General features: G+C 63.1%; 94 protein-coding genes and 5 pseudogenes (2 of these 99 only partly in view). 54 read left to right on the plus strand and 45 right to left on the minus strand.

Going from position 1 to position 115,343, the window contains the following annotated elements:
• Window positions 1–226, minus strand: partial view of a transglycosylase SLT domain-containing protein gene (locus HU772_RS08250; protein WP_186659801.1) — the start only. The gene continues 1,703 nt to the left of window position 1, outside the view; only the first 226 of its 1,929 coding nucleotides appear in the window; the start codon lies at window positions 224–226; the stop codon falls past the left edge of the window.
• 207 nt (window positions 227–433) lie between these two features.
• Here HU772_RS08250 and HU772_RS08255 point away from each other — a divergent pair, with 207 nt between their 5' ends.
• The gene (locus HU772_RS08255) at window positions 434–2,362 is read left to right on the plus strand and encodes an ATP-binding cassette domain-containing protein (protein WP_186659803.1); all 1,929 of its coding nucleotides are present in this window, start codon (window positions 434–436) and stop codon (window positions 2,360–2,362) included.
• A gap of 117 nt (window positions 2,363–2,479) precedes the next feature.
• On the opposite strand, the gene HU772_RS08260 is transcribed toward HU772_RS08255, so the two are convergent.
• A complete protein-coding gene (locus HU772_RS08260) occupies window positions 2,480–2,920 on the minus strand; it encodes a universal stress protein (protein WP_186659805.1) in 441 nt (146 codons plus the stop codon).
• 110 nt (window positions 2,921–3,030) lie between these two features.
• Here HU772_RS08260 and HU772_RS08265 point away from each other — a divergent pair, with 110 nt between their 5' ends.
• From HU772_RS08265 to HU772_RS08295, 7 genes are all read left to right on the plus strand, one after another.
• Window positions 3,031–3,468 (plus strand): hypothetical protein, encoded by a 438-nt coding sequence (locus HU772_RS08265; RefSeq protein ID WP_186659807.1) that lies wholly within the window; start codon window positions 3,031–3,033, stop codon window positions 3,466–3,468.
• A 476-nt stretch (window positions 3,469–3,944) separates the two neighbouring features.
• Complete coding sequence (gene fadB / locus HU772_RS08270; RefSeq protein ID WP_186659809.1) at window positions 3,945–6,092, plus strand: fatty acid oxidation complex subunit alpha FadB; 2,148 nt, start codon at window positions 3,945–3,947, stop codon at window positions 6,090–6,092.
• A 31-nt stretch (window positions 6,093–6,123) separates the two neighbouring features.
• A complete protein-coding gene (fadA, locus tag HU772_RS08275; RefSeq protein ID WP_186659811.1) occupies window positions 6,124–7,299 on the plus strand; it encodes an acetyl-CoA C-acyltransferase FadA in 1,176 nt (391 codons plus the stop codon).
• A gap of 78 nt (window positions 7,300–7,377) precedes the next feature.
• Window positions 7,378–7,629 carry a DUF1653 domain-containing protein gene (locus HU772_RS08280; RefSeq protein ID WP_186659813.1) on the plus strand — a complete coding sequence of 84 codons (252 nt, stop codon included), beginning with the start codon at window positions 7,378–7,380 and terminating at the stop codon, window positions 7,627–7,629.
• Window positions 7,630–7,729: 100 nt separating this feature from the next.
• Window positions 7,730–10,339 carry a type I DNA topoisomerase gene (topA, locus tag HU772_RS08285; RefSeq protein WP_186659815.1) on the plus strand — a complete coding sequence of 870 codons (2,610 nt, stop codon included), beginning with the start codon at window positions 7,730–7,732 and terminating at the stop codon, window positions 10,337–10,339.
• A 186-nt stretch (window positions 10,340–10,525) separates the two neighbouring features.
• Window positions 10,526–11,041, plus strand: coding sequence for a DUF6586 family protein (locus HU772_RS08290; protein WP_186659817.1), 516 nt, complete (start codon window positions 10,526–10,528; stop codon window positions 11,039–11,041).
• A 51-nt stretch (window positions 11,042–11,092) separates the two neighbouring features.
• Complete coding sequence (locus HU772_RS08295) at window positions 11,093–11,326, plus strand: hypothetical protein (protein WP_023630868.1); 234 nt, start codon at window positions 11,093–11,095, stop codon at window positions 11,324–11,326.
• A gap of 51 nt (window positions 11,327–11,377) precedes the next feature.
• Here the strand turns inward: HU772_RS08295 and sulA are convergent, their stop codons facing one another.
• Complete coding sequence (gene sulA / locus HU772_RS08300) at window positions 11,378–11,854, minus strand: SOS-induced cell division inhibitor SulA (RefSeq protein ID WP_186659819.1); 477 nt, start codon at window positions 11,852–11,854, stop codon at window positions 11,378–11,380.
• Window positions 11,855–11,867: 13 nt separating this feature from the next.
• A complete protein-coding gene (gene lexA / locus HU772_RS08305; RefSeq protein WP_186659821.1) occupies window positions 11,868–12,476 on the minus strand; it encodes a transcriptional repressor LexA in 609 nt (202 codons plus the stop codon).
• A gap of 219 nt (window positions 12,477–12,695) precedes the next feature.
• Here lexA and HU772_RS08310 point away from each other — a divergent pair, with 219 nt between their 5' ends.
• Both HU772_RS08310 and nagZ read left to right on the plus strand, forming a co-directional pair.
• Window positions 12,696–13,400, plus strand: coding sequence for a TetR/AcrR family transcriptional regulator (locus HU772_RS08310; RefSeq protein ID WP_186659823.1), 705 nt, complete (start codon window positions 12,696–12,698; stop codon window positions 13,398–13,400).
• Window positions 13,401–13,571: 171 nt separating this feature from the next.
• Window positions 13,572–14,570 carry a beta-N-acetylhexosaminidase gene (nagZ, locus tag HU772_RS08315; protein WP_186659962.1) on the plus strand — a complete coding sequence of 333 codons (999 nt, stop codon included), beginning with the start codon at window positions 13,572–13,574 and terminating at the stop codon, window positions 14,568–14,570.
• A 102-nt stretch (window positions 14,571–14,672) separates the two neighbouring features.
• On the opposite strand, the gene HU772_RS08320 is transcribed toward nagZ, so the two are convergent.
• The 3 genes from HU772_RS08320 to mfd are packed head-to-tail and all read right to left on the minus strand — an operon-like array spanning window position 14,673 to window position 22,011.
• Window positions 14,673–17,987: a DEAD/DEAH box helicase gene (locus tag HU772_RS08320; protein WP_186659825.1), complete on the minus strand. Its 3,315-nt coding sequence runs from the start codon at window positions 17,985–17,987 to the stop codon at window positions 14,673–14,675.
• Window positions 17,988–17,991: 4 nt separating this feature from the next.
• Window positions 17,992–18,552, minus strand: a complete 561-nt coding sequence (locus tag HU772_RS08325) for a CsiV family protein (RefSeq protein WP_186659826.1) — start codon at window positions 18,550–18,552, stop codon at window positions 17,992–17,994.
• 9 nt (window positions 18,553–18,561) lie between these two features.
• The gene (mfd, locus tag HU772_RS08330) at window positions 18,562–22,011 is read right to left on the minus strand and encodes a transcription-repair coupling factor (protein WP_186659827.1); all 3,450 of its coding nucleotides are present in this window, start codon (window positions 22,009–22,011) and stop codon (window positions 18,562–18,564) included.
• A 168-nt stretch (window positions 22,012–22,179) separates the two neighbouring features.
• Here mfd and HU772_RS08335 point away from each other — a divergent pair, with 168 nt between their 5' ends.
• From HU772_RS08335 to sthA, 3 genes are all read left to right on the plus strand, one after another.
• Entirely contained in the window at window positions 22,180–23,643 is a 1,464-nt protein-coding gene (locus tag HU772_RS08335; RefSeq protein ID WP_186659828.1) for a glyceraldehyde-3-phosphate dehydrogenase, read from the plus strand.
• 196 nt (window positions 23,644–23,839) lie between these two features.
• A complete protein-coding gene (locus HU772_RS08340; protein WP_186659829.1) occupies window positions 23,840–24,838 on the plus strand; it encodes an FAD:protein FMN transferase in 999 nt (332 codons plus the stop codon).
• Between the two features lie 203 nt (window positions 24,839–25,041).
• On the plus strand, window positions 25,042–26,436 hold the full coding sequence (gene sthA, locus HU772_RS08345) for a Si-specific NAD(P)(+) transhydrogenase (RefSeq protein WP_186659830.1): 1,395 nt from the start codon (window positions 25,042–25,044) through the stop codon (window positions 26,434–26,436).
• A 48-nt stretch (window positions 26,437–26,484) separates the two neighbouring features.
• Here the strand turns inward: sthA and HU772_RS08350 are convergent, their stop codons facing one another.
• Window positions 26,485–27,201, minus strand: a complete 717-nt coding sequence (locus tag HU772_RS08350; RefSeq protein ID WP_186659831.1) for a glycerophosphodiester phosphodiesterase — start codon at window positions 27,199–27,201, stop codon at window positions 26,485–26,487.
• A 31-nt stretch (window positions 27,202–27,232) separates the two neighbouring features.
• Complete coding sequence (locus HU772_RS08355) at window positions 27,233–27,817, minus strand: PilZ domain-containing protein (RefSeq protein ID WP_186659832.1); 585 nt, start codon at window positions 27,815–27,817, stop codon at window positions 27,233–27,235.
• A gap of 93 nt (window positions 27,818–27,910) precedes the next feature.
• Here HU772_RS08355 and HU772_RS08360 point away from each other — a divergent pair, with 93 nt between their 5' ends.
• From HU772_RS08360 to HU772_RS08370, 3 genes are all read left to right on the plus strand, one after another.
• The gene (locus tag HU772_RS08360; RefSeq protein ID WP_186659835.1) at window positions 27,911–29,161 is read left to right on the plus strand and encodes a lipoprotein-releasing ABC transporter permease subunit; all 1,251 of its coding nucleotides are present in this window, start codon (window positions 27,911–27,913) and stop codon (window positions 29,159–29,161) included.
• A gap of 7 nt (window positions 29,162–29,168) precedes the next feature.
• Window positions 29,169–29,852 carry a lipoprotein-releasing ABC transporter ATP-binding protein LolD gene (gene lolD / locus HU772_RS08365; RefSeq protein ID WP_186659837.1) on the plus strand — a complete coding sequence of 228 codons (684 nt, stop codon included), beginning with the start codon at window positions 29,169–29,171 and terminating at the stop codon, window positions 29,850–29,852.
• Window positions 29,853–29,914: 62 nt separating this feature from the next.
• The gene (locus HU772_RS08370; RefSeq protein ID WP_186659839.1) at window positions 29,915–31,159 is read left to right on the plus strand and encodes a lipoprotein-releasing ABC transporter permease subunit; all 1,245 of its coding nucleotides are present in this window, start codon (window positions 29,915–29,917) and stop codon (window positions 31,157–31,159) included.
• A gap of 72 nt (window positions 31,160–31,231) precedes the next feature.
• Here the strand turns inward: HU772_RS08370 and HU772_RS08375 are convergent, their stop codons facing one another.
• Window positions 31,232–32,581 carry a heavy metal sensor histidine kinase gene (locus HU772_RS08375; protein WP_186659840.1) on the minus strand — a complete coding sequence of 450 codons (1,350 nt, stop codon included), beginning with the start codon at window positions 32,579–32,581 and terminating at the stop codon, window positions 31,232–31,234.
• A complete protein-coding gene (locus HU772_RS08380; protein ID WP_186659842.1) occupies window positions 32,581–33,261 on the minus strand; it encodes a heavy metal response regulator transcription factor in 681 nt (226 codons plus the stop codon). The genes HU772_RS08375 and HU772_RS08380 overlap by 1 nt, the downstream gene beginning before the upstream one ends.
• 159 nt (window positions 33,262–33,420) lie before the next feature.
• Between HU772_RS08380 and HU772_RS08385 the strand changes: the two genes are divergently transcribed.
• Both HU772_RS08385 and queF read left to right on the plus strand, forming a co-directional pair.
• On the plus strand, window positions 33,421–33,939 hold the full coding sequence (locus tag HU772_RS08385) for a cupredoxin domain-containing protein (protein ID WP_186659844.1): 519 nt from the start codon (window positions 33,421–33,423) through the stop codon (window positions 33,937–33,939).
• A 68-nt stretch (window positions 33,940–34,007) separates the two neighbouring features.
• Window positions 34,008–34,838 carry an NADPH-dependent 7-cyano-7-deazaguanine reductase QueF gene (gene queF / locus HU772_RS08390; protein WP_186659846.1) on the plus strand — a complete coding sequence of 277 codons (831 nt, stop codon included), beginning with the start codon at window positions 34,008–34,010 and terminating at the stop codon, window positions 34,836–34,838.
• A 70-nt stretch (window positions 34,839–34,908) separates the two neighbouring features.
• On the opposite strand, the gene HU772_RS08395 is transcribed toward queF, so the two are convergent.
• Window positions 34,909–35,172: a DUF4404 family protein gene (locus HU772_RS08395; RefSeq protein ID WP_063545619.1), complete on the minus strand. Its 264-nt coding sequence runs from the start codon at window positions 35,170–35,172 to the stop codon at window positions 34,909–34,911.
• A 123-nt stretch (window positions 35,173–35,295) separates the two neighbouring features.
• Window positions 35,296–35,847 (minus strand): HAD superfamily inactivated hydrolase PcrP, encoded by a 552-nt coding sequence (gene pcrP / locus HU772_RS08400; RefSeq protein WP_186659848.1) that lies wholly within the window; start codon window positions 35,845–35,847, stop codon window positions 35,296–35,298.
• A gap of 188 nt (window positions 35,848–36,035) precedes the next feature.
• Between pcrP and HU772_RS08405 the strand changes: the two genes are divergently transcribed.
• On the plus strand, window positions 36,036–36,746 hold the full coding sequence (locus tag HU772_RS08405) for an MlaA family lipoprotein (protein WP_186659850.1): 711 nt from the start codon (window positions 36,036–36,038) through the stop codon (window positions 36,744–36,746).
• Window positions 36,747–36,810: 64 nt separating this feature from the next.
• Here HU772_RS08405 and HU772_RS08410 read toward each other — a convergent pair whose 3' ends face one another.
• The gene (locus HU772_RS08410; protein WP_186659851.1) at window positions 36,811–37,110 is read right to left on the minus strand and encodes a PilZ domain-containing protein; all 300 of its coding nucleotides are present in this window, start codon (window positions 37,108–37,110) and stop codon (window positions 36,811–36,813) included.
• Between the two features lie 272 nt (window positions 37,111–37,382).
• On the opposite strand from HU772_RS08410, the gene rssB reads away from it, so the two are divergent.
• On the plus strand, window positions 37,383–38,567 hold the full coding sequence (gene rssB / locus HU772_RS08415; protein ID WP_186659964.1) for a two-component system response regulator RssB: 1,185 nt from the start codon (window positions 37,383–37,385) through the stop codon (window positions 38,565–38,567).
• Complete coding sequence (gene rssC / locus HU772_RS08420; RefSeq protein ID WP_134691725.1) at window positions 38,564–39,046, plus strand: anti-sigma factor antagonist RssC; 483 nt, start codon at window positions 38,564–38,566, stop codon at window positions 39,044–39,046. Before rssB ends, rssC begins: the two co-directional genes overlap by 4 nt.
• Window positions 39,047–39,149: 103 nt before the next feature.
• On the opposite strand, the gene HU772_RS08425 is transcribed toward rssC, so the two are convergent.
• The 3 genes from HU772_RS08425 to dusA form a co-directional block, all read right to left on the minus strand.
• A complete protein-coding gene (locus HU772_RS08425; protein WP_186659853.1) occupies window positions 39,150–41,006 on the minus strand; it encodes an alkaline phosphatase D family protein in 1,857 nt (618 codons plus the stop codon).
• Between the two features lie 307 nt (window positions 41,007–41,313).
• Window positions 41,314–42,234, minus strand: coding sequence for a transaldolase (gene tal, locus HU772_RS08430; protein WP_186659855.1), 921 nt, complete (start codon window positions 42,232–42,234; stop codon window positions 41,314–41,316).
• A gap of 179 nt (window positions 42,235–42,413) precedes the next feature.
• A complete protein-coding gene (gene dusA, locus HU772_RS08435) occupies window positions 42,414–43,421 on the minus strand; it encodes a tRNA dihydrouridine(20/20a) synthase DusA (protein WP_186659856.1) in 1,008 nt (335 codons plus the stop codon).
• A 237-nt stretch (window positions 43,422–43,658) separates the two neighbouring features.
• On the opposite strand from dusA, the pseudogene HU772_RS08440 reads away from it, so the two are divergent.
• A pseudogene (locus tag HU772_RS08440) lies at window positions 43,659–43,957 on the plus strand (transposase); the annotation flags it as partial.
• Between the two features lie 118 nt (window positions 43,958–44,075).
• Here the strand turns inward: HU772_RS08440 and HU772_RS08445 are convergent.
• Window positions 44,076–49,367 (minus strand): RHS repeat-associated core domain-containing protein, encoded by a 5,292-nt coding sequence (locus HU772_RS08445; protein ID WP_186659858.1) that lies wholly within the window; start codon window positions 49,365–49,367, stop codon window positions 44,076–44,078.
• Window positions 49,364–55,492, minus strand: a complete 6,129-nt coding sequence (locus HU772_RS08450; protein WP_186659859.1) for a hypothetical protein — start codon at window positions 55,490–55,492, stop codon at window positions 49,364–49,366. Before HU772_RS08450 ends, HU772_RS08445 begins: the two co-directional genes overlap by 4 nt.
• Window positions 55,493–55,767: 275 nt before the next feature.
• Here HU772_RS08450 and HU772_RS08455 point away from each other — a divergent pair.
• Both HU772_RS08455 and HU772_RS08460 read left to right on the plus strand, forming a co-directional pair.
• Window positions 55,768–56,483: pseudogene (locus tag HU772_RS08455) on the plus strand (IS5 family transposase).
• A 444-nt stretch (window positions 56,484–56,927) separates the two neighbouring features.
• Window positions 56,928–57,647, plus strand: coding sequence for a hypothetical protein (locus HU772_RS08460; protein WP_186659861.1), 720 nt, complete (start codon window positions 56,928–56,930; stop codon window positions 57,645–57,647).
• A gap of 129 nt (window positions 57,648–57,776) precedes the next feature.
• Here HU772_RS08460 and HU772_RS08465 read toward each other — a convergent pair whose 3' ends face one another.
• Complete coding sequence (locus HU772_RS08465; protein ID WP_186659863.1) at window positions 57,777–58,388, minus strand: LysE family translocator; 612 nt, start codon at window positions 58,386–58,388, stop codon at window positions 57,777–57,779.
• A gap of 115 nt (window positions 58,389–58,503) precedes the next feature.
• Complete coding sequence (locus HU772_RS08470; protein ID WP_186659865.1) at window positions 58,504–59,175, minus strand: DUF998 domain-containing protein; 672 nt, start codon at window positions 59,173–59,175, stop codon at window positions 58,504–58,506.
• A gap of 453 nt (window positions 59,176–59,628) precedes the next feature.
• On the opposite strand from HU772_RS08470, the gene HU772_RS08475 reads away from it, so the two are divergent.
• Window positions 59,629–60,207, plus strand: coding sequence for a hypothetical protein (locus HU772_RS08475; RefSeq protein ID WP_225923112.1), 579 nt, complete (start codon window positions 59,629–59,631; stop codon window positions 60,205–60,207).
• Window positions 60,208–60,238: 31 nt separating this feature from the next.
• Here the strand turns inward: HU772_RS08475 and HU772_RS08480 are convergent, their stop codons facing one another.
• Window positions 60,239–60,814, minus strand: a complete 576-nt coding sequence (locus HU772_RS08480) for a hypothetical protein (protein ID WP_186659868.1) — start codon at window positions 60,812–60,814, stop codon at window positions 60,239–60,241.
• A gap of 276 nt (window positions 60,815–61,090) precedes the next feature.
• Here HU772_RS08480 and HU772_RS08485 point away from each other — a divergent pair, with 276 nt between their 5' ends.
• The 13 genes from HU772_RS08485 to HU772_RS08545 all read left to right on the plus strand — a co-directional run bounded on the left by HU772_RS08485 (window position 61,091) and on the right by HU772_RS08545 (window position 74,869).
• A complete protein-coding gene (locus tag HU772_RS08485; protein WP_186659869.1) occupies window positions 61,091–61,381 on the plus strand; it encodes a hypothetical protein in 291 nt (96 codons plus the stop codon).
• A gap of 10 nt (window positions 61,382–61,391) precedes the next feature.
• Complete coding sequence (locus HU772_RS08490) at window positions 61,392–62,024, plus strand: hypothetical protein (RefSeq protein ID WP_186659870.1); 633 nt, start codon at window positions 61,392–61,394, stop codon at window positions 62,022–62,024.
• Between the two features lie 81 nt (window positions 62,025–62,105).
• Window positions 62,106–62,720: a YjfI family protein gene (locus HU772_RS08495; RefSeq protein ID WP_186659872.1), complete on the plus strand. Its 615-nt coding sequence runs from the start codon at window positions 62,106–62,108 to the stop codon at window positions 62,718–62,720.
• 17 nt (window positions 62,721–62,737) lie between these two features.
• Entirely contained in the window at window positions 62,738–63,439 is a 702-nt protein-coding gene (locus HU772_RS08500) for a PspA/IM30 family protein (RefSeq protein WP_186659874.1), read from the plus strand.
• Between the two features lie 248 nt (window positions 63,440–63,687).
• A complete protein-coding gene (locus HU772_RS08505) occupies window positions 63,688–64,347 on the plus strand; it encodes a DUF2491 family protein (RefSeq protein WP_186659876.1) in 660 nt (219 codons plus the stop codon).
• Window positions 64,348–64,359: 12 nt separating this feature from the next.
• On the plus strand, window positions 64,360–64,785 hold the full coding sequence (locus HU772_RS08510; protein ID WP_134690110.1) for a DUF350 domain-containing protein: 426 nt from the start codon (window positions 64,360–64,362) through the stop codon (window positions 64,783–64,785).
• 25 nt (window positions 64,786–64,810) lie between these two features.
• Window positions 64,811–65,563, plus strand: a complete 753-nt coding sequence (locus tag HU772_RS08515; protein ID WP_186659878.1) for a DUF1190 domain-containing protein — start codon at window positions 64,811–64,813, stop codon at window positions 65,561–65,563.
• A gap of 2 nt (window positions 65,564–65,565) precedes the next feature.
• Window positions 65,566–66,723 (plus strand): glutathionylspermidine synthase family protein, encoded by a 1,158-nt coding sequence (locus tag HU772_RS08520; protein WP_186659880.1) that lies wholly within the window; start codon window positions 65,566–65,568, stop codon window positions 66,721–66,723.
• A 764-nt stretch (window positions 66,724–67,487) separates the two neighbouring features.
• Window positions 67,488–67,973, plus strand: a complete 486-nt coding sequence (locus HU772_RS08525) for a formate dehydrogenase subunit gamma (RefSeq protein ID WP_186659882.1) — start codon at window positions 67,488–67,490, stop codon at window positions 67,971–67,973.
• Window positions 67,967–69,511, plus strand: a complete 1,545-nt coding sequence (locus HU772_RS08530; RefSeq protein WP_186659884.1) for a formate dehydrogenase beta subunit — start codon at window positions 67,967–67,969, stop codon at window positions 69,509–69,511. The genes HU772_RS08525 and HU772_RS08530 overlap by 7 nt, the downstream gene beginning before the upstream one ends.
• Entirely contained in the window at window positions 69,508–72,384 is a 2,877-nt protein-coding gene (fdhF, locus tag HU772_RS08535) for a formate dehydrogenase subunit alpha (RefSeq protein ID WP_186659886.1), read from the plus strand. Before HU772_RS08530 ends, fdhF begins: the two co-directional genes overlap by 4 nt.
• Entirely contained in the window at window positions 72,381–72,581 is a 201-nt protein-coding gene (locus HU772_RS08540) for a formate dehydrogenase subunit delta (RefSeq protein WP_186659888.1), read from the plus strand. Before fdhF ends, HU772_RS08540 begins: the two co-directional genes overlap by 4 nt.
• Before the next feature lie 473 nt (window positions 72,582–73,054).
• Window positions 73,055–74,869 (plus strand): ABC transporter ATP-binding protein/permease, encoded by a 1,815-nt coding sequence (locus HU772_RS08545; RefSeq protein WP_186659890.1) that lies wholly within the window; start codon window positions 73,055–73,057, stop codon window positions 74,867–74,869.
• Window positions 74,870–74,932: 63 nt separating this feature from the next.
• Here HU772_RS08545 and HU772_RS08550 read toward each other — a convergent pair whose 3' ends face one another.
• The 3 genes and pseudogenes from HU772_RS08550 to HU772_RS25230 all read right to left on the minus strand — a co-directional run.
• The gene (locus HU772_RS08550) at window positions 74,933–76,096 is read right to left on the minus strand and encodes an MFS transporter (RefSeq protein ID WP_186659892.1); all 1,164 of its coding nucleotides are present in this window, start codon (window positions 76,094–76,096) and stop codon (window positions 74,933–74,935) included.
• A 94-nt stretch (window positions 76,097–76,190) separates the two neighbouring features.
• Entirely contained in the window at window positions 76,191–76,970 is a 780-nt protein-coding gene (locus HU772_RS25225) for a methyl-accepting chemotaxis protein (protein WP_437182430.1), read from the minus strand.
• 123 nt (window positions 76,971–77,093) lie between these two features.
• Window positions 77,094–78,131, minus strand: a pseudogene (locus tag HU772_RS25230) (cache domain-containing protein); the annotation flags it as partial.
• A 50-nt stretch (window positions 78,132–78,181) separates the two neighbouring features.
• Here HU772_RS25230 and HU772_RS08560 point away from each other — a divergent pair.
• The 7 genes from HU772_RS08560 (at window position 78,182) to HU772_RS08585 (ending at window position 86,010) form a co-directional block, all read left to right on the plus strand.
• Window positions 78,182–80,698 carry a hemagglutinin repeat-containing protein gene (locus tag HU772_RS08560; RefSeq protein ID WP_186659897.1) on the plus strand — a complete coding sequence of 839 codons (2,517 nt, stop codon included), beginning with the start codon at window positions 78,182–78,184 and terminating at the stop codon, window positions 80,696–80,698.
• Entirely contained in the window at window positions 80,695–80,949 is a 255-nt protein-coding gene (locus HU772_RS25235) for a DUF7660 family protein (RefSeq protein ID WP_437182418.1), read from the plus strand. The genes HU772_RS08560 and HU772_RS25235 overlap by 4 nt, the downstream gene beginning before the upstream one ends.
• A 12-nt stretch (window positions 80,950–80,961) precedes the next feature.
• The gene (locus HU772_RS08565) at window positions 80,962–81,237 is read left to right on the plus strand and encodes a hypothetical protein (RefSeq protein WP_186659898.1); all 276 of its coding nucleotides are present in this window, start codon (window positions 80,962–80,964) and stop codon (window positions 81,235–81,237) included.
• A 44-nt stretch (window positions 81,238–81,281) separates the two neighbouring features.
• Window positions 81,282–81,641: an IS66 family insertion sequence element accessory protein TnpB gene (tnpB, locus tag HU772_RS08570; protein ID WP_225923113.1), complete on the plus strand. Its 360-nt coding sequence runs from the start codon at window positions 81,282–81,284 to the stop codon at window positions 81,639–81,641.
• A gap of 18 nt (window positions 81,642–81,659) precedes the next feature.
• Window positions 81,660–83,192 carry an IS66 family transposase gene (tnpC, locus tag HU772_RS08575; RefSeq protein WP_186659900.1) on the plus strand — a complete coding sequence of 511 codons (1,533 nt, stop codon included), beginning with the start codon at window positions 81,660–81,662 and terminating at the stop codon, window positions 83,190–83,192.
• 61 nt (window positions 83,193–83,253) lie between these two features.
• Window positions 83,254–83,652, plus strand: a complete 399-nt coding sequence (locus HU772_RS08580; protein WP_186659902.1) for a hypothetical protein — start codon at window positions 83,254–83,256, stop codon at window positions 83,650–83,652.
• 147 nt (window positions 83,653–83,799) lie between these two features.
• Window positions 83,800–86,010, plus strand: a complete 2,211-nt coding sequence (locus tag HU772_RS08585) for a TonB-dependent siderophore receptor (RefSeq protein WP_186659904.1) — start codon at window positions 83,800–83,802, stop codon at window positions 86,008–86,010.
• A gap of 306 nt (window positions 86,011–86,316) precedes the next feature.
• Here the strand turns inward: HU772_RS08585 and HU772_RS08590 are convergent, their stop codons facing one another.
• From HU772_RS08590 to HU772_RS08630, 9 genes are all read right to left on the minus strand, one after another.
• A complete protein-coding gene (locus HU772_RS08590; protein ID WP_186659906.1) occupies window positions 86,317–87,681 on the minus strand; it encodes a lysine N(6)-hydroxylase/L-ornithine N(5)-oxygenase family protein in 1,365 nt (454 codons plus the stop codon).
• A 75-nt stretch (window positions 87,682–87,756) separates the two neighbouring features.
• The gene (locus tag HU772_RS08595) at window positions 87,757–88,206 is read right to left on the minus strand and encodes a GNAT family N-acetyltransferase (RefSeq protein ID WP_186659907.1); all 450 of its coding nucleotides are present in this window, start codon (window positions 88,204–88,206) and stop codon (window positions 87,757–87,759) included.
• Window positions 88,207–88,221: 15 nt separating this feature from the next.
• Window positions 88,222–88,656 (minus strand): VOC family protein, encoded by a 435-nt coding sequence (locus HU772_RS08600; protein WP_134690131.1) that lies wholly within the window; start codon window positions 88,654–88,656, stop codon window positions 88,222–88,224.
• Window positions 88,657–88,658: 2 nt separating this feature from the next.
• Window positions 88,659–90,335 (minus strand): non-ribosomal peptide synthetase, encoded by a 1,677-nt coding sequence (locus HU772_RS08605; RefSeq protein WP_186659909.1) that lies wholly within the window; start codon window positions 90,333–90,335, stop codon window positions 88,659–88,661.
• 12 nt (window positions 90,336–90,347) lie between these two features.
• On the minus strand, window positions 90,348–91,274 hold the full coding sequence (locus HU772_RS08610; protein WP_225923114.1) for a 3-oxoacyl-[acyl-carrier-protein] synthase III C-terminal domain-containing protein: 927 nt from the start codon (window positions 91,272–91,274) through the stop codon (window positions 90,348–90,350).
• Between the two features lie 112 nt (window positions 91,275–91,386).
• Window positions 91,387–91,863 (minus strand): cupin domain-containing protein, encoded by a 477-nt coding sequence (locus HU772_RS24930; protein ID WP_225923115.1) that lies wholly within the window; start codon window positions 91,861–91,863, stop codon window positions 91,387–91,389.
• A 104-nt stretch (window positions 91,864–91,967) separates the two neighbouring features.
• Entirely contained in the window at window positions 91,968–92,540 is a 573-nt protein-coding gene (locus HU772_RS08620; RefSeq protein ID WP_186659911.1) for a biliverdin-producing heme oxygenase, read from the minus strand.
• Window positions 92,541–92,646: 106 nt separating this feature from the next.
• Complete coding sequence (locus tag HU772_RS08625; protein ID WP_186659913.1) at window positions 92,647–93,432, minus strand: sulfite exporter TauE/SafE family protein; 786 nt, start codon at window positions 93,430–93,432, stop codon at window positions 92,647–92,649.
• A gap of 633 nt (window positions 93,433–94,065) precedes the next feature.
• On the minus strand, window positions 94,066–94,668 hold the full coding sequence (locus HU772_RS08630; protein ID WP_186659915.1) for a helix-turn-helix domain-containing protein: 603 nt from the start codon (window positions 94,666–94,668) through the stop codon (window positions 94,066–94,068).
• Window positions 94,669–94,781: 113 nt separating this feature from the next.
• Here HU772_RS08630 and HU772_RS08635 point away from each other — a divergent pair, with 113 nt between their 5' ends.
• The 3 genes from HU772_RS08635 (at window position 94,782) to HU772_RS08645 (ending at window position 97,481) form a co-directional block, all read left to right on the plus strand.
• Entirely contained in the window at window positions 94,782–95,942 is a 1,161-nt protein-coding gene (locus tag HU772_RS08635) for an NAD(P)/FAD-dependent oxidoreductase (protein WP_186659917.1), read from the plus strand.
• Window positions 95,932–96,312: a RidA family protein gene (locus tag HU772_RS08640; protein ID WP_186659919.1), complete on the plus strand. Its 381-nt coding sequence runs from the start codon at window positions 95,932–95,934 to the stop codon at window positions 96,310–96,312. The genes HU772_RS08635 and HU772_RS08640 overlap by 11 nt, the downstream gene beginning before the upstream one ends.
• A gap of 104 nt (window positions 96,313–96,416) precedes the next feature.
• Complete coding sequence (locus HU772_RS08645) at window positions 96,417–97,481, plus strand: YkvI family membrane protein (protein WP_186659921.1); 1,065 nt, start codon at window positions 96,417–96,419, stop codon at window positions 97,479–97,481.
• A 62-nt stretch (window positions 97,482–97,543) separates the two neighbouring features.
• Here HU772_RS08645 and HU772_RS25240 read toward each other — a convergent pair whose 3' ends face one another.
• The 3 genes and pseudogenes from HU772_RS25240 to HU772_RS08655 form a co-directional block, all read right to left on the minus strand.
• Window positions 97,544–98,284, minus strand: a complete 741-nt coding sequence (locus HU772_RS25240) for a methyl-accepting chemotaxis protein (RefSeq protein ID WP_437182431.1) — start codon at window positions 98,282–98,284, stop codon at window positions 97,544–97,546.
• Between the two features lie 162 nt (window positions 98,285–98,446).
• Window positions 98,447–99,430, minus strand: a pseudogene (locus HU772_RS25245) (cache domain-containing protein); the annotation flags it as partial.
• 136 nt (window positions 99,431–99,566) lie between these two features.
• Window positions 99,567–100,460, minus strand: a complete 894-nt coding sequence (locus HU772_RS08655; RefSeq protein ID WP_186659925.1) for a LysR family transcriptional regulator — start codon at window positions 100,458–100,460, stop codon at window positions 99,567–99,569.
• A 102-nt stretch (window positions 100,461–100,562) separates the two neighbouring features.
• Between HU772_RS08655 and HU772_RS08660 the strand changes: the two genes are divergently transcribed.
• The gene (locus HU772_RS08660; RefSeq protein ID WP_186659927.1) at window positions 100,563–100,991 is read left to right on the plus strand and encodes a PACE efflux transporter; all 429 of its coding nucleotides are present in this window, start codon (window positions 100,563–100,565) and stop codon (window positions 100,989–100,991) included.
• A 16-nt stretch (window positions 100,992–101,007) separates the two neighbouring features.
• Here HU772_RS08660 and HU772_RS08665 read toward each other — a convergent pair whose 3' ends face one another.
• Window positions 101,008–102,030 (minus strand): hypothetical protein, encoded by a 1,023-nt coding sequence (locus HU772_RS08665; protein WP_186659928.1) that lies wholly within the window; start codon window positions 102,028–102,030, stop codon window positions 101,008–101,010.
• Between the two features lie 165 nt (window positions 102,031–102,195).
• Window positions 102,196–102,639: a GNAT family N-acetyltransferase gene (locus HU772_RS08670; protein ID WP_186659929.1), complete on the minus strand. Its 444-nt coding sequence runs from the start codon at window positions 102,637–102,639 to the stop codon at window positions 102,196–102,198.
• 90 nt (window positions 102,640–102,729) lie between these two features.
• Here HU772_RS08670 and HU772_RS08675 point away from each other — a divergent pair, with 90 nt between their 5' ends.
• Entirely contained in the window at window positions 102,730–103,302 is a 573-nt protein-coding gene (locus HU772_RS08675) for an isochorismatase family protein (protein WP_186659930.1), read from the plus strand.
• Here the strand turns inward: HU772_RS08675 and HU772_RS08680 are convergent.
• Window positions 103,274–103,909 (minus strand): HD domain-containing protein, encoded by a 636-nt coding sequence (locus tag HU772_RS08680; RefSeq protein ID WP_186659931.1) that lies wholly within the window; start codon window positions 103,907–103,909, stop codon window positions 103,274–103,276. The genes HU772_RS08675 and HU772_RS08680 overlap by 29 nt on opposite strands.
• A 146-nt stretch (window positions 103,910–104,055) precedes the next feature.
• On the opposite strand from HU772_RS08680, the gene HU772_RS08685 reads away from it, so the two are divergent.
• Complete coding sequence (locus HU772_RS08685; protein ID WP_186659932.1) at window positions 104,056–105,018, plus strand: GlxA family transcriptional regulator; 963 nt, start codon at window positions 104,056–104,058, stop codon at window positions 105,016–105,018.
• Here the strand turns inward: HU772_RS08685 and HU772_RS08690 are convergent.
• The 4 genes from HU772_RS08690 to HU772_RS08705 form a co-directional block, all read right to left on the minus strand.
• On the minus strand, window positions 105,000–105,686 hold the full coding sequence (locus HU772_RS08690; protein ID WP_186659933.1) for a GntR family transcriptional regulator: 687 nt from the start codon (window positions 105,684–105,686) through the stop codon (window positions 105,000–105,002). The genes HU772_RS08685 and HU772_RS08690 overlap by 19 nt on opposite strands.
• Before the next feature lie 19 nt (window positions 105,687–105,705).
• Window positions 105,706–106,407, minus strand: coding sequence for a FadR/GntR family transcriptional regulator (locus HU772_RS08695; RefSeq protein ID WP_186659934.1), 702 nt, complete (start codon window positions 106,405–106,407; stop codon window positions 105,706–105,708).
• A 70-nt stretch (window positions 106,408–106,477) separates the two neighbouring features.
• Window positions 106,478–107,788 (minus strand): C4-dicarboxylate transporter DctA, encoded by a 1,311-nt coding sequence (locus HU772_RS08700; RefSeq protein WP_186659936.1) that lies wholly within the window; start codon window positions 107,786–107,788, stop codon window positions 106,478–106,480.
• Between the two features lie 352 nt (window positions 107,789–108,140).
• The gene (locus tag HU772_RS08705; RefSeq protein WP_186659938.1) at window positions 108,141–108,455 is read right to left on the minus strand and encodes a helix-turn-helix domain-containing protein; all 315 of its coding nucleotides are present in this window, start codon (window positions 108,453–108,455) and stop codon (window positions 108,141–108,143) included.
• Window positions 108,456–108,731: 276 nt separating this feature from the next.
• Here HU772_RS08705 and HU772_RS25250 point away from each other — a divergent pair.
• From HU772_RS25250 to HU772_RS08715, 3 genes and pseudogenes are all read left to right on the plus strand, one after another.
• Window positions 108,732–109,013, plus strand: a pseudogene (locus tag HU772_RS25250) (PAS domain-containing protein); the annotation flags it as partial.
• Between the two features lie 174 nt (window positions 109,014–109,187).
• Window positions 109,188–110,297 carry a methyl-accepting chemotaxis protein gene (locus HU772_RS08710; RefSeq protein WP_437182432.1) on the plus strand — a complete coding sequence of 370 codons (1,110 nt, stop codon included), beginning with the start codon at window positions 109,188–109,190 and terminating at the stop codon, window positions 110,295–110,297.
• 12 nt (window positions 110,298–110,309) lie between these two features.
• A complete protein-coding gene (locus HU772_RS08715) occupies window positions 110,310–112,031 on the plus strand; it encodes a putative bifunctional diguanylate cyclase/phosphodiesterase (protein WP_186659942.1) in 1,722 nt (573 codons plus the stop codon).
• A 15-nt stretch (window positions 112,032–112,046) separates the two neighbouring features.
• Here HU772_RS08715 and HU772_RS08720 read toward each other — a convergent pair whose 3' ends face one another.
• A protein-coding gene (locus HU772_RS08720) for a dermonecrotic toxin domain-containing protein (protein WP_186659944.1) crosses the window boundary here: on the minus strand, window positions 112,047–115,343 show its 3' portion. The gene runs 1,482 nt beyond the window's last position; 3,297 of the gene's 4,779 nt are visible here — the last part of the coding sequence; the start codon falls outside the window, past its right edge — the gene reads right to left on this strand; the stop codon is at window positions 112,047–112,049.

Below are 115,343 nucleotides of genomic sequence, written 5' to 3' on the forward strand. Positions count from 1 at the left end.
TCTTCAGGCGCGCGGTCAACTCGTCGTAGGCCAGGTATGGCGTGAGCGGGTAGTCGCGCAGGGCCTGGGCGTAGCGCAGGTACGGGCCTTTGTCGCCCTTGGCCAGGGCGCGCTTGGCTTCATCGTAGTACTGGCGTTGTTGGCTGAGGTCGACAGCCTGTGCGGCACTCGCGGCAGTGGCGGTGAGCAGCAGGGCGGAAGCAAGTTGTAACAGGCGGCTGCGCATGATACGTCCGGGCAGTTGAACCAGTGAGAGTGACGGCGGAGCCAGCACTGTTGGGTATTACTGCCTAGCTTAGCCGTTTGCCGGGGAGCGGCGAAAGCACTGTGCTTGTATCGAGTTGTTATCCGACGCAGGGCAGCGGGGCACGCGTCGCTGATGCCGTGGCGGGGCAAGTCAGGTAGAATGCGCGCCCGGTTTTTGGAGATGATCATGACCCTGCTCAAATTAAGCGATGTGTCCCTCGCGTTCGGCGCCATGCCGCTGCTGGACAAGGTTTCCTGGCAGATCGCCCGAGGTGAGCGGGTGTGCATCATCGGCCGCAACGGCACGGGCAAGTCGAGCATGCTGCGCTTGGTCAAGGGTGAGCAGAAGCCCGATGACGGCGATATCTGGCGTGCGCCAGGCCTGAAGATCGGCGAGCTGCCGCAGGAGTTGCCGGTGGCCGACGAGCGCAGCGTGTTCGACGTGGTCGCCGCAGGCCTGGATGGCGTCGGCGAGCTGCTGGCGCAGTACCATCACCTGAGCCAGAACATTCACGGCGACGAGGATCTGGACAAGCTCATGCATGTCCAGCACGAGCTGGAGGCCCGCGACGGCTGGCGTCTGCAGCAGGTGGTGGAAAGCACCCTGAGCCGCCTGCAACTGCCAGCCGACAAGACCCTCGCCGAGCTTTCCGGTGGCTGGCGCCGCCGTGTGCTGCTGGCCCAGGCGCTGGTGTCCGAGCCCGACCTGCTGCTGCTCGACGAGCCGACCAACCACCTGGACATCGGTGCCATCGCCTGGCTCGAAGAGGCCCTGAGCGGTTTCAATGGCGCCGTGCTGTTCATCACCCACGACCGTTCCTTCCTGCAGAACCTGGCCACGCGCATCCTCGAACTGGACCGTGGCGGGCTGATCGACTGGAACGGCGACTACGCCAGCTTCCTGGTGCACAAGGAGGCCGAGCTTGCCGCCGAGGCCACTGCCAACGCGCTGTTCGACAAGCGCCTGGCCCAGGAAGAGGTATGGATTCGCCAGGGCATCAAGGCCCGGCGTACCCGCAACGAAGGTCGCGTGCGCGCGCTCAAGGCGCTGCGCGTCGAGCGTAGCGAGCGCCGTGACCGCCAGGGCAAGGCCAACATCCAGATCGAAGTGGCGGACAAGTCCGGCAAGCAGGTGATGCTGCTCGAGGACGTCAGCTTCGCCCATGCCGGCGGGCCGAAACTGGTCAAGGACTTCTCCATGGTGTTGCAGCGCCAGGACCGCATCGGCCTGCTCGGCGCCAACGGTACCGGCAAGACCACCTTGCTCAAGCTGATGCTCGGCGATCTGGAGCCGACCAGCGGCAAGGTCGAGCGTGGTACCAAGCTGGAAGTGGCGTATTTCGACCAGATGCGTCACCAGCTCGACCTGGAAAAGACGGTCATCGACAACCTGGCCGAAGGCCGCGACTTCATCGAGATCGATGGCCAGAACCGCCACGTGCTCAGCTACCTCGGCGACTTCCTGTTCAGCCCGCAGCGTGCGCGTACCCCGGTCAAGGCCTTGTCGGGCGGCGAGCGCGCGCGCCTGCTGCTGGCCAAGCTGTTCAGCAAACCGGCCAACCTGCTGGTGCTGGACGAACCGACCAACGACCTGGATGTGGAAACCCTCGAGCTGCTCGAAGAGGTGCTGTCCAACTACAAGGGTACAGTGCTGATGGTCAGCCACGACCGGGCCTTCCTCGATAACGTGGTCACCAGCACCCTGGTGTTCGAGGGTGAAGGGCGGGTGCGCGAGTATGTCGGTGGTTACGAGGACTGGATCCGTCAGGGCGGCTCGCCGAAGTTGCTGGGTGTGACCGAGAGCAAGGGCGGCAAGTCCGAGCTCAACAGCGCGGTGGTCGAGCCGGTGGCTGAGGTGGTTGCGCCCGCAGCGGCTGCCGCGGCGCCCGACGCGTCGAAGAAGAAGCTCAGCTACAAGTTGCAGCGTGAGCTGGAAGCCTTGCCGGGGCAGATTGATGCGTTGGAGCGGCAAATGGCCGAGGTGCAGGAAGAGGTCAATGCCTCGAGCTTCTACCAGCGCCCCATCGCTGAAACCTCGGCGGTGTTGGCCCGGCTTGAGAAGCTGCAGGGTGAACTGGATGTGCTGGTGGAGCGTTGGGCTGAGCTGGAAGGTTAATTGCCTGCCCTGGCCTGTTCGCGGGTAAACCCGCTCCCACAGGTGGGTCGCTGCTCTTGAGGCAGCGGTACCCCTGTGGGGGCGGGTTTACCCGCGAACAGGCCGGAGCAGGTAGATTTATTCTTTTTTCTGCAACCGCACCGCCAATACATCGCACGGCGCGCCGTGCAGCACGTCATTGGCGGTGGAGCCCAGCAACAGCGCCAGGCCGTGGCGGCCATGGCTGCCAACCACGATCAGGTCGCAGGCTTGCTTCTTGGCAAGCTCGTGGATTTCCTGGCGCGGCTGGCCATAGACCAGGTGCGAGTCGCCTTTGTGGATGTCCGGATACTTGTTGAACAGCCGCTCCATGCGCTCCTTGGCCTGGTCGAACTGTTGCTGCTGCAACTGCGACAGGTCCATCGGCACATCGCCGCCGAAGGCCATGGCCATGGGCTCGACGATATGCACCAGGGACACCTTGGCCCCGCTGGCCAGGGCAATGGTTTTGGCGCGCTTGATCACCGGGTCGCATTCTTCGGTCAGGTCGACGGCGACCAGAAGATGTTCATAGGACATGTGCAGTACTCCTGACAATCGCGATAGTAGAAGTATGGTCGCTTTCGTGCGGGGCGTTGGTGAAACCTGGATAACCCGCTCATTTGCAACGCTTTATAAGGTCTACAGATATGACGGTATGGCTGGTGGTGTCAATCCTTGCGGTGATGCTCAGCCCGCTGGCCTGGTTGCGCCAGTCGCGCAAGCAGGGCGAGCAGATGAGCCTGCGCCTGGAGGCGCGGCGCATGGGCCTGGCCATGCAACTGGCGCCGCAGCAGTGGCCGCACTGGCTGGAAAAGGAGCCGCCAAGCCCTTGCCCGCAGTACCATCGGGCGCGTCGCCGCGGCCGCGTGGACAGCTGGTGCTACTGGCAGGTTTCCCCGGGTGTGTGGTGCAACCAGTGGCGCGAGCCTTGCGAGGAGGCGCGCCTGGTCGAGGTCTTCGCGCAATTGCCGGCGACGGTTTACAAGGTCGAGGCCGACAGCCGCATGATCGTCCTGTACTGGAGCGAGCGGGGCGATAAATCTGTTTTGCAGGATATTGCCCGGTTCTTCGATACCCTCGCCTGACCTGCCCGTAAACGCACTGCGGCGCGCCGGAGCTCTTCAGCTCCAGCGCGCCGCAGTGCGTTCTGCCATGCAGAAAAAGGCCAGGCAGGCCGGAAACACTTGTAATCACAAGCAGTGTCGCCAGCGCGGCGCGGCGCGTTTAAAAAATGCAGCCACCGTCGCTCGTCGATGGTCTATCGCTGACATGAATGATCGGCAATCACTGTCATCATGTTTCCTGCCCAGCGGGTAGAAGATGACTGGAAAGTCGCGTTTTCAAGGTGCTCGGCAGCATTTGACAACGCCGATCTTTTCGGAGAATGTGTGCACACCCAAATCAAACGGGCGTATGAATTGAGCGTTTGTATGTCAGACGGCTCTTACAGAATCCCGATTAGCGCGCCGACGGGTGTGCCTGGGGAAGGGACCGGAGCCACCGGCCCATTCGCCAGCGATCGGCGTGTACAGTTCAGCTTCCATATCGTGGAGATCAGTTGATGATTTACGAAGGTAAAGCCATCACGGTTAAGGCTCTTGAAAGCGGCATCGTCGAACTGAAGTTCGACCTCAAGGGTGAGTCCGTCAACAAGTTCAACCGCCTCACTCTGAACGAGCTGCGCCAGGCAGTGGACGCGATCAAGGCCGATGCGTCGGTCAAGGGCGTGATCGTCAGCAGTGGCAAGGACGTGTTCATCGTCGGCGCCGACATCACCGAGTTCGTCGACAACTTCAAGCTGCCCGAGGCCGAACTGGTCGCCGGCAACCTGGAAGCCAACCGCATTTTCAGTGACTTCGAAGACCTGCAGGTGCCGACCGTCGTCGCCATCAACGGCATCGCCCTGGGTGGCGGCCTGGAGATGTGCCTGGCGGCTGACTACCGGGTCATGTCCAGTGCCGCGAAGATCGGCCTGCCGGAAGTCAAGCTGGGCATCTACCCAGGCTTTGGCGGCACCGTGCGCCTGCCGCGCCTGATCGGCTCGGACAACGCCATCGAGTGGATCGCCTCGGGCAAGGAAAACCGTGCCGAAGACGCCCTTAAAGTCGGCGCCGTCGATGCCGTGGTGGCCCCTGAGCTGCTGCAGGCCGGTGCCCTGGACCTGGTCAAGCGCGCCATCAGCGGTGAGCTGGACTACAAGGCCAAGCGCCAGCCCAAGCTCGAGAAGCTCAAGCTCAACGCCATCGAACAGATGATGGCCTTCGAAACCGCCAAGGGCTTCGTTGCTGGCCAGGCCGGCCCGAACTACCCGGCTCCGGTCGAAGCCATCAAAACCATCCAGAAAGCCGCCAACTTTGGCCGCGACAAGGCCCTGGAAGTCGAGGCCGCCGGTTTCGCCAAGCTGGCCAAGACCTCGGTCGCCGAAAGCCTGATCGGCCTGTTCCTCAACGACCAGGAGCTCAAGCGCAAGGCCAAGGCCCATGACGAGATCGCCCACGACGTGAAGCAGGCCGCCGTGCTCGGCGCCGGCATCATGGGTGGCGGCATCGCCTACCAGTCGGCGGTCAAGGGCACGCCGATCCTGATGAAGGACATCCGCGAGGAAGCCATCCAGCTGGGCCTGAACGAGGCTTCCAAGCTGCTTGGCAAGCGCGTCGAGAAGGGGCGTCTGACCCCGGCGAAGATGGCCGAGGCGCTCAACGCCATTCGTCCGACCCTGTCCTACGGTGATTTCGCCAACGTCGACATCGTCGTCGAGGCCGTGGTCGAGAACCCGAAAGTCAAGCAGGCAGTGCTGGCCGAGGTGGAAGGGCAGGTGAAGGACGACGCGATCCTCGCCTCCAATACCTCGACCATCTCTATCAACCTGCTGGCCAAGGCGCTCAAGCGTCCGGAAAACTTCGTCGGCATGCACTTCTTCAACCCGGTGCACATGATGCCGCTGGTGGAAGTCATCCGCGGCGAGAAGTCCAGCGAAGTCGCGGTCGCGACTACCGTTGCCTACGCCAAGAAGATGGGCAAGAACCCGATCGTGGTCAACGACTGCCCGGGCTTCCTGGTCAACCGCGTGCTGTTCCCGTACTTCGGCGGTTTCGCCAAGCTGGTCAGCGCCGGTGTCGACTTCGTGCGCATCGACAAGGTCATGGAGAAGTTCGGCTGGCCGATGGGCCCGGCCTACCTGATGGACGTCGTTGGCATCGACACCGGTCACCACGGCCGTGACGTGATGGCCGAAGGCTTCCCGGACCGCATGAAGGACGACCGTCGCTCCGCCGTCGACGCCCTGTACGAGGCCAATCGCCTGGGCCAGAAGAACGGCAAGGGCTTCTACGCCTACGAGACCGACAAGCGCGGCAAGCCGAAGAAGGTCGCCGACGCCAGCGTGCTCGACGTGCTCAAGCCGATCGTCTTCGAGCAGCGTGAAGTCAGCGATGAGGACATCATCAACTGGATGATGGTGCCGCTGTGCCTGGAGACCGTGCGCTGCCTCGAAGACGGCATCGTCGAAACCGCCGCCGAAGCCGACATGGGTCTGGTCTACGGCATCGGTTTCCCTCCCTTCCGCGGTGGCGCGCTGCGCTACATCGATTCGATCGGGGTCGCCGAGTTCGTCGCACTGGCCGACAAGTACGCCGACCTGGGGCCGCTGTACCACCCCACTGCGAAGCTGCGCGAAATGGCCAAGAACGGCCAGCGCTTCTTCAACTGAGCGCCCAACGAGCTAGAGCGAGAATATTGATATGAGCCTGAATCCAAGAGACGTGGTGATTGTCGACTTCGGTCGCACGCCGATGGGCCGCTCCAAGGGTGGCATGCACCGTAACACCCGCGCCGAAGACCTGTCCGCGCACCTGATCAGCAAGCTGCTGGAGCGCAACGACAAGGTCGACCCGAAAGAAGTCGAGGACGTGATCTGGGGCTGCGTCAACCAGACCCTGGAACAGGGCTGGAACGTCGCGCGCATGGCCTCGCTGATGACCCAGATCCCGCACACCTCGGCGGCGCAGACCGTCAGCCGCCTGTGCGGCTCGTCGATGAGCGCGTTGCACACCGCTGCCCAGGCGATCATGACCGGCAACGGCGATGTGTTCGTGGTCGGTGGCGTGGAGCACATGGGCCACGTCAGCATGATGCATGGCGTCGACCCTAACCCGCACCTGTCCTTGCACGCCGCCAAGGCTTCCGGGATGATGGGCCTCACCGCCGAGATGCTGGGCAAGATGCACGGCATCACCCGTGAGCAACAGGACCTGTTCGGCCTGCGTTCGCACCAGCTTGCCCACAAGGCAACCGTCGAAGGCAAGTTCAAGGACGAGATCATCCCTATCCAGGGCTACGACGAGAACGGCTTCCTGAAGGTCTTCGACTACGACGAGACCATTCGCCCGGAAACCACCCTCGAGGGCCTGGCGTCGCTCAAGCCGGCGTTCAACCCGAAAGGCGGTACCGTCACTGCCGGTACTTCGTCGCAGATCACCGACGGTGCTTCGTGCATGATCGTCATGTCCGGTCAGCGCGCCATGGACCTGGGCATCCAGCCATTGGCGGTGATCCGCTCGATGGCCGTGGCCGGTGTCGATCCGGCGATCATGGGCTACGGTCCGGTGCCCGCCACGCAGAAAGCGCTCAAGCGCGCGGGTCTGAGCATCGCCGATATCGACTTCTTCGAGCTCAACGAAGCCTTTGCCGCACAGGCCCTGCCAGTGCTCAAGGATCTGAAAGTGCTCGACAAGATGGATGAGAAGGTTAACCTGCACGGCGGCGCCATTGCCCTGGGTCACCCGTTCGGTTGCTCTGGTGCGCGGATTTCCGGCACCCTGCTCAACGTCATGAAGCAAAATGGCGGTACCCTGGGCGTCGCCACCATGTGTGTCGGCCTGGGTCAAGGCATCACCACTGTCTTCGAACGCGTCTGATCGCGTTGCATGACAGCAGCCGGGGCCCTGTGCCCCGGCTTTTGTTTTTTACAGGATTTGTTCAAGAGGGCGAGCGACATGCAGATACAACCTGGTGTGTACCGGCATTACAAAGGCCCTGAGTACCGCGTATTCAGCGCGGCGCGCCATTCCGAGAGCGAAGAGTGGATGGTCTTCTACCAGTGCCTGTATGGTGATTACAGCTTCTGGGTCAGGCCGCTTTCGATGTTCCAGGAGTCGGTCGAGGTTGACGGCGAGCAGGTGCCACGCTTTGCTTTGGTCAAGGCCGAAGAAGGCTTGCCTGAGCTGCATGGCAAGGCGCACGAGTGATAGACCGCGCTTGACCTCACTCTTTTGCCACTATATATAGCGGTGCCGCGTCCGGCACCTGACGCGTTTTTCATCTTCAGATTCAGGAATACTCCGATCCATGGGCAAATCGCTGGTCATTGTGGAATCCCCGGCCAAGGCCAAGACCATCAACAAGTACCTGGGCAGCCAGTACGTGGTGAAGTCGAGTATCGGCCATATCCGAGACCTTCCCACCAGCGGTTCCGCCAGTGCGAGCAAGGAACCGGCGGCCAAGCGCGGCAAGACTGCGGCCGAGGCCCCGGCGTTGTCGCCGAAGGAGAAGGCTCGCCGCACCTTGGTGGCACGCATGGGCGTCGACCCCGAGGCCGGCTGGAAGGCCAAGTACGAGATCCTTCCCGGCAAGGAGAAGGTGATCGAGGAATTGCGCCGCCTGGCCAAGGATGCCGACACCATCTATCTCGCAACCGACTTGGATCGCGAGGGGGAAGCCATTGCCTGGCACCTGCGCGAAGCCATCGGTGGTGACGACAGCCGCTACAAGCGCGTGGTGTTCAACGAAATCACCAAGAAAGCCATCCAGGAAGCGTTCTCCCAGCCGGGCGAACTCGATATCGATCGGGTCAATGCCCAGCAGGCGCGTCGTTTCCTCGATCGCGTGGTTGGCTACATGGTTTCGCCGCTGCTGTGGGCCAAGATCGCCCGTGGCCTGTCGGCTGGCCGTGTGCAGTCGGTGGCGGTGAAGCTGGTGGTCGAGCGTGAGCGCGAGATCCGCGCATTCAACCCGGAAGAGTACTGGGAAGTTCACGCCGACCTGGGGACCGCGAAGAACGCCAAGGTGCGTTTCGAAGTGGCGCGCGAGAAAGGCGAAGCCTTCAAACCGCTCAACGAAGCCCAGGCCATGGCCGCGTTGGAGAAACTCAAGTCCTCCAGCTACAGCGTCAGCAAGCGTGAAGACCGCCCGACCAGCAGCAAGCCTTCGGCACCGTTCATCACCTCCACCCTGCAGCAGGCCGCCAGCAACCGCCTGGGCTTTGGGGTGAAGAAGACCATGATGATGGCCCAGCGTCTGTACGAGGCCGGCTACATCACCTATATGCGTACCGACTCGACCAACCTGTCGACGGATGCCGTCGAGATGGCGCGTAGCTACATCGAGAAAGAATTCGGCAAGCAGTACCTGCCCGCCGCGCCGATCGTCTATGGCAGCAAGGAAGGGGCGCAAGAGGCGCACGAGGCGATTCGTCCCTCCGATGTCAGCACGCATCCGACCAAGCTCAGCGGCATGGAGCGTGATGCCGAGCGCCTGTACGAGCTGATCTGGCGTCAGTTCCTGGCCTGCCAGATGCCGCCGGCGCAGTACCTGTCCACCAGCGTTACCGTGGTGGCCGGCGACTACGAGCTGCGCGCCAAGGGCCGTATCCTCAAGTTCGACGGTTATACCCGTGTGCTGCCCCAGCAGAGCAAGCCGGGCGAGGATGACGTGCTGCCGGAAATGGCCCAGGGCGAGACACTCAAGCTGATCCAGCTTGACCCAAGCCAGCACTTCACCAAGCCGCCGGCGCGCTTCACTGAAGCCAGCCTGGTCAAGGAAATGGAAAAGCGCGGGATCGGTCGCCCGTCGACCTATGCGGCGATCATCTCGACCATCCAGGACCGCGGTTACGTGACGCTGCACAACCGCCGGTTCTACTCCGAGAAAATGGGTGACATCGTCACCGAGCGTTTGTCGGAGAGTTTTGCCAACCTGATGGACTACGGCTTCACCGCCGGCATGGAAGAGAACCTCGACGATGTAGCCCAGGGCGAGCGTGACTGGAAGAACGTCCTCGACGAGTTCTATGGCGACTTCAGCAAGAAGCTGCAGACCGCCGAGTCCAGCGAGCATGGCATGCGCGCCAACCAGCCGACCCTGACCAACATCGCGTGCAAGGAGTGCGGTCGGCCGATGATGATTCGCACCGCGTCCACCGGCGTGTTCCTCGGTTGCTCGGGCTACAGCCTGCCACCGAAGGAGCGTTGCAAGGCCACCGTCAACCTGGTGCCTGGCGACGAGATTGCCGCCGACGACGAGGGTGAATCGGAGTCGCTGGTGCTGCGTGGCAAGCACCGTTGCCCGATCTGCGCCACGGCGATGGATGCTTATCTGCTGGACGAGAAACGCAAGCTGCACATCTGCGGTAACAACCCGGACTGCGTTGGCTACGAGATCGAGGAAGGTAGCTACCGCATCAAGGGTTATGAAGGGCCGAGCCTGGAGTGTGACAAGTGTGGTAGCGAGATGCAGCTCAAGACTGGCCGATTCGGCAAGTTCTTTGGTTGCACCAACCCGACCTGCAAGAACACCCGCAAGCTGCTCAAGAGCGGCGAGGCGGCGCCACCGAAGATGGACAAGGTGGACATGCCTGAGCTCAAGTGCGAAAAGGTCGATGACACCTATGTGCTGCGTGACGGTGCTTCGGGCCTGTTCCTGGCCGCCAGCCAGTTCCCGAAGAACCGCGAGACCCGTGCGCCGCTGGTGCTGGAGATCGTGCCGCACAAGCACGAGATCGATCCGAAGTATCACTTCCTCTGCGATGCGCCGCAGAAGGACCCGGATGGTCGCCCGGCGGTGATTCGCTATAGCCGCAAGACCAAGGAGCAGTATGTGCAGTCCGAGGTCGACGGCAAGCCGACCGGCTGGAAGGCGTTCTTCGATGGCAAGGCGTGGAAGGTCGAAGACAAGCGCTGATCTGAGTCGCAGCTCGTCGCGGGGCAAGTCGCATCGGCGCACCGCCGCTCCCACAGGTACCTTTTGATATCTGTGGGAGCGGCGGTGCGCCGAAGCGACTTGCCCCGCGATCGTTTGTGCTTGCGGTAAAGTCGGCCAATCCCGGAAACTGGGGTATCGCCTTGCAGCCTTCAGGAGTCAGTCGAAATGGCCCAGGAACTCTACACCCGCACCAACCAGAAGCTGTTCTTCGCCGGCCTCGCCTTGGAGTCCATGGCGCGCGCCGAACAGAGCCAGGCCATGAACGCCCAGGGCCTGGTCCAGGCCGAGCGCGAGTCGGCGCTGTTCCACCTGTATGGCGCGCTACTGGGCCTTTGCCATGAGGTCGGTGGTTTCTATCGCTTGCCAGTGGTGCCCTCGGTAGAGCAGGCGCTTGCCGATGATGCGCTCAACAGTATCGCCATTCCTGAAGTGGCCGAGATGCTCGAACTGGTCCGCCAGCGGGAAACCTGGCTGGCGCAACTGCTCGTGGCTTATGCCGATTTGTTCCGACCGCCGGTCGCGAAGAAGGTGGTGAAAACCGATGTCACCCAGCCGCTGATCCAGGCGATCAATCTTGATGAGCCCGAGCCAGTCGCGCTTTCCCGAGAAGAGCTGGAAGGGTGGCGACAGAGTCTCAAGGGCCTGGTGAGACGATTCCGCGACGCGCTCAGTGAGTGCTGATAGCGTCCATGACTGATACAATGATGGCCTTTCGTGAAAAGCAGGCCCTATATGTCAACGTCCTTTCTAGAAATTGTCGAGTTGCCTGATGGCCGGATTGAGCTGCGCCGTGCCGAGGATGAAGGTTCCCTGGTAACCCTGGATTTCTCAGAGGATGCCAAGGCATTCCTGCAAGGACAGCATGTGGAAGTGGCCAAGGCCATGCTTAGCGTTGGCGTGCAGATGGCGGGGCGCCTGGTGGAAGGTGACTTCGAGCGTGAAGAAGGCCCGCGCGTCCTTCACTGAGCCACATTAGTGGCTGCGGGTTGCAAGTGTTTGACAGGCAAAGCCTGAACATCAGCCGAGGCGGATGTTCAGGCTTTGTGCGTTTCCGAGGGCGGCAGCGCGCAGCAGTTGCTGGCGCGCGCTGCCGTTGACGGCGCCGAGCCAGCTGACCACGGTATGGCTGTGTCCCAGGCGCAGGGCTTCGCAGGCCAGTTGCAGTGGGGTCTGCTTGCCACCGGGTTGCAGGATCAGGATGCGCTCGCGATTCAGGCCCGCATCGCGCAGCCATGCCTGGGTGAGGCTGCCTGGCGGAGCGATCAAGGTCAGCCAACGGCTGTCGTCTTCCTCGCTGAGCTCGCGTAGCACGGGCGCCAGCAGGCTCTGGCAATGCCCCGGTGCGCCGCGCAGGGCCAGTTCGCTGAACAGCTCCGGCTGGTTGCTCTTGCGTGGCGTGGCGCCGGACTTGAGGCCCGGCAGCACCGGTTGGGCGAGGAAGGCCTCGAACAGCGGCAGCTGGGCTGGTGTGTGCGTGTGGGTGAAAGGCTGCATGACGCCTCCTGGATCAGCGGCGCAGAACGCCGACGCTCAAGCCCTCGATCACCAGTTCCTGTTCCTTCAGGTCGACTTCGATGGGGGCGAATTCGGGGTTTTCGGCGATCAGCCAGACCTTGCTGCCTTCGCGCTTGAAGCGCTTGACGGTCACTTCGTCGCCGATGCGGGCTACCACCACCTGGCCGTTGCGGGCCTCACGGGTGGTGTGCACGGCGAGCAGGTCGCCGTCGAGGATACCGATGTCCTTCATGCTCATGCCGTGTACGCGCAACAGGTAGTCGGCGCGGGGATGGAAGAAGGCCGGGTTGATGTTGCAGGATTCCTCGATGTGCTGTTCGGCGAGGATCGGTGCGCCGGCGGCGACTCGGCCAATGATCGGCAGGCCGCTGTCTTCGTCCTTCGTTTCCAGGCCGGGGATGCGGATGCCGCGCGAAGCGCCAGGGGTCATCTCGATGGCGCCCTTGCGGGCCAAGGCCTTGAGGTGCTCCTCGGCGGCATTGGGCGACTTGAAGCCCAGCTCCTGGGCGATCTCGGCGCGGGTCGGCGGGAAGCCGTTGGCTTCGAGGCAGCGTTTGATGAAAGCCAGAATCTCGGCTTGGCGTGGCGTCAGTTTCAGCATGGGCGAGGGCTCTGTCTTTTTATACAGTGACTGGGATTATATACAGTGCCAGGCTCGCTGCAAGCCACCCGCTGCAAGAAATACTCTGCGCAGGGCGCATCTTGTCGCTTGCAGCTTGTAGCTTGGCGCTTTTAAATGGCGACCGACCGGTCACCCAGCCTTGACAGCGACAGGCTTGAAACGTATGTTTCAAACAACTGTTTGTCAGGCGGAGTAGTCATGGCCCAATCGGAAACCGTAGAGCGCATCCTCGATGCGGCGGAGCAGCTGTTCGCGGAGCGCGGGTTCGCGGAAACCTCATTGCGCCTGATCACCAGCAAGGCCGGGGTCAACCTGGCGGCGGTGAACTACCACTTCGGCTCGAAGAAGGCCCTGATCCAGGCAGTCTTCTCGCGTTTCCTCGGTCCGTTCTGCGCTAGCCTCGAGCGTGAGCTGGAGCGTCGCCAGGCACGCCCGGAGCAGAAAGCCAGCCTTGAAGAGCTGCTGGAGATGCTGGTCGAGCAAGCGCTCGCGGTGCAGCCGCGCAGCAACAACGACCTGTCGATCTTCATGCGCCTGCTCGGCCTGGCCTTCAGCCAGAGCCAGGGCCACCTGCGCCGTTACCTTGAAGACATGTATGGCAAGGTGTTCCGCCGCTACATGCTGCTGGTCAACGAGGCCGCCCCACGCATTCCGCCCCTGGAACTATTCTGGCGCGTGCATTTCATGCTTGGCGCCGCAGCGTTCAGCATGTCCGGTATCAAAGCCCTGCGCGCCATCGCCGAGACCGATTTCGGCATCAATACCTCGATCGAGCAGGTGATGCGCCTGATGGTGCCGTTCCTTGCCGCCGGCATGCGCGCCGACAGCGGCGTCACCGACGAGGCCATGGCTTCGGCGCAGTTGCGCCCGCGCAGCAAAACCAGCGCTCCCGCCAAGGTCTGAGCACTGGGCGGGGCAGGGCGCTTCGGCTAAGCTAGCGCCCATGCCTGACACGCCTCGCGCCGCGCGCTACGCCGGCGAGCCTCCCGCCACACTGAACCATTGGGCCCACTGCGGTCCTATGGCGGTGTGCGCCCCCGGATTTCCAATGAAGGAACCTCTATGACTGCCAGCCTGCAAGGCTCCCTGATGGTGGATATCGCCGGTAAATGGCTGACCGCCGAAGACCGTCATTTGCTGCGCCAGCCTGAAGTGGCTGGCCTGATCATCTTTGCCCGCAATATCGACAGCCCACGCCAGGTGCGCGAGTTGTGCGCGTCGATCCGCGCCATCCGCCCCGAGCTGATCCTGGCCGTCGACCAGGAGGGCGGGCGGGTCCAGCGCCTGCGCCAGGGCTTCGTGCGCCTGCCGGCGATGCGCGCGATTGCCGACAACGACAACGCTGAATACCTGGCCGAGCAGTGCGGCTGGCTGATGGCCACCGAGGTACTGGCGGTGGGCCTGGACCTGAGCTTCGCTCCGGTGCTGGACCTCGATCACCAGCGCAGCGCCGTGGTCGGCAGCCGTGCCTTCGAGGGTGATCCGCAGCGTGCCACGCAACTGGCCGGCGCCTTCATCCGTGGCATGAACGCCGCAGGCATGGCCGCCTGCGGCAAGCACTTCCCCGGGCATGGTTGGGCCGAGGCCGATTCGCATGTGGCGATTCCGCTCGACGAGCGCAGCCTGGAGCAGTTGCGCGCCGTTGACCTGGTGCCGTTCACCCGGCTGAGCGGGCAACTGGCCGCGGTAATGCCGGCGCATGTCATCTACCCGCAGGTGGACAACCAGCCGGCCGGCTTTTCCCGGCGCTGGTTGCAGGGCATTCTGCGCGGCGAGCTGGGCTTCGACGGGGTGATCTTCAGTGACGACCTGTCGATGGCCGGCGCGCATGTGGTGGGCGATGCCGCCAGCCGTATCGAGGCGGCGCTGAGCGCGGGTTGCGACATGGGGCTGGTGTGCAATGACCGCGCCGCGGCGGAGCTGGCGTTGAGCGCGGCGCAGCGTTTGAAGGTCAAGCCGTCGCCGCGGATCGCGCGGATGCGCGGGCAGGGCTTTGCGCGCACCGACTACCGTGAGCAGCCGCGTTGGCTGGAGGCGTTGGGGGCATTGAAGGAAGCCCAGCTGGTCGATTGACCGCGTTGGATTCTTCGCGGGTAAGGCGCCAGCCTCAAGGAATACGCTGTCCTTGTGGGAGCGGGTTTACCCGCGAAGAGGCCGGCACGGGAAAAGCCTGGCTTAACGCCCGCGCTTGCCGGGCAGCGGCGCGAATAGCGCCTCGATCTCCTCATCCCCCAGGCGCCATTGCCCGGCCTGGCCGCCATCGAGCAGTCCGGCAGCCAGCGCCGCCTTCTCTTGCTGCAACTGCTGGATCTTCTCTTCCACCGTGCCTCGGGTGATCAGCTTGAACACGAACACTGGTTTGTCCTGGCCGATGCGATAGGCGCGGTCGGTGGCCTGGTTCTCGCTGGCCGGGTTCCACCATGGGTCGTAGTGGATCACGGTATCGGCGGCGGTCAGGTTCAGCCCGGTGCCGCCGGCCTTGAGGCTGATCAGGAATACTTCGCTGTCGCCGTTCTGGAATTGTTGCACCGGGGCTCGGCGGTCACGGGTGTCGCCAGTCAGCAGGCTGTAGCGGATGCCGCGTTTCTCCAGTTCGAACTCGATCAGCGCGAGCATTGAGGTGAACTGCGAGAACAGCAGGATCCTGCGCCCCTCGCTCAACAGTTCTTCCAGCATCTCCAGCAGGCTGCCGAGCTTGCCCTTGTCGGCGAAGGTGCCCTTGGCCTCGGTGCCCTTGACCAGGCGCAAGTCGCAGCATACCTGGCGCAGCTTGAGCAGTGCATCGAGGATGACGATCTGGCTGCGTGCCGCGCCGTTGCGGGCGATCTCGTCGCGAACCTTCTTGTCCATCGCCACCCGCACTGCTTCGTAGGTGTCGCGCTGGGCATCGCTGAGCTCGACCCAGTGGATCATCTCGGTTTTTGCGGGCAGTTCGGTGGCCACCTGTTCCTTGGTGCGACGCAGCAGGAACGGGCGGATACGGCTGGCCAGGTGAGTCATGCGTTCAGCGTCGCCATGGCGCTCGATCGGCGTGCGGTAGTCCTGGGTGAAACGCTTGCTGTCGCCCAGCCAGCCGGGCATCAGGAAATGGAAGATCGACCACAGCTCACCCAGGTTGTTTTCCATCGGCGTGCCGGTCAGGCACAGGCGCTGGTCGGCTTGCAGTTCGCGCACGGCCTGGGCGGCCTTGCTGGTGCTGCTCTTGATGTTCTGTGCCTCGTCCAGCACCAGCAGGTGCCAGGGTTGCGCCTTCAGTGGCTCGAGGTCGCGGGGGACGAGGGCGTAGGTGGTCAGCACCAGGTCGTACTCGGCCAGGCTGGCGAAATGCTTGTTGCGGCCCGGGCCATGCAGGGCGAGGACGCGCAGGTCAGGGGCGAAGCGTCGGGCTTCGTCGAGCCAATTGGGGATCAGGCTGGTGGGCATCACCGCCAGTGCCGGCGAGGCCAGGCGTCCGGCTTCTTTCTCCAGCAGCAGGTGGGCCAGGGTCTGCAAGGTCTTGCCCAGGCCCATGTCGTCGCCGAGGATGCCGCCGGTGCCCATCTCGCGCAGGGCTTGCAGCCAGTTCAGGCCTTGCTGCTGGTAGGGGCGTAGCGTGGCGTCAAGCCCTTTGGGTGGCGTCACCTGCAGGTCGCGGGCGTCACGCAGGCGTCGGCCCAGGTCGCGTACGTGGCTGCCGCCTTCCCACAGCAGTGGCAGGCCGTCGATGTCGTTCAGGCGCGCGGCATCGGCGCGCTCCAGGCGCAGGCTCGGACCGCTGGCGTCCTCGTGCAGGTACAACTCGCCGAGCGTGCCCATCACCGCCTTGATGCGGCCGTAGGGCAGAGCGACGCGCAGCGCCGGGCTGTCATGGCGGGCGCGGTTGAGGTCGATCAGCAGGTGCTCGTCGTCGCTGCGCCGTGCCAATTCGCTGGGGCGTAGCAGTTCCGGGCTGCTGCGCAGCAACTGCAGGACGATCGGCAGCAGGCTGTGCCGCTGGCCCTCGACGACGATGCCCAGTTCCAGGTCGAACCACTCATGCCCCGGCGCTTCGTCGATGGTGGCGTACCAGTCGTCGACCTCGTGCAAGTTGAAGGCGAAATCGCGTTGCACATCGATCACCCAGCCGGCCTCGCGCAGACGGGGCAGGCCCTCGCGGGCAAAGCGCAGCCAGGCCTCGTCGTCGGGCAATTGGTACATCTCGCCGGCACTGTCGGGCAGGGCTTTGCTCTGGCGGGTGGCGGGCTTGAAGCCGTACTCGCGCAGTACCTTGCGCAGCGCTTGTTCGGCCTGGGGCTGGCGGCGAATACGCTGGCTGGTGCTGCCCACCAGGCGGCTCAGCGGCTTGTCGTCGCTGCCGGTGGCGCGCAGGCCGTCGTAGTCGAACGCCAGCGCGGCGCGGTGCTGCATCTGCCGCTGCATGCGTCCGGTCTTGGGGGTGTAGGCGCTGAACTCGAGGCTGCCGAGGGTCAGCTGGGGCATCGGCTCGATGCCTTCGAGCTGTTCCTGCTGCACGGTAGTGGGGGTTGGCAGGTGATGATTCAGGGCATTGAGCTTGTGGCTGAGGGGCACGATCAGGTGTTCCGGTACATCGGGTGCGAGGGACAGCTGCAGGGCAGTGTGCGGGTCCAGGTCATGGCTGAGGGGCCCGACCTCTTGGGTATCGACATCGAAATAGAACAAGGGTATCAGCGGCAGTATGCAATCGAGCGGCTGCTCGCCGTTGTACCACTTGCCGCGGTAGTCACCGCTGCTCAGGCGGACCCAGCGGAATTGCGCCTGGCGCTGCGGGCCCTGGCGCAGCATCGGCAGCTGCTCGCTGAACAGCAGGCGCCCGGTATCCAGCACCCGTTGCAGCAGCTCGCCGCCCTCGTGGCCCTTGAGGGTATAGCCACGTTCCTGGCCGTAGGGGGCGTTCTGCGCGGCGAGTTGGCGCAGGATGCGCAGGTCTTCTTCCTTGACGAACTTCGGTGGTTCGTAGAGCAGCTCGTACAGCGACTGCACCCGACTGTAGCGAATACCCTGCTCTTCGCGGGTGCCCTTGCGCACGCGCAACCTACAGTTGCTGTGGTCGTCGTCGAGTATCAGCTGATAGCAGACCATGCGCCCGCGCTTGTCTTCTGCCTCGCCCTGTGCCGGTTCCGGCTGCTCGAGGCCCTGCAGCCACTGTTGCAGATGGTGAGGCAGTTGATCGCTGTCTGGCGGGGCGCCCTGGTAGCTGTTGGCCAAGGTGAAGAGGGCGGCGGCGCAGTGCTTGCAGTTGTGCCCGACCGGGCAGGAGCAACTGCCACGCACCTGGCACTGTCCGGAGGGACCGCTGGTGATGATGATCCGTTGGCTGTACACATTGCCGCCGCTGCCCAGGCAGCTGGCCACGATGCGCGAGTCGCCGTGGGACTGGATCTTCACCAGCCCCTGCTCGGCATAGCGCTCGCCCCGTTGCAGGGTGGCAGCGGAAAAATCGCGCCTCCAGCTCGGGTTCTCGGCCGCCAGCTTCTGCACATCGGCGCTCACGGTTTCACTGCTCCATCATCTCTGGATCCGGCAGCGGGATCTTGCGCATGCCGGCGGGCGAAACCTTGAGCAGCACGGCCAGGTGCCCGCCATCGAGGAAGGTCAGCTGGCCGGCTTTCATGTTGCTGTTGCTCTGCTTGAACTGTTCGCTGCGCAGCACGCTGCCATTGCCGTCGAGCTGGTTGACCCAGAGGTTGGCGTCGACGGCGATGAAGCGATCTTCCTTGATCCGCAGATTACCTTCGATGGGGAAGTGGCCGAACTGTTCGTCGCCGGCGCTCAGGGCGACGCTGTCGCCGTCCTGCTGCCAGGCCTTGTGCAGCAGTACGGTGTAGTCGGCGGTGGCCTGCAGGCGGGTGACTTCGTCGCCGAGGCCGGTTGGGCGCTCGGCGCCTTGTTCCAGGCGCGGCGCGCCAGCGCTCCAGTCTTCCGGGGCGAACGGGCTGGTAATCGCCGGTACGGCATTCTGCCTTACCAGGACCATTTCCACCTGGTAAGGCCCTGCGGCGAAAGCGGCCGGGGTAAGCAACGCCAGCAGCAAAGGCAGGCAACGGATGGCACGCATGGAGCTTCCTTAATTCGTTTGTGGGGCGAGGCGCTCGAACAGCGCCTCCAAGGTGTTGAAGCGTTCTTCGGGGCGTTCCATAGGTACCAGGAAGCGGAACTGGGTCGCGCCTTCGAACTTGTAGCGTTTGGGCTGGCCCTGGATCAGCTTGATCAGGGTCAGCGGGTCGACCGGGGTCTCGGCTTCGAACTCGAGCTTGCCGCCGTTGGGGCCAGCGTCGACTTTCTTGATGCCGAGCTTTTCCGCCTGCAGCTTGAGCAGGGTCAGGCGCATCAGGTTCTTGGTCGGCTCCGGCAGCAGGCCGAAGCGGTCGATCATCTCCACCTGCAGGTCCTTGAGGCCTTCTTCGTCGGCCGCCGAGGCAATGCGCTTGTACAGGATCAGGCGCGCATGCACGTCGGGCAGGTAGTCCTCGGGGATCAGCGCCGGCAGGCGCAGGTTGATCTCCGGACCGCCGCCCAGCGGCTGCTCGAGGTTCGGTTGGGCACCCTTGCGGATGGCCTTGACCGCGCGCTCGAGCATTTCCATGTACAGGGTGAAGCCGACGGCCTGGATCTGTCCGCTCTGGCCTTCGCCGAGCAGCTCGCCGGCGCCGCGGATCTCCAGGTCGTTGGTGGCCAGGACGAAGCCTGCGCCGAGGTCCTGGGTGTTGGCGATGGCCTCCAGGCGTTTTTCGGCATCGGCGCTGATCTGCTGGCGCGGCGGCGTCAGCAGGTAGGCGTAGGCCTGGTGGTGGCTGCGCCCGACCCGACCGCGCAGCTGGTGCAGCTGGGCCAGGCCGAACTTGTCGGCGCGCTCGATGACGATGGTGTTGGCGCTGGGCACGTCGATGCCGGTCTCGATGATGGTCGAGGCGATCAGCACGTTGAAGCGTTTGTGGTAGAAGTCGCTCATCACCTGTTCGAGTTCGCGTTCGCGCATCTGCCCGTGGCCGATGCCGATGCGTGCCTCAGGCACCAGTTCGGCAAGCTCCGCGGCGCATTTCTCGATGGTCTTCACATCGTTGTGCAGGTAGTACACCTGGCCGCCGCGCAGCAGCTCGCGCAGCAGCGCCTCCTTGACCGTGCTCTTGTTCTGCTCCATGACGAAGGTGCGCACCGACAGGCGCCGAGCCGGCGGGGTGGCGATGATCGACAGGTCGCGCATGCCCGAGACCGCCATGTTCAGCGTGCGCGGGATGGGCGTTGCGGTCAGGGTGAGGATGTCCACCTCGCTGCGCAGGGCCTTGAGCTGCTCCTTCTGACGTACGCCGAAACGGTGCTCCTCATCGATGATCGCCAGGCCCAGGTCCTTGAAGCGTACATCGTCCTGCAGCAGCTTGTGGGTGCCGATGAGAATGTCGATCTTGCCTTCGGCCAGTTCCGCTGCGGCGCTGGCGACTTCCTTGGCCGACTTGAAGCGGCTCATCACCTCGACCTTTACCGGCCAGTCGGCGAAGCGGTCCCGGAAGCTGTTGTAGTGCTGCTGGGCGAGCAGGGTGGTGGGCACCAGCACCGCGACCTGGCGGCCGCTGTGCACGGCAATGAAGGCGGCGCGCATGGCCACTTCGGTCTTGCCGAAGCCGACGTCGCCGCAGACCAGGCGGTCCATGGGCTGGCCGGCCAGCATGTCGGCGCGCACCGCTTCGATGGCGGCCTGCTGGTCGGGGGTTTCCTCGAACGGGAAGCCGGCGCTGAAGGTGGCGTAGTCGGCGGCCGGATCGGCGAAAGCGTAGCCTTTGCGCGCGGCGCGGCGTGCGTAGATGTCGAGCAGTTCGGCGGCGACGTCGCGCACCTGCTCGGCGGCCTTGCGCTTGGCCTTCTGCCAGGCCTCGGAGCCGAGCCGGTGCAGCGGCGCCAGGGCGTCGTCGCTGCCGGTGTAGCGGGCGATCAGGTGCAGGTTGGCCACCGGCACGTAGAGCTTGGCGCCCTCGGCGTATTCGAGGGTGAGGAATTCGGCGGCCTGGCCGTCGATTTCCAGGGTCGCCAGGCCCAGGTAGCGGCCCACGCCATGGTCGATGTGCACCACCGGCGCGCCTTCGCGCAGCTCGGTGAGGTTCTTGATCACCGCGTCGTTGGCCGCCTCGCCGCGTTTCTCGCGGCGTCGGCGTTGCATCACGCGTTGGCCGAACAACGGGCTTTCGGCGACCAGGGCGATGGCCGGGTCGTCCAGCAGCAGGCCGTCGTCCAGCGGGGCGATGGTGATCGCCAGGCGTGCCTTGCCGGTGATGAAGTCGGCCCAGCTGTCGACCGTCTCGGGGCGTACCTTCAGGCGCTCGAGCAGTTCCAGCAGCACTTCGCGTCGGCCGGCGGATTCGGCGGTGAACAGCACCCGGCCACTGAACTGGTCGAGGAAATTCGCCAGTTCCGCCAGGGGCTGGTTGGCCTTGGCCTCAATCGCCAGGTTGGGTAGGGCGCGGGCCGGAAAGCGTTCGCGCCCGGCGCCGGCATCGAGGTCCTCGCTGCTGACCACCACCCGTGGCCATTGCTTGAGGCGGGCGAAGCAGTCCTCCACCGGCAGGAACAGCTCCGCCGGGGGCAGCAGCGGCCGGCTGAGGTCGCCGCGGCGCTCTTCGTAGCGCCCACGCACGTCGTTCCAGAAGTGCTCGGCGGCCTGTTCCACGCCGGGTAGCGAGAACACCTGGGTGTCCGCTGGCAGGTAGTCGAACAGGGTCGCGGTTTCTTCGAAGAACAGCGGCAGGTAGTACTCGATGCCGGCAGGAATGATGCCGCTGGTGAGGTCCTGGAAGATCGCGCTGCGGCGGAAGTCGACGTCGAAGCGTTCACGGAAGCGTGCCTTGAAACGGGTCACTTCTTCCTTTTGCATGGGGAATTCGCGCGCCGGCAGCAGGCGGATCGAGTCGACCTTGTCGATGGAGCGCTGGCTCTCGGGGTCGAAGGTGCGCAGGGTCTCGATCTCGTCGTCGAACAGGTCGATGCGGTACGGCTGCTTGCTGCCCATGGGGAACAGGTCGATCAGCGCGCCACGCACGGCGAACTCGCCATGTTCGTACACTGTGTCGACGCAGCGGTAGCCGCTGGCCTCGAGGCGGCTGCGCATCTGCTCGACGTCGACCTTCTGGCCGACGTCCAGCACCAGGCTGCTGCCCAGCAGGAAGCGGGTCGGCGCCAGACGGTGCAGGGCGGTGGTGATCGGCACCACGAGGATGCCGTGGTCCAGCTCCGGCAGCCGATAGAGGCTGGCGATGCGCTGGGAGATGATGTCCTGGTGCGGCGAGAACAGGTCGTAGGGCAGGGTTTCCCAGTCGGGAAACGGCAGCACCGGCAGATCGGGCGCGAAGAAGCGCAGCTCCTGCTCCAGGCGGTCGGCGGCCTGGCTGTCGGCAGTCAGCAACAGGGTGAAGCGACCAGCGGTACTGGCCGCCTCGGCGACGGCCAGGCTCAAGGCCGCGCCGGGCAGGTTGCCCCAGGTTTGTTTGCCGGCCGTGGCCGACAGTTTAGGTAGGCGCAGAACTGACACGGGAGATAGGACTCCAAGCGTTGCGGCAAAGAGGTCGATTGTACCGGTGAGCGGGCGCGCTGTCAGGCTTGTAAAGGGCTTGGCGACGGGGCCTGGCGCCGGCGACAGGCGCTCATTGCCCGATACGCCGTGGGGCGTCATAATGTAGCCCCTTTTTTGTTCCCCTACATGTGGAAGGTTACCGTGACTCAGAAGCCCGACCAGTGTCTTGGTGAGTGGATCGATCGTGAAGCCCTGGCTGAAGCGATGATCCCGCTTATCGGTCAGCTCTACCGCAACAACAACGTGGTGAGCTCGATCTATGGCCGCAGCCTGATCAACCGTTCGGTTATCTCGATCCTCAAAGCCCACCGCTTTGCCCGTCACCGTCAAGCCGACGAGACCGAGCTGTCGGTCCACGAGACATTCCCGCTGCTCAAGGCCATGAGCGAGCTGAAACTGGGCGCGGCTTCCGTCGACCTGGGCAAGCTGGCCAACAAGTTCAAGGCCGAAGGCAATGGCCGCAGCGCCGAGCAGTTCGTTCGTGACGAACTGGCCGAGGTGGTGGGTCAGCAGAACGCTTCCGCACGCAAGGGCACCGACGTCGTCCTGTACGGTTTCGGCCGCATCGGCCGCCTGCTGGCGCGCATCCTCATCGAAAAGACCGGTGGTGGCGACGGCCTGCGCCTGCGCGCCATCGTCGTGCGCAAGGGCGCCGAGAACGACCTGACCAAGCGCGCCAGCCTGCTGCGTCGCGACTCGGTACACGGTCCGTTCGACGGCACCATCGTCATCGATGAAGAGAACAACACCATCACCGCCAACGGCAACCTGATCCAGGTGATCTACGCCAAGAGCCCGAGCGAAGTCGACTACACCCAGTACGGCATCCACGATGCGCTGATCGTCGACAACACCGGCGTATGGCGTGACGCCGACGGCCTGGGCCAGCACCTGGCCTGCCCGGGCGCCGCTCGCGTGATCCTCACCGCGCCTGGCAAGGGTGCGCTGAAGAACATCGTGCATGGCATCAACCACGGTGACATCACTGCCGATGACAAGATCATCTCGGCGGCGTCCTGCACCACCAACGCCATCGTGCCGGTGCTCAAGGCCATCAACGACCAGTACGGCATCGTCAACGGCCACGTCGAAACCGTTCACTCGTTCACCAACGACCAGAACCTGATCGACAACTTCCACAAGGGCAGCCGCCGTGGCCGCGCCGCGCCGCTGAACATGGTCATCACCGAGACCGGTGCCGCCACCGCCGCCGCCAAGGCATTGCCAGTGCTCAAGGGCAAGCTGACCGGTAACGCGATCCGCGTTCCGACACCGAACGTGTCGATGGCCATTCTCAACCTGAACCTCGAGAAAGGCACCAACCGCGAAGAGCTCAACGAGTACCTGCGCCAGACCGCCATGCACTCGGACCTGCACAAGCAGATCGACTACGTCAGCTCCCAGGAAGTGGTGTCCACCGACTTCGTCGGCTCGCGTCACGCCGGTGTGGTCGACGCCGAGGCGACCATCTGCAACGACAACCGCGTCGTTCTGTATGTCTGGTACGACAACGAGTTCGGTTACAGCTGCCAGGTGGTGCGCGTGATGGAAGACATGGCCGGTGTGAACCCGCCAGCGTTTCCACGCTGATCCGCTTGTAATGCGTTGAAAAAACGGGAACCTTCGGGTTCCCGTTTTTTTTAGCCTGGCATTTGTGCTGCCTGGGCCGGCCTCTTCGCGGGTAAACCCGCTCCCACAGGACACCGTCGCTTTCCAGGGCGGCGCGCTATCTGTGGGAGCGGGCTTGCCCGCGAAGAGGTCGGTGCGGCCAGCCGAGAACTCGAATTTGCGCACAGTTCTTCTGTTCACCTTGGCGCTCCTCGCTGCTTGCAATCAGGGCCCCGCCCTCGAGCGCTTCGGCGGCCCGACCATGGGCAGCAGCTACAGCATCCAGTACGTGCGCCAGCCTGGCGGCCCGGCGCCGGCTCAGGTGCAGGCCGAGGTCGAGGCCATCCTCCAGTCGATCGACGCCCGCTATTCCACCTACCGCGGTGACTCCACCGTCAGCCGTTTCAACCATTTGCCAGCCAACCAGTGCCTGGTCATCGACGGCGACATGCGTGCGCTGGTCAGCTTTGGCCAGCAGTTGGCCGCACAGAGCCAGGGCGCCTTTGACCTGACGGTGGAGCCGCTGCTCGACCTCTGGGGCTTCGGCCCCCAGGCTCGCGAGCTGCAGGTGCCCGACCCGCAGGCCTTGGCGCGTGCTCGCCAGCGTGTTGGCTACCAGCACCTGCGCCTGGAGGGCGACAACCTGTGCAAGGACGCGCCAGTCGAGCTGGATTTCAACAGCATCGCCGCCGGCCATGCCGTCGACCTGATCGCCGAGCGGCTGCGGGCCATGGGTATCGACAGCTTTCTCGCCGAAGCCACCGGCGAGCTCAAGGCGGTGGGGCGCAAACCGGATGGCAGCGCCTGGCGGGTGGCCCTGGAGCTACCGCGCGAGGATCGCCGGATCGCCCGTCAGGTCATCCCGGTGCAGGATTTGGCGGTGTCGACCTCGGGTGACTATCGCCATTATTTCGAGGACAATGGCCGGCGCTATTCGCACACCTTCGACGCCCGTCTCGGGCGCCCGGTCGAACATGACCTGGCGGCAGTGACGGTGCTCGATGATTCTGCGCTGCTGGCTGATGGCTACTCGACCCTGCTGCTGATTCTCGGGCCGGAGCGGGGCTGGGATTTCGCCGTGGCGCACGGGGTCGCCGCCGTGCTGGTGACCCGGACCGGGGCTGGCTTCGTCTCCCGTGGCACGCCAGCGTTCGAGCGGGCAGTGAAAGACGAGTGAAAGGCAAGCCACGGATGATCGCCGCCAGGGACCCGGTGGAACTACATGTAGTGCAGGCAACAGTGGCCTACGACGCGACCAAGGGTTAATGTGCGCGGCGTTCACGCTTGATTAGACTGCACCCGAATTTTCTCATGGCGCTTCGGCGGCATGATCGCGCCCCGCGGCCACCCGGCCGGCGGGCCAGTTCTGAAGGAGTACGCATGGCTGTCTACAACTACGACGTAGTGGTGCTGGGTTCCGGCCCGGCCGGTGAGGGCGCGGCAATGAACGCCGCCAAAGCAGGGCGCAAGGTGGCGATGGTCGACAGCCGTCGCCAGGTCGGAGGCAACTGCACCCACCTGGGCACCATCCCGTCCAAGGCGCTGCGTCACTCCGTGCGGCAGATCATGCAGTTCAACACCAACCCGATGTTCCGCGCCATCGGCGAGCCGCGCTGGTTCTCCTTCCCCGACGTGCTCAAGAGCGCCGAGAAGGTCATCAGCAAGCAGGTCGCCTCGCGTACCGGCTACTACGCGCGCAACCGCGTCGATGTGTTCGTCGGCACCGGCAGCTTCGCCGACGAGCAGACCATCGAAGTGGTCTGCCCCAATGGCGTGGTCGAGAAGCTCAACGCCAAGCACATCATCATCGCCACCGGTTCGCGTCCGTACCGCCCGGCCGATATCGACTTCAACCACCCACGCGTCTATGACAGCGACACCATCCTCAGCCTCAGCCACACCCCGCGCAAGCTGATCGTCTACGGTGCCGGGGTAATCGGTTGCGAATACGCCTCGATCTTCAGCGGCCTGGGCGTGCTGGTGGAACTGGTCGACAACCGCGGCCAGCTGCTGAGCTTCCTGGATTCGGAAATCTCCCAGGCGCTGAGCTATCACTTCAGCAACAACAACATCACCGTGCGCCACAACGAGGAGTACGACCGCGTCGAGGGCCTGGACAACGGGGTGATCCTGCACCTGAAGTCGGGCAAGAAGATCAAGGCCGACGCCTTGCTGTGGTGCAACGGGCGTACCGGCAACACCGACAAGCTGGGCCTGGAGAACATCGGCATCAAGGTCAACAGCCGCGGCCAGATCGAAGTCGACGAGACCTACCGCACCAGCGTGGCGAACATCTATGGCGCCGGTGACGTGATCGGCTGGCCGAGCCTGGCCAGCGCCGCCCACGACCAGGGTCGTTCGGCCGCTGGCAGCATCGTCGACAACGGCAGCTGGCGCTTCGTCAACGATGTACCGACCGGCATTTACACCATTCCGGAGATCAGCTCGATCGGCAAGAACGAGCAGGAGCTGACCCAGGCCAAGGTGCCGTACGAAGTGGGCAAGGCGTTCTTCAAGAGCATGGCCCGCGCGCAGATCGCCGGCGAGCCGCAAGGCATGCTGAAGATCCTGTTCCACCGCGAAACCCTCGAGGTCCTCGGCGTGCACTGCTTCGGCTACCAGGCCTCGGAGATTGTGCACATCGGCCAGGCGGTGATGAACCAGCCGGGCGAGCAGAACAACCTCAAGTACTTCGTCAACACCACCTTCAACTACCCGACCATGGCCGAAGCCTATCGGGTAGCTGCCTACGACGGCCTGAACCGGCTTTTTTGAGCGGCTCCGGCCGGTGGCCTGAGCCGGTCGGGGAGACCGATTTCAGCCCTACCCGAGGGTGGTCTTGGCCAAACCGGGAAAGTCTGTAATCAGGCTGTCCACGCCAAAGTCAGCGAGCCGGCGCATCAGTGCCGGTTCGTTGACCGTCCACACCGATACATGCAGACCCTGTTTCTGCGCCTTGAGCAGGCGCTCCGGGGTGCATAGGGTCCAGTTCAGCGCGAGCATCTCGCAGTCATAGTTCTGCGCCACTTTCAGCGGGTCGAGCCAGGCGTATTCGGCCACAAGCCCACGCTTGACGTCCGGCACCAGCTCTTGGGCCGCGCCCAGCACTTCTCGTGAGCTCGAGGTAATGGTGACCTTGTCCAGCAGGCCGTATTGCTGGGCCAGTTCGCGGATCGCCAGCACGGTGCTGGCGGCGCGGGTGCGCGAGGCGCTCTTGACCTCCAGTTGCCAGTGCTCGAACGGGCATTTCTCGAACAACTCTTCGAGCCGTGGAATAGGGCATGGCTGTACATGGCCTGGGCCGCCCTTGCGCGCGTCATAGGTGATCAGGTCGGCCGCCGAGTGCTCGACCACCTTGCCGCGTCGGCCGGTGGTGCGCTTGAGGGTCGGGTCGTGGATCACCATCAGCTCGTTGTCGGCCGACAGGTGCAGGTCGAGTTCGCAGCGGTTCACGCCGTGGGACAAGCACTGGCGGAAGCTCTGCAAGGTATTTTCGGGGGCTTCGCCCTTGGCGCCGCGGTGGCCGTAGATAAGGGTCACGTTCGTTCCTTCAAATTCAGGGAAAAAGGGCTCAGGACGCGGGGTCGTTCTGTTCCAGTGCCTGGCGCCGCTGCTGTTGCTGGCGCTGCAGGATGTAGCGGGCCAGCAACTGGCGCTGGGCGTCGGTCATGTCGGTGAATTCGGTGCCCACCTCGAAAGTACCGTCGGGGCGTGGGTCGCAGTGGGTGACCCGGCCGCGCAGCAGCAGGCCGTGGGCGCGGGGCATCAGTACCATCTTCACTTTCACCCGGGTGCCCGGGGCGATCTTCTGTGCCTGGGCGAACTCGATGCCACCCTCGGAGATGATCACCGCTTGTGGCTGGCCGATCTCGCCGATCAGTGTTTGCGCGACCACGGCGCTGAGCAGGTCGAGGCGTTTGCTTTGCGCGCGCAGGAAGGCGGCCAGGGTGCGATCCTTCTCGCTCAGTTGGCGCAGCAGGTGTTGTGATTCGAAGTCCGACAGATGCAGTTCGCTGAGCAGGTTGAACAGCTCGGAATCATCCTGCAACAGTTCTGTTTCAAGGGCTTCGGCCGCGCTGAGGGGGCTGATTTGAAGTGCGATCCGATCTTCGATGCGGTAGTATTCGCGGCGATCTTCTTCGTCTAATGTCGTCATGGCGAACCCAAGGTTACGGCGGTGGTCCGAGTGTAAAGCCGCCGTAGGCGCCTCGCCACAAGGACGTTCCCTTTCATCCGAACAAGCCCCGACATGTTCAGACCTCTATTCGTATTCATTGGTACGCGCTATACCCGTGCCAAGCGTCGCAATCACTTCGTCTCGTTCATTTCGCTCACCTCGATGATCGGCCTCGCCCTGGGCGTGGTGGTGATGATCGTGGTGCTGTCGGTGATGAACGGTTTCGACCACGAGATGCGTACCCGCGTGCTGGGGATGATTCCCCATGCCACACTCGAGACCGGCCAGCCGATCGACGACTGGCAGGGCCTCGCCTCTAAAGTAAAGCAGAATCCGCAGGTGCTGGCGGTCGCGCCTTTCACCCAGATGCAGGGCTTGCTGACCCACGACGGCAAGGTGCAGAAGGTACTGCTCAACGGCGTGGACCCGGCGCGCGAGCGCGAGGTGTCGATCATCGACAAATTCGTCCTCGACGGCAGCCTCGACAAACTCGCGCCAGGCGAGTGGGGCATTATGATCGGCGACAAGGCCGCGCAGAAGCTGGGGGTGGGCATCGGCGACAAGCTGACCTTCGTCGCCCCCGAGGTGAGCGTCACCCCGGCCGGCATGTTCCCGCGCATGAAGCGCTTCACCGTGGTCGGCACCTTCCATGTCGGCGCCGGCGAGATTGACGGCTACCTGGGTATCACCAACATCGCCGACCTGTCGCGCCTGCACCGCTGGAAGGCCGACCAGGTGCAGGGCATCCGCCTGAAGTTCGACGACCTGTTCCAGGCCCCGCGGGCCGCCTGGGACATCGCCCAGCAGTTGGGCGAGCAGCAATTCTACCCGCGTGACTGGACCCGCACCCACGGCAACCTGTACCAGGCCATCCGCATGGAAAAATCCATGATCGGCCTGCTGCTGTTGCTGATCGTGGCGGTGGCGGCGTTCAACATCATTTCCACCCTGGTGATGGTGGTCAACGACAAGCGCGGTGATATCGCCATCCTGCGTACCCTGGGCGCCACGCCGGCGCAGATCATGGCCATCTTCATGGTCCAGGGCACGGTGATCGGCGTGGTCGGCACCCTGATCGGCGCCGTGCTGGGCATCCTCGGCGCGCTCAACGTGAGCGCGGCGATCGCCGGCATCGAGACCCTGATCGGGCACAAGTTCCTCAATGCCGACGTGTATTTCATCGATTATCTGCCCTCGCAGCTGCAGGCCCAGGACGTGTACATGGTCTGTGGCGCGGCGCTGGTCCTGAGTTTCTTCGCCACCCTGTACCCGGCCTGGCGCGCCTCGCGCACCCAGCCGGCAGAGGCGCTACGTTATGAGTGAGTCGCGCATGAGTGATAAAGCCGTGTTGAGTTGCCGCAACCTGGGCAAGAGCTACGAGGAAGGCCCGGAGTCGGTGCAGGTGCTGGCGGGGTTGAACCTCGAGCTGCAGCCGGGCGAACGGGTGGCCATCGTCGGCAGTTCCGGCTCGGGCAAGAGTACCTTGCTCAACCTGCTGGGTGGCCTGGATACGCCCACCGAGGGTAGCGTCTGGCTGGCCGGCGAAGAGTTGTCGGCGCTGGGTGAGCGGGCCCGTGGCCTGCTGCGCAACCGCGCGCTGGGCTTCGTCTACCAGTTCCACCACCTGTTGCCGGAGTTCACCGCCCTGGAGAACGCCTGCATGCCGCTGCTGATCGGCAAGACGCCGATCCCCGAGGCCCGCGAGCGCGCCGAGGCGCTGCTCAAGCGCGTGGGGCTTGGCCACCGGCTGAATCACAAGCCGGCCGAGCTGTCCGGCGGCGAGCGCCAGCGTGTGGCGATCGCCCGCGCGCTGGTCAATCGCCCAGGCCTGGTGATGCTCGACGAGCCTACCGGCAACCTTGACCACCACACCGCCCAGGGTATCCAGGAGCTGATGCAGGAGCTGTCCAGCCACTCGCAGACGGCGTTCCTGGTGGTGACCCACGACCTCAACCTGGCGCGGCAGATGGACCGTGTGCTGCGCCTGGAAGACGGGCACCTGGTGGCGATCTGAGTCGCCTGCGCGGGGCGCCGTGACGGCGCCTCGGTTCACTTCTCTATTGGGTGTACCTGTACATGTTCAGACCCTTGCCCTTGTTCATCGGTGCTCGCTACACCCGTGCCAAGCGCCGCAATCACTTCATCTCGTTCATCTCCATGACCTCGATGATCGGCCTGTCGCTGGGCGTGCTGGCGATGATCACGGTGTTGTCGGTAATGAACGGCTTCCAGCGCGAAATGAGTTCGCGCGTGTTGGGCCTGGTGCCGCATGCCGCGATCCTCGGCGAGCAGCCGCTGGACGACTGGCGCAAGGTCGCCAGCGCCGCCGAGGGCAACCCGGCGGTGATCGCCGCCGCGCCGCTCACCGAGATGGAAGGCATGCTCTCGTACAAGGGGGCGATGCAGCCGATCCAGGTCGCCGGTATCGATCCGGCCGAGGAGGGCAAGGTCTCCATCGTTACCCAGCACATCGTCCAGGGCAGCCTGCAGGACCTCGTGCCGGGCGAGTACGGCGTGGTCATCGGCGAGCTCACGGCCCGGCGTTTTCGCTTGAACACCGGCGACAAGCTGACCCTGATCGTGCCGGAGATCAGCAAGGAGCCCGGCGGCATCACCCCGCGCATGCAGCGCCTGACCGTGGTCGGCATCTTCAAGGTCGGCGCCGAGCTCGATGGCTCCCAGGCCTATATCCATGTCGCCGATGCCGGCGAGATGCAGCGCTGGGCGCCGGGCCAGGTGCAGGGCGTGCGCCTGAAGCTGCACGATCTGTATGCCGCGCCACAGGTATCCAAGGCTATCGCCAGCAGCCTTGGCCAGGGCTACCGCGCCGATGACTGGTCGCACACCCAGGGCAGCCTGTTCAGTGCCATGAAGATGGAAAAGACCATGATCGGCCTGTTGCTGATGATGATCATCGCGGTAGCGGCGTTCAACATCATCGCCACCCTGGTAATGGTGGTGAACGACAAGGGCGCCGACATCGCCATCTTGCGCACCATCGGTGCGACGCCGGCGCAGATCATGGGCACCTTCATGGTCCAGGGCAGCCTGATCGGTATCGTCGGCACCTTGCTCGGCGGGGTGCTGGGGGTAATCCTGGCGCTGAACGTCAGTGCGGTGGTCGGCTGGCTCGAGCGGGTCAGCGGGCAGCACATCTTCACTTCCGATATCTACTTCATCAGCAGCCTGCCGTCCGAGCTGCAGTGGGGTGACGTGGCTCTGATTTGCACGGCTGGCCTGGTGATGAGCTTCTTGGCGACCATCTACCCGGCGTATCGCGCCTCGCAAATCGAGCCAGCGATGGCGTTGCGCTACGAGTAAGCCTCAAGCTGTTCGTTGAATCGAGGGTTTTGGGGCGCTTTGCGCCCCTTCGCGGCACAAGACAGCCCCGGTTCACGGCCTGTCAGGTAACTCGATCACAAACCGCGTCCAGCCATCCGCGCACTCTGCCCGGATGCTTCCCCCATGTGCCTGCACGATCGAGCGGGTGATCGCCAAACCCAACCTCGCATGCTCGCTGCTGCCTTCCTGGCGTGCCGGGTCTGCCCGATAAAAACGGTCGAACAACCGCTCCAGCAACGGTGGCGCGATCGCCCCCCCCTGATTGGCGACCACGATGCGCAGCCCGGGCTCCAGCGTTACCCGAATCTCGCCCCCGGCCGGGGTGAAGCGCAGTGCGTTGTCCAGCAGGTTCGACAAGGCCCGGCGCAGCATATGCCGGTCGCCCTCGGTGTGAGCCTCGCCTTCGCGCAGCAGTCGTACCTCGGCCTCCTCAGCCAACGGCGCGTAGTACTCCAGCAGCGCATCGACCTCTGAGGCCAGGTCCAGCGCCTGGCGATTGGGCATCAGCAAGCCATGGTCGGCCTTGGCCAGGTAGAGCATGTCGTTGACCAACTGGGCCATCCATTGCAGCTCCTCGAGGTTGCCGTGCAGCGCCTCGCGGTATTCCTCAAGGCTGCGTGGGCGGGTGAGGGTGACCTGGGTGTGGGTGAGCAGGTTGGACAACGGTGTGCGCAACTCATGGGCGATATCGGCGGAAAACGCCGACAGGCGTTGGAACGCATCGTCCAGGCGCTGCAGCATGGCGTTGACCGTGCCGGCTAGCTCGGCCAGTTCCTCGGGCATGGCGGCCACTGGCAGGCGGGTGGTCAGCGAGCGCGCATTGACGCTGGCCGCGACCGTGCCCATCTGGCGCAACGGTTGCAGGCCACGGCGCGCGGCCCAGGCACCGAGCAGCGCGGTCGCCAGCGCCGAGAGCCCGACGGTGAGCCAGATCAGCCGCTGCATGCCTTGCAGGAAGTGCTGGTGATGGGTGATGTCCAGGTACAAGGTCAGCTGCGGCGAGTCAGGCCGGTTAGCCTCGAGCGGGGTGCTCAGGCTGCGGTAGTCGACCCCTTGGCTGTGCAGCGTGGCCAGGCCGTTGTGCTCGGGGACCGCGGGCAGTGCGCCGCGGCTGGCGAACCAGGCTGTGCCGTCGGCGGCGTCTATGCGCAGGGATAGGTCGGATTGGTGGCTCAGCTCGCCGAGCAGCGCCGGCAGGCGGGTGGCCAGTTGCGCCTGGCTATCGACGCCGTCGAGCAGGCTGCGCATCAGCGACAGGCGGCCATTGAGCAATTGCTGGTCGAGTTCGACGAAGTGTTGCGCGCTGGCGCGGCTGAACAGCAGGCCGGCGCCCAGCGACACACTGGCGGTGCAGGCGGCGAACAACAGTGCCAGGCGGCTGCCGAGGGACAGGCGGCGCATCAGTCCTGGCGCTCTTCGAGCACGTAGCCCATACCGCGCACGGTATGGATCAACTTGGTCGGGTGGTCGTCGTCGATCTTCAGGCGCAGGCGGCGAATTGCCACTTCGATGACGTTGGTGTCGCTGTCGAAGTTCATGTCCCACACCTGCGAGGCGATCAGCGATTTGGGCAGCACTTCGCCCTGGCGGCGCAGCAACAATTCGAGCAGGGCGAATTCCTTGGCGGTCAGGTCGATGCGCGCGCCGGCTCGCTCGGCGCGACGGCGGATCAGGTCCAGGCGCAGGTCGGCCAGGTCCAGGCAGGTGTCCTGACTGGCGCTGGTGCCGCGGCGCAGCAGGGTGCGTACCCGGGCCAGCAGTTCGGAAAAGGCAAAGGGCTTGACCAGGTAGTCGTCGGCACCCAGCTCCAGGCCATGCACGCGGTCTTCGACCGCATCGCGGGCGGTGAGGAACAGCACCGGCGTGTCCAGCCCGGCCTGGCGCACGGCCTGGAGGATCTGCCAGCCGTTGCGCCCGGGCAGCATCACATCGAGGATCAGCAGGTCGTGGTCGCCGGTCAGCGCCAGGTGCTGGCCACTGTCGCCGTCATGCGCCAGCTCGGTGGCGAAACCGGCTTCGCTCAGGCCCTGGCTCAGGTACTGGCCGGTCTTGGCCTGGTCTTCGACGATCAGCAGTTTCATGGCGGTTCTTGTTCCTGGGCGGGGCGTGGTGGCGGAAATGATACGTGACGATCTGGCGGCCTGCCCAAGCTGACAAAGTTGTAATCTTCCCGTCAGCCAGCTGCCAGCCAGCCTTTTCGACAATGGCGCCACTTTCGCTGCAATGATCCGGAGTCATCCATGAAACACCTGTTGCTTACCGCCGCGCTCACCTTGGCCAGCCTGTCCGCCTTCGCCGGCGAGGCCAAGACCTTCGCCTTTGGCGAGCCGGCCCCGGCGGCCAAGGCCACCCGTACCGTCGAGGTGCTGCTCAAGGATATCGCCTTCGAACCCAAAAGCCTCAAGGTGAAGGCCGGTGAAACCGTGCGCTTCGTGCTGATCAACCAGGGCAAGCTGCCCCACGAGTTCAACCTTGGCGACAAGGCGATGCATGCCGAGCACCAGAAGGAAATGGTCGCCATGCAAGGCAAGATTTTTACTGCGGGCATGAACCACGAAGGCATGGATCATGGCCAGATGGACCGCAGCCAGATGATGGGCGGCGAGCATGGCCACGCCGGTGGCAACACTGTGCTGGTGCAACCCGGCCAGCGTGCCGAACTGACCTGGACATTCCACAAGTCGGCGCCCATCGAGTTCGCCTGCAACGTGCCGGGTCATTACCAGGCCGGCATGGTCGGGCCGCTGACCATCGAGTGACATCCGCTCCAAGGCGGGCTGCAAAACCGGTAGACTAGGTGCAATTCCGAACCTTCAGGTCAGTTTCCATGCATCCCGCCGCCGAACATTCCCCGCTGGGCAAGTCCAGCGAGTACATTGCCACCTACACTCCCTCGCTGCTGTTTCCCATCCCGCGCCTGGCCAAATGGGCCGAGCTGGGCGTGAGCGGTGACGCGCTGCCGTGGCAAGGCGTGGACTTCTGGAATTGCTTCGAGCTGTCCTGGCTGCTGCCGTCGGGCAAGCCAGTGGTGGCCATCGGTGAATTCGCCATCCCATGCGATTCGCCGAATATCATCGAGTCCAAGTCGTTCAAGCTGTACCTCAATTCGTTGAACCAGACGGTGTTCGCCTCTGCGGCCGAACTGCAGGCTTGCCTGGTCAAGGATCTGTCCGCCGCGGCGGGCAAGCCGGTGGCGGTCAAGATCAGCACCCTGGCCGAGGTCGAGGCCCAGGGCGTGACTGCCTTGCCGGGCCAGTGCATCGATGCGCTGGATGTGAGCATCAGCAACTATGAACAACCCCAGTCAGAGCTGCTGCGTTGCTCGGCGCAGCGCATGGTGGAAGAAACCGTGCACAGCCACCTGCTCAAGTCCAACTGCCCGGTCACCGGCCAGCCAGACTGGGGCAGCGTGGTGGTGGCCTACAAGGGGAGGGCGCTGGACCATGCCAGCCTGCTGACGTATCTGATCAGCTTCCGCCAGCATGCCGACTTCCACGAGCAGTGCGTGGAGCGAATCTACCTGGACTTGAAGAACCTGCTGCAGCCAGAGCACCTGACGGTGTATGCGCGCTATGTGCGCCGGGGTGGGCTGGATATCAATCCGTACCGCAGCACCGGGGTGATCAACCCGCAGAACCTGCGGTTGGTGCGCCAGTAAACTGATATTGGCTGGGCGTCGTGGTAGCGGGCTAGCCCGCTACCACGCGCCTGTCTCATGCACGGCCTGATCAGATCCCCATGCTGTGCAGCGAGTTGGCGATGCTGCGCAGGGTGGCGGTGAGGTCCGGGTGGTCGGCCTCGAAGCGCTCGATGGCCAGGTTCACGCCGTCGACCAGGTTGTTGTCCGGGGTGGCTTCTTCAAGCTTGAGCTGGGCCTCGATCTGCCGGGCTTCTTCATGCAGGCTGGCCAGCTCTTCTTCCGAAAGCGGCACATTGCGGTCCAGTTGCTCGCGCAGGCTATTCAGGCGCTCTTGCAGTTCGCGGGCAGGCATTGTTCGTACTCCATCAATGGCTTGGCAGACCATGGACCTCAGCGCAGCGCCAAAGGTTCTGGCCTGCCTCCAAGCGTAATCCACCTGCAGGCGCTTTGCATGACCCGCATCAACGGGGATGTGTCAGGGTTTCTCACCCTTGTGCCGGCGCTGGGCGATGTCCGCCAGGCAGGCGTCGAGGGCTTCGAGGTGGTCGATCACCGAATGCACGCCCAGCCCGAACAACGCCAGGGTGGCCTTGCCACGGGCTCGCTCCTGTTCCTGTCGGCTAAGTGCCTGCCACTGCGGTGAAGCTTGCTCGCCGGCCGCCAGACCCACGGTCCACAGGCCTGCGTTCAAGCCCGATTGCAGCAGCCGTGGCTCGCCGCTAACCAGCACGCAACCGTCCAGGCACTGGCTTTCCAGGTTCATCAGTGCCTGCCAGCAAGCATTGGGTGCCGGCCACTTGCAGCCATTGACCGGGTGCCCCGGCAACCAGTCGGGCAGTACGCCGGTCAAGCGCTTGCCCTGGGCGGGGGTGAGTTCGTCGAGCCAGATGCACGGCACCTGGCGGGTGCGCAGGCGCTCCAGTGAGTCGAGGGCGCCGGGGGTGGGCAAGGGCACGCCGTTCGCGGCCTGGACCAGGCAGCCGCGCAGGCCGAACAGCACGGCGGTGAAGGCGGGGGCTTCGGGCATGGCAACGTCCCTGAAATAGGCCCCACGCTAGCCGGTGATTGTTACCGATAGATGACCGAGACACTTGTTCACATAATCTTGACAGAGATATGTAAGACTACGCTTCAGCCAGCAAGCCATTATACTTGCGTCCAATTCAGCAACGCGCCAACGGCCGTTGCGCCGTGAAATCCGATGGAGAAACATCTATGCGTCGTAGGATCGGTGCCGGAGTGATCGAGCGAGTCACCCAGGCCTGTGTCTGCGCCAGCTTGCTGCTGGCGCCCGTGGCGGCCACCCAGGCGGCCACCGAGGAAGATCCCTGGGAATCGGTCAACCGGCCGATCTTCAAGTTCAACGACACCCTGGACACCTATGCCCTCAAGCCGCTGGCCAAGGGTTACCAGGCGGTCACCCCGCAGTTCCTCGAGGACGGCATTCACAACATCTTCCGCAACCTCGGCGATGTCACCAACCTGGCCAACGATGTGCTGCAGCTCAAGCCGCACGCGGCAGGGGTCGACACCGCGCGGCTGATCGTCAACACCACCTTCGGCCTGGGCGGTTTCTTCGATGTCGGCACCAAGATGGGCCTGCAGCGCAACGATGAGGACTTCGGCCAGACCCTCGGCTACTGGGGCGTGCCCAGCGGGCCCTACGTGGTGATTCCGTTCCTTGGCCCAAGCACCGTGCGTGACGGCCTGGCCAAGTACCCGGACACCTACACCGAACCCTACCGTTACATCGACCATGTACCGACGCGCAACTCGATCTTCGCGCTGGACGTGATCGACACCCGTGCCAGCCTGCTGTCGGCGGAGAAGCTGATCCAGGGCGACAAGTACATCTTCCTGCGTAACGCCTACCTGCAGAACCGTGAGTTCAAGGTCAAGGACGGGCAGGTCGAGGACGACTTCTGACCGCATCGGTCAGATCATGGGGCTGCAGGGCGGCCCCATTTGTTCTGGGTGAATGTGTTACGGCTTAATGCATGGCCAGGATGCGCAGTCCGAACTTTTGCGCACCACCCGGCTGGTCGGCGATCCATACCACTTCGGTGCTGGCATGCAGCCCCGCCAGGGCTGCGTGGTCGGAGTCGATGCGTACCTCCAGGCGGTCACCCACCTGGAAGCGCTGCGGCGCCTGCACCTGCATGCCACTGCTGGAAAGGTCAATGCACATGGCGCTGATCACCTGGCCGGCATGCAGCAGGCTGACCTCGGCATCGATACGCATGCGAATGAAATCGCGTTTTTCGCTGTAGTCCACGGGGGGCTGGGCCATGCTTGCATCCTTTCGTCAGGTTGCGTGGGTCGGCTTTCTTATAACGCCGGGTGATTTGCCCTGTAAAGTGCAGGGAAGTCTACCTGCCCATGCTTGAAACGCCAGGCGGATGGGAGTACCGTCAGCGCCTTACAGGGCACCTCACTATTTGCCGGACCAGTCTTCTTGTCCTACAACTCAAATAGAGAGTGGCTAGAGAGCATTCCAGTAGCCGTCTGTCGGTCGATTTCCACAGCCGCTACGCCAACCCCAATCTGGCGCCGTTCGCCCACATGCAGAAACCCAGTGCAACGCTGCTGATCATCGATGACGACGATGTGGTCCGTGCCAGCCTCGCCGCCTATCTGGAAGACAGCGGTTTCAGCGTCCTCCAGGCCGGCAACGGCCAGCAGGGGCTCCAGGTCTTCGAAGCACACCAGCCCGACCTCGTGATCTGCGACCTGCGCATGCCGCAGATGGGCGGCCTCGAGCTGATCCGCCGGATCAGCGAGCGTGCCCCGCAGTTGCCGGTGATCGTGGTGTCCGGTGCCGGTGTCATGAGCGATGCGGTCGAAGCCTTGCGCCTGGGCGCGGCGGACTACTTGATCAAACCCCTGGAAGACCTCGCCGTGCTCGAGCATTCGGTGCGCCGCGCGCTGGATCGTTCGCGGCTGGTGCTGGAGAATCAGCGCTACCGTGACAAGCTCGAAGCCGCCAACCGCGAACTGGAAGCCAGCCTGCACCTCTTGCAGGAGGACCAGACCGCCGGGCGCCAGGTGCAGATGAACATGCTGCCGGAGAACCCCTGGATCGCCGACACGTTCGCTTTCGAGCATCAGATCATCCCGTCGCTGTACCTTTCCGGGGATTTCGTCGACTACTTCCGCGTGGACGAGCGGCGCATCGCCTTCTACCTGGCTGACGTGTCCGGCCATGGCGCCTCGTCGGCGTTCGTCACGGTACTGCTCAAGTTCATGACTACGCGGCTGCTGTTCGAATTCAAGCGCAGCGGCAAGATGCGCGAATTCAAGCCTTCGCAGGTGCTCAGCCACATCAATCGCGGGTTGATCAACTGCAAGCTGGGCAAGCATGTGACCATGGTCGGTGGTGTCATCGACGAGGACACCGGGTTGCTCACCTACAGTGTCGGCGGCCATTTGCCGTTACCGGTGCTGTACACCCCGGGCCAGGCCCGCTATCTCGAAGGCCGCGGCCTGCCGGTCGGCCTGTTCGACGAGGCCAGCTATCAGGACCAGGTGCTGGAGCTGCCGCCGCAGTTCAGTCTGACCCTGATGTCCGACGGCATTCTGGACCTTTTGCCGGGGGAGACACTCAAAGATAAGGAAGCGACCTTGCCGGAAATCGTCAAGGACGCGGGGGGCAGCCTGGAGGGGCTGCGCCAACGATTCGAATTGGCTACGCTTGGGGAGATGCCGGATGATATCGCCCTATTGGTGTTGAGCAGGAACCTTGAATGAGTACCGGTAGAATCCAGTTCGCCGAACAAAGCGGGACCTTCGTTCTGAAGTTTGTCGGTGAAGTGCGCCTGACCCTGTGTTCGGCGCTGGATGCGACGATCGAGAAGATCTTCACCGCGCTGAACTTCTCGGCCATTGTCATCGACCTGACCGAAACCGAGAGTATCGACAGCACCACGTTGGGCCTGCTGGCCAAACTGTCGATCCTGTCGCGGCAGAAAGTGGGCCTGTTGCCGACCGTGGTAACCACCAACCCGGACATTTCCCGCCTGTTGCAGTCCATGGGCTTCGATCAGGTGTTCAACATCGTCGATCGCCCGGTGCCGTGCCCGGAGTGCCTGACCGACCTGCCGTCGCAGGATCAGGACGAGAGCGTGGTGCGTTCCAAGGTGCTGGAGGCGCACAAGATTCTCATGGGCTTGAACGACTCCAACCGGGAAGCGTTCCATGACCTGGTGCATGCGCTGGAACGTTCCTGATTCTCAGTCCTAGCCGACCCTTTTGCAGGTAATACCCGCCCTCACAGGTGTTGTGCTGTCCCTGTAGGAGCGGGTTTACCCGCGAAAGGGAGTACAGCCGGCATCAGTCCCTACGCACGAACTCGGTCGCCGCCGCGCCATTGGCATTCAGCTGACAGACCCGTTCCGGCCGTCCCTCGCCGTCGAAGAACACCTGCCCCAGCCCTGCGCTGTTCCACAGCCGTTCCCCGGCTTTGCTGTGGCTCGGTATGCGCGGCACCACCTCCATTTCCCGGCGTTTGGTAAACCAGTTGAGCGGCGAGCGCGGCGAATAGAGCCAGCGGTTGAGCCGGTCGAGCACATCCAGCAGGCGCCTGGGGAATTCGTTCTTGATACCGCTGCTGGTCACCTGCCACAGGTGTGGGCTGCGCTGGCCATGGCGGATCAGCACCTCGTAGACGAACGAGTAGTGCACATCGCCTGACAACACCACGTAATGCCCTGGCGTGCGCGAGTGGCGGAAGATATTGAGGATCACCTGCGCCGCGCCGCGGTGGGCCATCCAGTTCTCCGCGTCCACCAGCAGCGGATAGCCCAGGGCGCTGAACACCCGTTGCACGGTCTCGATCAGCTTGACGCCGAAGATCGGTGCTGGCGAGACGATGATCGCCGAGGGATGGTCCAGCAACGCCTGCTGCAGTTCGCACAAGGCCTCCCAGTCGAGCAGGCCGGACGGCTTGCCCAGGTTGCTCTCGCTGCGCCAGCGCCGGGTGCGGGTGTCCAGCACCAACAGCGGCGGATTGCTCGGCAGCGCGTACTGCCAGCCCTGGAAGCGCAGCAGTTCGCCGATCAGCTCATCGCGGCCTTCGCCCAGCCTTTGGCACTGCCCGACCAGCGCCGCGCAGGCATCCGGGTCGTTGCCCCAGCCTTGGCACAGCAGGTAGCCGAGCAGGGCATTGCCGATGATGCGTCGCGAGAACGGGTGGCCGTAGGCGGTTTGTTCCCATTGCGCCGACAGGTTCCAGTCGTCGGTGATGTCGTGGTCGTCGAAGATCATCAGGCAGGGCAGGTGGGCTATGACCCTTGCCACCTGGCCGAGCCCATCGGCAAAGGCTGTTATCAGCGGCAGCTCGGCGCGGTAGCGGGCCTGGCGCTGCTCGGTCAGGCCCGGAGGCATGTCCATGGTCAGCAACGCCCACGGCAGCGGCGACCATACCAGCAGGTACATGGCCATGACCTCGGCGAAGGTCACCAGGTGGTTGTCGGCGTTGCTGGACGAGAAGATCGGCTTGCGCTTGCCGCCGAAGAAGCGCTCGCGCAGGGTCTCGTTGGCCTCTTGTGCTGGTAATAGGTCGGCGCGGTGGTAGTAGCAGGCTGGGTGGCGATAAAGCGCCGCGCCGCTGTCGACCAGGGCGCCATCCAGCGCTTCGTCGAACAGTCCCAGTTGCGCGATCAGCTCATGGATGGCGCGTAGCATGGGGCCGGCGACATCGTCGGCATAGACCTGGTCGCCTGTCATCAGCAGCAGGGCGGGGCGCTCTGTCGGCAGCGGGGCGGCTGCCAGTAGCCGATCGGCGCACAGCAGACCGTCGGCGGCCGGGTGATGGGGCTTGCGGCAGGACCCGTGGAGCAACTGGTCCAGGCGTTCACGCAGCACGAAGCTGGGGCGCCTGGCACCTGGGTAGAGCAAGTGCGGGGCCCAGTCGGCGATGCCCTGGCCATTGCTCAGGCGCAGGTCGTATTCCAGCACGGCATCGTATGGCAGCGGCTGTTCGAAGTGGATATCCAGCAGATGGATGTAGGCATGCGCGCCCACCGGGATCACCGTGCAGTGCAGGCCGGGGGTGACACCTGAGTGCTCGAGCAGGAATTCGGGTTGCAGCGGCTGCGAGCCGACCAGCCAGAGTGCCAGGCGTTGCGGTTCGAGGCGGCGCAGTATCGGGCCGGCAAGGACGAGGGGAAGGGTGGAGCTGGAGGTCATCTAAGGCTCGGCTTTGTCTGGAGTGGCGCTAGGCTCTGTACGAAATGTATCTGCACTCGCCCATACTGCGTTGAAACAGGGCTCGGAATGCTCATGTACTCCAGTACACTCCGCTTCCTCCCCCTGTTTCGCCTTGTCTGGCCTTCGCGCAGACACATTTCGTACAGACCCTAGGCCCGCTCCCACAGGAGGAGCCTCGACGTGGTCACTGTGGTGGGCTTGCCCTATCAGCTATCCCAACGAAAACGGGCGGAAAATGCTGTGCATTTACCGCCCGTCGATCAAGCCGAAGATGTATCAGGCTTTGTCAGCCAGCCATCAGCGCTTCCAGCTTTTCCTGGTCGCGAGCGAACTGACGGATGCCTTCGGCCAGTTTCTCGGTGGCCATGGCGTCTTCGTTCATTGCCCAGCGGAACTGGCTCTCGCTCAGCACCTGCTTGGCCTCGCCGGTGCTGCCCGGCGTGAGGATGCGCGGCAGCGCGCCCTGGTCGTCGGACAGCTGCTGCAACAGCTCGGGGCTGATGGTCAGGCGGTCGCAACCGGCCAGTTGTTCGATCTGGCCGATATTGCGGAAACTCGCGCCCATGACCACGGTGTTGTAGCCGTTGGTCTTGTAGTAGTCGTAGATTCGGGTGACCGACTGTACGCCTGGGTCTTCGGCGCCGACGTAGTCCTTGCCGGTGCTCTTCTTGTACCAGTCATAGATGCGCCCCACGAACGGCGAGATCAGGAACACCCCGGCGTCGGCGCAGGCCTGGGCCTGGGCGAAGGAGAACAGCAGGGTCAGGTTGGTCTGGATGCCTTCCTTTTCCAGCTGCTCAGCGGCGCGAATGCCTTCCCAGGTGGAGGCCAGCTTGATCAGTACGCGGTCTTTCGGCACACCGGCAGCTTCGTACAGCGCGATCAGCTGGCGGGCCTTCTTCAGCAGCGCCGGCTCGTCGAATGACAGCCGCGCGTCCACCTCGGTGGAGATGCGTCCCGGAATGACCTTGAGAATGCCCGAGCCCACCGCCACGGCGAACTTGTCGCAGGCCAGGTCGATATTGCCCTTGGCGTCGGCCTTGACCTGCTTGAGCAGGTCGGCGTAACCCGGGATGGCCGCGGCCTTGAGCAGCAGCGAAGGGTTGGTGGTGGCGTCGACCGGCTTGAGGCGGGTGATGGCGTCGAGGTCGCCGGTGTCGGCGACCACGGTGGTGAACTGCTTGAGTTGTTCCAGCTTGGAGGTCATGGGCGTGCTCTGTCCTGTGCAATGGCTCGACATTACCCGAGCCCCGACGGCCACTCAAGGCCCGTCGCAGGCCTGTCGGAAAAGCTTCGCAGGCAATCGGCGCCCTGTGACGGTGGGCTTGCCTGCGATGGGCTGCTGAAAGGGTACACCTTCGAGTGCCAACCCCGCCCCAGGTTCCCTTAGCGCCCTTGCAACAGCTCGGCGGCCTGGTCGAGCACCTGCAGCGGCTCGTTGGCCTTGTGAATATCCGCCGACAGCAACTGGCGGAAGCGCCGCGCCCCCGGGAAACCCTGGCCCAGGCCGAGAATATGCCGGGTGATGTGGTGCATCGCGCCACCGCTTTGCATGTGCGCGACGATGTAAGGCCGGAGTTTTTCCATCGCCTCGGCGCGGCTGACCACCGGCGCCGTGCTGCCGAACAGCTGCTGGTCGACCTCGGCCAGCAGGTACGGGTTGTGGTAGGCCTCGCGCCCCAGCATCACGCCATCGAAGGTCTGCAAGTGGCTGCGGCATTCGTCGAGGGTCTTGATGCCGCCATTGAGCACCAGCTCCAGATCCGGGAAGTCGGCCTTCAACTGCGCCGCCACGTCATAGCGCAGCGGCGGGATCTCGCGGTTTTCCTTGGGCGACAGGCCCTCGAGGATGGCGATGCGCGCATGCACGGTGAAGCTGCGACAGCCCGCATCGCGCACCTGGCCGACGAAGTCGCAGAGTTCGGCGTAGCTGTCGCGGCCATTGATGCCGATACGGTGCTTGACGGTAACCGGGATGCCGACCGCATCCTGCATGGCCTTGACGCAATCGGCCACCAGCGCTGGGTGAGCCATGAGGCAGGCGCCGATCATGTTGTTCTGCACCCGGTCGCTGGGGCAGCCGACGTTGAGGTTGACCTCGTCGTAGCCGGCCGCTTCGGCCAGGCGCGCGCAGGCGGCCAGGTCGGCCGGCACGCTACCGCCCAGTTGCAGGGCCAGTGGATGTTCGGATTCGTCATGGCGCAGGAAGCGCTGGGCATCGTTGTGCAGCAGCGCGCCGGTGGTGACCATCTCGGTGTAGAGCAGGGCGTGCTGGGAGAGCAGGCGCAGGAAGAAGCGACAGTGGCGGTCGGTCCAATCCATCATCGGTGCAACGCTGAAGCGGCGGGATGGCTCAGGGCGTGTGGCTGTGGGTGTGGCGGCTTGGGAATGCATAAGTGTGGGGCACGAACTCAGCGAAGCCAGGCGATAGGGTGCGCTGGCTGGCGATGGGAGGAGAGAATGGCTGACAGTTTACCAAGCATGGCGCGATTCGTCCGCTCCAGCCGGCGCCAAGACCGAGTCAATTGGCGCCGACTGCTCATGTTGGTGCCTTTGCTCCTTCAATGCCTGACTGGCACGTGCTCTGTCGATGCCGGGGCTTTTCTCTTCATGAGTTTGGCAATTGGCCGCTCCAACTACGCGATACACAAGACCGACAAAGTGAAAGCATGATTGGCAGCGCATCCGCGCTACCAAGTGCATTTCACACCGACTTCGGCATCCTGGTTGAATCTGGTGGAGCGCTTTTTCTCGACGTTGAGCGAGAAGTGGATCAAGCGTCAGGCACATACACCAGCGTGATGGATCTGCAGGATCCGATTGAGCACTACTTGCCCACTTACAACGCCAACTCTCGACCGTTTCGCGGGTATCGAAAGGCCGAGGACATCTTGGCGAGCGTCGGCCGGGCAGCCAAGGCATTAAGCCGAAAAATAGGAGTGTTATTTGTGAAACACCACACTAGTAATTGGGTTGGCCTCATCTGTGCGGATGTAGAGGCCAACCCTGTTCGCCCATGGTCGACTGAGATTAATAAAGTCATCCCGCCTATGGGAAGACGGTAGGCATGTTGTAGTAGTATCCGACGTCAGGGTAGTTCCACTGCCCATTGGCAAATGTAGGTGATCGATAGTAGTCAGGCATTCTCAGTTTTGGGATGTGTAGTGTGTGTCTTTTAAAGCCCAGGCTAGTATTGAAGAAATTACTAAAGCTGCCGATTGCAGGGCGTAGTAAGCGCTCTTTTTTGAATTGAGTGAAAAGTTTATTGCTGTCTGGGATGGAAGCAAGTAGTCGATGGGTCGATGCCTTGACTGGGAGGCCTGTGATATCCTTGAGTTGCATGGCGTAGGAGACGCCATTGCGTTCAGGCGCTAAGTTGCAGGAAATAAGACGAATATTTCCATATTTTTGTTTGAAGAGCTCATTCCATTCTTTTTTTGTGATTAACTTAAGAGGGGTTTTTGTCAGTGCTCTTAACGCGCTTGGGGACTTTTTCATTCTTTCCTGGAAGTCTTCAATCATCATGGCGTGGAGTTTTTTTGCGCTCGTGCTAACGGGAAGGCGCCTTCCGGGGACATATCTTCCTGGTTGTGGCACTGCCTGAGAGCCAGGGAACGCGTATCCATGGGCGATAACATTTAATCGCCATTTAGGAGCGATATGCTCAGGCATGTTGGCGGGTATGAAACTCTTGGTGTTATTCAAAAGATTCAAGGCTTTCAGGTTTTTCTGGTAAGCATCATGAGTTCTGCTTAGTAGTAATATTTTTTCTTCGTAGTGCTTAAATTTTTTGCTGATGTTTGACTCTAGGGCTGCAATTGATTCAAGGTCGGTGTTGTGGGCGGTTTCGAGTGTCGCCTTGGTAGACCTGAGTTGATCTCTCAAATCAGTAGCATAATTTCTCCAATATTCGACATTCAGAGGACCTTTTGGACGTGCCCCCGCGCGGCTGCCAGCGGCGTTGATGATGTTCGTTACACCCGTGAATTGTGTATCTGAATATTTGGTTTCGAATGCGATTATGTGTGTGGAGAAGTCATGAGCAGTCTGGGCTGATAAGTTACTAAGCGATCCTTTGGGGATGATGTTCCCATCGAGGAGGTCGTCTAATTCTGTGGAGGCAGAGCGTACGGAGCGAAATTTTTTTTCAGTGATTGTGTAGAATTTATTTTTTGCGGCCCTTAATAGGTCGTGCTCATCTGTCAAGCTCTTTAGCGCTGCCTGAGTGCTTTTTAAGGCGGCGTCGTAAGCTGTTTGTGTTTTTGGTGTTACATGTGCTGCTTTGGCTAAGTTCAATTGTTTTGCCGCCCCTTCAAGGAAGGGTTGCATAAGCTCATTGTTTTTTTCGATGGCGTGCCTGAATCCTATTTGGTCCTCAAAAAGGTGGATGCCAGGGAAATCAATACTTTCTGACATTACTCGCCCGTTGGTTCTGATACCGCCTAGCTCAATGTCTTTCAAAGTATTCACAGGGTGGACGCTATTGGAGGATAGGCTGGAGCCGGGCAGATATCGACTCTTCCTGCTTGAGCGCGCCAGAGATACCGCTCCATGCAGCTTTACGTGATTGCGCAGACTGCGCAATGCAGTCAACGTATCGGAGCTTAGCTCCGCGAATAGGCGTCCCACTTTTCTTGCTCCGCCAAAGGCAATGTCGACGAAGCTGGCGGCCATCGCAGCCCAGCCTAGTTTCTCTGCCAGGTTCGGATTGCTCTGCAGCAGTGTTACTCGGGCAAGCTCCAGTCCTGCATACGCTAGCGTTGAGCCATACATCACCCATTTTGCTGCGCCGATCATCTGCGATCCAATGGCCGGGGCGCTAGCCAGTGCCATCCCGACCTGTCCGAGCGGCTCCAGGATTGCGGAAAGTTCCGGATTTTTTTGCCTCAGAGCCATGCCTGCCGCTGTGGTCACAGCACCAGCGGTGTAGACGATCATGAGCCCGGCGATCACAGGTCCGCTCAAGGTGCCTGCTGAAGCAATGATCGCCACGGCTCCTATAGTCGTCATGAAAGCGAACATCTGCCATTCACCCATACTGGCGCCCTTGGGCTGTGGCTTTTCCATACTCGGAGTCAAGCTGCTGACGAGGTCATCAAGTCGTGCCAGAGTTGCTGCCTGACCCTGCCGGTTGAGCATGATGTGGCCACTGGGGTCGTACCAGTTGACTGGATCGCCACTGGCGCAGTAGGCGCGGTCATTCAGGCCGCCAGCACCAAGTGGGCTCCAGTCGTCGGGCTGGTAGAACACCTTGTGCAAAGGATCATAGAGCCGATAGCCTTCGCCCAAATGATAGCAACCGGTGATCGGGTCGACCCGCTGGCCGTTGTAACCAAGCCCCACGTGTTGAGCGTTCAGGCTATCAAGGTAGGTTTCACCCCAGGGCGTGAAGCTGACGGACTGTCGCTTCCAGGCACCATCCTTGAATTGGTACTCGTCTCCGCCACCATTTTGTGGATCGCCGAGCACGAACAACCATTGATTGTCAGCCGCAACTGCCAGGCCCGCTTGGTCGTCAAACACCAGGCGTTTGAGTACCTTGTCCCTATCGTCCAGCCAGGTTTCGCCGTTCAGGCCATTGGCACCATAGCTGAGTATGCGCCGCCGATGGTTGGTAGCGTCATATTGGGCGATCAGCCGGTCATACTCGTCGTACTCGTAGTAGGTGAGAGGTATGGTCTGACCTTTGGCTGTGACCGATCGCAGCCGTCCGCTTTCCGTATAAGCTAATGTCTGCTCCCGCTCGTTGCTTAATAGGTTGCCGTTGCTGTCGTACAGTAGTGTGACCGGGCTGCCACTGGCTGCACCCGAGAAGATGACTGTGGTTCGTCGGGTCGGATTTTCTGCGTTTGCATAGCTATAGGTGCGCACCACTGTGTCGGTTTCGCTGCGTTTCGTCGAGCACTTGGTTAAGTTGCCCAGCAGGTCGTATTCATAGCACTCTTGCAGAATGGAATGGCCATCGGCGTCTTTAACTTCCTCTCCGGGCTCGGCTGTGACGGTCCATGACTGCAACTCGTCGCTGGTACCGGTCACGCTGGTGTTGTACACGAACGTTTCAGTGCGCACTTGGGCGCCATCACGATACAGCTTCTTGCTCAGCAACTGGTTAGCGGCCGACCAAGCCTGTTCGTATCGTACCTTGTCCTGGCCATTCAGTTGGAAGCGACGCTCGGTCTCCCGGCCACACGCGTCATAGGCATAATCCACCTGCAGACGCTGGCCATTGCGCATATGGTCTACGGTAATTCGAGCCACTTGGCCGAGTGCCGTATACCTGTATTGATACTCCAGCGGCCCTCGGCGCATACGACTGCGGTAGCCCTGGGGATTGGCCCAGCACTGTGTGACCAAACCATTGGTGTTCCAGGCGCCTGTTACTACACCGCGTAGAGACGTTAAGCCGTGCTCGGACTGCTTTTGGCCGCGTACCTCACGCCGGAAGTGCCAACTGCCCAGCAATAGTGGGGCCAAGCTTTCACTAGCGATTAGGCTCTGATAGTTACCTTGTTCAGGTCGCTTGGCCTGTAGCGCACGTGTCGTGGCGTTGAGCTCGAAGGTCACTAGCGGCTTGGCGCTACCCGCCGCGCCTGGCGTTTGTGCATACCAGGAAACGCTGCCGTCAGCGTCCTGCTTTTGGTAGAGGGCGGTCCCGTCGGGTTTCTGCCAGCCGTCTGGCCAGGTTTTGGACGTCTGGGTGACGTCGCTACCCCTGATCAGGGTCGAGTTGGTAGTGTCGACCTGCGTTCGGCTGGCGAGAACCCTCGCTTCTGCAGTTGCCGATTGCTTCACGCTAACACTGACTGGCTCCTCGCTCAGGCCTTGGTAAGCCCAGGTCACGATAGACTTGTCTGGCCGAGTGACGCTGACTTGGCGCCCCAGGCCATCGTAGGCAATGTCCCAGTTGCGGGCCTTCTTGAGATAACCGGGAATTTCCTCGGTCAGGCCTTCACAGCGGCCTTGCTTGTTGAAGCGCTGCGTGGTCTTGATAGTGGCGTCGGCCTCGGGTGTTTCGTCCCCGTCCCAGGTTTCGTGAGTGATGCTGACATCGCCTGCTTTCAAGTTGCAGTGAGTGCTTTGATGCGTCGCTAACGCGCCTTTCGAGAACAGGCCAAGAGCAGAGCGTGAGGTACGCGATACGTTCTCCTGCGCATCGGTACTTGGCTCATCGTCCCCGTGCGTCTGCCAGAACCAGTCCTTGGCCTGTTGCGGCAATGTTTTGGCATTATTGATACGCAATCCGCCGGGCAGATAATCGAAGGCCACCTGATCGGCGATCAGGCCATCGCTGTCCCATGAGGTTTGCTCCATTAGGCAGTAGTTTGCGGCGGTGTGGTCGTCGCCTGGGATGCGTTGTAACTCACGGCGCACGATGCGTTGGAGACCGTCGTAGTAGCACTGCTGATGGCGTCCCTGAGCGTCGCAGTCCCTGACTCGGGTACTTTTGCCGTCCGCTGAATACTGAATGTTTTGCGTGTTGCTGGGTGTCAGCTGCGAGAGGTCGCCACTGGCAAAGGCTTCTTCATCGAACGCATAAGTGTCGCTGCGCAGGCCTCGGCCAAGGCTGTCGTACTGATGGCAGGTGAATGTGATTGGCTTGCCATCGCTATCTTGCTGGGTCTCGCGCAACAGGCGACTGGTGCGCGCGGAAAGCACTTGGCGCTGCAGGATGGCGTTCGTTTTCAAGTAGGGGGACGTGCGCAGTAATTCATGCGTGCCAGCTTGTTTGCCTAGAGTAACCTGTTCCGAGACGCTTTGCGTGTCGCGTGCACTGTTGTCCTGATACCACCGCGTGGAGATACGCTTGGTGCTGCGAATTGCGTTGCGATTATATTTATAGTCGACCTGGATCAGAGAGACGCTCAGTTCCGCCGGTTTCTCCAGTGTCAGATCTTTCAAGGCCAAATCGTCGCAGTCTTCGAAAGCGGTGAGGCCTTCAAAGGTGAGGATAGTATTAGGTAACAGCATACCTTTTTCGTCTCGCTGTTCCAGGGCATAGCCGAATAAGGTCAGCACCGGAGCCTGACGAGTACCGTTGGGGAGTTGCAGGTATTGATATTGTGCGCACGGGGGCAGTAGGCCTTTATCCGTCGCTGGGCGCTCGAAACAATAGAGCTCGACGGCTTGGGCCAGTGTCGTTTTGGTGTTGGCCAGCGTTAGCCCCGCTACCAGCTTGCTGATATCCAGCGGATGATCTTCGGTTTCGTAGTACCAGAGCCGCGTATGCAGCCCATCATCGGTGATGAACTCAACAGGCTCCAGGCCGCCGGGGCGGTAGCGGGCGTGTGTGGTTTCTGATTGGAGTGTTGAGTGGATGGTTGCCTGGTCGGTGCGGGTCATGGTTGCTGCTCCTCGACGATAGGGGTGGCGTGGAGATCTTCGACGGTGATGCGCTGCTCGGTTTGCTGGGGCTGGCGCAGGGGCTCTGGCAAGGTGTTGTCGGTTTGATAGACATGGCGTGTGGTGCGCCGCTGTTCGCCCGGGACTTCCTCGATCAGGCGGTCGAGTTGCAAGCGGCCATCGGCACTGTGGGACCACTCCCAGCGGGTGAAGGGCACCTGTTGCAGGTCGCTGCCAACGGGCGCAGGTTCGTAACGGGTGGCTGCGGTGATGGTATTCTCACCTTCCCATATCCAGGCATGGTGCATATTGGGTTGCCCGCCACCAGGGGCGATGGTGTGCAACGTGACGCGCGGTAATGATTTGCTGTTTGCCCAGTCGTACTCTACAACCTCCCGCGAGCCGTCATTTTCAGCCACACTGCTCAAGACATTGTCCAACTTTGGGGTCCAGGTGTACTGGAAGTCGAGACGTTGTTCGGCGTTGTTGGTCTGGAGAGTGCTGGAGCGGGTCAAGCTCCGGAGCAGGCAGTCTTCGATGTCTAGGGTGATGTAGCAGCATTCATCGGTCTGCGGCCAGAGCGTGAATATGCTCTTTTGGTTACCCTGTAATATCGGCTCGGCGGAGTGATTAGCCTGCAGCAGGACGGTGTCGCCGTCCTTAATACTGATCAGGCGTACATGGCCCTTGACCCCTTGCCATGCCAGGTCCAAGGATCGGCTGTCGGCCTTGAGTTCCAGGGGAACCAAAATCAATGCTTCGCGTTTGTAATCCTCTAGTTGCAGCTCCAGCTGGGATTTCAGATCTCGCAAGTTTTCCCGGCTTGCTTTCACTTTTTTGAATTTTTCAAGATCACTCTTTAATAAACCGGCGCCCCACATGGTGCTGAATGCAGTCGCCAGCAGGGAGTATGCGTGTGTACTTCGCTTTTGCTCGCGTTGGTCTATTTTTTTGCCGGCTTTGTAGCCGAGATAATTAAAGAAGAGGGTCCCAAATATGCGCCCTAGGGGAGGGGCGTCCTTCGAGGGTGTTTCCAGTTCCTTTAGTGCTTCCCTGATATTGCTAATGGCAGTTTTATAAAGATCTATAACTGATGCTTTATAAGCAGTGCCACTCTCCAGGCTGTCATGGGATTGAGGAAGACCCAGAATTTCTTCATGACCATTCATGTGTTCGATTGTGAGTGAAGTCAATTCGTAAGCGTTATAGTCAACGTTACCAGCATCCTTGCCTAAGTTTTTGGTGATGACAATGGCATTCTTGATCGTGTAACCATGGCGTACTAATTTGGCGTCGGTGCTCTGTTGGAGGGTCTTGATATCCTCATGGCTGAGCTCTTCCACGATCCCGTTACTCAATGCCAGGCGACGCTTTCGGTTATCATAGGAGGAAAAGTTGAGTGCCCAGCCATCACCGAGACCGCCTTCATTGGCGCGTAAGGCTGAGTAACTGAGTCCCAGGTCGATAACAGGCGTGTTGCCGGAGAGGCTGGAGATTTTTGCAAAAGGATAGTGGGTTTGGTACAGACCTGTTTGCGCGGCGACGCCATTGAAGTGTGAAGGGGTTGAAGAAAATAGCTCTGAACCATGAGTGTTTCCCAGGTCGACACAGAGGGTGTCGGTAGAGGAAGTAACGAGGTTGGGATAAGTGTGGGTTGTGCAAGATTGGATTTTTTTCCAAAGCCAAAGCGGCGAGGTCGTGCCGACCATGATCCGTGCCGTGGTCACGGTTTTTTGTGGTTCGTAGGGCGCATGAAGTTCAAATGCAAGGCTTTCATTATCTGCGCGGCAGGAAATGAAAGTGAAACCCTGGTCGATAGTGCATTGATCAAGTAGCAGTGAAATGTACAGTGGGGGGCGGTTGGCTGGGTGAAGGGTTGCCTGTATGAAATTGGCGGAGGTAAGTGTTGCGCCTGATAGCAATGGTTCGATTTTTTTACTGTGGCCTGTTATATGGTCGTGGGTGTGATTTATTAGCCTCTCATAAGCTGGTGTATGCCAGATGAAATTGCCGAGCCTGGTGGTGTATAAGGAAAATATTTCGGGTGGCTCATATGCGTCTAGTTGACCTTCGGAGTACTCGTTGACCTCGTGAAGCCTTGCGAAATCCGAGAGGGACGGGGAGTTGTCTGAATCTATTGTGTAGGAATAGTATTGTTCTAGACTTTCGAGCTCCCAAAGCCATGGGAGTGACTCTATGCTATAGACGTCCCTGATGCCTTTGTCATCCATGTCGTCCATGTCGTCTCTGGAGCTTGATATGTCCATGTCGTCCATGTCGTCTCTGGAGTGTGATATGTCCATTTCTCTGGGAAGGGCAGTGTTCCAAAATGTAACAGAGTTCTCGAGTTCCGTAATTATGTTGGTTGCTTGGAGTTTCGTGGTTTCGGGGTGTAAGAGCGAGTCAAGTGTTTCAAAGTCTTTGAGGAGCTGCTCTAGACTTGCAGGTGAGCATGTGGGAAGTGGTTGAATGTTTATAGGTAGGTCAGGGGCGGTGCTAAAGGGGATTTTTACAAGATTTTTATTTATGGCTGGGGTGTTTTGATGGTATTTTTCTTGTGATGCAGTCTGATTGTCAAGTAGACTCAGCTCTTTTAAAAGGTCGAAAAGATGCCAGGGTGCATCGAATTTTCCAAGTAGACTGGTCCAGTCAGAAGGCAGGTTATTGTCAGGGCGGTTTAGTCTGAAGACCAAAGCCAATAGGTCGTAAATGGCGTGAAGAAGTTTATTCTGGGTTTCAGCTTCTTTGTTGTTCTTGTAGTATGCTTTTATTGCTTGGATGCACTCGGGGCTTAGCGTGGTTGCGCCGCATGATGATGAACGTGTTAGTGCTTGTGTTTGCTGTTCGCGCACTTGGTCTGTGGTGAGGGCCGCTGGGCACAAAATTGATGGGTGTTGAGGTGGCGTGTAGCTGTAAAAATTTTCGTGCGGGGGTAATATCTTCACGGCAAATCGAAGCTGAAGTGAGGCGGCTTGCTCAATGACCCAATTGTTTTTATATTTATAATTTGCTGAGGGGGTGGCGTTGAGTCTGAACCAGGAGATACCATTTTCTTTGAGATGCTTAATAATAGAGCGCTTGAGCTCGGCTGTTCTTGTTGCGTCAGGTGTTGAAGACTCGTAACTAGGCAGTGCAAGGACTGAACGGTGGCAGGGGTACCCTGTTCGAGCATCATGAATTTCGATAATCAGCTGCACAGGAGAATATTTAACGGCATCGTGCAGGACATGGTTGATTTTTGGATCTGAGTAGCTCCACCATTCAGGCGTGGCCAACGGTTCGCTCATCCAAATACGTAGTGGCGCATCTGCGCGCCAGCAACGCCATGTCTTTTCAACCTCCGTGCTATCGCCACTTGGCTGCTGCAGCTTCAGATACTGCGCTAACGGACTTGTGGCCAATTGGGTGGCTAACGCACTAGGCCATCTAGCCTTTGCGCATGCTTCAGCTCCTGGGCGGAACGTGAGAGGGGAGCCGGGCAGGGGGGCGCCAGTCAAGCCGTCATGCACCGCGATCAGCACCTCTTGATCTAAATCCAGGTCTGAAGTTGCGGTAAATGATCCATGGTCAACCCAGTAGGTCGTATCTGTGGCGGTTGTTGTTACGCTTGGCTTTAGCTGAAGTGACGTTGCTGCGTCAATGAACCAATTGTCCAAGGTAAGCGAAGTCGCTTGCGGCACACGGGTATTGAGCCTGAACCAGAAGATGCCATGTTTCTTGAAGTGTTCAGTAACGCAACGCTTGAGTTCTTCCCGTCTCCCGGCTTGATCCAGCGATGCTTCAAATGCCGGCAAGATAAGTTTCGAGTGGTGGCAAATGCAACCCGTGTGTGAGTCATGACTGTCGAAGGCAAGCTCAATAGGCGCGCTGTCAAGGCACGCTTCCAGGACTTCGTTAATAGCCTCATTAAATCTGTTCGACCATTCAGGCGTGGCCAATGGTTCGCTCATCCAGATACGCAAAGGCACACCTGCACGTAAACAGCGCCATGCGTTACCTGTCTCGGTGCTGCCATCGTTCGATTGTTGCAGTTTAAAATATTGCGCCAACGGACTAGCGGCTAATTGGCTGGCTAACGCGCTAGGCCATTCATTCTGTGCGCGTGTGACCGCACTTGGATGGAACGTGAAGGGTGAGCCGGGCAGGGGGGCGCCTGTGATGTCGTCATGCACCGCAATCCGCACGGTTTGATCTAGATCAAGTGCTGAAGTAGAGGTAAATGAACAGTGGTCTACCCACGTGACGAATTGTAAGTCGACGGACAGTTCGGATAACTGTGGTATCCATAGCTGGTTATCTTGCTCAGCAGCAACAATGCTGATGCCGTCACTTTCCAGTTTTCCGGCCCGGAGCATCGAACTCTGTAGGTTGAGGAATTCGCACAGCGATTGGCTCCAGGCGTTGCTGGCAATGTCCGGAGCAGGTTCGAACAGGTGGGATTCGTACAAATGCTGGCTGGTCCTGTGACGTACTTGAACGCAGACTCGTCCACCCTTCGGCGGATTTTCATTTGGTAGCCTGATGGCAGCGACCTGATTGGCCTTGAATGGCAAGTTGCTGAACATATTGCAGTGGGAGGTGAATGCCCATAAACGATCCACTTGGCTTTTTTCGACATTACTGCTGCCGGTGAATATTGCTGAGGTGGGGGGGCTAGTATTCTCGCTGAGTTCGGCGTCCGTTGAGAGGTGCCCGGCCTGGAGCAGTACAGAGCCATTGATGAGCGTGTCATCGGCCTGAATCGCCTTGACCAATTCGGCAGGCCAGATTGTGCTGGCATTGTTTTTGTCTGTGGCAATCAGGGACACCGTTTTTAGAATGCGACCGTCAATAGGGTCAGTGGCCCATACGTGGACTTTCTCGCCTACGCGCAGGTCGCGATCTGACAGGACGTAAGTAGAGCTTGACCAGAAGCAGTCATTGGCGCCCAATGAATAGACTTCGAAGCCAGTCATCTCAGGTAGAGCATCGTTATCACAAGCGCTGCCGGTGCTCGTTGGCCAAGGCTCGTCGGGTGCGGCAGGTGTGCTCTGCGTCGCAGGTGCTTTTTCCGGTAGTCCTTTAAGATCCTCTTGTATGACATTGTATTTCCGAGGTAGGTTTTCGAGGATCGTGTCCACCATGGCCTGTGTACCAACAGCACAACTGCGCACGGCAAGCATCAGTAAGATTTTGCCTTGTGGCGCTGTCCAGTAACACCCGGCGTAGGCCAATTCCATAGTTTCATTAAATATTGTTTCTCCTGGCAGTTGCTCGTGCAGGTTGGAAAAGATATTTAATGAATGCATGATTTCTTGATCTGCATCCAAGTCCTTGCCCAGAGAAAGCGCTCGCCTGATGGGGCCGTTGTGCCGGTCAATTTCTTTGTCTTCTTGCGTATATGATCTACTGGGAACCACCGTAATGGAGACTTCGCCACCCTCGATGTTTTCGCATTCACAAACTTGTTCGACGTGGTAAAGAGTGAATTGCGCAGGCAAGTAAGGTAGGCAATACTTTGCCGCTGCGTGGGGCAATACTATCGCAGGTCCTTGGGCACGGTAGTAATCTGCAATGAGACCGCCTTCATCAAGCGGAAGGTCGTCGGCATGGGTCAGTATCTTGTCAGCCACTAGCAGAGCTTTCACGTCATCGGCCGTTGGGGGGCTTGTGAACAGCAGGACATGGCGGCTGTTTACCCTGGCGCTGGATAGTTCCAGGAGGACTTCGACCATGTCGGCCATGCCCCAGGCCGTGTGGGTGAGATCGGTTGGATTGGCGTTGTCGTTGGTCTCGTGTTCGCGCTCTGTGATGGTGTAATTCACCGCGAGGCGGCAGTGAGTATCGGCTCCAAATAAAATGGTGTCTGTCGAATTAAGCACGCACGGTAACCTCAAACTTTCGCGGCGGTCTTGCAGCCTTTTGTCGAACTCTGGGACTTTTTCAATCGTGGAGTAGTAGAGGTCTTCACAGTAGTTGTAGCTTTTGTTGTTGTTTTTATAATTTTCCTCTAGATTGGCCATGAGGTGGCTTTCGTAGATGAAGTAAATACGGTATTTTTTGCCTGAGTTGTCGCCAGTTTTATAGATGGTAATGAGGTCGTCATCGCCGAAGCCGAGCGCTTCAATGATTTTTTTTGTGTACATGAGATCCTCCGTTTATCGGTGAGATACGAGTCTTTCAGGGGACGCGCTTAGTCAACAGACTCAGATACGGAAGTACTTTGCGCAACTAGTAAAATTGCCAGTTGCAGATCTGAGTTTTCACGCTTGATAAGGAGGCTGGCAGGTGCGTTGGGGGCCAGGGTTGAGCGCTCATACATGAAAACTAGGTTCTGTATGAGAACCCTTGAAACCTCACCGGAGCCTCTGGAAGCCTGATTTTCCGTAGAGTTCTCGCTTTTTAGGCGAAGGATTCTGCCATGTCCAAGCGATACGAACTTTCCGATGCGGAATGGGAAATAGTCGAGGCCCTCTTCACCGCACATCGACGCCCAAGAGTCGATGATCGCTTGATGCTCAAGCGGTTACACCTCAAACTCAATGCACAGGGCCAGATTGACTTGACCACCTGGTGCACCGACTCAATCGCCGTGAGGGCCACCCGTGCCTCTGCCGGAGCAGGCAAAAAAGGGGGGCTGAAGAACCAACGGACCACGCACTTGGACGAAGCTGGGGCGGGTTGACGACGAAAATTCACATGGTCAGTGACGCCCGTGACATCCCACTCCACTTCACGCTCCCAGGTGGTAACGCCAGCGACATCTCCCATGCTCTGCGACTGCTGGACGGTGTCCACATCCCTTCGAATCGAGGTAGGCCACGCAAGCGCTGCCGCTGGCTCCTGGCCGATAAAGGCTATGATGCAGAATCCTTGCGGCAATACTGCGACCGCTATCGGATGCAGCTGGTGATTCCGCTGCGTGACATGAAGCGCAATCCGAAGCCGGGCTTACCGCGTCTGTTTGACAAGCCCAAGTATTGGCAGCGGAACGCTATCGAACGGCTATTTGGTTGGTTGAAGGAGCACCGCCGCCTGGGTACGCGCTATTGCAAGCTAGCGGAAAGCTTCGCTGCGATGGTCACGCTGGCTTGCTGGCGGCGGTGTCTACGACATTACTTTTCGTGCAGTGCCTAGCAAAATATGAGCCAGGAAAAATGTAGTTATTTTGCTTTTTCGCCACGGGATAACTCAATTCTTCCAGGCGTGGAACTGTAAGGTTTACTAGTTTCGGAATGTTCGAACATCCTCGATAATCGAACGCGTGGCCAGTTACTGGGCGAGCGTCAGCCCGTAGGATAGGAATGCTTGATATGGGGCGGGCTACGGCAGTCAATCATTATCGTAATATCGGTGTCTGTGAATATTATGTTGATGCGGGTAAGGCTTACGCCGCGAAATAGCACCAATCGAAATTCCTGCAAGCAAGGGTGTTCAGTCTGGTCAGGCTGAGTTATCCCGGGTGCGGCCATGCCGTTATAGGTTCAGTGCCTGAGATAAGTTGCTGTTTTTGTGCCGTCACCGTACAGCCAGTTGAGCGCTGAAGGTCTGAACTGTTATGTACTCATTACAGGAGATGTCATGAATACCATTGATTTTTTCATTCGTCAGGAACTGCAACCTTCCCTGCTGCAGCTGTCAGACCTGGAGCTGAGGTACGATGCGAGACTGGAAGTCACCTTTCGGTCCGGTAGGATATGGTCGCAGGAAATTTCGCCCAATCTCGTTGATGGTGGTTATGAGCTGGTTGTAAAATGGCCCGATGCCAAGCTCTGCGTTGCTGTCGCTAAAGAGCTTGTTGAAAAATACCCTGAATATTATGCCTCGGAGGATTTTCAGCTTTTGCTGCAATATGAGCGACTAGGCATGGCTATTTCAAAAAAACATGTAGTCCAAATGCTGGAAAGTCCTTCGCGTTTCACCTATGAAGTAAATTTTACATGGATGCAGCAATACCATGCTAATCTGGGGAAATACTGGCTGCACAGCATTGCGCCCGTACAGAACTCGGAGGATGACTGGGATTCTGCAGTTTTTATGAATTTTACATCAGTAACAGTCCCCACTACGCTTACTGATCTGCGTGAGGCAGCAGTGAGGAGACGTTATGCCCTGCTCCAGCACGGGATAGGGATATATGCGCCGGGTAAGACTCCGATCCTGTATACCAATGCTAAAGGACAGTATGTGGAACATCCGGAGCTGGGAGTGGTTCCAACGGGGCTGCAATATCTTGATTTCAGCCAGTGGGACGGAACAAACCAGGATTATAGTCAGGGCGATTTAAAACAAACTGGCTAGATGAAGGTCAGGCAAGGCGAAAACAGCCACGGAACGATCGGCATCGTACTCGATTGTATTGGAGTACATGAGCATTCCTAGGCTGTTTTCAATGCAGCATGAATGAGTATCAAGGCTTTTCGTACAGATCTAACGCGAAATCGCCATCCACCCGGCGCAGCCGGTCATTGTCCCAGCGGATACTCTGTTCAGGCGCTTCATCGCATGCGGGGATTGAATGATGCGCCTGAGTCGCGCCCCCGCCAAGAGATACGCCAACTGGATCGTCAGGTCGATCACGATACCGAGTGCGAGAATGAACACCACTTCCGGGGCGGACAGCGCGGTGAGGTCGAAGGCGTGGGGCAGGACCGCGCCGAAGAACACCACGGCTTTCGGGTTGCCCAGGGTCAATAGCACGCCGGCCAGCAGCCCTTTGCTGGCCGATCGTGGTTGAGGTGCCTGAGGTAATTCGACATTGCTGGACCACAGGTTCCAGGCCATGAACAGGACAAAGGCAACCCCCAGCCATTTGATGGCGACGAACACTTGCTCGAACTGGACGGCCAAGGCCGCCAGGCCCAGCGTCGCCACCAGCAACCAAACGGCATTGCCCAGCACCATCCCGGCGACAAACGAAAGCGTCGAGCGTGCCCCGCGCGAGACGACTTGCCCCAGCAACGCGCCTTGGGCCGGGCCGGGAATGGCTGCGGCAATGGCGAAGGGAATAATGAACAACCAGATCGATGAGGCCGTCAGCATGGCACCGCTTCCTGTGGTGAGGCCCTCATCCTGGCATCGACACAATGGCGTCGGCAAGTTGGCTGATGGGGCCGCTTGGCCTTTGTCCTGCTGCCTGGGCAATGACGCTCGGGTATCAGCGCCCTCGCTCATGGGCTGGGGTGGCCAACAGCCCATGTTCCGTTGCTGATCTGGCGCGCAGTGCAACCCATGCCAGTCCGGTAACCCATCCAACGGAAACCGCATAGTTAAGACGCTGGTAAAGGCCAAACCCATGCCCCTCGCCGAACGCCTTGCCCATCATGGCAAGCGTCACTCCGGCCAAGACCACGCACAGCACCGAGAACCACCCGAATGCAGGTGAGCCGAGCAATCGCTTGCCCAGCCATCCCCATAGGGCGCTCGCCAGGGTCAGCGACAGAAACATCACCAACCCCGCCAGGTTATGCACCTGTTGCGAGATCGAGGGTTGCTCCGGCGCACACCCTGCATCGCAGGCAAAGTAACCGGTAGCGAAACTGGCCAGCCCGTGCACGGCAATCAACACGGCGCTGAGCTGGGCCAGACGCGAGCCCGCGAACCGCCGCGCCAAACCTATGGCGAACAGGACAAACAACACGCCCAAGGGCAGGTTGTTCACCCAAGCGGAAATCCACTGGGTGGGCGCCCCGACGGCCCCCAGTTGGCTCATCGCCTGATCGATATGGCTGTAGCCTGGGTAGGCCAGCGCGGTCAGGGTCACGCCTGTGAACAGCCAAAGCGGAATCAGTAATCCCAGGCTCAGCAACGTTCGGTCAGCGGTAGTCATGGCAAGACACTTCCTTGTCGTGGTGGTGGGTTGGCCTGTTTTGAGCGGCACGGCCACGTTATCGATTTTTTACCGGGGGCGCATGGTTTGATGACGTGGTGGGGCGACGTGGCAAGCCGGCTTCCACTGCAACCTCCCGAAGTTTTTCGCATTTTGGGGTGACAGATTTCCTGCGCTGCTTCGGCTCTTCAGGGCGCGCGTATCAGTCGCGCCCAAGCCAACCCAGTACAGGAACCCCTTTTCATGTCCACACGCGGCCCTTGCGCTGGGCCTTTGTGGTGTCGCGCAGTGGAGTGGTCTACGCGTCCTAGCCTGTGATGCATGCTTCTTGGCGCCCTGCAATAGCTGTTAAGGGCTATGGGAGGCGCCAGGGGCGGGTTGCTATGCTGCTTTAGTGCCTAGGCATAGGGATTCGCCAGTGCTGGATGGTGCTGCCAATACATGGAGGTTCACATGCAAATCACGTTACCCCTGAGTGTCAGTGACTGGAAATACAAGACGGCAAGCGGCGGTGGGCTGACCGTGATGTGCGCTGCTGGCACCGCGGGTTTGTTGACCTTGACCGACCCGAGCAAGGTCGAGCAGCAGTTCCGCTATGGCTCGCTTGGCCTCGGCGCGGGCGCAGGCGCACGCTTGCCGCGTATCGGCAAGATCAACTTGCAGGTGCGGGGCAGGGGTGTTGGCGTGGCCGGGGCAAGCGAAGACTTCCCGGCGATCGGCGCAGTGCTGGTGGCAGAGTCCGTCGCTGCTCGGGGAGGCTTGACGCGTGACGACTTCAAGGGCGGCTGTGTGTTCTTTGAGGCCGGGCTGGGCCTGGTCGGCGGGGGCGCCGGCTCGGGCGTCCTGTTTGGCCTCGACCCCAAACTGTTGATCCTGGGGACTGCGGCGTTGGGCACCAGCGGGGCGATCCCGCCCTTGGAAATCTATCCGCGCTTGCTGCGCTCGGCCAAGGGCGTGATCTTTTCGCTGGGGTTCAACGCTGGGGTGCAGGCCGGCGGCGGGGCCACGTTGACCGTGGGCGGGCTGTTCTGAGAACAGCCGTGAGCCGGTTGATATCCGCCAATTACTCCGGCGGTAGCGTCAAGCCAAAGCATGCCAGCGCCAGCAGCACGGCCCCCAGCACGATGAACACATAGTTGAGCGCCGTGAAGCGGGCATTGCCCTGGCCCTGCGGGTCACCGGCGGCGGCGTTCAGGCCCTGCTGGCCGAGCCAGGTAATCCAGCCCATGACCGGCAGCATCGCCAGGCTGACGGCGTCCAGCAGTGGATAGCCGATGTTCTTGCGCACCAGGCTGTCGATGATGTTGCTGACGATCAGACCCACCACGAACAGTGTTGCCAGCCCGCTCGGCTGCCACTTGAAGTCACGGCCATCGCGCTTGATACGGGCATCGGCCTCGCGGTACAGCGCATGGGTGAAGAAGATGGCGAAGATCGCCCGGGCCACCGGCCACAGGTTTTCACCGCTGCTGAGCTTGAACTGCTTCCAGTTCTTGTAGGCCCAGTACAGCTGGTAAAGGCTGAAGGTGAGGATGAACAGGGTGAGGAACTTGCCGCGGGAGACCACGTAGAACGGGGCTTGCTCGACGTCCTGGGTGGTCAAGGCCGGTTGCGGCGCATTGTAGAAAGTGTCAGACACGGGCTCTCCTTGGTGTGGGTCTGAAAAAACGCCGCCACGTTACCCCAGCTTGCCCAGTAAAACCACATTGCGGCGGCGGTTGCCCGGCTTTTACCAGCATCTTGAAAGCTGCGGTTACATGCCCGCACGACGGATTTGCCTTCATCCAGCCATAGTTCATGCCCAGGTGAAATTGGCGCGTGAAGCTGGCGCCGCGCCGTTGGTCGGCTGAATTGGAATGCGAGGTGGATTCAGTCGGTATTTTGTACGATGATTTTCGTATTCATGGAGAGTCTCATGCCAAAGGGATTCAAGGCAGTCAGGCATGCAGTCATCGCCGCGCTGGAGTCCGGGAGGTATCTGCACGCGGCGCGAGGCAACATCGAGGTCAAGAACCTGCTGGCCCTTGGGGTGGTCAGTGCTGGCGAGGTGATCGAGATCATCCGCGCTTGTGATGGTAACCATCACAGCAGCAGCCCGCACCATGCGGTACTCGACATCGAAGTGCATGTGCTCAGGCGCCATGGTTGGTACATCAAGTTCTATTTCATCGAGCCACACACGTGGTTCATCAGCGTTCACCGGTGAGAGCTCAAGCATGAATATCCTGTTCGAAGGCGACACTGGCCAGGCCTTGTGCGAGCACTGCCAGGCGGTGGTCACCCTGCACTACACCCGGCGCGATGTGCCATTCAGCGATGGACAGGGTAGTGCGCGGGACATCCTGGTGGGGGTGTGCGACGGCTGCGGCACGGTGGTGGCTATTCCGCCACAGTCCACCCCGGCGATCCGTGAGGCGCGCAAGCAGCAGCTCAAGTCCATCGAAGCGCGCTTGCCGGCGGTCTACCTCGACGTACTCGACGCGGCCTTGCAGGCTGTCAGTAACGAGGAGGGCGCGCACCTGCGCAAGCTGTTCCTCGCGCATTATTTCCAGTGGCTGGTACGGGCTCGCCAGTTCGAGGCTTTGCGGCCGACCCATCAAGCGTTTGCGCAGGCGCTCGAGGCGCAGTGCCGACAGCGAGGCCTGCCGGCGTCCGGGGCGACCCGGCGCTTGTCGCTGAAGGTCAATCCCTATGTGGCCGAAGACTTCCTGGTGTTGCTGCGGCAAACCCAAATGAGCCAAACCGACCTGCTCAAGGCCGTGATCGCGCGGATCCAGGCGGATGTGCTGGTGGACCGCGATCAGCAAGTCATTGAAGCGTTGCAGCGTCTAGTGCGAGTCGCAGGGTAGCAGGCTCATCACATGTGAGACTTGCGGATGTCACAATCCAAGCGTAACGTGGCATCACATGTGATGCAGGGAAACCCCTCGATGGCAGGCAAGAAGAGCTCCACCGACTACATGCGCGACATGCGCGCCCGGCTCAAGGCCGCGGGCCTGGTCAAGCGTGAGCTGTGGATCCTGCCCGAACACGCCGCCGCCCTGCGCGGTATCGAAAAAGCATTACGCCAGCCCCGCGCGGGCAACCAGGTCAGAACGGAGGATTTCATGACCGAGCACAACCATTGGACGATCGAATCGCTGCACAACGCCCTACAGGGCCTTGAGGACGTGCAAGGCGGGGCGATCGGTTTGTCCCTGCAACAGGGGGCCGAGCCCAGCCTGAAACTGGTGATGCACGAACTGGACGGCCTGCCGCTGTACATCGCCGTGGCCGGCGAACAGATCCTGGTCGACACACTGTTGGTGGAGGCCTCGCAGGTCAAGGACCGGGCCGCCTTCAACGATGCGGTCTTACGCACCCGCGACGTCTTCCCGCTGTCGTCCATCGGCCTGCACACGCTGCCTTCGGGCGAGTCGGTGTACACCATGTTCGGCGCCCTGAGCGCGGCCTCGTCGCTGGACAACATCGCCCAGGAGATCTACACCCTGGCCGACAATGTCATCACCGCCGCCGAAGACTTCGAAGACTACTTCACCCGCTGATTGCCCGGAGATTTACCATGAGCCTGTTGAAAAAGATCGTGACCGCCCTGCGTGGTGGCGCTTCGGAAGTCGGTGAAGCAATCGTCGACTCCCAAGCCCTGCGCATCCTCGACCAGGAGATCCGCGACGCCGACAACAACCTGATCGATGCGCGCAACCAGCTGGTCAAGATCATGGCCAAGCACAAGACTGCGCAGCAGCGCATCGGCGAGTTCGACAAGACCATCGGCGACTGGGAACAGAAAGCCATCGCCGCCCTGGACAAGGGCGAGGAAGGCCTGGCCCATGAGTGCGCGGCGCGCATCGCCGACCTGACCAACCAGCGCGATGCCGAACAGGCACTGGCCGACCAGTTCGGTACGTCGGTGGCGACCCTGACCGCCACCGTGAGCAAGACCGAGGCGCAGATCAAGGGCCTCAAGCAGCAGGTTGACCTGGTCAAGGCCCGTGAGAGCGTGCAGCGCGCCCAGGTCAGCGCGGCGTCGGCCAGCGGTGGCGCCAATGGCAGCCTGGAGACCGCGGTGGGTTCGCTGGACCGCATCAAGAAGCGCCAGAGCGAGCGCGCCGCCGAGCTGGAAGCGGCGGCAGAGCTGGCCAGCAAGGCCGATGGCAGCGATCTGGAGGCACGCCTGAAGGCCGCCGGCATCGGTGCCAGCAACAGCGGCGCCGACGATGTGCTGGCGCGCTTGAAGGCCAAGGCGGCCAAGCCGGCGGAGTGATCCGCTGAGCGGGCCGGCCTTATCGCAGGGCAAGCCCGCTCCCACGGGTAAATCTACACCGGCTTTGTGGGAGCGGGCTTGCCCCAGACCCGTTGGCGGCGCGTACGAAAAACAGTATCGTGTCGCCCCCGCCAACGGACTGCCGCGACCCCAGGGATACCAATGTCGCCTTCTTCACAGGCCCTGCCTGTTCGCTTCAGCGCCAGCCTTGGCCCCGTTCCGTCCCTCCCTCACCCAGGAGATGCCCCGTGGGTTGGTTGAAACGTTTCATGGGCTTCGAAGCCCCAAAACCTGCCGCCAGCAGTCAGCAAACCCCCGGCAATCTGCCGTTCGGCCTGGGCAGCGGGCGCATGCTCAAGCTCGATCCTTCGCTCAAGCTGCTGCTTGATGGCCATAGCGAGCTGGAAGTGCCCGCGCAGGAAGTAGTCTGGGCCGTCGGTGAAGTCGACCTCGGCCAATCGGTGCGTTTGGCGCGCTTCTATATGGAAGACGAAGACTACTGGCTGCAGGTGGTGATGAACGGCGCGTCCGCCGACGATGTGCGCGATATCATCCTGTTCGGCTACTACAGCGTGCTGCCGATCAACAGCGATGCCGAGCTCAAGCGCCTGGTCGGCCCCGAGTCGAACATCGGCCTGCCGTACTACGAGCACGAGGGTTACGAGTTCGTCCGCCAGTGGGGCAGCGAGGAAGGGCAGACCGAACTGACGCCGATCAGCGAATGGGTCAGCAGCCCGGAAACCAGCTACCGCATCCAGCACCTGTCGATGCTGTATGCCCGCGAGACCGGCCTGACCGAACGCCGAGAATTCCTCCTGTTGTCGGTGGAGGAAGACGAGGACGGTAATGTCAGCCTGACCACTTCGGTGGGGGTCACCCTGCAATCAACGGACTTCAACGTCATCTGACAAGGACTCACCATGCTCGACGCACTTCGCATGTCGCTCAACGCCCAGGCAGTGATCGGCTTCATCCTCTACATCAGCGTGGCCCTGGTGCTGTTCTGGCTGTTCCAGTTCATCTACACGCACCTCACTCCACACCGCGAATTCGCCCTTATCCGCGACAACAACAGTGCCGCGGCCATCGCCCTGGGCGGCGCGCTGATTGGCTTCTCGTTGCCGGCCAGCAACATCATCGCCTACAGCGTCAGCCTGCTCGACTTCGTGGTCTGGGTGGTGATCGCCGCGGTGGTGCAACTGCTGGCCTTCGCCCTTACCAGCCTGGTGCTCAAGGGCCTGGCCAGCCGTATCGCCAAGGGCGAGATGGCCGCCGCGATCTACGCCGCCGCCGTGGCCATCAGCGTGGGCTTCCTCAACTCGGCCTGCATGACCCCGTCGGTCTGAGCCGTTTGCGCGCAAGGAGCCATTCATGAGACGCAGTTCCGTCAAGCTGGTGCTGGCCAGTTCCCTGCCGCTGGCGCTCACCGCCTGCAGCGCGCCGGAGGACACCTACACCGTCAGCAAGCGTAGCAACTACACCACCGTCCAGGCCTGTGTCGATGACAAGGTGCCGGTAGACGTGTGTTCCGATGCCTACATGCAGGCGTTGGCCGACCACCGTCGCATTGCCCCGACCTACGGCGACCAGGCTGCCTGCGAGGCCGACTTCGTGCCGGATTATTGCCAGGTCACCAGCGATGGTCGCTACATGCCACGCCTCGGTGGTTTCGAGCTGGCGGTGTCTGGCGAAGTCAGCCAGTCGCAGGTCGATGCGGCCCGCGCCCAAGTCGAGAACAGCGGCCAGGCCAGCAGTGGCGGCAGCAACTTCAACGGCTTGCTCACCGGCCTGCTGCTCGGCCAGGTGCTCAGCGGCGGCAACCGCCAGTACTACTCGCAGCCGGTCTACCAGTACCGTGACAGCAGTGGTGGATACCGCAACAGCACCCTTGGCCAGCAGATCGACCAGGGCAAGCGCTTCGAGCGCTCCGACCAGGCTCAGCAGAGTGGCGGCAGCTATGGCAGCTATTACTCCGGCAGTTCCAGCGGTCGCAACTACAAATCCAGTACCTCGACCCGCTCCAGTGTGTCCTCGTCGATCTCCCGCGGCGGCTTCGGCAGCCAGGCCACTGCGCGCAGCGGCTGGGGCGGCAAGAGCAGCGGCGGCTTCAGTTTCGGCGGTTGAGCATGCGCAAGGTCCACTGCGACGAGCGCCCCGACTGGCGCGCCACTGCCGAGCGCGAAGGGTTCGCCTTCCACACGATCGATGGCGAGCGCTACTGGGACGAGCGCGGCTATTACCAGTTCAGCGAGGCCCAGGTCAGTCGTGACCTCGAGGCACCCACGCAAGAACTGCACGCGCTGTGCCTGGATGCGGTCGAGCGTATCGTCGACAGCGAGGCGTTGATGACCCGCCTGGCGATCCCGCCGGCGTTCTTCGACCTGGTGCGCCGTTCGTGGAAAGAGCGCCAGCCGCACCTCTATGGTCGCTTCGACTTCAGCTACGACGGCCATGGCCCGGCCAAGCTGATCGAGGCCAACTACGACACGCCGACTTCGCTGTACGAGGCGGCGGCGTTCCAGTTGATCTGGCTGGAGCAGCAGATCGAGCGCGGCGTGCTGCCGGCCCATGCCAGTCAGTTCAACACCCTGGCCGAGGACCTGGTACGTGCCTTTGCCGCTTTCGAGCGGGAAAGCCCGTTCTACTTCGCGGCCATCGCCGGCTCCGTCGAGGACCGCGGCACCACCGATTTTCTGCGCAAGATGGCCGGGCACGTAGGCATCAGTACCCGGCATATCGACCTCGAGGACATCGGCCTGAACGGCGAGGGGCGCTTCGTCGACCTTGAAGGCCGAGCGATTCCACGCCTGTTCAAGCTGCATGCCTGGGAGCATATCTTCCACGAGGATTTCGGCCAGGCCATCGCCGGCTGCGACACCCAGTTCGTCGAGCCGGCGTGGAAGGCGCTGATCTCCAACAAGGGCATCCTGCCGTTGCTGTGGGAATGGCATGAAGGGCACCCGAACCTGCTGCCGGCGTTCGTCGACGACGACCCGCGCCGCCCGGTGCCCAAGGGCTGGGTGCGCAAGCCGTACTTCTCCCGCGAGGGGGCCAATGTGGACATCCGTACCGCTGACGACCAGCGGGTATTCGAGGATGGACCCTACGACGATGCCCCCTACATCCTGCAGGGCTTCGCGCCATTGCCGAAGTTCGGCGACAGCTACACCCTGATCGGTTCATGGGTGATCGGCGACCTCGCTGCGGGGATCGGCATCCGTGAAGACGACACGCTGATCACCAAGGACAGCTCGCGCTTCCTGCCCCATGTGGTGGTGGACTGAGCACTTGCGCCTTTGCTGAAGAGCTACCATGTGGCCCTGTGGGCTTGCCCGCGATGCAAACAACGCGGTGCCTGGCAACTGCTGCACCGGTGTTCGCGGCTAAAGCCGCTCCCACAGGGCTGGTACTGGTCTCAGGTCATGCGCTTGCCCTGTGGGAGCGGGTTTACCCGCGAAGCAAGCAACGTGGTGTTTGGCACCGGCTGCACCGGTGTTCGCGGCTAAAGCCGCTCCCACAGGGCTGGTACTGGTCTCAGGTCATGCGCTTGCCCTGTGGGAGCGGGCTTGCCCGCGAAGCAAGCAACGCGGTGTTTGGCACCGGCTGCGCCGGTGTTCGCGGCTAAAGCCGCTGCCACAGGGACCGCGCTGACCTCAAACCATGCACTACACCTGTGGGAGCGGGTTTACCCGCGAAGCAAGCAACGCGGTGTTTGGCACCGGCTGCGCCGGTGTTCGCGGCTAAAGCCGCTCCCTCAGGGTTGGTACTGGCCTCAGGTCATGCGCTTGCCCTGTGGGCGCGCGGTCGTTGCGGGGCTTGCCGGCGATAGTCGGTTTCAGGACGCGCCGGGTCGCCCGCGCACAACCGTTTCGCGCAAGAACTGCCATGCTCTGAGGATGCCCGTGGACCGAGCGCAACAAGACGCATGGACGGGGGCAAGGAGGGTGCCTGGCCTGGCGCCACCGTGACTTGGCCAACGCACCACAGCTGAACACCGCCGGACACTGGTCCGCCACGCAGGCCGGTCCGGGCTGCCGAGGTCTGCTGTATGCCTGATGAGTTGAAGCACCTGCCATTGATCCAACGCGTCCTGGCCCGCGAGAAGGATACTCCCGGCGCGCTGCTGCCGATCCTCCACGCCATCCAGGGCGGCGTCGGCTACATTCCCGACCTTGCCGTCGGCGAAATTGCCCATGCCCTTAACCTCAGCCTGGCCGAGGTGCGCGGGGTGATCAGCTTCTACCACGACTTCCGTACCACGCCGCCTGCGCGCCATACCTTGCGCCTGTGCCGCGCCGAATCCTGCCAGAGCCGTGGCGCCGAAGCGTTGGCCGCGCAGCTGCGCGAGCAATTGGGGCTGGATGACCATGGCGTTAGCGAAGACGGAGCACTCGATCTGCGCCCGGTCTACTGCCTGGGCGCCTGCGCCTGTTCGCCGGCCCTCGAACTCGATGGCCAGTTGTATGCCCGGGTCACCCCTGAACGCCTGCGCGCCCTGGTGGCCGGCTGCCGTGAGGAGCTGAAGGCATGTTGAACCTGTGCATTCCCTGTGACTCCTTGGCCCGTGCCGTCGGCGCCGACCAGGTGGCCGAGGCGTTGCTCGGCGAAGCCGCCCGTCGCCAGTTGCCGCTGCATATCAAGCGCACCAGCGCCCGGGGCCTGTATTGGCTGGAGCCGCTGGTCGAGTTGGAGACTGACCACGCTCGCCAGGGGTTCGGCCCGGTTACCGTCGAGGATGTACCCGGCCTGCTCGATGCCCTGGTGACCAATGCCATCGGTCACCCGCTGGCGCTGGGGCCGGTCGAGGAAATGCCTTATCTGAAGACCCAGCAACGCCTGTTGTTCGCCCGTGCCGGCATCACCCGGCCACTGTCGCTGGACGACTATCACGCCAACGGCGGTTTCGAGGGGCTGCGCCAGGCCACCCTGATGGAGGCCGACGAAGTGGTCGCCGCCGTGCTCGAATCCGGCCTGCGCGGCCGTGGCGGCGCGGCGTTCCCGGCGGGGATCAAGTGGCGCACCGTGCGTCAGGCCCAGGCCACGCAGAAGTACGTGGTGTGCAATGCGGACGAGGGCGACTCCGGCACCTTCGCTGACCGCATGCTGATGGAGGGCGATCCGTTCCTGCTGATCGAGGGCATGATCATCGCCGGCCTCGCCGTGGGCGCGAGCCAGGGCTTTATCTATGTGCGCTCGGAGTATCCGGATGCGATTCGCAGCTTGAACGAGGCCATCCTGCTGGCCCGTGAGGCGGGTTACCTGGACGTTGCCGGCAACGGCGTGGCCTTCGATCTGCAGGTACGAGTAGGCGCGGGCGCCTATATCTGCGGCGAGGAGACCGCGCTGCTCGAATCCCTGGAAGGCAAGCGTGGCATTGTCCGCGCCAAGCCGCCGCTGCCCGCGCTGGAGGGCCTGTTCGGCCAGCCAACGCTGGTGCACAACGTGCTCACCCTGGCGTCGGTGCCGATCATCCTGGCCAAGGGCGCGGCGTTCTACCGCGATTTCGGCATGGGCCGTTCGCTGGGCACCTTGCCGTTCCAACTGGCCGGCAATATCCGCCATGGCGGCCTGGTGGAGCGCGCTTTTGGCCTGACCTTGCGTGAGCTGGTGGAAGGCTACGGCGGCGGCACCGCCAGTGGCCGGCCGATCAAGGCGGCGCAGGTCGGTGGGCCGTTGGGGGCCTGGGTGCCGCCCGAACAGTTCGACACGCCGCTGGACTACGAGGCATTCGCCGCCATCGGCGCGATGCTCGGGCACGGTGGCGTGGTACTGGCCGACGACACCTTGAACATGGCCGGCATGGCCCGTTTTGCCCTGCGGTTCTGCGCCGAGGAGTCCTGCGGCAAGTGCACGCCGTGCCGAATCGGCTCGACCCGTGGCGTGGAGGTGGTCGACCGGCTGATCGCCAGCAGCGACCCGGCCTACCGCGAAAGCCAGGCCGGGTTGCTGCGCGATCTGTGCGACACGTTGCAGTACGGTTCGCTGTGCGCCATGGGCGGCATGACCGCCTACCCGGTGGCCAGCGCGCTCAAGTACTTCCCCGCCGATTTCGGCCTGGAGGCCACGCCATGATCAACTACTTCGACCCCCGCCAGGCCGCCGACCTGGGTACCCCCGAGCGCGTCAGCGAGGTGCAGGTCAGCCTGGTCATCGACGGTCGCGCGATCAGCGTGCCGGCTGGCACTTCGGTGATGCGCGCCGCGGCCATGCTCGGCACCAGCATCCCCAAGCTGTGCGCCACCGACAGCCTCGAGGCCTTTGGTTCGTGCCGCATGTGCATGGTCGAGATCGACGGCATGCGCGGCTACCCGGCCTCCTGCACCACCCCGGTGGGCGAGGGCATGGTGGTGCGCACGCAGACGCCGCGGCTGGCCGACCTGCGGCGCAACGTGATGGAGCTGTACATCTCCGACCATCCGTTGGATTGCCTGACCTGCTCGGCCAACGGCAACTGCGAGCTGCAGACGGTCGCCGGCCAAGTCGGCCTGCGCGAGGTGCGCTATGGCTACTACGGCGCCAACCACCTGGCCGAACAGAAGGACGTGTCCAACCCATACTTCGATTACGAGCCGAGCAAGTGCATCGTCTGCAACCGCTGCGTGCGCGCCTGCGAAGAGATCCAGGGCACCTTCGCCCTGACCATCACCGGGCGCGGCTTCGCCTCGCGGGTGGCGGCGGCGGGCGGCGACAACTTCCTCGAGTCCGAATGCGTGTCGTGCGGTGCCTGTGTACAGGCCTGCCCGACGGCGACCCTGAGCGAGAAGAGCCTGATCCAGCTCGGCCAGCCCGAGCGCGCGGTGACCACCACCTGCGCCTATTGCGGCGTGGGTTGCTCGCTGCGCGCCGAGATGAAGGGTGACCAACTGGTGCGCATGGTCCCGGACAAGCACGGCGGCGCCAACCACGGCCACGCCTGCGTCAAGGGGCGCTTCGCCTGGGGCTATGCCACCCATCCGGACCGCATCACCAAGCCGATGATCCGCAAGCGTCTCGAAGACCCCTGGCAGGAAGTCAGCTGGGACGAGGCGGTGGCCTATGCCGCCAGCGAGCTGCGGCGCATCCAGCTCAAGTACGGGCACGATTCCATTGGTGGCATCACTTCCAGCCGTTGCACCAACGAGGAAGCCTACCTGGTGCAGAAACTGGTGCGCACGGCGTTCGGCAACAACAACGTCGATACCTGCGCGCGGGTCTGCCATTCGCCCACCGGCTATGGCCTCAAGCAGACCCTCGGCGAATCCGCCGGTACCCAGAGCTTCGACTCGGTGATGCAGGCCGACGTGATCCTGGTGATCGGCGCCAACCCCACCGACGCCCACCCGGTATTCGGCGCGCAGCTCAAGCGGCGCCTGCGCCAGGGCGCGCGGCTGATCGTCATCGACCCGCGGCGCATCGACCTGGTCGACTCGCCCCATGCCCGCGCCGAACTGCACCTGCAACTGCGCCCCGGCACCAACGTGGCCATGCTCAATGCCCTGGCCCATGTGATCGTCAGTGAAGGCCTGCTCGACCAGCGCTTCATCGACGCCCGCTGCGAGACCGAGGACTTCGCCCGCTGGCGTGATTTCGTCGCCCTGGCGGACAACGCGCCCGAGGTGCTTGGCCCGGTGTGCGGCGTGCCTGCCGAGCAGATCCGCGCCGCCGCCCGGCTGTATGCCAGCGCTGGCAACGCGGCGATCTACTACGGCCTGGGCGTCACCGAGCACAGCCAGGGCAGCACCGCGGTGATGGGCATCGCCAACCTGGCCATGGCCACCGGCAACATCGGCCGCGAAGGGGTAGGGGTGAACCCGCTGCGCGGGCAGAACAACGTGCAGGGTTCCTGCGACATGGGCTCGTTCCCCCATGAATTACCCGGCTACCGGCATATCTCCAATGCCAGCGTGCGCGCCGAGTTCGAGCAGGCCTGGGGCGTGACCCTGCAACCCGACCCCGGGCTGCGCATACCGAACATGTTCGAGGCCGCGCTCGACGGCAGCTTCAAGGCGCTGTACTGCCAGGGCGAAGACATCGCCCAGAGCGACCCCAACACCCAGCACGTCACCGCCGCGTTGCTGGCGATGGAGTGCGTGGTGGTGCAGGATATTTTCCTCAACGAAACGGCCAAGTTCGCCCATGTGTTCCTGCCGGGCAGCTCGTTCCTCGAGAAGGACGGCACCTTCACCAACGCCGAGCGGCGGATCTCGCGGGTGCGCAAGGTGATGGAGCCACTGGCCGGCAAGGCCGACTGGGAGGCCACCGTGGCCCTGGCCGGCGCGCTGGGCTACCCCATGCACTATCCTGACCCGTCGGCGATCATGGACGAGATCGCCCGCCTGACGCCTAGCTTCCACCGCGTCAGCTATGCCGAACTGGAGCGCCACGGCAGCCTGCAGTGGCCGTGCAACGAGGCCGCGCCCGATGGCACGCCGACCATGCACATCGAGCAGTTCGTGCGCGGCAAGGGGCGCTTCATGCTCACCGGCTACGTGCCCACCGACGAAAAGGTCAACAGCCGTTACCCGTTGCTGCTGACCACCGGGCGCATCCTCAGCCAGTACAACGTCGGCGCCCAGACCCGCCGCACTGGCAACGTCGCCTGGCACGACGAGGACCGCCTGGAAATCCATCCCAGCGACGCCGAGAGCCGTGGCATCAGCGACGGCGACTGGGTGGGCATCGGCAGCCGCTCCGGGCAGAGCGTGCTACGCGCCAGGGTCAGCGGCCGGGTGGCCCCGGGGGTGGTGTATACCACCTTCCATTTCCCCGAATCCGGCGCCAACGTGATCACCACCGACAACTCCGACTGGGCCACCAACTGCCCGGAATACAAGGTCACCGCGGTGGAGGTGGCGAAGGTGTTCCAGCCGTCGGAGTGGCAGAAGCGCTATCAGCATTTCAGTGACGAGCAGCAGCGCTTGCTCAAGGAGCGGCGTCAGGCGGACAAGGTAGAGGTGCGTCGATGAGCAGTGACAACCTGGTGAAGATGGCCAACCAGATCGCCCACTACTTCGACAGCGAGCCGGATCACGCCAAGGCGGTGCAGGGCGTGAGGCAGCACCTGCAGAGCTTCTGGACGCCGGCCATGCGTCGGCAGTTGGCGGTGTGGGTCGAGGCTCATGCCGGGGAGGGGCTTGACCCGAAGGTGCGCGAGGCGCTGTAGCCAATCACCGTGGCAGCGATGCTTTTGCTCAGATTCCTCGATCTGATGTGATCGCTTGTGGGAGCGGGCTTGTCGGACCGCCGCGAACCAGGCAACGCAGTGGATGGCACCGGCTCTGCCGGTGTTCGCGGGTGAACCCGCTCCCACAGGTTCACCTGTGCCTTGGAGCCAGCGCTGTACCTGTAGGAGCGGCCTTGTGTCGCGAAAGGGCTGCGCAGCAGCCCCGGGATTTCAGCGTTGTTGCAAAGATCGCCGGGGCCGCTTTGCGGCCCTTTCGCGACACAAGGCCGCTCCTACAGGGATCGCGCCAGGTTGAGACATCTCGGCAAGGCCGTTGCAGGGCATGGCTCGACCCCTGATAACGCTGGCCTGGCGATTAGCCAGGCTTGAGCAACATGAAGAGTCCGTCATGTTTGCAGGGCAATTCCTGCACCAATGCTACGCTCGCAAAAACACCGTCACGGAATCCCACCATGGACATGAACTGGCATCAGGCCTTGCAGGAGAGCCTGCGCTGGCTGGCAATCGCCTCATCGATCACCTTGGTCTGCTTCACCATCACCGCCCTGCTGGCGGTGCGCTATACCCGTTGGGGCGCGCAGTTCTGGCAATTGGCCGGCCCTTATTTCAGTTGGCGGCGCAGCTGGCGGCCACTGCTGGCCTTCGCCTTGTTGCTGGTGCTGACGCTGTTCTCGGTACGTCTGAACGTGCTGTTCTCGTTCTGGTACAACGGCTTCTACAGTGCCTTGCAGGCCCTCGATCAGACCGCGTTCTGGTACCTGCTTGGCGTGTTCGCGGTGCTGGCGACCATTCATGTCCTGCGCTCGCTGTTCACCTTCTACGTCACCCAGGCCTTCAATATCCGCTGGCGGGTGTGGCTCACCGAGCGCCTGACCGCCGACTGGATGCATGGCGATGCCTACTACCGTGGGCAGTTTCTCGCCGAGCCGGTGGACAACCCCGACCAGCGTATCGAACTGGATGTGAACGCCTTCGTCACCGGTTCCGTGTCGCTGGCGCTGGGGGCGGTCAGCGCGCTGGTGTCGCTGGTGGCCTTCACCGGCATCCTCTGGGGGCTGTCGGCGCCGCTGACCGTGGCGGGTATCGAGGTACCACGGGCCATGGTGTTCGCGGTGTACGTCTATGTGCTGATCGCCACCTGGATCGCCTTCCGCCTCGGCCAGCCGCTGATTCGCCTGAATTTCCTCAACGAAAAGTTCACCGCCAACTTCCGCTACGCATTGATGCGCCTGCGCGAGAACGCCGAGAACATCGCCTTCTACCAGGGCGCGCAGGTGGAGCGGGGCACCTTGCTGGGCCGGTTCTTCACCTTGATCGGCAATGCCTGGGCGCTGGTGTTCCGAAACCTCAAGTTCAGCGGCTTCAACCTCGGCGTCAGCCAGGTCGCCGTGGTGTTCCCGTTCATTCTCCAGGCGCCACGCTTCTTCAGCGGCGCGATCAAGCTGGGCGATGTGATGCAGACCGCCCAGGCGTTTGGCCAGGTGCAGGACTCGCTGTCGTTCTTCCGTGAGTCCTACGACACCTTCGCCCAGTACCGCGCCACCCTCGACCGTCTGACCGGCTTCCTCGATGCCAACCAGCAGGCCGGTGCCTTGCCACGGGTGACCACCGTCGAGCAGGCCCATGCCCTGGACATCCAGGGGCTGCAGGTGCTGCGCCCGGATGGGCATGCACTGATCGCCGACCTGCACCTCAACCTGCGGGCCGGCCAGGCGCTGCTGATCAAGGGGCCGTCGGGCAGTGGCAAGACCACCTTGTTGCGTGCCTTGGCCGGGCTCTGGCCCTATGCCGAAGGCGAGGTGCGGCGACCGCTGGGGCAGCAGGCGTTGTTCCTCGCCCAGCGCCCATACCTGCCCCTGGGCGACCTGCGCACCGCCATTGCCTACCCGGCCGATGGCCTGCCGGCGGACGACGGGCGTATGCGCCAGGCGCTGGAGCAGGTCAACCTGGCGCACCTGGTCGAACGGCTTGGTGAGGCGCGCGATTGGTCGCGCATCCTGTCGATCGGTGAGCAGCAGCGGCTGGCTTTTGCCCGGGTATTGTTCAACCGGCCGCAGGTGGTGTTCCTCGACGAGTCCACCTCGGCCATGGACGAAGGGCTGGAGCATGCGCTGTATGGCCTGCTGCGCCGGGAAATGCCGGGCAGCCTGCTGGTCAGTGTCGGCCATCGTGGCACGCTGGCGGGGTTCCATTCCCATCGCCTGGAAGTGGACGGGCAGGGGGGCTGGTCGCTGCTGGAGCAGCAAGCGGTTCAAGCACCCGCCTGATTCGTCAGCCAGGCTACAAATGCCGTAGGAGCCAGCCTTGCCGGCAAGGCGCCTGCGGCGGTGTCAGCGGGTTAGCCACAGCCCGGCCAGCGTGACCAATGCGAACACGGCGCCAGCCATGAACGTCGCCTGGTAGCCCAACCCATCCCACAGCCCGCCCGCCAGCACGCTGGCCACCAGCAGCGCCACCCCGGTCAGCAGGTTGAACACCCCGAACGCCGTCCCGCGCAGGTGCGCCGGGGCATGATCGGCGATCAGCGCGGCGAAAACGCCCTGGCTGAAGCCCAGGTGCAGCCCCCACAAGCCGACACCCAGGGCCAGGCCTGCCCAGCCCGGCAGCAGCGCCAGGGCCAGGTCGGCCAGGACCAGCAAGCCCAGCCCGGTCATCAGCACGCCACGCCGGCCGACTCGGTCCGACAGCGCCCCGGCGGGGTAGGCCGACAGCGAGAACGCCAGTGACATCACCACCAGCACCCCGGGTGCCCACAACGCCGGTAATCCCAGGGCCTGGCCGCGCAGCAGCAGGAACGCCTCGCTGAAGCGCGCCAGGGTGAACAAGGTGGCCAGCAGCACCAGCCGCCAATAGGCGGGGCCCAGGTTCGCCAGTTCGCGTAGCGCCAGGGGCGCGTGCGGCCGGCTTGCGGCGCTGCCAGCGGGCTCGCGAACGAACACCAGCAGCACGTACACGGCCAGGAGCGCCGGGATCACTGCAGCCCAGAACACTGTCTGGAAATGGCTGGCGGTCAGCCACATCAGCAGGATCGCCAGCAGCGGGCCGATGAACGCGCCCACGGTATCCAGCGCCTGGCGCAGGCCAAAGGCCGCGCCGCGCAGTTCGGTCGGAGTGATGTCGGCGATCAGCGCATCCCGCGGTGCGCCACGGATGCCTTTGCCGATGCGGTCGACGAAGCGCGCGGCGGTCAGCCATTCCAGGCCGGAGGCCAGCGGGAACACCGGCTTGCTCACGGCGGCCAGGCCGTAGCCGACCGCCGTGAGCAACTTGCGCTGGCCCAGGCGGTCGCTGAGGGCGCCGGAAAACACCTTGGTGATCGACGCCGTGGCTTCGGCGATGCCTTCGATCAGGCCCACCGCCAGCACCGAGGTACCCAGCACGCCGACCATGTACAGCGGCAGCAGGGCGTGGATCATTTCCGAGGAAATGTCCATGAGCATCGAGACGAAGCCCAAGGCCCAGACGCTACGGGGGATGGCGTGATGGTTGGGCATGCTGCTCTCGAGGATGGCGTCGCCTTCACTGTAGCCGATGCCGCCCTCGAGCCAGGCACTCCTACAGGGCCTGGGTAAAGGCTGAAGCCAAAAGTCAGGACTTGAACCGCCCGACCAACCCATTCAGCTCGTCCGACAACAGCGCCAGCCTGCCGGAATCGGCCTGGGCCGAACTGGCCAGCCCCTCCACCAGCCGCGCCTCGTCGTAGATTTGCTGGATATGCCGGTTGATCTCCTCGGCCACGCTGTGCTGTTCCTCGGCGGCGGCGGAAATCTGCAGGTTCTGGTCGCGAATCTCGTTCACCGACAGCTGGATGCCCTCGAAGCTGTCCCGCGCACTTGCGATCGAGGTCACGCTGGCCCGCGACAGGTCCAGGCAGCTTTCCATCTTCTGCGAGACTTCCTGGGTCTTGTCGCCCAGGGTGTTGAGCAGCTGGTCGATCTCGCCGGTGGAGTCGGCGGTGCGCTTGGCCAGCGCGCGCACCTCGTCGGCCACCACGGCGAATCCACGGCCCTGGTCGCCGGCCCGCGCCGCCTCGATGGCGGCATTGAGCGCCAGCAGGTTGGTCTGCTCGGCGATGGCGCGGATGGTGCCGAGGATCTGGTTGATGCTGCGGCTGCCTTCCTCCAGCTCGACCATCGCCTGGGACGACTCGCTCAGGCGCCGGCCCAGGCGATTGACGTTGTCGGTGGTCGCTTCGATCTGCTGCTTGCCTTCGGCGACCCGGCGATGGCCGTGCTCGGCGGCATCCGCCGCGCTGCTGCACGAGCGCGCCACCTCGTTGGCGGTGGCGACCATCTGGTTGAACGCGGTGGACACCAGCTCCACCGCCTCACGTTGGCGCCCGGCGGCTTCGTTCATGTCGCCGGCCATCGCACTGTTGCTGCGCGAGGCCTCGTGCAGGTTGGTCGAGGCCGCGCCGATACGCTGGATCAGTTGGCGAATGGCGGCGAGGAACTTGTTGAACCAGCCGGCCAGCTCAGCGGTTTCGTCCTTGCCCTGCACCTGCAGGTCGCGGCGCAGGTCGCCTTCGCCCTCGGCGATCGATTGCAGGCCGATGCTGACCTGGCCGATGGGCCTGACGATGACCCGCGAGAACGCCGCCGCCACCAGGGCGAACAGCAGCGCCAGCACCACCACGATCAGTGCGGTGACATAGGTCATGCGGGTGGCGGCGGCCATCACTTCGTCGTACTCGATCAGGCCGACGAAGCGCCAGCCCAGGCCTGGCGAGGTCCACACGTTGGCCATGTAGCGCTTGCCGTCGATCGTCACCTCGGTAGCGCCCTGGGCGGTCGCCGCCAGTTGCGCGTAGGGCGCGCCGAGGTCCTTGAGCTGCTTGAAGCCGTGGCTGGCATCGCGCGGGTCGACCAGCACGGTGCCGTTCTCGATCAGCATCACGTAGCCGCTGTCGCCGAGCTTGATGCTCTTGACCAGCTCGGTGAGGTTCTTCAGCGACACGCTGACCACGAACACCCCCTTGGCCTTGCCGCTGGCATCGAGCAGCGCCCGGGCGGTGCCGACCAGCGCCACGTCGTCCTTGTCGTAGTAATAGGCGGCGGTGCGCACGGTCTTGTCGGGGCTGGCCATCGCGTCCTTGTACCAGGGGCGGGTGCGTGGGTCGTACTTGGCCAGTTGCGGGTCGTCCGGCCACTTGGCGTAGCTGCCGTCTTCCAGGCCGATGGAGAGGATCGCCGCCGCCGGGTGGGTGCTGCCATAGCGGGCGAAGGCGTCGATGACGTGCCGCGCCGCCGCCGGCATGGGCTGGCTGGCGGCATCGGCGCCGGTGTAGTCCTTGAGCGAGGTTACTTCGGTGTAGAGCGGGTCCTTGGCCATCTGGTCGACGTTCTGCAAGGTGCCCTCGAAGAACTGGCGCATGTTGCCGTCGATCTGGCGGATCTCCCGGGTGCTGCCATCGAGGAATTGCTCCACCGCCTCGTTGCGGATGTTCAGCACCGAGATGCCGCCGACCAGTGCCACCGGGATGAAGGCCACCAGCACGAAGGCCAGGACCAGTTTGTTTTTTATTTTCATCGTAACGCCCAATCCGTGAGGGGGAAGGTGCGCGCGGCCGCTTCGATTCGATGCTGGCCAAGCGCCATCTTTCTGTTGCGGCGGGCGGAATATATACCTTTTGCCAAGGACTTGTGTACAAGCCGACGCGGGGATTGTCTCGAGCCATCTGCGGCGGTGCCAGCATCGGGGTCAGCGACAATGGCTTCGGCCTGAGCATTTTCGCCAATGCCAACCAAGGCAGCGGCAAGGAGAAGGGCAACGGCACCACCTGGAACGAAACCACCCTGGATGCCGGGAACCAGGCCAGCTTGCTCAGCGGGCGGGATACCACGCTCAAGGGCGCGCAGGTCAACGGCGACAAGGTGGTCGCCGACGTTGGCCGTGACCTGACGCTGCAGAGCCTGCAGGACAGCGACGACTACAAGTCCAAGCAGAGCAACGTCAGCGGTGGCGCGAGCGTCACCATCATTGGCGCCGGTGGAGCCAGCGGCAACCTCCGCGTCAGCCAGAGCAAGCTCGACTCCACCTACAAGAGCGTGCAGGAGCAGACCGGGCTGTTCGCCGGCAAGGGCGGTTACCAGGTCGAGGTGGGCAAGCACACCCAGCTTGACGGCAGCGTCATCGCCAGCACCGCCGAGGCCGACAAGAACCGCCTGAGCACCGGCACCCTGGGCTGGAGCGATATCAAGAACAAGGCCGAGTTCAAGAGCCAGATGGCCAGCGCCAGCATCAGCGGTGGCAACAACGGCTCGAGCGGCTTCACCAGCAACATGCCGACCGGCACGCTGATCGCCTTCAACCACAGTGGCAGCGCCAGCGGCACCACCGCCTCGGCGGTGTCCGAAGGCACCCTGGAGATCCGCGATCCGGGCCAGCAGAAGCAGGACGTGGCGACCCTGAGCCATGACGTGGAGCATGCCAACGACAGCATCAGCCCGATCTTCGACAAGGAGAAAGAGCAGCGGCGTCTGCAGCAGGTGCAGTTGATCGCGGATATCGGCAACCAGGTGTCGGACATCGTGCGCACCCAGGGCCAGCTCAAGGCCAAGGAGGAAGGTCGTGCCGAGCTGAAGGCGCGTGGGGTCGAGGAGCCGGGGAAAGGCGCGAGCCAAGAGGCGGTACAGGAGTACCAGAAAAAGCTGGCGGGTACCGATGCTTACCAGAGGATCATGGGTAAGTACGGTACCAGTGGTGATTACCAGCGTGTAACCCAGGCCGTTACAGCGGCCTTGCAGGGACTGGCCGGGGGAAATATCGGCTCGGCACTGGCTGGAGCCTCGGCGCCGTACCTGGCGCAAGTGATCAAGAAGTCCACCGGAGACAACACGGCGCTCAATGTCATGGCCCATGCGGTGCTGGGGGCTGTGGTGGCCCAGGCGCAGGGTAACTCGGCGGCGGCGGGTGCGGCGGGTGCCGCAGGTGGAGAAGTGGCTGCTCGTCTGATTGCCCAGCAGTTGTATGGCACCACCGATGGCAATGCCCTGAGTGAGGAGCAGAAACAGACCATTTCGGCCCTGTCGACGTTGGCCGCTGGGCTGTCCGGGGGGCTGGTGGAGGGCAACAGTGCGGGTGCTGTGGCGGGCGCGGGGGCGGGCCGCAACGCTGTTGAGAACAACTTGTTGGCGAACAAGTACGGTGTCGAGCGATTGGATGCGACCAGCCGTGCGCTGTACGAGAAGCTCAAGGCCGATGGTATTGGCAGCATTGACGATTTGCAGGAGCGGTACGAGGGCTGCGCGGGAGAGCAGGTGTGCCAGCGCGGGGTTCGCGACGAGTACAGGCAACGGGAACAAGAGGCCGGACAAAAGCTCGCTGAGATGTATGAAAGCGGAAGGTTGAGCCGGGACGAATACAACACGCTGGTGGCCGACTACGCCATTGCCATGCTGGATGGCATCAAGGAAGGGCAACGCCAGGGGCTGGGTTCAGACGACCTCAACATCTATTCACTGTCGGGCGCTGATTGGACTCCCATGGGGGTTGCTGCAAACCCTTCTGTGCGTGCGATCAGGTCTGCTGAGCGGATCGCCGAATGGCTTCGCGAAGGTGCCAGTGGCGAAGAAATCAAGATCCGCGCCCAGCAGGATGGTTTGGTCGGGTCGACGCTGTCACCGGTAGATGTGCAAGGCGTCGTCAAGATGATCGATGATGGCGCTGGGTGGAAGGATGTTCTAAAGTTTGGCGTGTTGGCGGTTTATGGAAGGGCTACAAATGGTGCAAAAGCAACCACACAGCGGTTGCCAAGCAGTTTGCCGGAGAATCTTACGGGTTATGCAAACCCGGCAGATATAAGGTTCACTCAGAATAGTGTGTCGAATACCTTTAAAGATGGACAATCTCTCCAGTCAACAATTAACGGGTTGAAATCTGGAAAAATATTGCCCGATGACTTGCCGCCAATTCGTGTTTTTGAAAAGGACGGTGTAATTTACAGCTTGGACAATCGTCGTCTGATGGCTGCTTCTCAGGCTGGTGTACCAGTGAAAATTGTTCCCGCCACTCAGGCCGAGGTAGCCAAAGAAGCTTGGAAAATGACTACCCCAAACGGTGGTACAATTATTTGTGTTAGAGGTTCTTGCCAGTGACTATAAGTAGAGATATTGACTCTGTAGAGAGTAAAGAGGATTTTGCGGATTTTCTGGCCGCCTTACGGAATGACCTAATAGAAAATCCGGATGACTGGGAAAACCAAACCCTAGATAGATTTTTAGATGGCATGGAATCTTGGGTTAGAGTGATCGACGCATACTCTCGGAACGCTGGGGACGTGGAAGTACTTTCTCCAAGCTGGAAAACTTTCGCAAAAATACTCTCTGCTGCAAAAGTGTATGAATAAAGTCAGTTCTGATTGTTCGAGATTGATTTAATTGTTGCAAAAGGCGCAGACAATGCAGCAACTTATGCTGCTGATGATATTCGCTTCTCGCAGAATTCTGTTTCGTTCAACAAGACAGATCGGGTCTCTGGCACGAATTACACCTACGACGATTTAGTCCAGAGCATGAAAACCAATGGCTGGAAAGGTGACCCGGTTGATGTGTTGAAAATGCATGATGGCAAGCTGACTAGTATGGAAAACACGCGTAAGCGCTCCATGAACCCCACATTCAAAGCACTTACCTGATCCCCGATGCTGTGCTCCCGATTTCTTTCTGGAGCTCGCCGACCATGATGCGACCCGACGCCAAAGTCGAAAAAGTGTACCTCTACCCCAAGCCCGTCGACTTTCGAAAGTCCATCGATGGCCTGGCCGCTCTGGTCGAACTCGATATCAAGGTGGCGGTGTTCGACCCGGTGCTTTTCGTCTTCCTCAACAAGCCGCGCAACCGCGTGAAGATCGTGTATTGGGAACGCAACGGCTTCTGCCTCTGGCTCAAACGCTTGGAGTCCGAACGTTTCAAAACCTCGCCCGATGTCACTGACGAAGCCATCGTCCTGACCGTTCAGGAACTGAACTGGCTACTCGACGGCTTCGACCTCTGGCGCAACCGTCCGCATCAGGTTTTGACGCCTCGATTCGTCGCCTGATTCGGTATAATCCGCGGCATGATTTCCATGCCCGAAAACCTTCCTGACGATCCTGTTCTGCTCAAGCAACTGCTTGAGCAGATGATCAACGAGCGCGCGTCCGACAAGGGCAAGATCGTTCATCTCGAAGAGGAAGTTGCGCTGTTGCGCCAGCGCCTGTTCGGGCGCAAGACCGAGCAGACAAGCGATGCGGCGACGCCGCAATTGCCGCTCTTCGACGAAGCGGAAAGCCTGGCCGAACCCGTGGATGAGGCTGGCGACGAAGAAATCGTTGCGCCGACCAAACGCCGTGGCAAGCGCAAGCCGCTGCCAGCTGATTTGCCGCGTATCGAAGTTGTCCACGAACTGCCCGAGCATGAACTGATTTGCACGTGCGGCTGCCGCAAACATGCCATTGGTGAAGAAGTCAGCGAACAGCTTGAAATCGTCCCGATGCAGATTCGCGTCATCAAGCATGTCCGCAAGGTGTACGGTTGCCGCGATTGCGAATCAGCGCCCGTAACCGCGGACAAACCCGCCCAGGTGATCGAGAAAAGCATGGCCAGCCCGAGTGTGCTGGCCATGCTGCTGACCACCAAATACGTAGACGGCTTACCGCTTCATCGCTTCGAAAAAGTGCTGGGGCGTCACGGTATCGATATCCCACGCCAAACCCTGGCACGCTGGGTGATTCAATGCAGCGAGCACTTTCAGCCGCTGCTGAATCTAATGCGCGAAAACCTGATGCACAGCCGGATCATCCACTGTGATGAAACCCGTGTGCAGATGTTGAAAGAGCCGGGTCGTGAGTCCAGCAGCCAATCCTGGATGTGGGTACAAACCGGCGGCCCGCCTGATCGGCCAGTGATCCTCTTCGACTACGCCACCAGCCGAGCGCAGGAGGTGCCCGTGCGCCTGCTAGATGGTTATCGCGGCTATGTCATGACCGACGACTACACCGGTTACAACGCGCTGGCCGCACAAGACGGCGTAGAGCGGTTGGGCTGCTGGGCACACGCACGCCGCAAGTTCGTCGAAGCGCAGAAAGTGCAGCCCAAGGGTAAAACCGGGCGCGCAGATATCGCCCTGAATTTGATCAACAAGCTGTACGGCATTGAGCGCGACCTTAAGGATGGCAGCGATGAAGATCGCAAGCTTGCCCGCCAAGCGCGCAGCCAACCGGTGCTGGCTCAATTGAAAACCTGGACAGAGAAAACGCAGCCCCAGTTCACGACCCAGAATGCGTTGGGTAAAGCCATCGGCTATCTGGCCAGTAACTGGAGCAAGTTGGAACGCTACGTCGAGCAGGGTGACTTGCCGATCGACAATAATGCCGCAGAGCGTGCGATCCGCCCGTTTGTCATTGGCAGAAAGAACTGGTTGTTCAGTGACACGCCCAGAGGGGCGACGGCCAGTGCGCAACTTTACAGCTTGGTCGAGACAGCCAAAGCCAACGGCAAAGAGCCTTATGCGTGGCTGCGCCACGCACTGGAACGCCTGCCGCAGGCGTCCTCAGTGGAAGACTACGAAGCGCTGTTGCCATGGAATTGCACACCTCAAATACATAGCTGAGGGCTCTGCCCATCTTGGGCTAGGTGGGGTTTATGGAGCGCTTACCAAGGACCATGGACGCATGCTGGCGCTGTTTTCCCGTTTGTTGCTCCACGCACTCGCCTGCGTGGTGTTTCCCTATCTGCTCGCGCTGGGCTTCGACCTGTATCGCCAGCATGTCGGCCCACCACTGGCCCGTGGTGTCGGCGTGGGCCTGGCCACGATGCTGGTGTTCTACACCTTCGTGTTCTTCAACCTGCTGATGGTGGCGATCCCCCGCCTGGCGATCCGGTGGGCGTTGACGGGCCTGCTGGCGCTGCTGGTGCTGGTCTACTTCAACCCCCATCACCCCGTGCGCGCCCTGGGCTTTACCGCAGTCTGCGTGGCGCTATGCGCAGCGGCGATCCTGCTGACGGGGCCGCTGACGGCCTTGTTGCGGGTGGCGCTCAACCGCTGGAGGCGGGCAGGGCGCAACCTGTAAATTTCGTAAATAAGATTTAAATGCAGATGAGAATATCTATATTTACCATCCCTGACGGTTCCCCAGGCCCTGCCTGAGCAACCGGTGGGCGAGGGGCCTGCCGGTTCGGGGGCCTGCCATACGCCCACGCTTTCAGGAGATGTACCGATGCAACCGACCACCTCACCCCAGCGCCTGGCCCTGGCGCTGATGACCCTGGCTTCACCGTCCCTGGCCCTGGCGGCCGTGGAGGTCGAGGACAAACGCAGTGGCGCGCTGGTGATCGAGGACACCCTGGTCACCGCCGAACGCGAGGCGCGCCAGGCGCTGGGTTCGTCGATCATCACCGCCGAGGACATCCAGCGCCGGCCGCCGGCCAACGACCTGTCCGACATCATCCGCCGCGAGCCCGGGGTCAACCTCACCGGCAACAGCGCCAGCGGCGCGCGGGGCAACAACCGGCAGATCGACCTGCGCGGCATGGGCCCGGAAAACACCCTGATCCTTATCGATGGCAAGCCTTCGAGCGCGCGCAATGCCGTGCGCTACGGCTGGAACGGCGACCGCGACACCCGTGGCGAAACCAACTGGGTGCCGGCCGAGGCGGTCGAGCGCATCGAGATCCTGCGCGGCCCGGCGGCGGCGCGCTACGGCTCCGGCGCCATGGGCGGGGTGGTCAACATCATCACCAAGCGCCCCACCGAGGAGCTCAAGGGCAGCCTCAACCTGTACACGCAAATGCCCGAGGACAGCGCCGAGGGCGCCAGCCGCCGGGCCAACTTCAACCTGGGCGGTGGGCTGACCGACAACCTCGGGTTTCGTGTCTATGGCGGCCTGGCCAAGACCGACGCCGACGACCTGGACATCAACGCCAAGCACGCCAACAGTGCCTTGGTCGCTGGCCGTGAAGGGGTGCGCAACAAGGACATCAACGGCCTGCTGAGCTGGAAGCTCAACGACGAGCATCGCCTTGAGGTCAGCGCCGGCTACAGCCGCCAGGGCAATATCTACGCGGGCGACACCATGAACAGCAACGGCGGCGGCAATCCCGAGCTGATCTCCAGCCTGTATGGTCACGAAACCAACGTGATGCAGCGCAACACCTACGACCTGACCCACCTGGGCGACTTCGCCTGGGGCACCAGCAAGACCGTGCTGGCCTACGAGTACGTGCGCAACTGGCGCCTCAACGAAGGCCTGGCTGGCGGCCCGGAAGGTTCGATCAACGGCACCGGCGCGGCGCTGTCGCGGCTGCGCAACACGCGCCTGAGCAGCGAGGTCAACCTGCCGTTTGCCCTGGGCAGCACCGAGCATGTGCTGACCCTGGGGGGCGAGTACCTCTACGAAACCCTCAACGACCAGGGCTCGTTCCGCCCGCAGAGCTTCGACCCCAGCGGCTCCGGCAACAATGCCATCGTCGGTTTCAACCGCGCCGACAGCAAGATGAACGCCCGCAGCCACGCGCTGTTCGTCGAAGACAACATCATCGTCGGCGACACCACCATCACCCCGGGCCTGCGCTTCGACCACCACGACACCTTCGGCGACAACTTCAGCCCGAGCCTGAACCTGGCGCACCGGCTCAGCGAGCAGTGGACGCTCAAGGGTGGCATCGCCCGCGCCTACAAGACGCCCAACCTGTACCAGGCCAACCCCAACTACCTGCTCTACAGCCGGGGCAATGGTTGCAGCGTGCAGCAGGCCAACTCGGGTGGCTGCTACCTGCAGGGCAACGCCGACCTCAAGCCGGAGATCAGCGTCAATAAAGAGATCGGCCTGGCCTATGACCAGGGTGACTGGCGTGCCAGCGCGACGTACTTTCGCAACGACTACCAGAACAAGGTCATCGGCGACACCGATGTGCTTTACACCATCAACAGTGGCCGCCGCGTGACCCAGTGGGAAAACGCCGGCAAGGCGCGGGTCGAAGGGATCGAGGGCAACCTGTTCGTCGAACTGAGCCCGAGCCTGGACTGGAACACCAACCTGACCTGGATGCTCGACAACGACAACCGCGAAACCGGCGAGCCGTTGTCGGTGATCCCGCAGTACACGGTCAACACCAGCCTCGACTGGCAGGCCACCGACAAGCTGTCGCTGCAGGTGGCGGGCACCTGGTACGGCAAGCAGAAATCGCCGACCTACAACTACCGCACCCAGGAGAAGTACGACAGCCAGGCGCAGCAGGATGTCGAGGCTTACGGGCTGGTGGACGTCAGCGCCGGCTACCGCTTCAACGCCACCTACGATGTGCGCCTGGGTGTGAACAACGTGTTCGACAAGCAGATCATGCGTGGCGGCAACGCCAGCAGCTCGGGGGCCAACACCTACAACCAGCCGGGCCGGGCGCTGTTCGCGGCGTTGAACATCTCGTTCTGAGGCCTATGGCTGAGCTCTGCAAGCCCCCTGTGGGAGCGGGTTCACCCGCGAACACCGGCGCAGCCGGTGCCAGGCACCGCGTTGCCTGGTTCGCCAGCAAGCCTGGCTCCTCCAGGGGGCGAGCATGGCCGAGCTCTGCACGATCCCTGTGGGAGCGGGTTCACCCGCGAACACCGGCGTAGCCGGTGCCATACACTGCGTTGCCTGCTTCGCCAGCAAGATCGACTCCTACAGAAGCAGGTTCACCCGCGAAGCAGCCGCAAAACAAGCAAGCTGCCTGCCTGACGCCCTGCTGGTCGATCAACTTCAGGCCCGTGCCGGATTGCCATGCAGGGCCTTGACCTCGGCCTCGGCCCCCGGCAACCACTGCGGTGCGATGCCGAAGGTCTGGAACACATTGCGGGTGCGCAGTGTGTAGTGCTCGGTGCCGGTCAGGTGGTTGATGATGCTGGCGCTGCGGAAGGCGCCCATGGCCAGGTCGGGCGCGCCGACGCCGTGGGAGTGGATCTCGGCGTTCTGCACGTAGATCCGCCCCTTGATGTGCGCCGAGGTCTTGAGGGTGTAGTCGCGGTTGACCGCGGCATGGCCCTTGCTATCGAACTCCAGCCATTGCTCGAGGCTGCGCAGAAATGACGGGAACACATAGTCGTAACCGGTGGCCAGCACCAGTGCATCGGTGTCGAAACCGAAGCGCTTGTGCATGTCCAGCTGGCGACAATGCAGCGACAGACGTTGGCCGTCGCTGTCGATATGCTCAAGCTCGGTGCGCGACTGCACCACCACCGGCAAGGCTTGCTCGATCGACTGCATGTACAGGCAGTCGTAGATGTCCTTGATGGTGTCCAGGGAGATGCCCTTGTACCACAGGCTTTGCCCTTGCAGGGCCGCGAGCCGGCTGTGCTCGGGCAGGGCGTGGAAGTGCTCGGCGTAGTCCGGGGAAAAGTGCTCGGAACCGAGCTTGGAATACTCCATGGCGATGAACCCCCGGCTGCGCGACAGCCAGTTCAGCGCATAGCCGTGGCGCGGCCGCTCGCGCAGCAGGTCGAGGAAGATCTCCGCTGCGCTTTGCCCACTGCCGACGATGGTGATATCGCGGCGGGTCTGCAGTGCCTGCTTGTTCTGCAGGTAGGCGCTGGAGTGGATGCAGTTGCCCTGGCCCATCGCCGCGTTGGCCATTGCCGGCCAGGTCGGTTCGGTGCCGACCCCCAGCACCAGGTTACGGCCCCGGTAGGTCAGCTGCTGCTGGCTGGCCTGGTCGAGCACGCTCAGGTGGAAAATGTCGTCGATCACTTCCAGCGCCACCACCCGGGACGAGAAGCGGATGTTGTCCATCTGCTCGCTGACCCATTGGCAGTACCGGTTGTACTCGGCCCGTGGCGCGTAGAAGCTCTCGTAGGAGCAGAACTGGTGCAGCCGGCCTTGCTCGTGCAGGTAGTTCAGGTAGGTGTAGCGGCTGCGCGGTTCGACCATGGTCACCAGGTCGGCGGTGAACGGCACTTGCAGGGTCGCGTCGTCGATCAGCATGCCGGCATGCCACTCGAAGCGCGGCTTGGCTTCGAAGAACAGGCTGTCGACCTGGTCCAGTGGCTGCAGCAAGGCGCAGAGCCCGAGGTTGAACGGGCCGACGCCCACCCCGAGCAGATCGTAGATGCGATCAGTTGAATGTTTCACGTTGGAGTTTCCATGCCCTGGCTGCCGCTGGCAGCCGTATTCCTTGAACTGAACCGCGCCGCTAGGGCGGGTGCCTCAGTCGTTCAACATCTGGTGGTAGGTGATGAAGTCCTGTTCGGCCTGGTAACCCAGCGATTCGTACAGGGCTTGCGCCGCTGTGTTGCTGCGCGCGGTGTCCAGGCTCAGGCGCTGGGCGCCTTCGGCCTTGAAGGTGGCGGTGAGGTGGTTCATCAGTGTCCGCGCGTGGCCGCCGCGGCGGGCGTGGGGCGCCACGAACAGGTCGTACAGCCAGTAGAAGCGCTTCATCGCCAGCGAGCAGGTCGCCGGGTACAGCTGGGCGAAGGCGATGGCCTGGTAGTTGTCGTCCAGCAGCAGGAAGATCCGCGAGTTGCCGGTTTCCAGGTTGTTTTGCAGAAACGCCCGGGCGGTCGGCAGGTCGTCGGCCTCTTCGTAGAACATGCGGTACTGGTTGAACAGGTCCGCGGCGGCATCGAGGTGTTGCAGTTCACAGGCAATGATGTGCATGGCTGGGTCTCGTCTTCAGTGGATCTGGCCGATTTCGATCTGGACGTTGTTGATGTCGCGGAAGAAGAACGCCCGGTACCCTTCCAACTCGCGGGCGGTGTAGGGCTGCTCGGTGGTGGGGGTGATGCCCATGGCCTTGACCCGCGCGAACACCTCGTCGATGTTGTCGACCATGAACGCCAGGTGGATGCCACCGGAGTCGTTGTGCTGGGAAATGATATGACGGCCCTTGGAGCTGTGATGCTCGATCAGCTCGAAGTCGCGCTGGCCGATGCGCACCATGCACGAGGTGTAGTCCGGCTGGTGCACGTTGATGACCTGGCCCACGCCGTCGCCGCTGATGCGCACTGCCTCTTCGTAGATTTCCACGGTGGTCAGCTGGCGGTAGAAGGCCAGGGTTTCCTCGATGTTCAGGACGGTGAGGCCTACGTGGTTGAGTGTTTCAAGCATGATTACTGGCTCCGGCTTTCAAGGGTGTGGGTAAGGAACGCAAGGGTGGGGGTTTCGAGGAAGTCGATGAAGTCGACCAGCTCGCCGAACTCGGTTTCCACCGCGGACAACAGGTGCATGATGTTGATCGACGAGCCGCCCAAGGCGCGGAAGTCCGACGCCGGGCTCAGCGAGGCCAGCGGCACGTGCAATTCGGTGGCCCAGAGCTCGGCCAGGCGCGCGAAGGTGTCGCCGTGGTCTTCGCTGCCAGCCTGCGCTTGCGCGGCCGGAACCTGAGCGGGCAACTGGCCCAAATCGACCTTGCCGTTGGGCTTGTAGGGCATGGCTGTCAGGCGCACCACCTGCTGGGGCACCTTGTAGTCCGGCAAGTGCTGGCCCAGCAGGTCGCGTACCTGCTGGCTGCTCAGGGGCGCTGGGGCGACGATATAGGCCACCAGCCCGGCCTGCGGGTCGGCGGTCACCGCCACTTCCTGGTAGCCCAGGCGCAACAGCGCCGCTTCGATTTCTTCCAGCTCGATGCGATAGCCGCGCACTTTCACCTGGCGGTCGAGGCGGCCGAGGAAGTGGATATCGCCCTGGGCGCTGCGTTGCACCAGGTCACCGCTGCGGTACAGCCGCGAGGCGTCCAGGGCCGGCAGGCTGATGAAGCGCTCGGCACTGGTGGCTGGGTCATCCAGGTAACCGGCGGCCAGGGCCAGGCCGGCGATATGCAGCTCGCCCTGTTCGGCCGGGCGCTGCTGTTCGTCGAGCACGTACAGGCGCACGCCACGGATCGCCTGGCCAATGTTCTGCGCGGCGGTGTCGGCGCTCATGCGCTTGCAACTGACCAGCACCGTGGCCTCGGTCGGGCCATAGAGGTTGTACAGGCGTCGGCCCTGCGACCAAGCCTCGATGGCGCGCGGATGGCAGGCTTCGCCGCCGGTCAGCACGGTGCCCAGGCTGGGGAAGCGGCTGGGGTCGAAGATGGTCAGCAGCGGCGGCGGCAGGAACGCCTGGGTGACGCCGTGGCGGGCACAGAAGCTAGCCAGTGCGGCTTCGGACATCCGCTCTTCGTCACTGGCGATGCACAAGGCGGCGCCGCTGAGCAGGGTAGGGAAGATGTCCAGCACCGAGGCATCGAAGTTGATGGTCGAGTATTGCAGCACCCGCGCGCCCGGGCCGAGGTCGAAGGCGTCGATGGCCCAGTCGACCAGGTTGAGCAGGCTCAGTTGGCTGACGCTGACGCCTTTCGGGCGCCCGGTGGAGCCCGAGGTGAAGATGGTGTAGGCGTTGTCGCTGGCAATCGTCGCCGCGGGCGCAGGGGCCGGGAGGTCGGCCTGGTCTTGGGCGTGCAGCCACTGCGGGGTCAGCACCAGCGCGCAGCGGCAGCGCTCGCGCAATTGCTGGCGGCTGTCCGCGTTCAAGGCCGGGTCGATCGGCACATAGCTGGCGCCGCTGCTGAGGATGGCCAGGATCGCCACGTAGAGGTCGATGCCTTTGCCCAGCGACAGGCCGATCTTGTCGGTGGGCGCGATGGCCCGCCCAAGCTCGCGGGCAACCTCGCGCTGCAACAGCGCGGCCATGGCATCGACCCGCGCGAGCAACCCGGCATAGTCGAGTTGGCCGTCAGCGGCGATCAGCGCGGGCATGTGCGGGTGACGCTGGGCGCTGGCGTGGAAGCGTTGGATAACGGTATTCATCGGGGCATTCGCTCAACAGGCCAGGCGGGTGACGAGGCACGCGCCGAGCTGGAACGGCCCGGTGCTGAACAGCAGGGCATGTTCGCCCGGCTGCAGCGCGCCTTCGGCGTGCAGGTGGCCGAGGTTGATCAGGTTGTCGGCGCTGAAGCAGTGGGCATGGCGCGCCAGCGGCGCGGTCACCGCCTTGCTGAAGCTGATCCCGGCGAGCTGGCAGAACAGCCTGGTCGCCTCCAGGGTGTAGTTGTTGCAGATGAAGTGCTGCACGGTGCGCGGGGCGATCTCGGCGTGCTGGCAGGTCTGCTTGATCAGCGCGGCGATGCTGCGCATGTCGGTGTCGTTGGAAAAATGCTCGATCTGCTCGGTGTTGGCGCTGTACTGCACCTTGCCGCGCAGGGCGTACTGCATCTGCGCCGGCTGGCGGCTGACGACACAGGCCGCGGCGGCGTCGCCGGTCACGTAGACGAAGTCGCTGCCTTCGCCATAGACCCGTTGCAGCGCGTCGCCGGCCTGGTCGAAGGTCACCAGCAGTACAGGCTCAGCCTCGCCGCTGGCGGTCAGCGCCGCAGCCATTTTCAGGCCGGCGTGGAACCCCGCGCAGCCTGCCAGGCCCACGGCGTAGAAGGGCACGGTCTGCATCCGCAGGGTGCGGCCCAGTTCCGCGAGCCACAGGGCCTCAAGGTTGTTCTGGGCATCGAGCAGGCCCGATACCAGCAGCACCGCGCCGATGTCGCCGGGCTGACGGCCACTGTCGGCCAGGGCGCGGGTCACCGCGCGGGTCACCAGCTCCCAGTGCTGGCCAGGGTGGTGGGAGAAACAGCGCACGCCATTGGCTTCGGACTGCAGCAGGGCGCGGGTCTGTGGCGCCATTTGCGCCGCCTCGATGTCCACGGCTTGGCCGGTCTCGCAGGCGATGCCGCCCAGGTAAACGGTTGGGTTCACGTTGTGCTCATCTTGTTCAAAGGGTGAAGGCAAGCCCACGCCAGGCCTGTCGAGAGGGCGCGAGCGTGGGCACCCGGCGCCTGGTGGCGTGGGTGTCGGGGTTACGAGGTGGTCAGTCTTTCCAGTACAGCGGGTGGCGCACCGTCACCTTGGTGATGGTCGCTTGCTGTTTCCAGATGCCCTTGAAACCTTGCGGCAGGACGAAGATGTCGCCGGCCCGGTAGTGCTGCTGGGCGCCATTGGCTTCGGTGATCTGTACTTGCCCGCTGATCAGCTGGATGACTTCGGTTTCGGGCCAGCCATGCAGTTGCAGCTCCACCGGCGGGAGTTCGCAGACTTCGACCGCGGCTTGTTCGCCGGGGGCGGTGAAGGGCGAGAGGCAGCGATAGCGGTAATGGGTGCCGTTGAGCGCCGTATAGAATTCGGAGGTGTCTGGGGTGCTTACCAACGGCACGCTGGCTGGAACGCTACGCGGGATCGGCAAGGTGCTGGGGGATGGCGCCTCAGGGGCGCTGCCATTGCTGGCGAAAACGGCCGAACTGGCGGCCATAAACACGCAGGCGAGGGGGATTGCGGACAGGCGAGACACGCGTATTGCCTCCTTGGCAACTCTTATTCTTCCGTGGGCTTTTCGAAAAAAAGCACGCGAAGATAGTCTGGTGGCAAAGCGATGTCAAACTGCCTGTGAGCGGGTTAGTCGAGCAAGGTGTGGCGCGCTTCGAGCCAGCGTTCGAAGCACTCGAAGGTGGCCACCGCGGCCTGGAGCGTTCGCGCCTCGCGCTCGGGCTGGCGGGCAAAGGCGCCGAGCCGCGCGAGGAAACTGCGCCAGTAGGTGCCGGTCAACGGGCCGTAGACGTCGAGAAAGCCGCCGCCGCTGTCAGCGTCGATGCCCAGGCGCTCGACCATGGCCTGCTTGAGCACCTGGCCGCCGAGGGTGGAACCTTCGAGCACGTACATCACCCCCAGGGCACTGGCCTCGTCGTCGATCCGTGGCAACTCCTGGCAGTGGGGCAGGGCCTGGACATCGACGCCGAGCCTGCGTAGGTCCCGGGCCAGGGCAGGCAGCTTGTCGCGCTCGCGCCCTTGGTAGCCGGCCAGGGCGGTTTCCAGTGGCGCGTGGAAGCCATGGTAGGCGGCCATCAGGTCGCGGTAGCGCGCCAGGTCGAACCCATCGCTGAAAAACGGCAGGCGTGCTTCCAGCCGTTTGTGGCTGGCCCGGGTGGCCTCGCGCAAGGCAAGCAGCAGCGATTGGGGCGTGTCAGGCATGGCTGAGGGTTCTGGAGGGCGAGGGCCGATACTGCCAGATCGCCCCCTGTCTGTCCCGGCGTATCTTGGAGGAGCCGGCCTTGCCGGCGAATCCTCGCACGTGGCCTCAGAACGCCAGTTTGTAGCCGATCAGCAGCAGCATGGTCGCCAGGCACGGGCGCAGCACCCGGTCGGAGATGCGCCCGGTCAGGTGGCTGCCCAGGTAGATCCCCGGCAGCGAACCCAGCAGCAGGTAGCCCAGCAGCGACCAGTCCATGTTGCCCATGCCGGCGTGGCCCAGGCCCGCCACCAAGGTCAGCGGCACGGCGTGGGCGATCTCGGTGCCGACCAGGCGGCGGGTGACCAGGAACGGGTAGAGCAGGAACAGCGCCACGGTGCCCAGGGCACCGGCGCCGATGGAGGTGAGGGTGACCATCACCCCGAGCACGATGCCGGTGATCACGGTCAGCACATTGAGGGTGCGGTCGCTGAGGTGGTAGTGGTCGCCGGCGTGCTTGCTGGCGAAGGCCTGCAGTTTCGATTTGAACAGGATCGCCAGGGCGGTGAGGATCAGCACCACCGCCAGGCCTTGCTTGATGATGGCGTTGAGCGCCGAGGTATCGGTGTGCAGGGTGCTGAGGAACCACAAGGTCAGGGCCGCCGCCGGCACGCTGCCGAGGCTGAGCCAGCCGGTGATCTTCCAGTCGATGTTCTTGTTGCGGCCATGCACCCAGACGCCACTGGCCTTGGTGATGGCGGCGTAGAGCAGGTCGGTGCCCACGGCGGTGGCGGGGTTGATGCCAAACCACAGCAGGATCGGAGTCATCAGCGAGCCGCCGCCGACGCCGGTCATGCCGACGATGAAGCCCACGGCCAGTCCGGCAATGGTGAAACCGAAAGAACCTACATCCATACGCTACTCGACGCCCAGCTTTGCCCGTGATCGGATGCTGCCCAGCATATAGATTTTTTTATAGCCAAATAGACTTGTTCGTTATTAGGTTATAACCGCTCGCTGGCGGGCAGGGCACTGCTATCCCTGTGGCAGCAACTGTCTTGTTCAACTGCTAAAGCTAGCGCGAATCCCTGTGGGAGCGGCTTCAGCCGCGAACACCGGCGCAGCCGGTGCCAGACACCGCGTCGCTTGCTTCGCGGGTAAACCCGCTCCCACAGGTGGAGTGCATGCCCCGAGGTCGGCGCGGTCGCTGTGGGAGCGGCTTCAGCCGCGAACACCGGCGCAGCCGGTGCCAGACACCGCGTCGCTTGCTTCGCGGGTAAACCCGCTCCCACAGGTGGAGTGCATGCCCCGAGGTCGGCGCGGTCGCTGTGGGAGCGGCTTCAGCCGCGAACACCGGCGCAGTCGGTGCCAGATACCGCGTCGCTTGCTGCGCGGCGGTGCGGCGGTCCGACAAGCCCGCTCCCACAGGTGGAGTGCATGGCTTGAGGTCGGCGCGGTCGCTGTGTGCGGGCAAGCCCGCTCCCACAGGGATTCGCGCTAGCTTTAGCAGTTGAGCAAGACGGTTGCTCCTACAGGGGCCCTGGATCTTCAGCGATCGGTCATCACCACCATCACCCGCGCATCGCCGCCATCCTCGCTCTCCGACAGGTAGATATGCCCCACCTGGCTGTCGAAATACGCGGTTTCCTGCGGGCCGATGCTGACCGCTTCGCCGGTCTCGAATTCGATGCGCACCCGCCCGCTGATGACCATGGCGAACTCCTGCCCGGGGTGGCGGATGAAATCGTCGAACTGGCCGCGTTCGCGGGCAATGATGCGGGCATAGGCCGGGGTCATGCGGCGTTCCGGGAACGCACCGGCAATCGGGTAGTAGTCGTAGGTGCCGGTGGAATACCCCGCCACGGCGGCCAGTGAATCGACCACCACGGTGGCCGGTTGCGCCGCCACGCTCGGGCTGCTGGCGCGAAACAGCTGGGCGATGTCCAGGTTCAGCGCGCGGGCGACGGCGGCGAGCTTTTCGTAACTCACCGATACCTGCGCCAGTTCCATCTTCGACAAGGTCGACAGCGGCACCCCGCTTTGCGCCGACAGCTGCTTGAGCGTCATCTGCCGGCTCTTGCGCAACTGGCGCAGGCGCGCGCCGACGGCGCTGCGGTCGAGTTGGGGGCGGGCGGTGGGGGTGTCGGGCATCGGGGCGCTCAAGCAGGTCTTTGGTCGGGCATCTTACCGTGTCGGCTTGCGCAATTCGAAATTCTCATATATTAGAATTCTCACAAATGATAATTAGCGCCGCAGGAGCGTGCATGGGACCTATCCACGACACCTTGATCATTGGCGCCGGCATTGCCGGTGCCTCCCTGGGCTACCGCCTGGCCGGCCAGTGCCAGGTGCTGATGCTCGAGCGCGAAGCGCAGCCGGGCTACCACGCCACCGGGCGCTCGGCGGCGATGTTCATGGAGGCCTACGGCACCCCGCAGATCCAGGCGCTGACCCGCGCCAGCCGGGCGTTCTATGCGCAGCCGCCGGCAGGGTTCTGCGAGCATCCGTTGCTGGAGCCGCGCGGCTGCCTGTACGTCGCCAACCTGGAACAACATGAATTGCTGCAAGCGACCTACGCGCAGAACCTGGCCAACGGCACCGCCGTCAGCCTGCTCGACAGCGCGGCGGCGCTGGCCCTGGTGCCCAGCCTGCGCGGTGAGCGGCTGGCCGGGGCGGTGCACGAGAGCGGGGCCATGGACCTTGACGTGCATGGCTTGCACCAGGGCTTTTTGCGCGGTTTCCGCCAGGCCGGTGGCGAACTGCGCTGCAACGCCGAAGTGGTCCAGGCCTACTACCTGGACGACCTCTGGCACGTCGAGCTGGCCGATGGCAGCCACGTGCGCGCCCGGCAGTTGGTCAATGCCGCCGGGGCCTGGGCCGACCGGGTGGCCGAGCAGTGCGGGGTGGCCAGGATCGGCCTGCAACCTTGCCGGCGCAGCGCCTTCACCTTCCCCGGCCCGGCGCAGCACGACTTCGCCCATTGGCCGGCGGTGATCGGTGTCGACGAAAGCTTCTACTTCAAGCCCGACGCCGGCCAGTTGCTCGGCTCGCCGGCCAACGCCGACCCGGTCGAGCCCCAGGACGCCGCCCCGGAAGAACTGGACCTGGCCCTGGGCATCTACAATATCGAGGCCATGACCACCCTCGAGATCCGCCGCCCCAGCCACAGCTGGGCGGGCCTGCGCTCGTTCGTCGCCGACGGCGACCTGGTGATCGGTTTCGACCCTGTGGCGCCGGCGTTCTTCTGGCTGGCGGCGCAGGGCGGCTATGGCATCCAGTCCGCGGCCGCGGCCTCGCGCCTGGCGGCCGACCTGCTGCAAGGCCAGCCCTTGTGTTCCAGTCTTGTTCGCCAGGGCGTCGAGCCTGCTCGACTGTCCCCGGCACGTTTCAGCCAACCCTCCATGGAGACTTCCCATGAGCAATGACATCCAGCGTTTTCCCAGCAGCCTGCCGTTTCCTTTCTCCCGCGCGGTGAAAGCCGGCGGCTTCCTGTTCCTGTCCGGGCAGATCCCGATGAGCGCCAGCGGCGAGGTGCTCAAGGGCGATATCCAGGCCCAGACCCGCGCTGCCTGTGAGCGTATCGGCGAGAGCCTGGCAGCCTGCGGCGCGCGATTCGACCAGGTGGTGAAAGCCACCGTGTGGCTGTCGGACATGAGCCACTTCGCCGGTTTCAACGAGGTGTACAAGGAATTCTTCGGCGCGGCGTTGCCGGTGCGCTCGACCGTGGCCTCGGCGCTGGCGCTGGGGGTGGATGTGGAGATCGAGGTGCAGGCCTATCTCGGCCAGGACAACTGACACCCTGGGAGCGGGCTTGCCCCGCGATGGCTGTATCGCGGGGCAAGCCCGCTCCCACGACACCCTGCAACGACCCGCTACAACAATAAGAACCAGAGGTGCACATGCAAGAGCAACTGAAGATCGCCGGCGCATTCGTCGGCGTGATCGTGGGGGCGGGCTTTGCGTCCGGGCGGGAACTGCTGTTGTTCTTCGTCGATTTCGGCGTGTGGGGCCTGGTCGGCGCGTTGGTCAGCGCCGCCTTGTTCACCTTCCTCGGCATGGCCCTGGCCGGGCTCGGCAACCGCCTGCGGGCCACTTCGCACAAGGCCGTCATCGAGGCTATCTGCGGCCGCCACCTGGGCCGTTTCGTCGATTGGCTCATCACCTTCTTCATGTTCGGCGTGACCGTGGTCATGCTCGCCGGCGGTGGCGCCCTGCTCGAGCAGCAGTTCGGCATTCCGGCGCTGGCTGGCAGTGTGCTGGTCACGCTGCTGGTGGTGGCCATCGTCTGCCTCGAGGTGCAAAAGGTGATGGTCGCCATCGGCGCGATCACCCCGTTGCTGATCCTGGTGGCGTCGGCCATTGCCCTGTACGCGGTGTGTACCCGCAGCCAAAGCTTCGCGGCCCTCGACCAGCTGGCCAGCCAGCAGGAGGCCGGTACGCGGCACTGGTTGCTTGGGGCGTTCCTGTATGTGTCCTACAACATCGTTGCCGGGGCGCCGATCCTGGCGATCCTCGGCGGATCGGCGCGCAATGGCCGGGTGGCGGTGGTTGGTGGTCTGCTCGGCGGCGCGGCGCTGGGGGGCTTGATGCTGGTGATGAGCGCGGGGTTGCTGTCACGCCTGGACAGCGTCGCCGCCTTGCCGATGCCGATGCTGTCGATCGCCAGCGAAGTGTCGCCGTTGCTGGGGCTGGTGATGTGCCTGATCATCTTCGGGATGATCGTCAACACGGCGGTGGGCACGTTGTTCTCGTTCCTGTCGCGGCTGTTGCCGGCGGGCACGGCGAAGTTTCGCGTGGGGGCGGTGGTGACCGGGATGGTGGGGTTCGGCTGCAGCCTGGTGGGGTTCATCAGCCTGGTGGGGCAGGTGTATCCGTTGTTCGGTTACCTGGGCCTGGTGCTGATGGTGGCGGTGCTGGTGGGCTGGGTGCGGCGCGGCAACGCGGCGAAGGTGGCGGTGGTTTGACCGGCGTCTTCGCCGGCAAGGCCGGCTCCTGCAGGAGCCGGCGTGCCGGCGAAGCGGGCGGCTTAGATGCGGAAGCTGCCCACCAGTTGCTTCAGGCGCCCGGCTTGTTGGCTCAGGGCGTCGCAGTGGCGCAGGGTTTCGTTGAGGTTCTCCACCCCTTGCTGGTTCAGCGCGTTGATCTGGGTGATGTCCAGGTTCAGGCTCTCGACCACGGCGGTCTGCTCCTCGGTGGCGGTGGCCACCGACTGGTTCATGCCGTCGATCTCGCCGATGCGCTGGGTCACGCTGGCCAGGCGCTCGCCGGCCTGGTTGGCCACTTGTACGGTCTGCTCGCTGGACACCTGGCTGGTGTTCATGGTGTGCACGGCTTCGCGCGAGCCCACCTGCAGGCTGGTGATCATGCGGTGGATTTCTTCGGCCGATTCCTGGGTGCGGTGAGCCAGGTTGCGCACCTCGTCGGCGACCACGGCGAAGCCACGGCCGGCTTCACCGGCACGGGCCGCCTCGATGGCGGCGTTGAGCGCCAGCAGGTTGGTCTGCTGGGAGATGCCCTTGATCACGTCGAGGATCTTGCCGATCTCGTCGGTGCTGGCGTTGAGGGTCTCGATCTGCTCGCACGACTCGCTGATGCGCTCGGACAGGGCGGTCATGGCGCTGATCGCTTCCTCGACCACCTGGCGACCACCGTTGGCCTGCTCGCTGGCGCCGCTGGCGTGCTGCGAGGCATCGGCGGCGTTGCGGGCGATTTCCTGGGTGGCGGCGCCCAGTTCGTTGATCGCCGCGGCGACGCTGTTGGTGCGCATGCTCTGCTCTTCGGAGCCGGAGAGCGAAGCGTTGGAGGCGCCCACCACTTTTTCCGACAGGTCATGCACCAGGCGGGTGGCCGACGACACTTCGCTGATCGAGGCGTGGATCCGCTCGACGAAGCGGTTGAACGAAGTGGCCAGCTCGCCGAACTCGTCCTTCTGTTCCACCACCAGGCGGCGGGTCAGGTCGCCTTCGCCTTCGGCGATGTCCTGCATGGCGCGGCCCATGGTGGTCAGCGGGCGCATCAGCACCGGGATCAGCAGGCCCAGCAGGCCGGCGATGACAGCCACGGCGATGAGCATGGCGATGATGGCCGAGGTGCGGAACTGGCTCAGCGGTGCATAGGCTTTTTCTTTGTCGATCGACAGGCCGATGTACCACTGTGCCGACGGCAGGCCGTCCACCGGGGCGAAGGAGATGATCCGGTCCTTGCCGTCGAGGCTGACTTCCTGGATGCCGGTTTCCACGCGCAGGGGCGAGCCTGGGTAGATGTCCTTGAGGTTCTTCATCACCCGGTCCTTGTCCGGGCTGACGATCACCTGGCCGTTGCGGTCGACCAGGAAGGCGTGGCCGATGCCGCCGAAGTCCACGGCATTGATGATGTCGACCAGGGTGTTCAGGCTCAGGTCGCCGCCGACCACGCCGAGCAGCTCACCGCTGCCCTTGGCCTTGACCGGCATGGCGATGGTCACCACCAGGCCACCGACGGCCGCCATGTAGGGCGGGGTCAGCATGGTCTGGTTGGCGGCCACGGCCTGGGTGTACCAGGGGCGCTGGCGCGGGTCGTAGCCGTCAGGCATCTTGGCGTCGGGACGCTGGGTGAACAGGCCGGTGTTCTGGCCGAAGTAGGTGAACTGGAAGTTGCTGGTGTACGACGGCTGGTCGACCAGGCCTGGCACGTTGCTGCCGGCGCCTTGCTGGGCGATGTCCTGGGCCAGGTTTTCCAGCACCAGGATGCGCCCGCTCATCCAGTTCTGCACGCTGCTGGCGGTCTGCGCGCCGGCCTGGCGCACCGACGACTCGATGTTCTGGCGGATGGTGTTGCGTTGCAGGTAGTCGTTGTAGAGGGTGAACAGCGCGAAGGCCAGGACCACGACGGCGCAGGCACTGAGCAGGATCTTGTGGCGGAATTTCAGGTTCATGTTTCGAGACCTTGAGCCAGTGAAAGGAGGGCGCCGCGCGCTTGTGGCACGAGTGGCGAAACCTGTTGCCACGGTTATCGGCCGCTTCTGAAAAATGTTGAAAGACTAAATGTCGCAGTGGTTGGCGGATACGCCCTCAGCCTGTGACAAATGATTGCTCCGACAACAAGCTGACCAAGGCCTTGGCGGCCTGGCCGAGGGGTTGCTGCTTGAGCCAGAAGGCGTGCACGGGCAGTTGCAGTTCGTTGCGGGTGTTGTGGAACTGCAGCCGTACCAGGCGCCCGGCGGCCAGCGACGGGGCGATCCGCGACAGCGGCAGGTCGCCCCAGCCCAGACCGGCCTCGACCATCTGCACGGCCAGGTCGAGGCTGTCGGTACGCCAGTGCGAGGTGCCAATCAACGAACGTGGGTCGGACAATGGCAAATCACGGCTGCGCACCAGGATCTGCCGCAGGTTGACCAGGTCCTCGAGGTGGCGGATACGCCCTTCGACCAGGGCCGGGTGCCGCGGCGACAGGGTGGCCACCAGTGATTCCATGGCGATGTGCTGGAAGCTGCGCCGTGGGTCGACCTGCAGCCCGGCAAAGGCCAGGCACAGGTTGGCCCGGCCACTGTCGAGCAGTTGCAGGGCTTCTTCCTGAGGGGCGGCCAGCAGTTCGATATCGAGTAGCGGATAGCGCTCGCCCAGGCGGGTGATGGCCGCCAGCAGTGGGCGTTGGTCGATGTCTGGCACCACGGCGATGGCCAGGCTGCTTTCCAGTCCGCGCGACAGCTCAAGGGCGTGCACTTCCAGCAACCCCAGTTGCTCGGCGATCAACCGTGCGTGGGGCTCCAAGGCCAGGGCCTGGGCGGTGGGACGCGCCTCGCGCGGGCCGCGCTGGAACAGCGGGTAGCCAAGCTCCGCTTCAAGGTTGCCGATGGCCATGCTCACTGCCGAAGGCACGCGTCCCGAGGTGCGGGCGGCGGCGGAAAACGACCCGCGGTCGAGCACGGCGAGAAACAGCAGGATGGTGTCGCTGGAAAAGTTCATGGCAGTCTCCTTTCAATAAATCTGAAAGCTGCCGACTTTTTCTGTCAAGTGTATTGATGCATTCTGCGCGCCTTTCGTGAAACCCGCAGTCAAGGTAACCCCGTGCAAGGACTCAAACGCAAACTGGTCTACGTGACCTTCTACGAACTGATCGGCTTGTGCATGTCGACCCTGGGCCTGGCCTACCTGTCCGACACCCAGGCCTCGCACACCGGCCCACTGGCGGTGATGATCACCACCATCGCCATGGTCTGGAACCTCATCTACAACACCTTGTTCGAGCGCTGGGAGAGCCGCCAGGCCAAGCGCGGCCGCAGCCTGGGCCGGCGGGTGGCGCATGCCATCGGCTTCCAGCTGACCCTGGTGGTGTACCTGATCCCGCTGATCGCCTGGTGGCTGGACATGACCCTGCTCGAGGCGTTGCTGGTGGACCTGGCGTTCATCATCCTGGTGCCGTGCTACACGTTCGTCTACAACTGGGCATTTGATCGCATCTTCGGCCTGCCGACCTCGGCGCTGGCGCCGGCCTGAACCTGCGGGCGGGGGATCAGGGCGGCAGGCGTATCAATAAAGGCGCCTGCGACCGGCTCCCGAGCAAGCTGTCCTCCACCTGCCCCGACAGGTAATACACCCCGGCCATCGCGCCGCTCTGGCGGTTTTCCATCAGCTCTTGCCATTCCTGGTTCAGCGCCACGTTGAGAATCACCCGCAGTTGCTCGACCATCTGCGGGTGTTCGCGGTCATGGGTGAGCATGCCGTAGCCGGTCACCGCCACCGAGATCATCGCCCCCGCCGCCTTGCCCACCGCGGCGGCGATGGCGCTGGCCGCGCCGCGTGGGGCCAGGCTGGCGCCGAGCTTCTCGCTGGCCTGGGTGGCCACCGACGACAACCCTGCCTCGGTTTGCCCAGGCCCCTTGGCGGCCTGCTGGTGCAAATGCTGGCACAGGGCTTGCCAGGCCGGTTGCTGCGCCAGCGACTTGGCCCGCAGCAAGGTATACAGCGAGGCGTCGCGGGCCTTGGGTGGGCCCAGGGCAATGATCGGGATACGGTTCAGGCGCTGGCTGAACTGCTCGGGCGGGGCGTTGTAGCGCTGGATGATCGTCGGCAACTGCTGGCCGAGCAGTTGCAGGTACAGCTCGCTGGCGCGGTCGCGGATGCCCTCGGGGTCAATCTGTTCGGCCACCGGTTCGATCACCCGCGCGTGGTACTGCTCCTGCAGGTACAGGCCCAGGCGCTTTTCCGGCGATTCCTGGCCGTTGCCGCTGTTCATCTTGTACCAGGCCACTTTCAGGGTCAGCCATTGCTGGGTCCAATAGCCGGTGAACCAGGGGATGAAGTCGTTCTCGGTGCGTTGCTGGACTTGCTCTTTCCACACCCGCATCGAGCGTCGGGCGTAGTCGTTGGCCGAGCCCGCGGCGGCCACCGAGGCCTCTATGATGTCCTGGTCGATGCGCTGCCAGACCGCTGGCGGCAGGTTTTGTGGCGGTGGCGGGGCAGGGGGGCGCCTGCCGGCGCAGCCGGCCAGGGCCAGCAGGAGGCACAGCGGGATGATCACCAGGTTGGCTTTCACGCGGGTTGCCTCCCAGGGAAAGGGGCTATCCGCAGTATAGGTTCGTCCTGCTGGACGCATCGCGGGGCAAGCCCGCTCCTACAGGTACTGCGCAATACCTGTAGGAGCGGGCTCGTCCCGCGATGGGCCGCAAAGCGGCCCCCTTTGCAGGTCTGCAACACATGTTCAACGCTCCAACCGCAGGTGCAGCAACGGATACGGATCGCCCTGGCCATCCACCTCGCAGCGTCCGACCTGGATGAAGCCCTGCTTCAAATAGAAGCCCACTGCCTGCGGGTTCTGCTCGTTGACATCGACCTCGCGCACCGCCAGCTCATCGATCACCTGGCCGAGCAAAGCCTTGCCGATACCCTGGCCCCGGCACGCCGGGTCGACGAAGAGCATTTCCAGCTTGCCCTCATGCACCCCGGCAAAGCCCTGGATGCTTCCCGCGTCATCACGCCAGGCGCGCAGCTGGACGAAGCCCAGGTACTGCTCGCGCACCAGCGGTTTCAAGCGTTCGATATAGCCCTCGGGCAGAAAGTCGTGGGTTGCCCGCACCGAGGCCTCCCAGAGATCGGCAAGCCGATCGAAGTGTTCCGCGCCCACTGGCGCGATGCTGTAGTTCATGAGCCCTCCAAGGCTGCGTGGTGGAAACGCCGGACAGGGTACGGCATTGCGCTATGCTCGGCACTTGGTCCGTAAACCCTGGAGCTGACGATGGATGTAGCCAAGGCCGACGCCCTGCTGCTGGTGGATGTGCAATGCGCCTTCATGGAAGGCCCCGATGCCGTGCCCGACCACCTGGCCTTGCAGGTGCGTATCGCTCGATTGCTGGCCCGCGCCCGCCAGGCTGGGGTGCCGGTGATCTTCCTGCAGAACGACGGCGCGCCCGGCAGTCCGGACGCTGCGCACAGTGCTGGCTGGCCCCTGTACTTCCCGCCTGCCGAGGGTGAACACGTGCTGTTCAAGACCGACGACGACGGCTTTGTCGACACCGAGCTGCAGGCTTTGCTGACGGCGCTTGGCGTGCGGTGCCTGGCTTTTTGCGGCCTGCTCTCAGAGATGTGCCTGGCCGCCACCGTGCGCGCCGCGTTGCAGCGGGGCTTTGACGTGTTGCTGCCCCATGATGCCCATGCGACTTACGACGTCCCGCCTGGGCCGGGCGGCTCACCGGGCGTGCCCGCCGCCCTGGCGGCGCGGGCGGCGGAGTGGTCGCTGGGTGACGAGGTGCAGATCCTGGCCAGTGTCGAGGCCTTGGCGTTCAGCTTGGCCAGCCCGACTGGCGGATGATGCTGCAGAAGTTGCCGGGGCGGAACGTCGGGTCCTTGTCGGCGATGACATCGGCCTTGACGTTGCCGAAGGTGGTCTGCGGCTTGTGGCGAATGCCGTCGTAGAACGCCTGGATGATCGCCTCCTTGAAGCGCTCGCCGCGGGGATGCGCCGCCACCACGGCCTCGCGCTCGCCTGCGGCGAGGCCATCATGGTGCAGGCCGAGCACATCGGTCTCGACCCCCGCGGTGACCAGCGCGATCAGCGGGTGCATATGCTCGGGGATGCCGGGGGTGGTGTGCAGGGCGATGGCGGTCCAGACCCGTTCGATATCGCGTTCGGCGATGCGGTGCTGTTGCAGGAAATCCCGGGCGGCGTTGGCACCGTCGACCTCGAAGCGGCAGCAGTCGCTGCTGTGGGCGTGGGTCAGGCCCATGTCGTGGAACATGCAGCCGCAGTACAGCAATTCGGCGTCGTAGCGCAGGCCGAGCCGCCTGCCGGCCAGGGCGGCGAAATAGTAGACGCGGCTGGAGTGGTGGAACAGCAATAGCGAGGCTGTGTCGCGGACCAGTTCGGTGATCTCGCGGGTCATGGCGGTGTCGGGGATAGAGATGCCGGCGATGGACATGGTGAGGGCTCCTCGGTGAGTGAGGTGGCCAGTGTGCGGGGCGGTGCGCTTGTCCTCAATTGACGTTACACGTCAAAAACTGCCATTGTCCGCCAAACAACGACGCGATCCTGCACGGACGTGTATGTCATAGACGAGCGCTAGCCATGCCCATCACCCTTGCCATCCTCGCCATGCCAGGTGTCCAGCTACTCGACGCCTGCGGCCCCCTCGATGTTTTCGCCGAGGCCAACCGCCAGGTCGGGCGTGAGGCCTATCGCCTGTCGCTGCTGGCCTGCGAGCCCGGCCCGCTGGTCAGTTCCTCCGGCGCCAGGCTGCTGCCCGACGGCTGGATCGGCGATGCCTCTGGCTCCTTCGACACCCTGCTGATCGCCGGCACGCCCCAGGCCGCCGACCAGCACCTGCGCAGCGGCCTCCTCGACTGGCTGCGCCAGCACGCCGCCAGCAGTCGGCGCTATGGCTCGGTCTGCACCGGTGCCTTCGCCCTGGCCGCCGCCGGCCTGCTCGATGAACGGTGCATCACCACCCATTGGGCGGTGGCCGAGATCTTGGCGCAGCGTTATCCACGGGTGCGGGTCGAGGCCGATGCGATCCAGGTGCACGACGGCAAGGTGCGCACCGCCGCAGGTGTCACTGCCGGGCTCGACCTGGCGCTGGCGCTGGTCGAGGAGGACTTGGGCCGGGAGGTCGCCAAACAGGTGGCGAGCCAGTTGGTGATGTACTTCAAACGCCCGGGCGGGCAGTTGCAGTTCAGCCGACAGGGGGCGTCATCGGCGGTGGGGCGTTCGGCGCTGCAGGGATTGCAGCGCTACGTGGCGGCCAATCCGGCGCAGGACCATGGTATCGCCCGGTTGGCGGCGCGGGTTGGCCTGAGCCCGCGTCACTTCGCCCGGTTGTTCCAGGCCGATGTCGGCATGACCCCGGCGGCCTGGGTCGAGCTGGCGCGGGTCAATGCCGCGCGCGAGCGCCTGGAAAACGGCCTGGAACCGCCCAAGCAGGTGGCGGCGCTGTGCGGTTTCGCCAATGCCGACACCTTGCGCCGGGCGTTCATGCGCCATGTCGGGGTGACCCCGGCGGAATACCGCAAGCGCTACGCGCGGCCGGTCTGATCGAGGTCGAGCTTGGCTTCCAGGCGATCCAGGTGCTCGTGCATCAGGGCCAGGGCACTGGCACCGTCGCCGCGTTCCACCGCATCGATAATCGCCGCATGCTCCTGCCAGGCGCAGTGCTCGCAGCAGGGCGCCTCATAGCGGGCGATGATCAACGAGGTCATCGGCACCAGGCCGTCGAGAAAACGCGCCAGCGGTGCGTTGGCGGCCATCTGCGCGAGCTTCATGTGAAATTCGCCGCCCAGGCGAATGGCCGTGCAGCGCTCGCCACGTTCGTGGTGCTGGCGCTCGCGCTCGACCAGCAGGCGCAGCTGGCGGATCTGTGCCGGGCGCGCCCGTTGGGTGGCCAGGCCGATCAGCGTGGTCTCCGCCAGGCGCCGGGCGCTGAGCACCTGGCGTGCCTGCTGCGGATCGGGAGCGGCCAGGTGCGCGGTGTGGCTGGGGCGCTGTACCACCACCTGCTGGTCGGACAGACGCCCGAGCACCCGGCGGATCACCGTGCGGCTGACACCGAAGGCGTTGCCCAGGGCCTGTTCGGGCAACGGGCTGCCGGGAGGCAGGCGCTGTTCGAGAATGGCGTCGAACAGCCGGGGGTAGATCTGCTCGGCCGACAGGCGGGACTCGCCGGCGCCGAGCAGGGCGGGCAGGTGGGGGGCGCAGGCGCTCATGGTCGCTCTCCTTCTTTTATTAGGTGCCGGGATGGTCGTCCGGGATGTTCAGGGCGATGCCCATGCGCTGGCCCTCGGCGAGGATGTGCCGGCGCATCTGCAGGCTGGCCAGGGCGCTGTTGCGCTCGCGGATGGCACGCACCACCGCTTCGTTCTCGCTCAGCCGTGCGGCCAGGTGCTCGGGCGAGTTGCGCAGCATCTCGGCGCTTTGCTTGAGGGCATTGCCGGTTTGCTGCACCACGCTCTGGAAGATCGGGTTGGTGGTCAGGGCGAACAGTGCCTCGTGGAAGGCGATGTAGGCATTGACCCCGGCCTCGTGGTCCTGGGCCTCGAGGGCCTCGCGCAGGTCCATCAGGGTCAGGCGCAACTGGCCGATGTCCTGGCTGCCGGCCGATTGCGCAACCAGGCCGGCAATGAAGGGTTCGAGGGTGTAGCGCAACTCGAGCACGTCGGCCAGGCTGGCCGCGGCGATGGCTTCCGGTTCCTGGGCCTGGGCGGCGTCGGCCTCGAGCACCAGCACGCCCTTGCCCGGCAGCGAGCGCACCAGGCCCAGGGTTTCCAGCACGATCACCGCCTCGCGCAGGCTTGGCCGGCTGATGCCCAGTTGCTCGGCCAGCTCGCGCTGGCCGGGCAGCATGTCGCCGCTGCGCCATTGGCCGCGGGCCAGGGCCTGGCGGAGTTTTTCCACCACTGAATTGACTACGGTCGAAGAGCTGATCACGGTTCGCTCCTTGGTTGACGCTGCACCTTTGCGCCTGGCTTGCCGGCGCGGGGCGCCGGCGGCCTGGGGCTCAGAATTCCTGTTGATGGGGTTGGCCCTGCTTGCGGGTGACCGGCGCGAAGCCCGGCTTGTTGGCCAGCACGTTGTTGGCCCGGTCCAGGTCGATGTCCTTTTCCCAGCGGGCGATGGCCACGGTGGCGACGCAGTTGCCGATCAGGTTGGTCAGCGCGCGGCCGATGCCCATGAACCAGTCCACCGCCAGTACCAGCACCAGGCCCACCACCGGGATCGCCGGCACGGCGGTCAGGGTCGCGGCGAGGATCACCAGGGCCGAACCTGGGATGCCGTGAGCGCCCTTGGAAGTCACCAACGACACCAGGAGAATTGTCAGCAGGTCGGTCATCGCCAGGGGCGTGCCGGTGGCGTTGGCGATGAACACGATGGCCAGGGTCAGGTAGATGGAGAAGCCGTCGAGGTTGAACGAGTAACCGGTGGGGATCACCAGGCCGACAGTGGAACTGCCGATGCCCAGGTGTTCGAGCTTGCGCATCACCTGCGGCAGCACGGCGTCGGAGGAGGCGGTGCCGAGGACGATGGACAGCTCTTCGCGCAGGTACTTGATGAACGGCAGCAGCTTCAGCCCCGACAGGCGCATGACGGTGCCGAGCACGATCAGCACGAAGCCGGCGCAGGTCAGGTAGAACAGCGCCACCAGGCCGCCCAGGTGCTGCAGCGAGCTCAGGCCGTACTTGCTGGTGGTGAAGGCGATGGCGCCGAACACGCCGATCGGCGCCAGGCGCACGATCATGCCCATGATGCGGAAGATCACATGGCTCAATTCGTTGATCAGCCGCGAGATGCCCGAGGCCGATTCGCCCACCAGGTTCAGGGCGCTGCCGAACAGCACCGAGAACAGCAGGACCTGGAGGATATTGTTGTCGGCAAAGGCGCCCACCACCGAAGTGGGGATCAGGTCCATGAGGAAGGTGGTGGTGTTGTGGATGTGCGCGCCGCGTTCGGCCAGGGCACCGGCATCACTGCTGGAGAGCTGGTCGAGGTGGATATTGGCGCCGCTGCCGATGCCGCTGGTGAAGGCGAACACCAGGCCGATCACCAGCGCCAGGGTGGTCAGTACTTCGAAGTAGATCACTGATTTGAGGCCGATGCGCCCGACCTTCTTCAGGTCGCCGGCGCCGGAAATGCCGCTGACCACCACGCAGAACACGATCAGGCCGATGAGCATCTTGATCAGCTTGATGAAGCCGTCGCCCAGGGGTTTGAGTTGCAGGGACAGGTCGGGGAAGCTCAGGCCGCAGACAACGCCGAGGGCGAGGCCGAGCACTACCTGGAGGAAGATCGAACGCGAACACCATTTGAGCATGGGAGGAGTCTCTGGTCGGTGTCCTTGCCCCCCAAGCCACACGGAGCGAAAGAGTGCAGGACTTAATTATTGTGGTCTTACCGGTTTGTTCACTGCGAGGGCCATGAAACGCCGAAATTTTCGACATTGCAAGGGTTTTTGGCCTGACCGGTCTGACCAGTTATGGTGCGTCGACTCGGCGCTTGCTCTAGGGTCTGTACGAAATGTGTCTGCGCGAAGGCCAGACAAGGCGAAACAGGGGGAGGAAGCGGAGTGTACTGGAGTACATGAGCATTCCGAGCCCTGTTTCAACGCAGTATGGGCGAGTGCAGATACATTTCGTACAGAGCCTAGGGTGGTGCGCGGCGGGAATTCAGGGCTTGGCCAGGGCCTGATCGACGGCGGCGATCAGCTTGCCCAGGTCTTTGGGCGGGGCGTTATGAATGACACCGAAGAGGTAGGCACGCTGCTCTTGCTCGTCGTCGGGCTCGACGAAGAAGGCTTTCGGTTTGACCCCCAGCGCCTCGGCGAAGCTCAGCAAGGCCTCGATGCTGGGGGTGTAGGTGCCGGTTTCGAAGCGGCTTATGGTCTTGGGGTCGAAGCCGGTGCGCTCGCCCAGTTGTGCCTGAGTGAAGCCCGCCAGTTTGCGGTAGCGGCGCAGGGCAGGGCCTAGACCTGTTCTCGTCATCGCTCAATTCCCATTTAGAATCAAGCACTTAACGATATATGGCGCTATAGCGCAACGCCATGATTCATCACCTTTGTTTGCAAAATGTGATGGAGTTCGTAGAATTGGTCGCTTTGATTGATCAGTCATTCAAGTAATTGTCCAGGGCGATCCGGCCAACTATCGGCCCGTGAGCAAGCATTGCCGGACATTGGAACTGATCCACGATGAACGGTTCCGGCGCCCCTGGCTTTCTGTCAGGCAGCTCGTCGGGCTGTGTATGAATGGAGTCTCAGCGTGCGTCAGAACCTACCGGTCAACCCGGTCGAGCAACGTTTTCCCGAGCACCAGCGGCTCATTTCGGCGACCGACACGGCCAGCCTGATCACCTACTGCAATGCCGAGTTCGCCGCCATCAGCGGCTATACCGAGGACGAGCTGATCGGCAGCCCGCACAACCTGGTGCGTCACCCGGACATGCCCGAGGCCGTGTTCGAACTGATGTGGCAATACCTCAAGGCTGGCCGCAGCTGGATGGGCATCGTCAAGAACCGCTGCAAGAACGGTAATTTCTATTGGGTCAACGCCTACGTCACGCCAATGCTCGAGGAGGGCCGGGTGGTCGGCTACGAGTCGGTGCGGGTGTGCCCGACCCGCGAGCAGATTGCCCGGGCCGAGGTGTTGTATGCCCGTTTGCGTGAAGGCAAGGCGGCGCTGTCGCCGCTGCGGCGCATGGCCTTGCTTGGGCGTGCCCTGGCCGTGCCCCTGGTCGGTGGCGCGTTGGCCATCGGCGCCAATCAGCTGTGGCCCGGCCTGCCGGCCCAGGGCCTGACCCTGGCGCTGTTCGCAGGCGTCGGCCTATGGGCGCAGAGCCGCATGGGTCGGCACCTGCGGCGGATCGTCGAGGGCGCCGACAATACCTTCAGCGACCCGCTGGCGGCGCTGACCTACAGCGACCTGGCCGGGGCCGCCGGGCAACTGCAGTTGATCCTGACCAGTGAAGAGGCGCGTTTGAAGACCGCGCTCACCCGCCTGAGCGATTTGGCCGGGCAAATGGCCGTGGCCGCCCAGGATGCCGGGCGCTTGTCGCGTGGTACCGAATCGGCGTTGCTGGAGCAGCGCGCCGAAACCGACCTGACCGCCACGGCGATGACCGAGATGGCCGCCTCCATCGGCGAAGTCGCCGGGCATGTGCAACTGACCGCCGAACAGGCCCACACTGCGCACCTGCTGGCCCAGCAGGGCAGCCAGGTGGCCGATGCCACGGGCGCGGCGATCCATGGCCTGGCCGCCACGGTCGGGCAGATCAACCAGGCGGTCAACGACCTGGCCGGTCAGACCGGTGCCATCGCCGAGGCGGCGGGCATGATCCGCGCCATTGCCGAGCAGACCAACCTGCTGGCGCTCAACGCCGCCATCGAAGCGGCGCGGGCCGGCGAGCAGGGCCGTGGCTTCGCGGTGGTCGCCGACGAGGTGCGCGCCCTGGCTGACAAGACCCGGCAGTCAACCTTGCATATCCAGAGCATCATCGACAGCCTGCGCGGCGGCGCCGAGCAGGCGGTGAGCATCGCCAGCCAAGGCATTGCCGGTGCCGAGCAGGGCGTGACCCAGGTGGCCCTGGCGCAAGAAGCCTTGCAGGGCATCCGCCATGCCGTGTCGCAAATCAGCGACATGAGCCAGCAGATGGCCGCCGCCGCCCAGGAACAGTCGGCCGTGGCCGAGGATGTCTCGCGGCAGATCAACGGTGTGGCCGGCACTGTCCAGCAGAGTGCCCGCAGCGCCAATGCCGCGGCCTCACGCGGCAGTGAACTCGAGCAGGTCTGCGTCGGCCTGCGCGCGCTGGTGGCGCGCTTCAACCGCTAGGTTGCCAAGCTTATGGATGACAACTATCGCGCGGCCGTGGACGCGGCCGCGATCTTTTCCGAGACCGATCTGCGCGGGTGCATCACCTACGTCAACCAGCAGTTCTGCAGCATCTCCGGCTACAGCCGCGAGGAACTGCTGGGGGCCAACCACCGCATCCTCAACTCCGGCTTGCACGAACCCACGTTCTTCCTCGACATGTGGCGCGCCCTGGCGGCGGGACGGGTGTGGAAGGGCGAGATCTGCAACCGTGCCAAGGATGGTTCGCTGTACTGGGTGGACAGCACCATGGTGCCGCTGATCGACCCACACACCAACAAGGTGCGCAAGTACGTGTCGATCCGTTTCGATGTGACCGAGAAGCGCCAGTTGCTGCACACCCTGCAATGGCGTGTGGGCCACGATGTGCTGACGGGCTTGCCCAACCGCGCCTACCTGTCGGACCTGCTCAACCAGGCCCTGGCTTTTTCCCGGCGCGAAGCCATTCCCCTGGCGGTGTGCATGCTCGACCTGGATGGCTTCAAGGCGGTCAACGACGGCTATGGCCACGCCACCGGCGATCTGCTGCTGGTGGAGGTGGCTCGGCGCCTGCAAAGCATCTTGCGCGGTGGCGACGCGGTGGCGCGCTTGTCGGGCGACGAGTTCGTGCTGATCCTGCGCCACATCGAAGGTCCGCAGCAGCTGGATGCCGCGCTGCAACGCATCCTGCGCGCGCTGGCCGCGCCCTACATGGTGCGCGAGCAACCGTTGCGCCTGAGCGCGAGCATCGGCGTGACGCTGTTTCCGCAGGACGACGAAGACGCCGACGCCCTGGTGCGTCATGCCGACCAGGCCATGTACGTGGCCAAGCAGCAAGGGCGCAACCGCTACCATGTGTTCGATGTGTCCCAGGAGCTGGAACTCAAGGCGACTCACCAGACCGTGACCAGGGTACGCCGGGCCTTGCGCCAGGGCGAACTGTGCCTGCATTACCAGCCCAAGGTGAACATGCGTAGCGGGCAGGTGATTGGTTTCGAGGCCTTGTTGCGCTGGATGCACCCGTCCAAGGGCCCGGTGCCGCCGGGAGAGTTCCTGCCATTGGTGGAACAGACCGACCTGATCGTCGAACTGGGCGAGTGGGTCATCGATCAGGCGTTGACGCAGTTGCAGCAGTGGCACCAGGCCGGGCGAGACTGGTCGCTGAGCGTCAACATTGCCGCGCGGCAATTGCAGCGCGGTGACTTCGCCGAACGCCTGGCCGGCCTGCTCGGCCGCTACCCCGACGTGGATCCGGCGCGCCTGGACCTGGAAATCGTCGAGTCGGTGGCCATCGACAACCTGCCCCGGGTCGGGCGCTGCCTGGATGCCTGTCGGGCATTGGGCGTGCGCTTTTCACTGGACGACTTCGGTACTGGCTACTCTTCGCTGAGCTACCTCAAGCGCTTGCCGGCGCAGACCATCAAGATCGACAAGTCGTTCGTGCGCGACATTCTTCACGACCATGATGACCTGGCCCTGGCGGGCGCGGTGATCGGCCTGGCCCGGGCATTTGGCCGCGAGGTGGTGGCCGAGGGGGTGGAGAGTGTCGAGCATGGGCGAGTGTTGATGGGGCTGGGCTGCGAGTTGGCGCAGGGCTATGGGATCGCCCGGCCAATGCCGGTGGAGGCGGTGGCAGGCTGGGTGGCGGCGTACCGCCAGCCTCGGGCGTGGCGCCAGGGTCTCATCGCGCGGCCACCCTTGGGCGCCTGGCGCTGAGGCCCTGGTCTCAGGTCACTGCGGATGGTTGTGCAACAGGGTGGTGGTCAGCTGGCGCAGCAAATCAAGGCGGCCGGTGTTACGACACTCCAGGAGCAATGTCGCGGCACGGCGATACAGCGCACTTTCGTTCGCATAGCGGTTCGACACCAGGTCGACGCGTTGCGGCACGCCCGCGATGCGCCAGGTCGGGCCCGCCACTTCGCGCTCCAGTGCGTCGATGAAGGTCGCTGGCACGTTCGGGCCGTCGTAGGCGCCGCTGGCCGTGCTGGCCTCGCTGAGTGAGTCGAAGTACTCCGAGGCCCCCGCCCAGTCTTGCTCGAACTGTTCGAACGCTTGCGGTTGCAGGCGTTGCAGCCAGGTGCGCCAGAACGACTGGTCGATCGCCCAGGTGATCAGGCGTGGGTCATCACTGGTGGCTCGCACTCGGCTGGCCAAGCGCTGCAAGGTCGCTTCACTCAGGCGCGCCAGGTAGTCGAAGGCGATCGCCTGGGGCTGTGGCGGCAGCGCGAGCGAAGCACGCAGTTGCATGCGGGCGTGCAGGGCCATTTCCACTTCGTCGAGCAGGTAGGTGGCATCGCTCAGGTCGCTGTCGCTGATATCGTCGTCTTCCGCCAGTTCCGGCACGGGCGCTTCGGAGGGTTCATCACTCAGAGCCGCGCGGCGTGCCACCCGGGCGTTGTACAGGTCGCCTACCTGGGCGTCGAGCAGGCGCTGGCGCAGCATGCCCCGGGCACTGTCGACGGCCACCCGTTCATCGCTGCTGCCCGGTGCGGCGTGGCTGGCGGCGTGCCAGGCGCCGACCTCGGTCTCGACCTGCTGGAACAACAGGCTGGCTTGGTCGACGCAGCCTTGGCCGGCATCGTTGAGCAAATCGTTGATCTGCTCCTGCAATTGCGCCTGGCCCCAGCTATCGCTGGGTGCCTGCGCGTCGACGAGCGTCTGCAACACTTGTTGCATGCGCTGGCGCAGGCCTGCTGAGTTGCGCTGGAAGTCGACCGTGTCGGGCAGCCGCTGGAACAGCGCATACAGGGGAGACCATTGTGGGGCCGGTGCGGTGTCGGCGATGAAGTCCAGCAGCGGGTCCGGCCAGCCCTCGGACCATTGTGGCGGCGTGCCGAGGCTCGCGGGCGTTTCCAGGCCCGCGCTGTTGAGACGCTCCAGCGCGGTTTCGCTGAACGGATTGCCCTGGAAGGAAAAGAACTGTTCGGCGTCACCGGCGAGAACCGCGCGGGCAAAGCTGCTGTTGGCGAGGTCGGGCGCATCGGTCAGGCCGTTGCGGCTCAGGTCCAGTTCGCGCAGGGCCAGGGGCTCCTGCTCAAGCAGCGCTTGCAGGCCGGCGGGCCATTCGACGATGCCCGTGTTTTCCAGGTCGAGTTCTTCCAGGACGGTCCAGTCGGTCACGTCGGGTGTCAGCTCCAGGGGATTTTCGCTCAGGGACAGGCGGTTCAAACGGTTCAAACCGGCGAGCGCGGTGCGCGTGGCTGCGTCGAGTTCGATCTGGTTCTGCCCCAGCCTCAGTTCGCGCAGGCTCGGCCAGCGTTGCAGCGCCAGGAAGTGTTCGGCGCTGAACAGCAATTCGTTGAACTGCGCCTGGAACGTGGCAAGGGCAGGTAGCTGGGCAAGACATTCGAGGGTGCGTACAGACAAGGTGTCGAGCGCGCCGCCAAGGTTCAGGTGGATGAGCGACGTTAGTCGCGCCAGGATCGTATGGTCCGAGTCGTTGTCCAGATTGAGTCGGTTTTCCGAGAGATCGAGCACTTCTAGCTGGGGCAGCTCACCTATGGCGGGCGGCAAGCGAGTCAGCGCGTTCTCCGAAAGATCCAGGTAGCGCACCTGGGGAAAGGCGCGCAGAAAACTGTTCAAATGGGTGGAATCGGTGTTCGGCAGGCCATTCACGGTCAGCTGTCGAACGTGAGACATCTGTATCGGCAGGCTGGGCAGCTCGTCCACATGCAGCCCGTTTATGTGCAGTACCACGTAATCGAATGCAGGCGCCACATCGGGTGGACTCTCCCGACGCCAGGCAGTGCGAATACGTTCTGCCATGACGCCGCGATGGACACGGCGCTGGCCCAGAGCATCGGGCGCGGCACCATCGGTATCGGCCACCCAGCGGCGCAGGCTGTCATCCAATTGTTGGTAGTCGCGGCGCAAGGCTTCAAGGAGCCGGGTGAAAGCGCCGGGAAACGGGCCCGCCTGGCGCCGCAGGCTGCTGCGCAGGTGGACCCGGTTATCGTGCGCCGTGGATGGGTAGAGCTGATCGAACAGTTCATCCTCGCTCAGCCATCCCGCCTGGCCACGACCGCTGAGCGCATAGCCCAGGCGCCGGCTGCCGGGCAGGCGCGTCGGCAGGCGGTACAGCGGGCGCACCGGTGCCATGCCAAGGTCCAGGGCTGCTTGCCGGCGGTCTTGCGCGGCGAGGTCGAACAAGGTGTCGCGCAGGCGGCTGGAGTCATGGATCTGCAGCCCCAGGGCTTGGCGTTCGCTGTCAGGCAGGGCCTGCAGGATGGCCTGGAACAGGTCGCCGCGGTTGGCGAGTGATACGCCTTGCGCGTCACGAGGTTCATAGCCGTTGGCGAAGCGCCGGATCGACTTGAGGGGTTTGTCCGGGCTGCCGACAGCCTGCTGCAACTGGCCGTTTTCCCATAGTTCCAGACGGACCTCGCCGGACCAGCCCGGCAAGCGTGGCAAGGCATGCCACGCCAGGGTGTCGCGGTCGAGGACGGCACCATTCTCCAGGTGGAAGCGCGCCAGTGCTTTGTTGAGGCGAATGTCGCGCAGGTACAGGCGCGCGCGTTCGGCCAGGGCCAGGGGTACTCGTGCGCTGTTATTCAGTTGGGTGAGTTCTGCGGGGCGGGCCTGGGCCAGGAGTTCGTTGCAGGCCCTGCGGCTGAGCGCGGGGAAGTCGCGGTTCAGAACCTGACTGCCCGGCAACGGCTGTGGTCGAGGGCCGGCGGCCGGGTGCGCGAACGCGTCAAGTACGTCGGCCAGCAAAGCCGGCAGCGGCTGCCGATCGGCCAACGCGCGACGCAGGACGGTGCTGTCATAGCCACTGCAGCGCAGCGCGACGGCGGTGCTGTCCGCATGTTCAAGCAAGCGTTGCTCGGTCCAGCCCAAGGGCTGCTCATGGTCGAACAACCAACGGCCCTGGCCATCGCCACGCAAGGTCGGGCGATGGCTGATGCCAGGCGCCTTGCCCAAGCGCCATGTCCCCCGGCTGACAGGTTCCAGCGGGTAAGCCTGGCCATTGCGCAGCAACCAGCGTTGGCCCTGCCATTTGACCAGCCCATCGCTGTTGGCCTGGGTGCC

It is taken from the genome of Pseudomonas xantholysinigenes (assembly GCF_014268885.2).
In the GTDB taxonomy this organism is placed as follows: Bacteria; Pseudomonadota; Gammaproteobacteria; order Pseudomonadales; family Pseudomonadaceae; genus Aquipseudomonas; species Aquipseudomonas xantholysinigenes.

Bases quoted from the DNA above. Each gene is read 5' to 3' on its own strand.
- HU772_RS08580 (WP_186659902.1), top strand. From the start codon at position 83,254: ATGCTGGCGCTGTTTTCCCGTTTGTTGCTCCACGCACTCGCCTGCGTG.
- HU772_RS08490 (WP_186659870.1), top strand. From the start codon at position 61,392: ATGAATATCCTGTTCGAAGGCGACACTGGCCAGGCCTTGTGCGAGCAC.
- HU772_RS08630 (WP_186659915.1), bottom strand. From the start codon at position 94,668: ATGCCCGACACCCCCACCGCCCGCCCCCAACTCGACCGCAGCGCCGTC.
- HU772_RS08355 (WP_186659832.1), bottom strand. From the start codon at position 27,817: ATGACGACATTAGACGAAGAAGATCGCCGCGAATACTACCGCATCGAA.
- HU772_RS08475 (WP_225923112.1), top strand. From the start codon at position 59,629: ATGCAAATCACGTTACCCCTGAGTGTCAGTGACTGGAAATACAAGACG.
- lexA (WP_186659821.1), bottom strand. From the start codon at position 12,476: ATGCTGAAACTGACGCCACGCCAAGCCGAGATTCTGGCTTTCATCAAA.
- HU772_RS08335 (WP_186659828.1), top strand. From the start codon at position 22,180: ATGTGGAAGGTTACCGTGACTCAGAAGCCCGACCAGTGTCTTGGTGAG.
- HU772_RS08715 (WP_186659942.1), top strand. From the start codon at position 110,310: ATGGATGACAACTATCGCGCGGCCGTGGACGCGGCCGCGATCTTTTCC.
- HU772_RS08295 (WP_023630868.1), top strand. From the start codon at position 11,093: ATGTCAACGTCCTTTCTAGAAATTGTCGAGTTGCCTGATGGCCGGATT.
- fadA (WP_186659811.1), top strand. From the start codon at position 6,124: ATGAGCCTGAATCCAAGAGACGTGGTGATTGTCGACTTCGGTCGCACG.
- HU772_RS08405 (WP_186659850.1), top strand. From the start codon at position 36,036: ATGCGTCGTAGGATCGGTGCCGGAGTGATCGAGCGAGTCACCCAGGCC.
- HU772_RS08530 (WP_186659884.1), top strand. From the start codon at position 67,967: ATGTTGAACCTGTGCATTCCCTGTGACTCCTTGGCCCGTGCCGTCGGC.
- HU772_RS08635 (WP_186659917.1), top strand. From the start codon at position 94,782: ATGGGACCTATCCACGACACCTTGATCATTGGCGCCGGCATTGCCGGT.
- fdhF (WP_186659886.1), top strand. From the start codon at position 69,508: ATGATCAACTACTTCGACCCCCGCCAGGCCGCCGACCTGGGTACCCCC.
- HU772_RS08510 (WP_134690110.1), top strand. From the start codon at position 64,360: ATGCTCGACGCACTTCGCATGTCGCTCAACGCCCAGGCAGTGATCGGC.
- HU772_RS08450 (WP_186659859.1), bottom strand. From the start codon at position 55,492: ATGTACACAAAAAAAATCATTGAAGCGCTCGGCTTCGGCGATGACGAC.
- HU772_RS08375 (WP_186659840.1), bottom strand. From the start codon at position 32,581: ATGCGCCGCCTGTCCCTCGGCAGCCGCCTGGCACTGTTGTTCGCCGCC.
- HU772_RS08595 (WP_186659907.1), bottom strand. From the start codon at position 88,206: ATGCACATCATTGCCTGTGAACTGCAACACCTCGATGCCGCCGCGGAC.
- HU772_RS08585 (WP_186659904.1), top strand. From the start codon at position 83,800: ATGCAACCGACCACCTCACCCCAGCGCCTGGCCCTGGCGCTGATGACC.
- HU772_RS08310 (WP_186659823.1), top strand. From the start codon at position 12,696: ATGGCCCAATCGGAAACCGTAGAGCGCATCCTCGATGCGGCGGAGCAG.
- tal (WP_186659855.1), bottom strand. From the start codon at position 42,234: ATGACCTCCAAGCTGGAACAACTCAAGCAGTTCACCACCGTGGTCGCC.
- sulA (WP_186659819.1), bottom strand. From the start codon at position 11,854: ATGCAGCCTTTCACCCACACGCACACACCAGCCCAGCTGCCGCTGTTC.
- rssC (WP_134691725.1), top strand. From the start codon at position 38,564: ATGAGTACCGGTAGAATCCAGTTCGCCGAACAAAGCGGGACCTTCGTT.
- HU772_RS08525 (WP_186659882.1), top strand. From the start codon at position 67,488: ATGCCTGATGAGTTGAAGCACCTGCCATTGATCCAACGCGTCCTGGCC.
- HU772_RS08520 (WP_186659880.1), top strand. From the start codon at position 65,566: ATGCGCAAGGTCCACTGCGACGAGCGCCCCGACTGGCGCGCCACTGCC.
- dusA (WP_186659856.1), bottom strand. From the start codon at position 43,421: ATGCATTCCCAAGCCGCCACACCCACAGCCACACGCCCTGAGCCATCC.
- HU772_RS08500 (WP_186659874.1), top strand. From the start codon at position 62,738: ATGAGCCTGTTGAAAAAGATCGTGACCGCCCTGCGTGGTGGCGCTTCG.
- HU772_RS08470 (WP_186659865.1), bottom strand. From the start codon at position 59,175: ATGACTACCGCTGACCGAACGTTGCTGAGCCTGGGATTACTGATTCCG.
- HU772_RS08645 (WP_186659921.1), top strand. From the start codon at position 96,417: ATGCAAGAGCAACTGAAGATCGCCGGCGCATTCGTCGGCGTGATCGTG.
- queF (WP_186659846.1), top strand. From the start codon at position 34,008: ATGCATCCCGCCGCCGAACATTCCCCGCTGGGCAAGTCCAGCGAGTAC.
- HU772_RS08385 (WP_186659844.1), top strand. From the start codon at position 33,421: ATGAAACACCTGTTGCTTACCGCCGCGCTCACCTTGGCCAGCCTGTCC.
- tnpC (WP_186659900.1), top strand. From the start codon at position 81,660: ATGATTTCCATGCCCGAAAACCTTCCTGACGATCCTGTTCTGCTCAAG.
- HU772_RS08655 (WP_186659925.1), bottom strand. From the start codon at position 100,460: ATGAACTTTTCCAGCGACACCATCCTGCTGTTTCTCGCCGTGCTCGAC.
- HU772_RS08395 (WP_063545619.1), bottom strand. From the start codon at position 35,172: ATGCCTGCCCGCGAACTGCAAGAGCGCCTGAATAGCCTGCGCGAGCAA.
- HU772_RS08265 (WP_186659807.1), top strand. From the start codon at position 3,031: ATGACGGTATGGCTGGTGGTGTCAATCCTTGCGGTGATGCTCAGCCCG.
- HU772_RS08625 (WP_186659913.1), bottom strand. From the start codon at position 93,432: ATGGATGTAGGTTCTTTCGGTTTCACCATTGCCGGACTGGCCGTGGGC.
- HU772_RS08705 (WP_186659938.1), bottom strand. From the start codon at position 108,455: ATGACGAGAACAGGTCTAGGCCCTGCCCTGCGCCGCTACCGCAAACTG.
- HU772_RS08545 (WP_186659890.1), top strand. From the start codon at position 73,055: ATGGACATGAACTGGCATCAGGCCTTGCAGGAGAGCCTGCGCTGGCTG.
- HU772_RS08640 (WP_186659919.1), top strand. From the start codon at position 95,932: ATGAGCAATGACATCCAGCGTTTTCCCAGCAGCCTGCCGTTTCCTTTC.
- HU772_RS08600 (WP_134690131.1), bottom strand. From the start codon at position 88,656: ATGCTTGAAACACTCAACCACGTAGGCCTCACCGTCCTGAACATCGAG.
- lolD (WP_186659837.1), top strand. From the start codon at position 29,169: ATGAGTGATAAAGCCGTGTTGAGTTGCCGCAACCTGGGCAAGAGCTAC.
- HU772_RS08465 (WP_186659863.1), bottom strand. From the start codon at position 58,388: ATGCTGACGGCCTCATCGATCTGGTTGTTCATTATTCCCTTCGCCATT.
- HU772_RS08495 (WP_186659872.1), top strand. From the start codon at position 62,106: ATGGCAGGCAAGAAGAGCTCCACCGACTACATGCGCGACATGCGCGCC.
- HU772_RS08605 (WP_186659909.1), bottom strand. From the start codon at position 90,335: ATGAATACCGTTATCCAACGCTTCCACGCCAGCGCCCAGCGTCACCCG.
- HU772_RS08700 (WP_186659936.1), bottom strand. From the start codon at position 107,788: ATGCTCAAATGGTGTTCGCGTTCGATCTTCCTCCAGGTAGTGCTCGGC.
- HU772_RS08360 (WP_186659835.1), top strand. From the start codon at position 27,911: ATGTTCAGACCTCTATTCGTATTCATTGGTACGCGCTATACCCGTGCC.
- HU772_RS08680 (WP_186659931.1), bottom strand. From the start codon at position 103,909: ATGTCCATCGCCGGCATCTCTATCCCCGACACCGCCATGACCCGCGAG.
- HU772_RS08380 (WP_186659842.1), bottom strand. From the start codon at position 33,261: ATGAAACTGCTGATCGTCGAAGACCAGGCCAAGACCGGCCAGTACCTG.
- HU772_RS25240 (WP_437182431.1), bottom strand. From the start codon at position 98,284: ATGCGCACCAACAGCGTCGCCGCGGCGATCAACGAACTGGGCGCCGCC.
- HU772_RS08485 (WP_186659869.1), top strand. From the start codon at position 61,091: ATGCCAAAGGGATTCAAGGCAGTCAGGCATGCAGTCATCGCCGCGCTG.
- fadB (WP_186659809.1), top strand. From the start codon at position 3,945: ATGATTTACGAAGGTAAAGCCATCACGGTTAAGGCTCTTGAAAGCGGC.
- HU772_RS08445 (WP_186659858.1), bottom strand. From the start codon at position 49,367: ATGACCCGCACCGACCAGGCAACCATCCACTCAACACTCCAATCAGAA.
- HU772_RS08260 (WP_186659805.1), bottom strand. From the start codon at position 2,920: ATGTCCTATGAACATCTTCTGGTCGCCGTCGACCTGACCGAAGAATGC.
- sthA (WP_186659830.1), top strand. From the start codon at position 25,042: ATGGCTGTCTACAACTACGACGTAGTGGTGCTGGGTTCCGGCCCGGCC.
- HU772_RS08515 (WP_186659878.1), top strand. From the start codon at position 64,811: ATGAGACGCAGTTCCGTCAAGCTGGTGCTGGCCAGTTCCCTGCCGCTG.
- HU772_RS08550 (WP_186659892.1), bottom strand. From the start codon at position 76,096: ATGCCCAACCATCACGCCATCCCCCGTAGCGTCTGGGCCTTGGGCTTC.
- HU772_RS08670 (WP_186659929.1), bottom strand. From the start codon at position 102,639: ATGAACTACAGCATCGCGCCAGTGGGCGCGGAACACTTCGATCGGCTT.
- HU772_RS08685 (WP_186659932.1), top strand. From the start codon at position 104,056: ATGCCCATCACCCTTGCCATCCTCGCCATGCCAGGTGTCCAGCTACTC.
- HU772_RS08460 (WP_186659861.1), top strand. From the start codon at position 56,928: ATGAATACCATTGATTTTTTCATTCGTCAGGAACTGCAACCTTCCCTG.
- HU772_RS08255 (WP_186659803.1), top strand. From the start codon at position 434: ATGACCCTGCTCAAATTAAGCGATGTGTCCCTCGCGTTCGGCGCCATG.
- topA (WP_186659815.1), top strand. From the start codon at position 7,730: ATGGGCAAATCGCTGGTCATTGTGGAATCCCCGGCCAAGGCCAAGACC.
- HU772_RS08410 (WP_186659851.1), bottom strand. From the start codon at position 37,110: ATGGCCCAGCCCCCCGTGGACTACAGCGAAAAACGCGATTTCATTCGC.
- HU772_RS08675 (WP_186659930.1), top strand. From the start codon at position 102,730: ATGGATGTAGCCAAGGCCGACGCCCTGCTGCTGGTGGATGTGCAATGC.
- HU772_RS08370 (WP_186659839.1), top strand. From the start codon at position 29,915: ATGTTCAGACCCTTGCCCTTGTTCATCGGTGCTCGCTACACCCGTGCC.
- HU772_RS08425 (WP_186659853.1), bottom strand. From the start codon at position 41,006: ATGACCTCCAGCTCCACCCTTCCCCTCGTCCTTGCCGGCCCGATACTG.
- HU772_RS08290 (WP_186659817.1), top strand. From the start codon at position 10,526: ATGGCCCAGGAACTCTACACCCGCACCAACCAGAAGCTGTTCTTCGCC.
- rssB (WP_186659964.1), top strand. From the start codon at position 37,383: ATGCAGAAACCCAGTGCAACGCTGCTGATCATCGATGACGACGATGTG.
- HU772_RS08280 (WP_186659813.1), top strand. From the start codon at position 7,378: ATGCAGATACAACCTGGTGTGTACCGGCATTACAAAGGCCCTGAGTAC.
- HU772_RS08560 (WP_186659897.1), top strand. From the start codon at position 78,182: ATGCTGGCCAAGCGCCATCTTTCTGTTGCGGCGGGCGGAATATATACC.
- HU772_RS08690 (WP_186659933.1), bottom strand. From the start codon at position 105,686: ATGAGCGCCTGCGCCCCCCACCTGCCCGCCCTGCTCGGCGCCGGCGAG.
- HU772_RS08540 (WP_186659888.1), top strand. From the start codon at position 72,381: ATGAGCAGTGACAACCTGGTGAAGATGGCCAACCAGATCGCCCACTAC.
- HU772_RS08620 (WP_186659911.1), bottom strand. From the start codon at position 92,540: ATGCCTGACACGCCCCAATCGCTGCTGCTTGCCTTGCGCGAGGCCACC.
- HU772_RS08325 (WP_186659826.1), bottom strand. From the start codon at position 18,552: ATGCGTGCCATCCGTTGCCTGCCTTTGCTGCTGGCGTTGCTTACCCCG.
- tnpB (WP_225923113.1), top strand. From the start codon at position 81,282: ATGATGCGACCCGACGCCAAAGTCGAAAAAGTGTACCTCTACCCCAAG.
- pcrP (WP_186659848.1), bottom strand. From the start codon at position 35,847: ATGCCCGAAGCCCCCGCCTTCACCGCCGTGCTGTTCGGCCTGCGCGGC.
- HU772_RS25225 (WP_437182430.1), bottom strand. From the start codon at position 76,970: ATGGCCGGCGACATGAACGAAGCCGCCGGGCGCCAACGTGAGGCGGTG.